Origin of the sequence: Microcella sp., from assembly GCF_051860105.1 — a bacterium.
Classification (GTDB): Bacteria; Actinomycetota; Actinomycetes; order Actinomycetales; family Microbacteriaceae; genus Microcella.
In genome coordinates this window covers 58,012-167,467 of record NZ_JBHYEO010000004.1, presented here as the reverse complement: position 1 = coordinate 167,467, position 109,456 = coordinate 58,012, and the positions used below count along the sequence as shown (strand labels likewise).

The window sequence follows — 109,456 nt, the reverse complement described above, 5'->3', positions numbered from 1 at the left end:
GCGTCAGCGTCGCGCGCGAACGAGCTACCTGACCGGCCGCGCGGCACCCGACGCGTCAGCGTCGCGCGCGAACGAGCTACCTGACCGGCCGCGCGGCACCCGACGCGCCAGCGTCGCGCGCGAACGCTACAACTGCGTCCTCGGGTCATAACCCGCCTCGCGCAACGCCCCGATCACCTGGTCGGCGTGCTCGGGCCCGCGCGTCTCGATGTGCAGCTCGAGCTCGACCTGGCTGATCGCCAGGCCCGATCCGTGCCGCGTGTGCAGCACTTCGACGACGTTGGCGTTCTGATCGGCGATGATCTCGCTCGTGCGCGCGAGCTGGCCCGGCCGGTCGGGCAGCGGGATGCGCAGCTTGAGGTAGCGCTCCGAGGCGGCGAGCCCGTGGGCGATGACGCGCTCCATGATGAGCGGGTCGATGTTGCCGCCGGAGAGCACGACGACCGTGGGGCCGCTCGCGACGACCTTGCCGGTCAGGATCGCGGCCACCCCGACCGCGCCGGCGGGCTCGACCACCATCTTGGCCCGCTCGAGCAGCACGAGCATCGCGCGTGCGATGTCGTCGTCGTCGACCGTCACGACCTCGTCGACGGCATCCCGAACGATCTCGAAGTTGAGCTTGCCGGGCTTGGCGACGGCGATGCCGTCGGCGATCGTCGGCGAGATCGTGATCTCGGTGACCGCTCCCGCCGCGAGCGAGACGGGGTACGCCGCCGCATTGGCCGCCTGCACCCCGATGATCCGGATGCTGCGCCCCAGCTCGGCCGCGCGCCGCTTGAGCACGCTCGCGACGCCCGAGATGAGCCCCCCGCCGCCGATCGGAACGACCACGGTCTCGAGCTCGGGCACCTGCTCGAGCAGCTCGAGGCCCAGCGTGCCCTGCCCGGCGACGACATCCGCGTGATCGAAGGGCGGGATGTAGACGGCGCCGGTACGCTCGGCGAACTCCTGCGCGGCCTTCAGCGGCTCGCTCACGGTGTGGCCGCGCAGCACGACCTCGGCACCGTAGTGGCGCGTGGCCTGCAGCTTGGGCAGGGCGACGCCGATGGGCATGAAGATGGTGGCCTGGATGCCGAGCTCGCGCGCCGCGAAGGCGACGCCCTGCGCGTGGTTGCCGGCGCTGGCGGCGACCACGCCGCGCGCCTTCTCCTCGTCGCTGAGCCGCGACATGCGGTTGTACGCACCGCGGATCTTGTACGAGCCCGTGCGCTGCAGGTTCTCGCACTTGAGGTGCACGGGCGCGCCGAGCACGTCGCTGAGATAGCGCGAGGTCTCCATGGGGGTGACCTCGGCGACGCGGCTGACGACCAGGCGCGCAGCCTCGACATTGGCGAGGGTGGGGCCGGCGATCGTGAGGGGTGCGGCGGTCATGGGCGCTCCTGGGTGGGTGCAACGGGTGGTGGCTGGATATCGCTCAGGGTCATGGGGTGCGGGATGACACGCCACCGGCCGCTCGCGATGTAGCGCACGAAGACGTTGACGAAGGCGGCGATCGGAACCGCGAAGAGCGTGCCCGGAATGCCCGCGAGGAGTCCGCCCGTCGCCACCGCCAGCACGACGGCGAGGGGGTGCACCCGCACGGCCGGGCCCATGACGAGGGGCTGCAGCACGTTGCCTTCGATCTGCTGCACGAGGAGCACGCCAGCGAGCATGAGCAGGGCGATGAACGGCCCGTTGTAGACGAGCGCAATGAGCACGGCGAGCGCTCCCGTGACGAGCGCGCCGACGAAGGGCACGAAGCTCGCCAGGAAGACGGCCACGCCGATGGGCAGGGCGAGCGGCAGGCCCAGCGCCCACGCGATGAGCCCGATGCCGAGGCCGTCGACGAAGGCCACGAAGATCTGCACCTTCGAGAAGTTGGTGAGGGTGAGCCAGCCGGCGCGGGCGGCGCCATCGACGGCGGGCCGCGCGCTGCGCGGGAAGATGCGCACGACGAAGCGCCAGATGTTGGGCCCGTCGATGAGGAAGAAGAGCAGCGAGAACAGCACGAGCACCGTGCCGGTCAGCAGCTCGACGGCCGTGGCGCTCACCGACAGCGCTCCCGTCACGAGAGGGCCCCCGGTGGAGAAGTCGAGCTCGGCGACGATGCCGTCGATCCACCCGGTGATCTCGTCGGTGCTGAGGCCGAAGGTCGTGCTGAGCCACACGAGGAACTCGTCGAACGCGTCGACCGATCGGTCTTGCAGCGACGGCCACCCGGCGCGCACCTGGGCCACGACGAGCCAGATGAGTGCGGTGACCACGCTGACCAGGGTGAGCATGGCCGTCGTCACCGCGAGCCAGTGCGGGAAGCGCAGCCGGTGCTTGAGCCACGTGGCGAACGGCACGAGCAGAGCCGCGAGCAGAACGCCGATCAGCAACGGGATGACGATGAGCCGCAACTGGATGATGAGGAAGATCAGCACCCCGATCGCCCCGGCGACCACGAGCATGCGCCACGACCAGGCAGCGGCGGTGCGCATCGCGGGCGACACGGCGTCGCCCCCCGCGGGCGGGAGCGGATCAGCCTTCGGTCGCCAGAACATTGCGCCAGTCTACGAGCACGCGCCCCGGCTTCGGCCGGGCGAGGGGCGCCGCTCTGTTCCGGATGCCCGCCGCGGCATATCGCCGCCCGTCAGCCCGCGCAGCCTCAGGCCGACGCCACGGCGACGGGCCGCCCGGTGAGCCGAACGTGCACGGCCTCCCCCGGCGCGGGATGGCGGCCGACCTCGTGCTGCACCGTCAGCTCGACCCCGTCGTCGAGGCGCACGCGGGTGCGCCGCAGCGAGCCGAGGAACGAGGTGGTGAGCACGACCGCGGCGCGCGCATCCGCCTCATCGGCCGCGGCGAACACGACGTCTTCCGGCCGCACGAGGGCGACCGCGTCGCCCGCCGGCACGGCCGGGTCGATGAGCGGAAGCCGCTGCGATCCGACGGTCACGACGCCCTTGGCGACCGTGCCCGGCAGGCGGTTGCTGAGCCCGACGAAGTCGGCCACGAAGGCGCTCGCGGGGCGCGCGTAGAGCTCTTCGGGCGTGCCGATCTGTTCGATGCGGCCCGCGCGCATGACGGCGACGCGGTCGGCGACGGCGAGGGCCTCCTCCTGGTCGTGCGTGACGAAGACGGTCGTGATGCCGAGCTCGGTCTGGATTCCGCGGATCTGCTCGCGCAGCTGCACCCGCACCTTGGCGTCGAGGGCGCTGAGCGGCTCGTCGAGCAGCAGCACGCGCGGGCGGGTGACGAGGGCGCGTGCGAGCGCGACGCGCTGCTGCTGCCCGCCGCTGAGCTGGTGGGCGTAGCGAGCGCCGTGGTGGTCGAGCCCGACGAGCTCGAGCGCCTGCGCCGCGCGACGGCGACGGTCGGCAGGCGCGACGCCGCGCATCCGGAGCCCGAATTCGACGTTCTGCAGGGCGGTGAGGTGCGGGAACAGCGAGTACGACTGGAACACCATGCCGATGTCGCGCTTATTGGTGGGCGTGCCGATGACGTCGACCCCGTCGATGAGGATGTGCCCGTCGTCGGCGCGCTCGAGACCCGCGAGCACGCGCAGCGCCGTCGTCTTGCCGCACCCGGAGGGGCCCAGCAGGGCGACGAGCTCGCCGGGCGCGAGCGCGAGCGAGATGCCGTCGAGCGCGGTCGTGCCGCCGGGGAACCGCTTGACGACGTCGACGAATTCGACGGGGGCGGCGACCCGCAGAGAGCCGGTATCGGTGCGGTCGGTCAGGTCGGTCATGAGGTCCTCCGGGTGGTGCCGCGGCCGATCGCCCCGATCACGAGCAGCAGGGCGACGGCGACGAGCAGTGAGATCAGGGTGACGATGACGGCGATGAAGGGGTCGTCCTTCTGCACGATCACGAGGGCGGTCTGCAGGTTCTGTCGGTTGAGCAGCGAGGCGATCGTGAACTCGCCGAGCACGACCGCGACCGAGATGAACGCACCGGCGAGCAGGCCGGGGCGCAGGTTGGGCAGCAGCACGCGCGTGATGACGACCGGCCAGCTCGCGCCGAGGGAGCGCGCCGCCTCGGTGAGGGTCGTCACGTCGATCGCGTCGAGGTTCGACTGCACCGCGCGGTAGGCGAAGGGCAGCACGATGATGCCGTAGGCGAAGGCGAGGGTCCAGACCCCGCTGCCGGCGGCGCGCGCGATGACGCCGTAGACGGGGGCGAGGCCGACGACGAGCACGATGGCCGGGATGCTGATCGGCAGCAGGCAGACGATCTCGAGCACCCGCCGCAGCTGCGGCAGTTTGAGCTGCACGACGATCATGGTCGGCACGAGCAGCACGAGCATGAGCGCGACGGTCGCCGCCGCGAGCACGAGCGAGTTGCCGATCGCCTGGCCGAGCACGCGGTATTCGGGCCCGAGGTCGAAGGTGAGCACGGTGACCCAGCGGTCGAGGCTGTAGCCGCCTTCGAGCCCGCGCCGCAGCGTGAACTCGACCATGGCGACGATCGGCACCGCGAAGACGAGGCCGATGGTGCCGAGGATGCCCGCGCGGACGAGGCGGCTCGGCACCGGGATTCCCGTGCCGGTCGCGCCGCGCATCCCGCTCATCGTTGCCACCGCGAGGCGCGGCGCTGCAGCAGCGCGTAGAGGGTCATGACGACCGCCATGACGACGATCATGCCGAGCGCGAGCGCGCCGGCCAGGTTCTCGCGGCCGAGCAGCGTCTCGCTCGTCAGTGCGGCACGGATCTGCAGGGGCACGATCGACTGGCCTTGGCTCGTCAGGGCCGCCGCCGTGGCGTAGGAGGAGAACGCGTTGGCGAACAGCAGCAGCAGCGAGCCGAGGAAGGAGGGGGCGAGCACGGGGAACCCGATGCGCCACCAGAAGGTCGCGGTCGTGCCCCCGAGCGTGGCGCTCGCCTCGGCCCACTGCGGCTTCAGCGCCTCGAGGGCGGGCATGAAGATGATGATCATGAGCGGCACCTGGAAGTAGATGTAGGGCAGCACGAGCCCGGGCGCCTCGTAGAGCCAGACCCCGTCGGCGAAGATGTCGATGCCGAACTGGTCGCGCAGCAGCACCGTGATGAAGCCCTGGATGCCGATGGTCGCGACGAACGCGAAGGCGAGCATGACGCCGCCGAACTGCGCGAGCACACCGCTGACCGCGTCGATGCCCGAGCGCAGCGGGCCCTCGGGGCGCGTGCCGATGAGGGCGTAGCAGACGAGAGCGCCGAGGACGGCGCCGATGAGGGCCGTGACCGCCGACAGCACGATCGAGGTCGTGAAGCCGCTCACGACGAAGGGGTCGCCGAGAGCGGCGAGGTTGTCGAGCGTGAAGGCGCCCTCGCCGTCGACGAAGCCGGTGCCGAGCGCGATGGCGGTGGGCAGCCCGAGGAAGAGCAGCACGTAGAGCGCGAAGGGCACGATTCCCCAGACCGGGGAGGAGATCAGGCCGGCCGTGCGGGTCGACCCCCGGGGCGCGGAGCCCCGGGGGTCGACCGTCGTCACGACGGGCGTGCTACTGGACAGCGGTGGCCCAGCGCTCGCCGAGCAGCGCGGCCGCGGCCTCGCTCTGGGCGGCCGTCGGCACCACGGTGTCGGCCGGCGCCTCGGGAAGCGCTGCGTAGAGCGCCTCGTCGATCTCGCCGTTCGCGACCATCGAGGCCTCGAGCGCCGGGCGGGCGCCGCCCTTCAGCCACAGGTTCTGCACCTCGGGGCTGTAGAGGAACTCCATCCAGAGGCGCGCGGCCGCCGGGTTCGGAGCGTCGACGTTGATGGCCTGGTTGTAGTAGCCGGCGTAGCCGGTGCCGGGCAGAACGACGACCTCCCAGTTGCGCTGGCCGTCGAGGTCAGCGGCGTAGCCGTTGTTGAGGTAGTCCCAGTCGAAGACGACGGGGGTCTCGCCCGAGGCGACCGTCGCGGGCGTCGGGTCGATCTTCACGAAGTTGCCGACCGCGTTGAGCTCCTCGAAGAAGTCGATGCCGGCGCCGAAGTCGTCGAGCGTGCCGCCGTTCTGCACGGTCGCCATGCCGACCGCCGCGAAGGCGGCACCGGCCTGCGTCGGGTCGCCGTTGATGGCGACCTTGCCGCGGTACTCCTCACCGAGCAGGTCTTCCAGGCTCGTGGGCGCCGGCACCGCGTCGGGGTCGTAGCCGATGGCCATGTACCCGCCGTAGTCGGCCCAAAAGAGGCCGTCCTCGTTCTTGAGCTCGGCGGGGATGTCGTCCCAGCGCTCGACGAAGTAGGGCGCGAAGTAGTCGGTGCTCTGCAGCGCGACCGCGAGGCCCAGGTCGAACACGTCGGGTGCGGTGTCTTGCCCGCGCAGGTTCTCGGCGGCCTGGATCTCCTCGGCGCTCGAGGCGTCGGGCGATGCCTCGGTGACCGTGATCTCGGGGTAGCGCTCGATGAACAGGTCGAGGATCTCGCCGTAGTTCGCCCAGTCGCGCGGCAGCGCGATGACGTTGAGCGCGCCCTCGGCCTTGGCGGCGGCCTCGAGGTCGGCGAAGGTGCCGAAGTCGGCGATGCTCGTCGCCGTGGCGGCGTCGACGCCCGAGGCAGGAGCCTCGGCGGTCGAGCAGGCGCCCAGCGTGAGTGCTGCCGTCGTCGCGAGGGCGACGGCGGCAAGAGTGCGGGTGGTGTTCACGAATCCTCCGTGGTGTGCGCCGCGGCGGCTCAGGCTGTGTTTCTGAGCTCACGGAACCGCGACTGCTGTGCACGGTAGGCACGCTGGGTGACGCTGAGGGTCAAGGGCGGTGAACGGGGGGCAACGCGCGGGCGACGGATGCGCGGCTCGGGTCGCGCAGGCGAGCAGGGCGCCCCGCCGCTAGCGTGAGACCGTGCCCCGCTTGACCGCCGCGCAGGCTCGCCGCCTGGCGCTCGCCGCCCAGGGCTTCGACCGCGCGCATCCCACGCTGGTCGGCAGGCGGCAGCTCACGGCGACCATCGACCGCCTGCAGGTGCTGCAGCTCGACTCGGTGAACGTGTTCGCGCGGTCGCACTACCTGCCGCTGTTCGCGCGCCTCGGCCCCTACGATCCGGCCGACCTCGATGCGCTGATATTCGCGCGCCGGGGGCGGTACACCGAGTACTGGGCGCATGAGGCGGCGGTCATCCGTCGCGACGACTGGCCGCTCTGGCACTGGAAGCGCGAGGCGCTGCGCGAGCGGTTCACCGTGAAGAGCGCGTGGGTGCGCGAGAACACCGCGATGCTCGACTGGCTGCTGCTCGAGCTCTCCGCGAAGGGGCCGATGACGGTCGCCGACGTCGAGCACGACGTCGCGAAGGAGCGCCGTGGGCCGTGGTGGGGCTGGAGCGACGTCAAGGAGGGCCTCGAGTACCTCTTCGCCTTCGGCGACGTCGTGAGCGGCGGGCGCCGCGGCTTCTCGCGCGTCTACGCGCTGCCGCACCAGGTCGGCCTCGCCGCGCTGCACGAGGTCGCCGTGCCGCGCACCGAGGCCCAGCGCGAGCTCGTGCTGCGCAGCGTTCGGGCCCTCGGCGTCGGCACCGTGGCCGACATCGCCGACTACCACCGCCTGAAGATCGCGCCGACGCGGGATGCCCTCCGCGACCTGCTCGCGGCCGGCGAGATCGAGCGCGTCGAGGTCGAGGGGTGGGGGCGCGACGGCCGCGACGGTGAGGGGTTCGTGGTGCCGGGGGCGAGCATCCCACGCCGCATCGAGGCGACCGCCCTGCTGTCGCCCTTCGACCCCGTCGTGTGGAGCCGCGACCGCGCACTCCGGATGTTCGACTTCCACTACCGCATCGAGATCTACACGCCCGCGGCGAAGCGGCAGTACGGGTACTACTCGCTGCCCGTGCTCGTCGACGACCGGGTGCTCGGGCGCATCGACCTCAAGAGCGACCGCGCGGCCGGCGTGCTGCGGGTGCAGAGCGCGTGGGTCGAGCCCGGCGCCTCCGCCTCGGAGCTCGCGGCGCGGATCGCGCCCGTGCTGCGCCGCGCATCCGCCTGGCAGGGCCTCGGCGAGGTGCACGTGGCCGAGCCGCTCTGGGGCGACGCCGCGGCGGCCGTGCGCGCCGCCCTCGCGGCTCGCTGTTCACCCGCGGGCTGAGATTCGCCACTCATGGCGCGGTTCTGATGCGCTGTGCCCCTCACCACGGCAGCCAACCTAGACGACACGTGGATGTTGCGGAGTGGGCTCAATCCACAGCGGAGGCAAGCGTTCATCAGGGACTGAGAGCGAAGCTGCGGCAGTTAGTCAAGAATGGGTCAGCGTCGCCTGGGAAGCACTTCGCGACACATCACGAACGGCACCACTCGCAGGAAGACCGGCTTGCAACAGCAACAAGCTCGGATACCGCTGGCGTGATCTCCCACCCGCGTAGCCACAACGCATCGCTGAGTGCTTCCGGTGCAGCGAGTAGACCGTCTGACTCATGAATCATGTGAATGACGTAAGCGAGGCAGTCATCGTCCCCCCAGAGTGCGCCTAGAAGGAACCACCCGAACGCCAGTGTGCCGAGATCCGCGAACTCATCGCCACCGAAGTCGGGCTCCTGAGAGATTTCCGCCTGCTTCAGCCTCCAGGCAAGGCCGTTGAAGTACGCAGCAACCACATTGTTCCCACCTCCGGTATTGGCGCCCACGAGAGCCTTCCTCCAGGCGTGACCTTGTGCGGCCCAGTCATGAGAGTCGGATTCGCCTTCGGTATCAGTAGGCAACGGGAAGCTCGAATCCACAACGAGAACAAGTCGAGGTCGAAGAGCGTCGGGGTAGCCGCCTGTGATCTCAGCCTCCAGTGCGGGATTCGTCGCAATCGCGAATTGGAGATCTTCTCCCGCGGTCGCAGGCTCACAGACAAGGAAGACACGGAACTGCTGTTGAGCAGTCTCGAGCTGACTGAATACTGCCCCATTCGACATCAGCCCGGCATCCGCATCGCCGATCAACAGTCCCCGAGCATTGGTGTCCACTCGCGCGACCTCATTGACGGCCAGCGCCGCATAGGGAGCGCTGCTTTGGGCGGTCAGCGCGTCGAGCGTTGCGCTCGAGTCTCGCTCGATGAAACTGTTCACCTCGGCGGCGAACGCATTGCCATCATCGAGGAGAACAACGGTCGCAATAAGCTTCCTGCCCTCGTTGGCCATAAAGCTCACTCCTGCATACACGCCGTCCCCGCGCCCAGCCAAGAGGCGGACGTGATTGCCGGGGCGCCTTCCGCACAAGTCACACGACGTGACCAGTTGCCCCTCCGTGGAGCACGGGCATGGGCCGAAGAAGTCACTGGACAGCTCGATGAACCCTGTTTCGATGTTCGTCAGGCCACCGACTTCCATGCCGGTCAAGTACTCGGAGGAAGCGATGTGGTGCAGCAAGGCTTGTAACTTCACGATGCATTCCGTCTCTACGAATTCGACGTGGCGATCTTTGGGCCCTCGAGCGCTCGCCTCGCGACGTGGCCTTGAGCTAGCCCAAATATATGAATCAGCTCTGACAAGCGGGCGGATTCTCGCTGTCGTGTCTGCAGTGATCGACCTCCGCGGAGGGAGATGACGCGGTTTCGTGGTGGAGCAACTGGAGTACGGACATCATGCCGTCGCTACGCACGCACGCACGCATGTGCTCCCGAAGCTAGACGCTACCCACCCGCGTGTGAAGCGGGGGCTCAGACGATTTCGATCTCCGATGCACGATCAATCATCAGGTCACCGAGAGTCAAAGTCACAGTGGCTGCCTCGAGAAACTCGTCTTCATCGTCGTCGAACTGTTCAATCAGTTCATCGGGCAGGTCAAAGCTCGCCACCAGGTAGAGCAAGACAGGCAGGCCCTCGCGGTCGTCGGCTGTCGCGTAATCCTCCTCGAGAGCCGAGGAAACGAAAGTCTGGCCATCGACGGTCAGCTTGCAGGTGAAATCGTCCTCTGACATTGCTTCCAAGGCTTCTTGGACTGACTCCATCTGGCGACTTTCCTCGGAAGTGGGGTCATGCTGCTCCACAAGGAAATGGGCAACACCGATCAAGAATGAAGCTGCAACCTCCACCGAAAGACCCTTTCATTGACGACGATTTGGCACCAGGTGTTCTCATCTAACCGTAGGGTTCCAGGGCGCCGAACTCGCGCCGCGGCGCAGGGTCATCCAGAGATCCGCAGGATGAGTTCCGCAAGAGACGGGATCGCCGCAAGTCCTGCGGCGGCAATCGCTACGGAGAACTCAAAGTGTCGAACCCGCACTTCTAACGCGTCCAAAACCTGATCTCTCCGCAGGTCCAGGTGCAGCGATGCCCGCAAAGCCTGGAACTGATCTGCGAGGTCGGTTTTGTCCGTCGAAGGAGTACGCGGAAGCGTCCGAATCACCCGACGACGTGCGTGGAGCCCGCGGATGCTCCACTGCCGCGCAAGGGCACCCTCGGCCTGACTGATCAGCTGTCGCTCGATGGAGACCATGAGGACCATCAGCCGATAGACCTCCCTGGAAGGGTCGCTCGGGGACAAAGGTTGCGCTAGCGATAGCCAGCCGTCCACCACCGATCGATCCTCGGTGAGGTGAAGCCCGAGGGAGATAACGGTCGAGCGAACGTTCGACGACGTATCGAGCTCGAACCCGGCTGCTTCGAGAGGTTCGCGGGTTGAGGCTAGTCCGGGACGCCGGAGTTCGCGCGCCCGAGTACTCGTCGCCGCCGGCATCCGGTACTCAACCAGAACGAGGTGAAGGCCGTGCGGGCCGGTGACCTCGAGGAGAGAGTCCATGACTACTGACTTGGAGGGCGCGCTGGCAGGATGATCGATGGTCCTTGCGCGCGCCAGTACTCGATCACCGAAGAATCCAAGCTGCCTGAAAGCCAAGTCGCTCTCTCCGTCGGGCTTCTTCACCCAGTCCAGAAACGGACGCGACTGCACTCGCTTGATCTGCCGGGTCGAGCCGAGGAGCTCGTGGCAGACGATGTACGTGGCCTCGGACATCCCTAGAAGCGGGTCGAGTTCTCGATGAGGCGCTTGACCCGCTCGGGGATGGGCGGGTGGGTCTGGAACATGCGGTCGACGAAACCCGGCTTCATCGGGTCACTGATGTAGAGGTGGGCCATGGTCGAGTTCTGGCGGCGCATCGGGCGGGCGTAGTCGCCCAGCTTCTGCAGCGCGCTCGCGAGCGCCTCGGGGTCGCGGGTCGTGAGCGCGCCCGTGGCATCGGCGAGGTACTCGCGCTGGCGCGAGACGGCCGCCTGCACGACCGCGGCGACGAGCGGGGCGATCACCATCGCGGCCAGGCCGAGCACGAGCATGATCGGGTTGCCGTTGTTGTTGCGGTTGCCACCCCAGAACGCCATGCGGAACAAGATGTCGGCGATGAAGCCGACCGCGACGACGAGACCGAACACGATCGTCGAGACGCGGATGTCGTAGTTCTTCACGTGCCCCATCTCGTGCGCCATGACCCCGGCGAGCTCGCGGTCGGTCATGATCTCGAGCAGGCCCGTCGTCGCGGCGACGCTCGCGTGCTTCGGGTCGCGGCCGGTCGCGAAGGCGTTCGGTGCGGGGTCATCGATGACGTACACGCGCGGCATCGGCAGGCCCTCGGTGATGGCGAGGTTCTCGACGATGCGGTACAGGCGCGGGTTGTCGGCCTTCGTGATCGGGTGCGCACCCCCGAGGGAGAGCGCTTGGGAGCCGGCCGCGAAGTACTGCACGAGCGTGTAGATCGTGGCGCCGATGAGCGTGCCGATGAAGATCGAGTAGCCTCCGCCAAAGTAGTAGTCGGCGAACAGCCCGAGCAGCCCGATGATGATGACGAACAGCAGGATGATGAACACCGTGTTGCGCTTGTTCGCCGCGATGGCGCGATACACCTAGTCCTCCAGACGAGGGGTCGGGATGCGGTGGATCAGAACTGCACGCGCGGCGGCTCAGCGATCGCCGCGGCGTCAGCGACCTCGAAGAAGTCGCGCTCGGTGAAGCCGAGGCCCCGCACGAAGAGGGTGTTCGGGAACTGCTTGATCTTCACGTTGAGCTCGCGCACACCGCCGTTGTAGAACCGACGCGAGGCCTGGATCTTGTCTTCCGTGTCGACCAGTTCGCCCTGCAGCTGCAAGAAGTTCTGGCTGGCCTGCAGCTGCGGGTAGGCCTCGGCGACGGCGAAGATGCTCTTGAGCGCCTGCTGCATGTGGCCCTCGGCGACCGCGGCATCGGCCGGCCCCTGCGCGCTCAGCGTCTCGGCGCGCGCCTTGGTGACGGCCTCGAACACCTGCTTCTCGTGCGCGGCATACCCCTTGACCGCCTCGATGAGGTTCGGCAGCAGATCAGCGCGGCGCTTGAGCTGCACGGTGATGTCGCTCCACGCCTCATCGACGCGCACGTTGAGCGTGACGAGGGAGTTGTAGGTCGCCCACAGGTAGATGCCCGCGATGACGACGAGCAGGACGAGGACGCCGATGACCACCAAGATTTCCATGACGCACAGCATAGGGCGGGCCTGACCGCCACGACAGGGGGCCGCCTGAGAGAATGTCCTGCAACGGGTCGATACGGGGGTGAACGGATGCGCGGGCGCGAGCGGCACAGCACCGCTACCCGCCCGACCGCTCAGCGGATCATCGTGAGCCTCGCCCTCGCCACCGCCGTAGCGGTGCCGCTCGCTGTTCTGCCGGCGGAGCCGGCGTCGGCCGCCGCCGCGTTCGACGTGCCTTCGAGCGACTTCGTGGCCGGATCGACCGTGACGCTGAACGGCACGAAAGACGCGGGCAGCACGCTCGTGATCCGCCGCGCCGGGCAGGTGGTCTGCACGGTCGGCGACCCCGATGCGGTCGTGTGGCAGTGCGCGGGAATCGCGGTGCCGAACGGCGTGGTCGAGTTCACGGGAGAAGAGACGCTCGCCGACGCGAGCGTCGAGCCGATGGCGCCGCTGACGCTCCGCGTGCTCGCGCCCCCCGCGCTCGATGGGGCGGGTGGCTCCCTGGTCACCACGGGCAGGTTCAGCGGCTCGGCCGAGCCGGGGGCCAGCATCCGTCTGCAATCGAGCGGGCCCGGGGGCACGATCGAGCATTTCTGCCCGGCCGCCCTGCCCGACGGCTTCTGGTCGTGCGCCATCGCCGTCGAGAGCGGGGTCTACCAGGTGCGGGCGCGGCAGTCGCTCGCCGCGATCGGGCCCGAGTTCTCTGACTTCTCGGCAGCGGTCACCACGACCATCGATCGCACCTCGCCGTCAGCGCCGACGATCACTTCGCCACGCGGAGGCGCGACGTCGACGCAGAACCTGACAGCGCGCGGTGGCGGCGAACGGGATGCTCTGCTGCAGCTCTTCATCGATGGCGGGCTCGTCTGCGAGACGATCGTGAGCCCCTCGGGAAGTTGGGCGTGCCCGTTGCGCTGGCCGGGCCCCGGCTCGTTCACGGTGCAGGCTCTGCAGCGCGACGCGGCCGGCAACTTCAGCGCGTCGAGCGCGCGGGTCGAGGTGCAGTACGCACCGCCGGCGCCCCGGCCGAGCGACGCGGAGGTCGCTCCCCCGCCCGCACCGGGCGAGTCGACGGCGCCCAGCCCGACCCCGACCCCGCCCGGCGGATCAGCCGAGCCGCAACCCGCGCCCGAGACGCCCCCGCCGACCTCGAACTGGGGAACCGCGACAGGCTTCGGCTCGTCGCTGCCGACGGCCGAGCAGGTCGTGCAGCGCGGCGGCTGGGCCGTCGCACCGCTCGCGGGGCTCGCCTACCTCGTGCTCGTCGCCCTGCCCCTGCGAGCGTTCGCCACGCACGTGCTGCCCCGGCTTCGGCGCCCCCGCATCGCACTGACCGGGCGCAACCGCGAAGCCCCGGTCGATGACACGATCGCCCTCGCCCTGTCGCCCCGGATCGTGGCGGTGGGCACTCTCGGTGGCGCCGCGGTGATCGCCGCGCTCTCGGGCGGCATCGATGGCGAGGTGCGCTACGTGCGCCTGACCGCCGCGATCGCGCTGGGGCTGCTGCTGCTCAATCTCGTCGCCGTGCTCGTGCCCGCGCGGCTCGCCGGTCGTGCCGCCCGCGTGGACGTGATCGTGCGGCTGCTGCCGGGCATCCTGCTCGTCGCCCTCGCGGCGGCCCTGCTCTCGCGCTTCGGCGGTCTGCAACCGCCACTGCTCGCGGGCGTGCTGATCGCCGCCTCCGCAGCGCTCGGCGCGAGCCGTCGAGCGCGCGCGGGCATCGCGGTCGCGCAGTCGAGCGGTGTCGCGGCGCTCGCCCTGCTCGGTTGGGCCGCCCACGACGCGCTCACGCCGAGCACGGGCTTCTGGATGACCGTCGCCAGCGAGACGGCCGCCGCGGTCGCCCTCGGCGGGCTGGGGTCGCTGCTCATGCTGCTGCTGCCCGTCGGCCCGCTGCCGGGCCGCACGCTCTACGCGGTGTCGCCGCCCGCGTGGGCCGTGATCGCCCTCGCGTCGGCGACCGTCGCGGGCGCGATCCTCGCCTCCGGCCCTGCGTTCCCGCTCAGTTCTCTCGTGCTGCTCGGCGCGGCCGTTGCGGGCATCCTCACCGCGAGCGTGGTGTGGACCCGCTGGGTCGCTCCCGCCTGGCGCTGACCCCGCGACGCGCAGGCGTCGCGCGCGTGCGCAGTACCCCGGTCGGGCGCTGACCCCGCGACGCGCAGGCGTCGCGCGCGTGCGCAGTACCCCGGGCGGGGGCTGACCCCGCGACGCGCAGGCGTCGCGCGCGTGCGCAGTACCCCGGGCGGGGGCTGACCCGCGGGGTCACCTCCCGCTCAGTCGAGGCAGTCGCGCAGCGCGTCGATGATGCTCGTCGCACGAGGGTCGTCGGCCTCGAGCACGTTCGTGACGAACGCGAAGCCGACGTCGTGCACCGGGTCGGCGAACGCGACCTGCCCGCCCGCGCCGTCATGCCCGAAGCTCGCTCCGGTCAGGTAGCGGCGCGCGGCGGAGTCGAGCTGGAAGCCCATGCCCCAGCGCGGCCACGGCGGTGGTGCGGAGAAGAATGGATGCCCGTCGGACTGCACCCGTAGCGCCTCGTCGAGCGTGTCGTCGTCGAGCAGACGCACCCCTTGCTCGGCGACGACCGTCGCCGACCAGATGGTGGCGAGCGCCCGAGCCGTGGCGATGCCGCCCGCCGCGGGGAACTCGGCGGCGTGGAGCCGAGGGTCGTTGAATCCGCCGTCGTCGCTCACGAGGGCCGCGGGCAGCGCGCCGCCGAGCGTCATCGCGCGTTCGGGCCAGTCGACCACGCCGGGCACGCGCGCCGCGGCCTGCGTGTCGACGAGGGCGTGCAGCGTCGGGCCGACCGTGAGGTGCGAGACGCGGTGCTCGAGCTCGGCGGGCAGCCCGATCCAGGCATCGACTCCGAGGGGGCGAGTGATGAGCTCGGCGAAGTACTCGCCCGGGCTCATGCCGGTCACGCGGCGGATGATCTCGCCTGCGAGCCAGCCCTGCGTGATCGCGTGGTAGGCGTAGGCATAGCCGGGCGCCCACAGGGGGGCCTGCTCGGCGAGCGCTGTCGTGACCGTGCTCCAGTCGAGGATGTCGTCGGTCGTGAGATCGCGCACGGGCGCGCTCAGGCCCGAACGGTGCCCGAGCACGTGACGCACGAGCACCTTCTCCTTGCCCGCCTGCGCGAACTCGGGCCAGTAGTCGCTGACGGGGGCGTGGTAGTCGAGACGCCCCTCGTGCACGAGCCGCGCCGCGAGCACCGCGGTGAGGCCCTTCGTGCACGAGAACACGACATTGAGCGTGTCGGCCTGCCACGGTTCACCGGTGCGCACGTCGCGCACTCCGCCGTGCAGGTCGACGACGGGTGCGCCGCCGACGCGCACCGAGAGGGCGGCACCCATGCGCTCGTGCCCGCCGAACGCCTGCCGGAACGCCTCGCCGACCCGTTCGAAGCCCGGGGCGACGGTGCCCGAGATCGTCGCGGTCATGCGCCCGTCACCGCCTCGACGGCGAGCCGGAGCTCGCCCCGCTCGGCCGACCACGACATCGCCATGGGGCCGGCGATGCCGCCCACGAATGACCCGTGCTCGTCGAGGTTGCGGAAGGCGAACAGCTGCCACTGGCCGGAGCGGTCGCGCACCGCCCTCGCCGCGTAGAGCGCGTCGTCATGCACGAGCCGTGCCGCTGACGTGTCGATCGGGGCGGCGCCGGGGCCCGTAAGCCCGTCGGCCGCAACAGCCCAGATGCCGCCGCGCTCGCCCTGAGCCTGCCGGTCACCGGCGAGCGCGGGGGTGTCGCACGAGAAGAGCAGCACGCGGTGACCGTCGATGTCGATGAGCTGCGGCACCTCCAGGTGCCGGAAGCCGGCGCCGGGCCGCGAGACCGCCTCGACCGCGCGCCACGAGACGAGGTCGGGCGAGGTGGCGACGCCGATCACCCCACGGTCGAGCTCGTCGGCCCCGTCGAGGGCGCGGGCCGTGACGAGCATCCACCAGCCCCCCTCGGGGTTCGGCATGACCCACGGATCGCGCCACGCCTCCTCCGGCCAGATCGAATGCCCGAGGGTCTCGTAGAGCTCCGGGTCGGCCGAGAGCGATCGCTCCGGATGCCGCACCCACGTGTGCAGGTCGCGCGAGGTCGCGGCGACCACGGTCTCGATGTTGGCGTGCGAATCGGCGCGCAGGAAGCGCGACCCGGTGTAGAGCATGTGCCAGGTGCCGTCGGCGTCGCGCACGACGCTGCCCGTCCAGGTGGCGTCGGCGTCCGCCGCCTCCCCGCCGCTCGGCTCGAGGCACACGCCGAGGTCGGTCCACTCGTGCAGATCGGTCGAGACGGCATGGCCGATGCGCGCGTTGCGGTGCCGCAGGTGCGGGTCGCCGAGCGAGCGCGGGGCGTGCAGGTAGAAGAGGTGGAACTTCTCGCCGTCGTCGGCGAACCAGAAGTCCCAGACCCAGTGGTCGTGGAGGGAGAACGGCATGGTGGCCCTATCTGAAGGAGGAGTGGGAGACGGCGGCGCGTGGCGACCGGTCGCGATCAGCCCTTGACGGCGCCCTGCAGCAGCGCGCGGATGAACTGCCGCTGGAAGATCAGGAACACGGTGATCGCCGGCACGATGATGATGAGCGCCCCCGCGTTCAGCAACGGGATGCTGAGGTAGTACTGCCCCTGGAAGAAGGTCAGCGCACCCGCCACCGTGCGGTCGAGCGGATCGGCGATGAGCACGACCGGCAGCAGGAACTGGTTCCACGTCCAGATAAACAGCAGGATCGTCAGCGCGCTGAGCGAGGGCAGGGCGAGCGGCAGCTGGATGCGGAAGAACTCCTGCCAGAGCGTCGCCCCATCGACGCGCGCCGCTTCGGAGAGCTCGCGCGGCACGTTGACGAAGTGGGCGCGCATCCAGAACACCGAGAACGGCATGAACAGGCCGATGAGCGGGAAGATCACCGCCCACTGGGTGTTGAGGGTGCCGAGCGCCTGAGCCTGGTAGTAGAGCGGGATGATGAGCGACTCGAAGGGGATGGTGAGCCCGAGCACGAAGACCATCAGGATGATGCGGCCGCCGCGCACCTGCAGTCCGCCGAGGGCGTAGCCCGCGAGCGTCGCGATGATGAGGGCGACGGGAACGACGCACAGCACGATGAACGCGCTCGAGCCCATCAGCCGCCAGACGTTGCCGACCTCGAACGCCGTGACGAAGTTGATCCACTGCGGGTCGGTGGGCCACGACAGACCGATCGGGTTGCGGTCGGCCGGCTGCAGCGCCGCCGAGAGCATGTTCACGAGCGGGATGAGGGTGAGCACGACCGCCACGAGCAGCAGCAGTCGGCCGAGCACCACTTCGGTGCGCGAGGTGATCATCGGTCGCCGATCCTCGAGAGCCGTTGGATCGGGAGCACGAGGGCGAGCACCAGCACCATCATGACGATGCCGAATGCCGACGCGAGGCCGACGTCGCTCTGCGTGAACCCGATGCGGAAGATGAGCAGGCCCGGCACGAGCGTCGCGCGCCCGGGGCCGCCCTGCGTGGACGTGTAGATGATGTCGAAGGTGCTGAGCGCGGCGATGACCGTGAGGGTCACGAGCACCGCGAGCTCTTGCCGCAGACCCGGCAGCGTGATGGTGAAGAACTCGCGGAACCAGCCGGCCCCGTCGAGCCGGATCGCCTCGTAGAGCGAGGTGTCGATCTTTCCGATGCCGGTGAGCAGCAGCACGGTGCAGAGGCCGGTCAGCACCCACGAGCCGATGAGCCCGACCGCCGGCAGAGCGGTCGCGTAGTCGGCGAGCCACGGGCGGGTGAGGAAGCCCAGGCCGATGCTGCTGAGGATCTGGTTGACGGCGCCGGTCTGCGCGTACATCCACGACCAGGCGATGCCCGCCGCGGCGAGCGGGATGATCTGCGGCAGGAAGAGCACCGTCTGCGAGGCCCGCAGGGCGAGCCCATCGCGCATCGTGCGGATGAGCGTGGCGAGCACGAGGCCCGTGCCGACCGGGATCACCGTGAAGAACGCGATGAGCACGAACGAGTTGCGGATCGCGCCGAGCAGGTCGGGGTTGGTCAGCACCTGCGCGTAGTTCTCGAGGCCGACCCACGTGGCGGCACCGATGCCGTTCCAGTCGTAGAACGAGTACTGGATGCCCGTGGCGAGCGGGTAGATCACGAACGATCCGTAGGCGACCAGTGCGGGGATGAGCAGGAGCCACCCCGCCCGGTCGGCCCGTCGGGCCGCCGCTTTCGCGGCAGCCCGACGAGGGGCGCTCGACGTCTGCGTGGCAGTCACGCGACGACCTCCTCCAGGCGAGTGGCGGTCTGCGACCGCCGCACGACGTCGAGCGCCCTCATGATCAACCGCCGATTTCCTGCTCGTAGAACGCCTGGACGCGCTCCACGAACTCGCGGCCGGTGATCTGGCTCGTCACGAGCAGCTGCGACTCGGGGATGATCGAGCCGGCGTAGATGCCCGCCGTGGTGTTGGCCATGAAGTCGACCTGGCCGTTGTCTTCACCGATCTGTGCGCTCATCTCGAGCGCCTTCTCGATGAGCGAGCCGGGCTCGACCGTCGGCAGCGGCAGGCTCGGGTCACCACCGGGCGAGGCGCCCGTGATGTCGACGATGATCTGGCGCGCCTCGGGGTTCGTGTGGATCCAGTTGAGGAAGAACACGATCTCGTTGAGGTTGTCGCTGCCCGCGGCCACCGAGAACGAGTTCGCGGCGCCCATCGCGATGAAGCGGTCGCCCTCGTTCGCCGGCGGGGCGAGGAAGAAGGTCACGTCGTCGCCGAGCGCCTCCTGGTAGCCCGCGGCGGCCCAGTTGCCGTTGAAGGTGAAGAGGCCCTCGCCCTCCGAGAAGCGCGTGACGAACGTGAAGTAGTCGATCGCGTTGATGTCGGAGGGGAAGTAGCCGGCGTCGGCCCACTCGCGCACCTTCTCGGCGCCCTGGATGTTGCCCTCGGTCGCGTAGGTCGCGCCCGGCTCGTTGAACATCCAGCTGAGGAACTCGTCCTGGTCGGCGTACTGGTTCATGAGCGCCTGCACGACGAAGTTCACGACGCCGTCGCTGTCGCCCGCCATGATCGGGAGGATGCCGGCGGCCTTGGCGGCCTCCATCATCTCCTCCATCTCGGCGATGGTCGCGGGGGGCTCCTCGATGCCGAGGCTCTCCGCGAGGACGAGGTTCATGTAGACGCCCGTGACGCTGTAGCCGAGGCCGAGCTGGTAGAGCGAGCCGGAGCCGCGCACACCCTCCTCGGTCATCCGCAGCGGCGAGAGCTGCGAGGCGGGCCAGGCGTCCCAGCCGTACGCGTCGAAGTAGGGGTCGAGGTTCGCCAGCAGGCCGTCCTTCACCGTGTCGCCGATGGTGGGGAGGCGGATGAGGTCGGGCGGGTTCTCGCCCGCGAGCAGACGCGGGGCGTTGGCCGTGAGGTTCTGGAACGTGTCGCGGGTGATCTCGAACGTGACGTTCGGGTACTGGCGCGTGAATTCCTCGGTGAGAGCGTCGGTGACCGGGAAGCCGGTCTCGTCGGCGATCGTGAGCACGACCTCCTCGTCGGTCAGCTCGGTGCTGACCTCGACGCCGTCGTTCTCCTCCGGCGCAGCAGCACCGGGAGCGCAACCGGCGAGGCCGAGCATCGCGAATGCGACGGCTGCCCCGACCACCGTGCGGGAGTGCCCGCGCCGGGATGTGTGAAGACGCATTGTGTGACTCCTTTGTCTGAATCTCTTGGTGGCTGATCCACAGGGTGGCACGTGTTTGCCCCCGCTGATCGGCATTGACCGCTGGGGGCCCCTGCTAAATCCATTTAGCAACACGCCATATCGCCGTGTCAAGTCCTGGCGCACAAAGATTCGGCTTGAGGCACCATAGACTCGGGCAGACGACGAGGAGGCGGCGGATGGCGGGCAAGCGGGTCACCCTTGCCGACGTCGCCCGTCGCGCGGGGCTGTCGCCGACCGCGGCCTCGATGATCCTCAACGGCCGCCCCGACACGCGCTTGTCGCAGGATGCCCACGACCGCGTCATCCACGCCGCCGCCGAGCTCGGCTACCGCCCCAACCTCACCGCGCGCGGGCTCCGCACGGAGCGCACCGACACGATCGGCTTCATCTCCGACGTCGTCGCCACCACCCGTTTCGCGAGCGGCCTCATCAAGGGGGCTCTCGACAACGCGCACGCCGCCGGCCACGTGCTGCTCGTTCTTGAGACCGCGGGCGAGCCGCAACGCGAAGCCGAGGCCGTCGAAGCCGTGCTCGACCGCCAGGTCGACGGCGTCATCTTCGCCACGATGCGCTCGCGCGAGCTCTACGTGCCTCCCGTACCCGACTCCACGCGCGTCGTGCTGCTCAACGCGACCAACGAGCAGCACCCCGTGTCGATCCTGCCCGACGAGTATGCGGGCGGGCGCGCGGCGATCGAGCTGCTCGCCGATGCCGGGCACCGGGAGGGCATCCTGCTGCTCGGCCACAACGAGCAGAAGGAGCGCGGTCTCTTCCGTTCCATGACGGTCGCGCGCCGCATCGCGGGCATCCGCGATGCGATGGCCGATCGCTCGCTCACCTTCCTCGCCGAGGAGTCGATCTGGCTGTGGGAGCCCCAGAACGGCTACACCGCCATGACCAAGCTCCTCAAGCGCCACGGCCGCGCGCTCAAGGCGATCGTGGCTCTCAACGACCGGCTCGCGTTCGGCGCCTACCAGGCGATCGCCGAGGCCGGGCTCACGGTTCCCGACGACGTGTCGATCGTCTCGTTCGACAACGATGAGCTCGCCGCCTACATGCGGCCAGGGCTGACGACGATCGCCCTGCCCCACGAAGCGATGGGGCGCGCGGCGGTGGATGCTGTGCTCGACCCCGACCGCACGGGCGAGATCCTCATCCCGATGCCGGTCGTCGAGCGCGACTCGGTCGCCCGCGTCTCGTAGTACCCCGGGTGGGGGTCGAACCCCGCGACGCGCAAGCGTCGCGCGCGCACGAGTACCCCGACAGGGACTCGAACCCTGACTGAAGCGATTTTAAGTCGCCTGCCTCTGCCATTGGGCTACCGGGGCGTGCCGCCAGCCTAGAACGCGCGAAACCCCCGGTTGCACGGCAACCGGGGGTTTCGCAGAAAGGCTCTAAGCCTTGGGGCGCGAGGCGAACTCCTGGAAGTAGGCCTGGGGCGTCTCGCGGGCCGAAAGGCTCACGTTGTCGCGGCCGAGGAAGAAGTGACCGACCCAGCCGCCGACGACGCGCAGCTTGCGCTCCCACATGGGGATCGCGAGGCCGTGGTACCCACGGTGCATGAACCAGGCGATGAGACCCGTGACGGCGAACTTGCCCGACTGGAAGGCGCCGTAGCCGAGGCCGAGGCCCGCGACCGCGCCGAGGTTCTTGTGCACGTACTGCTTCGGCTCTTCACCCCGCAGCGCTGCGGCGAGGTTCTTGGCGAGCACCTTGCCCTGGCGCACGGCGTGCTGGGCGTTCGGCACGCAGAAGCCGCCCACGCCACCCCCGGTGAGGTCGGGCACCGCAGCGACGTCGCCGGCCGTCCAGGCGCCCTCGATGACCTGACCCTGCTCGTCGACGACGCGCAGTTCGGCCTGGGCGCGCAGGCGACCCCGCTCCTCCACGGGCAGGTCGGTGAAGCGCACGACGGGGTTGGCCATGACGCCGGCCGTCCAGATGATGAGGTCGCTCTCGAAGGTCTCGCCGGTCGACAGCTCGATCACGCCGTCGACCGCGCTCGTGAGCTGCGTGTCGAGGTGCACGGTCGCAGCCCGCTGGGCGAGGTTCTTGAGCACCCAGTGGCTGGTCTTCAGCGAGACCTCGGGCATGATGCGCCCCATCGCCTCGATGAGGTGGAAGTGCGTGTCATCGATCGTGAGGCCGGGGTACTCGCGCAGGAGGGCGCTCGCGAGGCTGCGCAGCTCGGCGAAGGTCTCGATGCCCGCGAAGCCACCGCCGACGACGACGACGGTGAGCAGGCGGTCGCGCTCCGGGCCGGCCGGCAGCAGGGCGGCGCGGTGGAAGTTGTCGATCAGGCGATCGCGCACGGCGACGGCCTCTTCGATCGACTTCATGCCGATGGCGTTGTCGGCGACGCCCGGAATGGGGAACGTGCGCGACACCGAGCCCGCGGTGACGACGACGTGGTCGTAGTCGAGCTCGTAGGGCTCGCCGACCTCGGGCGTGATCGTGGCGGTCTTCGACGCGTGGTCGATGCCAGTCACCTTCGCCGTGATGACGGTCGTGCGCTTCAGGTGGCGACGGTGCGACACCACCGAGTGGCGGGGCTCGATCGAGCCGGCGGCCACCTCGGGCAGGAAGGGCTGGTAGGTCATGTAGGGCAACGGGTCGACCATGATGACCTCAGCCTCGCCCCGGCGAAGGTGCTTCTCGAGCTTGAGAGCGGTGTAGAAACCGGCGTAGCCGCCACCGACGATCAGGATTCTGGGCACAGGAAAAGCTCTCCTCGGTGGTAGGGGGGACCCACCTAATCTACTCCGAACGCGTGCGGGTCACGAACCGCAGCACGGCGGCGGCCGCGAGCGTCGCGAGCGCGGTGAGCGTGGCGGCGATGATCACGACGGTCGGGATGATCGGCCCGAGTTCGGCGAGCCCCGTGCCGGGCATCCGGAGCCCCGGCGCCGCCGGCTCCCGCCCGAGCGCGGAGCGTGGGGGCGACAGCTCGACGCTGACCTCGTCGGCGTCGGCGCGGCGGTGCAGCACGATCCACTCGGCGAGCGTTCCGAGCGGGTTGGCATCGACGGCCGGCACCTCCGCGCTGACGGCGGCGGCAGCATCGATGAGCCCGTAGCCGTAGTTCGGGTCGGGCACGATCGCGGTCGCCGGCCGGGCCGTGCTGATGATGCGGTTGATGACGCCGGCCGCGTCGAGCTCAGGATGCGCGGCGCGCACGAGGGCGGCGATGCCCGCGACGATCGGGGTCGCCCCGCTCGTTCCCTGCCAGGCGGAGTGACCGCCGCCGGGTATCGCGCCCACGAGGCCCTCGCTCGGCGCCATGACCCCGATCGTGATGCCCTGCGCAGACGCGTTGTCGCTCGCGCGGCCCGCGCGGTCGACGCCCCCGACGGTGAGCACCCCGGGAATCGTCGCGGGCGCCGACACCTGCGCGGTTCCGCTGCCGCGGTTGCCGGCGGCCGCGATCACGACGACGTCGTTCTGCTCGGCGTGCACGAACGCGGTGTCCCACGACTCGGGCCAGGCGACCTGGTTGCGGGTGAGGGAGAGCGAGATGATGTCGGCGCCGTTGTCGACCGCCCAGGTGACGGCGTCGGCGATCTGATCGTCACCGCTGCGCTCACCCGGCCCGAAGGCGAGCGAGATGCTGAGCACCGAGGCGGCCGGAGCCGCGCCGATGACACCCGCGTTCGGGCCGCTCCCCCGCCCGGCGGCGAGCGACGCGACCATGGTGCCGTGGGTGACGCCCTGGGGGCCGAGCGGCAGCGTGCCGGTCGCGTTGCCGCGGCCCGACACGTCGGTTCCGCCGATCACGGCGCCCGCGAGATCGGGGTGCGCAGCATCCACCCCCGAATCGATGATCGCGATGACGACCCCGTCGCCCCGGGTGACGCTCCACGCCGAACGGATGCCGTACTCGTCGAGCCAGTACTGCCGGTCGCGCACGGCGTCGGCTGCGGCTGGCGGCGCGAGCACGGGGGCCGCGGCGGGGGCGAGGCCCGCGACGAGCAGCCCCGCCGCGACGAGCGAGGCCGCGAACGGACGACTCAGGAGCCGCGCTGGTCGGGCGCGCACGCGCACACCTCGGGGCTCCAGCCGCACTCGGCCAGAGCCCGGTCGCCGATCGGGTTCAGCCCGGGGCCGGCGGCCAGGCTGTGGCCGACGAGGGCGTGCAGGCACTTGACGCGGGTGGGCATTCCGCCCGCGGAATAGCCCGCGATCTCGTCGACGTCGAGGATGCTCGCACGGTCGGCGAGGTACGCCTCGTGAGCGAGGCGGTACTGCGCCGCGAGGGCGTCGTCGGCCGCGAGCTCGGCGGCGAGCTCGGCCATGCGGCCGTTCGCCTCGAGCTGCGACACGGCGATCGTCGCCGCCGGATGCGTCAGGTAGTAGAGCGTCGGGAAGGGCGTGCCCGTCGTCAGGCGCGGACGCGTGGCGACGACCGTGGCGGCACCGCACACGCAGCGGGCGGGAATCCCGATGACATCGCGCGCCGGGCGGCCGAGCTGGGCGCTGACGATCTCGACGTCGCGGTCGGTGAACGGATCGAACGGCGGGCGCGTCATTCGGCGCCCCCGAACTCGGGCGAGACCAGGTCGGCGGCGGGCAGATCGGTGAGCCCGGCTGTGACGATCGACGACAGCAGGGCCCGGGTCCAGTCGATGCGCGTGGACTGGATCTCGTCGCTCACCGGCGTGCCGTCGTCACCCTCGATCGTGCGGCCGTCGTCGACGATCAGGTAAGTGATGTCGCCCGGATACACGTAGAGCAGTCGGTCTCGAGCCTGAGCCTCGATGTAGGCCGGGTCTTGCCAGCGGTCGATGTCGGTCTGCAGCTCGTCGACGACCGCCTGCTGCTCGGCGACGCGGCGCTCGAGCGCCGCGATCTCGTTCTGCTGCTCGACGAGCACCCGCAGGGAGGGCGCGAGCACGATGAGTGCGCCGACGATGAGCAGCAGAACGGTCACCGTGAACCCCGAGACCTGCAGGTTGCGGAACCACGGCGTCGCCGCGGGCGCGTCGGCCGGCAGCGTGACGGGCACGGTGCGGGGTCGACGGGGCATGGCTCCAGCTTAAGCGGCGAGCCCGCCACCCCGGGCGGGGCGACGGGCTCGTCGTGATTCGGGTGCGGTTACGCCGTGAACCGGGGGAAGGCGGTGCGGCCCGCGTAACGGGCGGCGTCGCCCAGTTCTTCCTCGATGCGCAGCAGCTGGTTGTACTTGGCGACGCGCTCGCTGCGCGCGGGGGCGCCGGTCTTGATCTGGCCGCAGTTGGTCGCGACGGCCAGGTCGGCGATCGTCGTGTCCTCCGTCTCGCCCGAGCGGTGCGACAGGATCGCCGTGTACCCGGCGCGCTGCGCCATGGCCACCGCGTCGAGGGTCTCGGTCAGGGTTCCGATCTGGTTGACCTTGACGAGCAGCGAGTTGGCCGTGCCGCGCCCGATGCCGTCTCCGAGGCGCTGCGGGTTGGTGACGAAGAGGTCGTCGCCGACGATCTGCACCTTCCGGCCGAGCTCGGCCGTCAGGGCGGCCCACCCCTCCCAGTCGTCCTCCGACAGCGGGTCTTCGATCGTCACGAGCGGGTACGCGGCCACGAGATCGGCGTAGAAGGCCGTCATCGAGGCGGCCGTGTGCTCGGAGCCCTCGAAGCGGTACACGCCGTTCTCGAAGAACTCGGTCGCGGCGACGTCGAGGCCGAGCGCGATGTCCTTCCCCGGCGTGAAGCCGACCTTCTCGATGGCCGCCATGAGGAAGTCGAGCGCCGCCTTCGTGCCGGCGAGGTCGGGAGCGAAGCCGCCCTCGTCGCCGAGGCCGGTGGAGAAGCCGGCCGCCTTGAGCTCGCCCTTGAGGGCGTGGTAGGTCTCGACGCCCCAGCGCAGGCCCTCGGAGTACGACTCGGCCCCGATCGGAAGGATCATGAACTCCTGAACATCGACACCGGTGTCGGCGTGCGCGCCGCCGTTGATGACGTTCATCATCGGCACGGGGAGCACGTGCGCATTGGGGCCGCCGACGTAGCGGAACAGGGGGAGGTCGGCCGAGTCGGCCGCCGCCTTCGCAACGGCGAGCGAGACGCCGAGGATGGCGTTGGCGCCGAGCTTCGACTTGTTGTCGGTGCCGTCGGCGGCGATGAGCTCGGCGTCGATCAGGCGCTGGTCGCTCGCATCCATGTCTTCGATCGCCGGACCGAGCACGTCGAGCACAGCGTCGACGGCCTTGAGCACGCCCTTGCCGAGGTAGCGCTTCGCGTCGTCGTCGCGCAGCTCGTAGGCCTCGAAAGCGCCGGTGGATGCGCCGGAGGGCACCGCCGCGCGCGAGACGGTGCCGTCGTCGAGCAGCACCTCCACCTCGACGGTCGGGTTGCCGCGCGAGTCGAGGATCTCGCGGGCGCCAACGGCCTCGATTGCAGCCATGAGGGTGTCTCCTTCGGTGGTGGTCAGCGGCTTCGGGGGTGATCAGGAAGCGGGTTCGAGCCTACGCCAGTCGAGGGCCGCGGCATCGGCCCCGGTCTCGGCACCGACGACGGCGAAGCGGGCGAAGCCCTCGGCGGCGAGCCTCTCGAGTGCGGCCTTCATGTTCTTGGGGCGCGCGAGCAGTCGCACGCGGGCACCGCCGGCGACCAGTTGCGCCTTGAGCTCCATCACCGCGCCGAGGTCGGCGTCGGCGTCGTAGAGCAGGGCCGACGCGCTCAGGTCGTCGCTCGCGTCGAACTCGACCAGATCAATGAGCCGCTCGAATCCGAGCGAGAAGCCCGTCGCCGGAACGTCAGCGCCGAGGAACCGCCCGATCATGCCGTCGTAGCGGCCACCGCCGCCGAGCGAGTAGCCGAGCTGCGGATGCGCGACCTCGAAGATGGGGCCGGTGTAGTAGCCCATGCCGCGCACGAGGAACGGGTCGAACACGAGCGGCACCGCACCGGCGACGGCCGCCGCGATGGCAGCCAGGTCGGTGAGCGCCTGCGCGTCGACGCCGACCGGCAGCACCGCGGCGATCGAATCCACGGTCAGCGCCTCCGCAGCTGCGGGTGCGGTGTGCGTAGCGGCCTCGGTGCCGAAGGCGGCGAAGGCGGGCACGCCCTGCAGGGCGGCGAGAGCGGCGGTGGGCATCCCGCGCTCGGTCAGCTCGGCGATGACGCCGACGGTGCCGATCTTGTCGAGCTTGTCGAGGCTGATGAGCACCGCGGCGTGCGAGTCGGCCGTGAACCCGAGTACCGTCAGCATGCTCGTGAGGATGCGGCGATCGTTGATGCGGATGCTGCACCCGGGAATGCCGAGTGCGTCGAGCGCCGCCGCCGTCGCTGTGATGAGCTCGACCTCGGCGATGATGCCCGGCTCACCGATGATGTCGATGTCGCACTGCACGAATTGGCGGTAGCGCCCCTTCTGCGGGCGCTCGGCCCGCCACACGGGCGCGATCTGGATGGCACGGAAGACGCTCGGCAGCTGCGCCCGATTGCTCGCGTAGAAGCGGGCGAGGGGCACGGTGAGGTCGAACCGCAGCCCGAGGTCGGCGAGGTCGAGCGGGGTTCGCGCAGCAGCGAGGTCATCCACCGTCAGACCGCGCTTCATGACCGCGTAGGCGAGCTTCTCGTTGTCGCCGCCGAGGCCGGAGAACAACCGCTCCGCGTCTTCGACGACGGGGGTCTCGATCTCGTCGAAACCGTGCGCCCGGTAGACGGAGCGGATGCGGGCGAGCACGCGCTCGCGCGTGGCCTTCTCGGCGGGGAGGATGTCGCGCATGCCCCGCGGGGGCGTCACAGCTGAGGCCATGGCCTCGATTCTGTCACGCGGCGGTGACGGCGATCAGCGCGGCGACCCGGTCGCGATAGGCGTCGAGGGCCCGGTCGAAGGCCGCGGTGGCGCCCGCATCGTCGCGCGTGACCACGAGGTCGATCTGGAATCCGTAGAGCTGGTCGACGAGGATGCGCGCCTCGATGCGCGCCTCATCGGAGGCGACACCCAGCCGCTCGAGCGCCTGCGTGCCCCACTCGACCCAGCGGGCGTGCACGTCGCGACCACCGGCGCGCAGGGTGGGATCGGTGACCTCCATGAGCGCCGCCTCGAACTCGAGGCGCAGGAGGGCGCGCGTGCTGGGCACGAGGAATCCGAGCCACGAGTCTCGGATCGCCGCGATGTGGCTGTCGAGCGACGGCGCCACGGCGAGCTCGGCGTCGATGACCTGCTGCTGGCGAGAGGTCACGGCGCGGATGATCTCGATGATGAGCTCGTTGCGCGTGCCGAAGTGGTAGACGAGCGTGAACGGGCTGACCCCGAGCGCATCGGCGAGCGTGCGGAAGGTGACACCCGACAGCGGATGCTCGCGCAGGTGCTCGACGATGGCCGCGAGCAGCTCGGGCTTGCGGTCGGGGTCGGTGCGGCGGGCCATAAGAATTAAAATAACAAACGTTTGCTATGCATACAAGTGTTATGTATTATGAAATTCAGGGGCTGAGGGCGCACTTTCGGGCGCCCTCCCCCCACGCTCCCGGCGTCGCCGCCGGGCATCGACGTGGCCGCGCATCGGGGGATGCGTCGGCCCGCGCGTCGCCACGCGCTCGCTTCGCCGAGTGCGCGACGCAGGGCGCCTTCCGGCATTCGGGTTGCCGGAGGGCGCCCACCCTCGAGTCGACAGGCGTCAGGCGATGCGGCTGCCCGTCGGCAGAGAACCCGCCGGCGTGCGGGTGCGGGCGATCGCCGCCGACAGTGCCGCCGTCGCGAGCACGAGATGGATGATGAGCCCCACGAACCAGCTGGGCACCGTCCGCTCGAAGACCTGCTGCGGCGTCTCGAACTCGTAAGCCGCGCTCGGGTCGCCCGCGAGCGCCGCCGCGCACTCGTCGACCACCGAATCGAGATCAGGGGTCAGCTGCGCGCTGCGCACTCCGATCGCGAACTGACCGAACAGGTCTTCGGGGTACCCGTTGCGATCGAAGGTCGTGGGCGCGGCATCCGCCAGCACGATGTAGGGGTTCGCGGCGAGGATTCCCCACACGTAGTCGAACCGCGGCACCGGGTAGCTGTAGGTCTCGGGCTCGAGGCACACGATCTCCTCCGGCAGACCCGTCACGGGGTCGAACTCGCCGCCGACCGAGTAGTCAATGCCGATGTACGTCTGCGTCTGCTGCGACTGGAACGCCAGCCCCCCGAGCGTGAACGCGATGAGCGTGCCGATGCTGAGCGCCGCCACGACGAGGTAGGTCGTCACGACCGAGAACAGCGGGCGCGAGATGAGCCCCGAGAGGCCGACGCCGACCGCGGCCACGACACCGAGCTCGAGCACGAGAACGCCCAGCGACGCCGCGAGCGTGTCGCCGCGCACGCCGCCCGCGATGAGGGTGAAGAGCAGGGCGGGCAGGGATGCGGCGAGGAAGGTCAGCGCGACCGTCCATGCCGCGAGGAACTTGCCCAGCACGATCTGGCTCGAGCTCGCGAGAGTGACCTGCGTCGTGGCGAGAGTGCCCGCCTCACGGTCGCCGTTGATCGCGGCCCCGCTGATGGCCGGCGTCACGAGCGTGCCGACGAGCAGCACGAAGAAGATGACGGTCGAGTAGACCCCCGCACTCTGCGAGACGTCACCACCGAACGCGCTCAGCGACGCCCAGAGCAGCAGCGTGACGATGCCCACGAGCACGAACACGACGCTGACGAGCACCACCCATGCGACCGAGCGGATGCGCTGCCGCAGCTCGAGCAGCACGATCGTGCCGAGCGTGTCGAGATACCGGCTCATCGGTCGCCCCCCTCGGTCGTAGCGGGCGCCGGATCGGCGCTGCCTCTCCGCGACAGATCGAGGAACGTGTGCTCGAGGTCGCCGACGGCGGGCCCGAACGCGCTGATCGCGACCCCCTCGCCGACGAGCCGCGCGAGCAGCTGCGCCGCCTCGGCCTCGCTGGCGACGGAGACGCTCGTGCCGAGGTGGTCGGCGGCGCCGCGGACGATGCCGAGTCGCGTGAGCGCGGCGTCGAGCTGCGCGTCGTCGATCGCGCGGATGCGCCAGTCGCGCGCCTGCGCCCGGCTGCGCTCGATGCGCTCCGCCGACGCCGTGACGCCATGGTCGAGATAGACGGCGGCGTCGGCCATCTCGTCGAGCTCAGCGAGCACGTGGCTCGACACGAGCACAGCGACCCCCTCGCCCGCGAGCCGGCGCACGAGCGTGCGCAGGTCGACGCGCGCGGCCGGGTCGAGGCCCGAGGCCGGCTCGTCGAGCAGCAGAACGCTGGGCTCGTGCACGAGTGCGCGAGCCAGGCTCAAGCGCTGCTTCTGGCCGCGGCTCAGAACGCGCGTCGGCTGCTCGGCCTGCGGCTCGAGGCCCACGAGCTCGATGAGCTGCTCAGCCCGCTGCCGCGACTGCTCGGGGCTGCGTTCATAGAGCCGACCGGTGATCTCGAGGGTGCGGCGCACCGACACGCTGCCCCACGAACCCAGCACGTCGGGCATCCACCCCATGGCGCTGCGCACCGCGCGCGGATCGGCCACCGGATCGTTGCCCGCGATGCGGATGGTGCCCGCGTCGGGCCGCAGAAGCGTCGCGAGCATGAGCAGCAGGGTCGTCTTGCCCGAGCCGTTCGGGCCGATGAGGGCCGTCACCGAACCCGGGAGCACCTCGAAGCTCGCGTCGCGCACCGCGTGGACCTCACCGAACGATCGAGCGACACCCTCGACCGCGATTACTGCCGCAGTATTCATGAGGGTCAGTCAATCATGTCGCCGGCAAGCGAGGGCGGCTCACCCTTTGCCTCAGCCATCCGGATGCGCTGCTCGACCTCGGCGAGCGCCCCCCGCAACGCGCGCTCCGCCTCGAGGCCCTGCGCGCGGCCTGCCGCGACAAGAGCGAGCAGGCGCTGGCCGAGCTCGGTCTCATCGCGCGGTGCCGGGTCGGCCGGTGCCACGCCGACGCCGAGACCCTCGGCCTTGCCGAGCAGCTTCTCCGCGCGCAGCAGCGCCGACAGCGATGCCGGCACGCCGTCGAGCACCGACGTGCGCGCGGGCTTCTCCTCCCGCTTCCAGATCTCCCAGTTCGCGGCGACCTCGTCGGCGGTGTCGGCGGTGACATCGCCGAACACGTGCGGGTGGCGGCCGACCATCTTGGCCGTCGAGCGCGCCGCGACATCCTCGATCGTGAACGGATGCTCGGCCCGAGCCGCCGCGATGTCGGCGTGGAACAGCACCTGGTAGAGCACGTCGCCCAGCTCCTCCAGCACGTCGTCGGGCGTGCCGTGCTCGATGGCCTCGATCAGCTCGTGCGCCTCCTCGACGAGGTAGCGCGTCAGGCTCTCGTGCGTCTGCTCGGCATCCCACGCGCACCCGCCCGGAGCGCGCAGGTGCGCGAGCACGGCGATCAGCTGGTCGAGCTGGGGGTGCGGCTGGGCGGCGGGCAGGGCGACGGGTGCGGGAGCGTCGGTCATGCCTCCATCATGGCCCGCCGCGAGCGGCGGTCGTCGGGCATCGCGGTCGCGAGCACGGCCGTGACGATCGCGCACAGCAGCGCGCCGACGAAGACCGCCTGCGACGCGGGGATGATGGCCACCGGATCGACGACCGCGCCGGCGCCCTCACCCAGCACTCCCCCGCCGCCCGCCGCGCGGTAGATCGTGTTGGCGACGGCGCCGAAGATGGCGACGGCGACCGCCTGGCCGACGGCGCGGGCGAAGAGGTTCGTGCCCGTGACGACGCCGCGCTCGTTCCACTCGACGCTGGCCTGGGCGGCGATGAGGGAGGGGGTTGCGACGAGGCCGAGCCCGAGCCCGGTGACGAAGCACCCGATCGCCGAGATCGCGACGGAGGGCGTGGCGGCGAACGCGGCGAGCAGTCCCGTTCCGGCCAGCACGAGCACCATGCCGATGAGCACCGTGACGCGGAAGCCGAGCGTCAGATACAGCCGCCCCGACAGCGCCGCCGAGATCGGCCAGCCGATCGTGAGCGCGGCGAGCGCGAGGCCCGCCACGAGCGGCGAGACCCCGAGGGCCCCCTCGAGCGACACCGGCACGTACGAGGCGAGGCCGATGAGGATCGCGCCGACGCCGACCGAGACGAGCGTCGTCGTGAGCAGCAGTCGCCGCGAGAACACCCAGCCCGGCAGGATCGGCTCGGTCGCTCGCCGCTCGACGGCGACGAACGCGAGCAGCAGTAGCGCGCCGAGCCCGAAGGCGATCGCGCTCTGCCACGAGGCCCACGGCCACGAGACCCCGCCCTGCAGCACGCCGACGAGCAGCAGCCCGAGCGAGGCGGTGAGCAGCAGCGCGCCGAGCACGTCGACCTTGTGCGGGCGATGCTCGACGGTCTCGTGCAGCGAGCGGATGAGCATCCACCCCGCCAGCAGGCACAGGGGGATGTTGATGAAGAAGATCCACCGCCAGGCATCGAGCTCGGCGAACACCCCGCCCAGGGTCGGGCCGATGACGGCGGAGGCGGCCCACACGCTCGCGATGTAGCCCTGCACCTTCGCGCGCTCCTCCACCGAGTAGATGTCGCCCGCGATCGTGATGGCCATGGGCCCGATGGCGCCGGCACCGATGCCCTGCACGGCGCGGAAGGCGATGAGCGCGGGCATGCTCCACGCGAGGCCGCACAGGATCGACCCGATGAGGAACAGCCCGATGCCGATGAGGATGATGGGCTTGCGGCCGACCATGTCGCTGAACTTCGCGAACAGCGGCGTGGAGACGGCCTGCGACAGCAGGTAGATCGAGAACAGCCACGGGAACAGCTCGAACGAGCCCAGCTCTTCGACGAGCGTCGGCACGGCCGTCGCGAGGATGGTCGCGTCGATCGCGACAAGACCCGTCGTGACCATGATCGCGAGCAGGATGGGGCCGCGCTCGGAGCGCAGGCCGACGGCGGCTGTCGTGGTCACGTCTGCGACGATAACCCCATGCTCCCGGAACTCGGCTGGATGCCGCGCCTCGCCGCCGCGCTGCTCGCCGTCGGGCTCGTCGTGCTGTTCGTCGTGCGGGCGATGCGCAAGGATCGCCGCGAGTACGCGCGGTTCCGGCGCTACCGCTCGACCGCCCGTCGGCAGGCGATGATGCGGCGCTGGCTGCTCGAGTCGTTCGTGCTCTTCGGCGGCTCCGCTGCGCTCGTGCTGGTGCTGGTCTGGCCGGTCGTCGGCCCGCTGCTCGCGACGACGCAGGCCCTGCCGCCCGTGGCCTGGCTGCGGGATGCCCTGGCCGGCGGTCTCGGCATCGCCCTGGGTCTAGGCGCGGCTCTCGCCGTCGTCGCGCTCACCCTGGTCGGCGTGCGCAGCGCCCGCCGCGACGGCGGCATCATCATGGTCGGCGACATCGCCGCCCTGCTGCCGCGCAACCGGCCAGAGCTCGGCTGGGGCGCGGCCCTCTCGGTCAATGCGGGGGTCGTCGAAGAAGCGCTGTTCCGACTCGCACTGCCGACCCTGCTTGTCGTCGTCACGGGCGAGCCCGTGAGCGCCTTCCTGCTCGCGGCCCTCGTGTTCGGCGCCCTGCACGCCTACCAGGGCTGGGTGGGCGTGCTCGCGACCGGAGTCGTCGGGCTCGTCTTCACCGCGCTCTACGTCGTGAGCGGCAGCATCGGCCTCGCGATGCTCGTGCACGCGCTGTTCGACCTGCGCACGCTCGTCGTGATTCCGGCGGCGGTGTACCGCGTGCACGAAGTGCCGGGCACCGTGCTCTTCCCGAGGCCGCTCAAGGCGAGCATCCCTGACTAGACTTGACCAGACCTGACCACGCCTCTACCCTGCCGTCATGGTGATGGTGAATATCTACGAGGCGAAGACCGACTTCTCGAAGCTCGTCGCGCGCGCCGAGGCCGGCGAGCGCATCACGATCGCGCGTAACGGCCGGCCGGTTGCGGAGTTGGGCCCTGCCGGCGGCATCACCATCAAGCGCGAACCCGGCGTGCTCGCCGGGAAGGTCTGGATGGCCGACGACTTCGATGACTTCACCGAGCAGGACGAGCGCGACTGGTACGGCGAGTGAGGGCACTGCTCGACACGAACGCGCTGCTGTGGTGGCTGAAAGAGCCCGACCGCCTCAGCCGCGAACAGTACGACGCGATCGCCGACGATCGGCACGACATTGCCGTCTCGGCGATCAGTGTCGCCGAGATCGCCATCAAGACCTCGATCGGCAAGCTGACCGGCGCCGACGGCATCACCGAGTGGATCGCTCGTCAAGGTTTTCGCGAGCTGCCCCTGGCGAACCGGCACGCGCTCGTGCTCGCCGACCTGCCCCTGCACCATCGCGACCCCTTCGATCGGATGCTCGTAGCCCAGTGCATCGCCGACGACCTCGTGCTGCTGACCGGCGACCGGCGGTTGACCGCCTACCCGATCACCACCATCACGTGACGGCGGCGGCCGACTCGGAGGCGTAGAGGTTCGTCAGCACCTGGCCCACCCAGGTGACGAGGTCGTCGTCGCTCGCATCCTTCGGCAGGGGCACCGTCGCCACGCGCTGCTGGCCGAACCACTTCGAGCCCGGGTACATGCGCTGCAGGCGCAGCTGCCGCGAGTCGGGCAGGTCGAGCCCGACGAGCCGCAGATTCGTGCCCATGACGACGACGTCGCTCAATCCCAGCTTCTGGGCCTGGCGGCGCAGTCGCGAGACGGCGAGCAGCGTGAGAACCGACCCGGGCGGGTCGCCGTAGCGGTCGGCGAGCTCCTCGAGCACGGCATCCAGCGCCGCATCGTCGCTCGCCGGGGCCGTCGCCGTCGAGAGCTTCTGATAGGCCTCGAGACGCAGACGCTCGCTCGCGATGAAGTCATCGGGAATGTGCGCGTCGACCGGCAGCTCGAGCCGCAGCTCGGTCTGCTCCTCCGCCGCGTCGCCGCGGAACACGCTCACGGCCTCGCCGATCATGCGCAGGTAGAGGTCGAAGCCGACACCGGCGATGTGACCGGCCTGCTCGGCGCCGAGCAGGTTTCCCGCGCCGCGGATCTCGAGATCTTTGAGCGCGATCTGCATACCACCGCCGAGGTCGCTGTTGGCGGCGATCGTCTGCAAGCGGTCGTGCGCCGTCTCGGTGAGCGGCTTCGTCTCGTCGTAGAGGAAGTAGGCGTAGGCGCGCTCGCGCCCGCGACCGACGCGCCCGCGCAACTGGTGCAGCTGACTGAGCCCGTACTTGTCGGCGCGATCGATGATGAGCGTGTTCGCGTTGGCGACGTCGAGGCCCGTCTCGATGATCGTCGTCGACACGAGCACGTCGAACTTGCGCTCCCAGAAGTCGACCATGACCTGCTCGAGCAGCGACTCGCTCATCTGGCCGTGGGCGACGGCGATGCGCGCATCCGGAACCAGCTCGGCCAGGTGACTCGCGACGCGCTGGATGCTGGAGACGCGGTTGTGCACGTAGAACACCTGCCCCTCGCGCAGCATCTCGCGATGGATCGCCGCGGCGACCTGCTTGTCGCTGTACGGACCGACGAAGGTGAGGATCGGATGGCGGTCCTCCGGCGGGGTCGCGAGGGTCGACATCTCGCGGATGCCCGTCACGGCCATCTCGAGGGTGCGCGGAATCGGCGTGGCCGACATCGCGAGCACGTCGACATTGGTCTTGAGCTTCTTCAGGGCGTCTTTGTGCTCGACCCCGAACCGCTGCTCCTCGTCGATGATCACGAGCCCCAAGTCTTTGAACTGGATGCCCTGGCTCAGGATGCGATGCGTGCCGATGACGATATCGACCGTGCCGCTCGCGAGGCCGTCCATGGTCTCCTTCGCCTCCTTGTCGCTCTGGAAACGGCTGAGCGCGCGCAAGTGCACGGGGAACCCGGCGAAGCGCTCGGCGAAGGTCTCGAGGTGCTGCTTGACGAGCAGGGTGGTCGGCACGATCATCGCCACCTGCTTGCCGCCCTGCACGGCCTTGAAGGCGGCGCGCACCGCGACCTCGGTCTTGCCGTAGCCGACGTCGCCCGCGAGCAGGCGGTCCATCGGGATGGGCGACTCCATGTCGCGCTTGACCTCGTCGATCGTCGTCAACTGGTCGGGTGTCTCGACGAAGGGGAAGGCCTCTTCGAGCTCGCGCTGCCACGGGGTGTCGGGCGGGAAGGCGAAGCCGCGGCTCGACATGCGGGCGCTGTAGAGCTTGACGAGCTCGACGGCGATGTCGCGCACTGCGCGGCGCGCTTTGCCCTTCGCGGCCGCCCAGTCGCTGCCGCCCATCTTGCTGAGCGTCGGAGCCTCGCCGCCGACGTAGCGGCTCAGCAGATCGAGCTGGTCGGTCGGCACATAGAGCTTGTCGCCCGGGTAGCCGCGCTTGCTCGGCGCGTACTCGATCAGCAGGAACTCGCGCTGGCTCTTCACCGCGTTGCGACCGCCCGTGCTGACCTCGCGCTGCACGAGCTCGAGAAACTTGCCGATGCCGTGCGTGGCATGCACGACGAAGTCGCCCGCCTTCAACTGCAGCGGGTCGACGACGTTGGTGCGGCGACTCGCGAGCTTCTTCGGCTGGCGGGAGTCGTAGCCGACGGCGCGACCATAGAACTCGGTCTCGCTCAGCAGCCCCAGCTGCAGCTCGGGCAGCTCGAAGCCGTGCTCGACCTGCGCCTGCACGAGATAGACGACGCCCTTCTCCAGTTCGTCGGGCAGCTCGTCGACGATGCGCGCGGCCACCTCGTGCTCACCGAGCACGTCGGCGGCCCGCTCGACCAGACCGTGGCCCGCCGCGACGACGATCATCGTCCACCCCGCGCGCACGCGGTCGACCACGTGGTCGACGGCGCCATCGCTCCGGCCCGAGAAACCGGGAGGCTCGACCGCGTCGATGCGCACGATGTCGGCGTCATCCGCATCGAAGGCGCTGATCGTGAACCAGTCGCGGTCGCCCGCGGCCTCGCGCAGGCCGGTCACGGTGACGAAGTCGCCGGCATCCAGGTCGATCGGGGCCTCCGCGCCGACCGTCGCGGCGTGCCACGCCGCCGTGAGGAACTCGCGGTTGGTCTCGAGCAGGCTCACCGCACGGCTCGCGACGCGCTCGGGGCTCAGCACCGCGATCGCTGCGCGGGCGGGCAGGTAGTGCGTCAGCGGCACGAGCCGGTCGACGAGCGCGGGGGCGAGGCTCTCCATGCCCTCGACCGGGATGCCCTCGCCGATCTTGGCGAGCAGCCCCGCCAGGCTCGGGAACTCGTGCTCCATCTCGCGGGCGCGCTGACGGACGCTCTCGGTCAGCAGCAGCTCGCGCGTCGGCGGCAGCTCGACGACGTCGATCTCGGTCGGCAACGATCGCTGATCGGCGACCGAGAACTCGCGCAGCTGCTCGACCTCGTCGCCGAAGAACTCGACCCGCACCGGATGCTCGGCCACGGCAGCGAACACGTCGAGGATTCCGCCGCGCACGGCGAACTCGCCGCGCCGCGTCACCATGTCGACCCTGCTGTACGCCAGGTCGATGAGTCGGGAGGTGACCTGGGCGAGGTCGTAGCCACGGGCTCCCCGGCGCAGCACGACCGGCTCCACCTCGGTGAGGCCCGGCGCGAGCGGCTGCAGGGCCGCACGCACCGAGGCGACGACGATGAGGTCGCCCTCGGGCGCCGCCTCCCACGCGCGCAGGGCGCGCAGGGTGCGGATGCGGCGGCCGACCGTCTCCGCGCTCGGGCTGAGCCGCTCGTGCGGCAGGGTCTCCCACGCGGGCAGGTCGAGCACGGTGGCGTGCGGCGCGACCGCGCCGAGCGACTCGATGACCGCATCGGCCTCGCGCCCCGTCGACGCGATGGCGAGGAGGCACTGCGGGCCCTCGCGGGCATCCAGGATGCTCGCGATAAGCGGAACCCGCAGCCCTTCGACGACCGAGAAATCGGTGGAGCGACGCGCGCTCTCGAGGGCGTTCTGAAGCGTGCGGGCGCGCGACAGCGCCGGGATCAACCGCTCGAGACTCACGTCGCACGAGTCTACGCGGCCCTCGCTGGGCGTTCAGGCGCGGGGCGCGTGCACCTTCTGCTGCGCGGCCAGCAGGCCCTGATCGACGATGAGCTCGACCGCGTCAGCCGCGTCGTCGAGCACGAACGGCAGGCGGGTCTTTTCCGTCGAACCGAAGTCGCGCAGCACGTAGTCGGCGGCGTCCTGCCGCCCGGGAGGGCGGCCGATGCCGACGCGCACGCGCACGAAGTCGGGCGTGCCGAGCGCCTTGATGACGTCGCGCACCCCGTTCTGGCCGCCGTGCCCGCCATCGGCCTTGAGCTTGATGGTCTCGAACGGCAGGTCGAGGTCGTCGTGGATGACGATGACGCGCTCTGCGGGAATGCCGAAGTACGCGGCCGCGCTCGAGACCGGCCCGCCCGAGGTGTTCATGTAGCTGAGCGGGCGCGCGAGCACGAGCTTGGGGCCGCCCGGCCGCAGGCGCCCCTCGGCGAGCATCGTCGTCGTGCGGTGCCGGCCGAAGCGGGCGCCGAGGCGACCGGCGAGATGCTCGAGCACCATCGCGCCGACGTTGTGGCGGTTGCCGGCGTATTCGGGCCCGGGGTTGCCGAGCCCGGCCACGAGCCAGGTGTCGGCCGACGACGAAGGGGCCGCATCGCGGCGGAACAATCCGACCACGGGCGACCCCTTCGCTCAGTGCGTGACAGCGGGCGACGCGCGCCCGCAGCGACTACTCGGCCTCGGCTGCCTCGGCCTCGGCGGCGATCGCCGATGCCGCAGACGACGCGGCGGCCATCTCGGCCACGGCCTCGTCGTCAGCCGTGGAGCCGGCCGGCGTCGTGATGGCGAGCACGAGGGCGCCCGCGTCGGTGACGAGCGTGGTGCCCTTGGGCAGCTCGAGGTCTCCGGCGTGGATCTGCGTGCCGTCGGTCAGGCCCTCGACCGAGACGGTGATCGACTCGGGGATGTGGGTGGCCTCGGCCTCGACCGAGAGCGTGTTGTGGTCGACGACGACGATCGTGCCGGGGAACGAGTCGCCCTCGACGTGCACGGCGACATCGACGGTGACCTTCTCGCCCTTGCGCACGACGATGAGGTCGACGTGCTCGATGATCTGACGCACGGGGTCTTTCTGCACGTCCTTGACGAGCACGAGCTCTTTGCTGCCCTCGATGTCGAGCGTCACGACGACGTTCGACTTGCGCAGCAGCAGCGCGGTCTCGTGGGCGGGCAGCGTCACGTGCTGCGGCTCGCCGCCGTGGCCGTAGATGACGGCCGGGATGTGGCCGGCGGCGCGCAGCTTGCGCGCCGCGCCCTTGCCGAACGACGTGCGCTTGCCGGCGCTGAGCTTGTTCTCGTCAGCCATGCTGATGTCTCCTTGATCGGTGGGCCTCGTGGCCCGGTCTGGGTGTCAACTCGAACGCGCGAGCGCGTGAGGAAAGCCGGATGCCTTGCCCACCGCGTCGATCACGGGGCGAAAACCCGCCCCCTCGCCGAAGTACAGTCGCTCAGTCTACCCGAGGCGCGAGCAGGGCCGCGACGGCGGTCGCGAGCTCGTCGATCGGTCGTTCGGCGTCGAGCACGAGCACGCCCTCGCCCGGAGCCGGGGGCTCGAGCGTCGCGAGCTGCGAGTCGAGCAGCGCCGCGGGCATGAAGTGGCCCTCACGGGAGGCCAGACGGCCCTCGAGCGCCGGCCGATCGAGGTCGAGGAGGGCGAAGCGGGCGTGCGGAGCATCCGCCCGCAATCGATCGCGGTAGGCGGCGCGCAACGCGCTGCACGCCATGATGCACGGCGCCTCGGCGACGAGCGCCGCCGCGACGGCGTCGAGCCACGGGGCGCGATCGGAATCGTCGAGCGGGATGCCGGCCGCCATCTTCGCGACGTTGGCCGCGGGGTGCAGCGCATCCGCGTCGAGGAACCGCACGCCCGCGAGCGCCGCTGCCGCGCGCCCGACCGTGGTCTTGCCGACGCCCGAGACGCCCATGAGAACGACAACGGTGGGCGGGTGTGGGTTCACCCGCCCACCGTATCGGGGGGCGGCCGGCACCGTTCGGGTCGGTGCTGGCCGGGTCGGTGGAGGCGCGGTTAGCGCAGGTCAAGCAGAACGCGCCTGGGCGCCGCGGGGTCGATGCGCACGCCGACCGTGGAGCCGGGCTGCACCTGGGGCAGCAGCGCCATCGGAACGACGGTCGTCGTCGTCACGGGCACGGGCACACCCGCGGGCATCATCACGAGCAGCCCGAGGGCCACCTGCACCCCGTCGTTGACCATGACGCCCGTGCTCGCGAGCTGCGTCACGGTCGCCGTGGCAGAGACGAACTCCGGGCCGGCGGCCTCGGTCGCGAGCTGGTTCTGGGCGATGAGGCCGTCCATCGTGGCCTGCGCCTGCGCGAGCTGCGCGCCGACGTTCATCGTCGCCAGGTTGTCGAAGCCCATGGTCGTGAGCTTGGCGAGGTTCGTGAGCACGCCCATGGTTACAGCGCCGTGTAGAGCTCGTTGAAGCGCGAACCGACAGCGCGGTCGGCCTGGATGCGCGCACCCCAGCCCTCCTGCGCGATAGCCCAGTCAGCCGCCGAGACGCCGAGGCCGGCGGCCACGTCGACGAGCTTCGTGGTGTCGTAGCCGAAGGCCGCGATGCCCTTGCTGACCTTCGCGTAGGTCTCGAGCGAGACGCCCGCGATGGGCTCGAGGGCCTCGGCGCTCGGGGCGCCGTGCGCCTGCAGGTTGGCGACGTTCACAGCGGCCTGCGAGCCGATGGTGCCGGGGAAAGCGCTGCCGGGCATGCCCGCGACGCCGTAGGCCGCGGGGTTCATGGCGGCCTGGGTCTGCGCCTGCGCGGCGAGCGTGTTGGCACTATCGATGAGCGCGGGGGCGGCGTTGATCGTGTCGATCATGCTCTTGAACATGTTCATGGTGGGGCCTTTCTCGAGGGATGAACGGGGGTGGAACCTGATGTGTTCATCCTTCGCAGGCGGCGGTCGTGGCGACTGAGCATCCATTGCTCAATTCGGCGGATGCCCGTACTCAGCCGCGCGGCAGCCCGTGGCGGTTCGGCTCTAGGCTGGAGGCCATGACCACCACGCCTTCCGCCAATATCGGGGTCGTCGGCCTCGCCGTCATGGGCTCGAATCTCGCCCGCAACCTCGCCAGCCGCGAGGGCAACACCGTCGCCGTCTTCAACCGCACCTACGAGAAGACCGAGACGCTCGTGACCGAGCACCCCGAAGCGGGCTTCATCACCACGAAGGACTACGCCGAGTTCGCCGCGTCGCTGCAGAAGCCGCGCACGGCGATCATCATGGTGCAGGCCGGCCGCGGCACCGACGCCGTCATCGACGCGCTCACCGAGGTCTTCGAACCGGGCGACATCATCGTCGACGGCGGCAACGCGCTCTTCACCGACACGATTCGCCGCGAGGCGGCCGTGCGCGCCACGGGCATCAACTTCGTCGGCGCCGGCATCTCGGGCGGCGAGGAGGGCGCGCTCAACGGCCCCTCGATCATGCCCGGCGGCTCGGCCGAGGCCTGGGTCACCCTCAAGCCGATCCTCGAGTCGATCGCCGCGGTCGCCGAGGGCGAGCCCTGCGTCACGCACGTCGGCACCGATGGTGCGGGCCACTTCGTCAAGATGATCCACAACGGCATCGAGTACGTCGACATGCAGCTCATCGCCGAGGCCTACGACCTGTTGCGCCGCGTCGGCGGCCTCGAACCGGCCGAGATCGCCGAGGTCTTCGCCGAGTGGAACACCGGCGAGCTCGAGAGCTACCTCATCGAGATCACCGCCGAGGTGTTGCGCCAGGTGGATGCGACGACGGGCAAGCCCCTCGTCGACGTCATCCTCGATCAGGCCGGCGCCAAGGGCACCGGCGCGTGGACGGTGCAGACCGCGCTCGACCTCGGGGTGCCCGTCTCGGGTATCGCCGAAGCCGTGTTCGCCCGCTCGCTCTCGTCGAAGCCCGCGCAGCGCGCCGCAGCCGCCTCACTGCCCGGAAGCACGCAGGAGTGGCAGGTGAGCGACCGCGCCGCCTTCGTGGAGGACGTGCGCCGCGCCCTCTACGCCTCGAAGATCATCGCCTACAGCCAGGGCTTCGACGCGATCGTCGCCGGCGCCGAGCAGTACAACTGGGACATCAAGAAGGGCGACATCGCGCGCATTTGGCGGGCCGGCTGCATCATCCGCGCGCGCTTCCTCAACCGCATCACCGAGGCGTACGCGGCCGACCCGGCGCTCGTCGCCCTCGTCACCGCGCCGTACTTCGCCGAGGCCGTCGCCGGCGCGCTGCCCTCGTGGCGCCGCATCGTTGCCGGCGCGGCTCTCGCGGGCATCCCGACCCCCGCCTTCGCCTCGTCGCTCTCCTACTACGACGGCCTGCGGGCCGACCGCCTGCCGGCCGCGCTCGTGCAGGGCCAGCGCGACTTCTTCGGCGCGCACACCTACAAGCGCGTCGACAAAGAGGGCACGTTCCACACGCTGTGGAGCGGCGACCGCACCGAAATCTCGGCGACGGACTCGCACTAAGCCGCGTCTTCCGAACCCTCAGCGCTGCACACGAGCGCTCGCCGGCGGGGTCAGGCAACACCCGCCGGCGAGACAACTCAGCCTTTGAGCCCGGTGTTCGCGAGGCCCTCGACGAACTGCTTCTGCGCCACGATGAAGACGAGCAGCACGGGCAGTGCGGTCATCGTCGCCGCCGCGAGCTGAACGTTCCACATCTGACCGCCATACGCGTCGGCGTACCGCACCAGTGCCTGCGGCAGCGTGAAGAGTTCGGGTGACCGCAGGTAGACGGTCGGCTCGAGGTAGAGGTTCCAGATGTGCAGGAACGAGAAGATCGACACGGCCGCCAACGCCGATTTCGAGAGTGGCAGGGCGATCTGGCGCCAGATCTGGAAGCGCCCCAGCCCGTCGAGTCGCGCGGCCTCCTCGAGTTCGACCGGCAACGTCAAGAAGAACTGTCGCATCAGGAAGGTCGAGAACACCGTCGGTGCACCGAATATCGACACGAGAATGATCGGCCAGTGGGTGTCGATCATTCCCCAAGCGGAGAAGATCTGAAACATCGGCACGATTGTCACTTCACTCGGAATCAGCAGACCAACGAGCACGATGACGAACAGGATGTTCGCGCCGGGAAACCGGATGCGCGCGAAGGCGTAGCCCGCCAACGCCGCCACAATCAACGTGCCGACCGTGCAGATCACGGCGATGTACAAACTATTGAAGTACTGAAGCGCGAACGGCTGGAAGGTGAAGGCTTCGATGTACCCGTCGAGGCTGGGCGACTCAGGCCACAGTGTCGGCGGGAAGGCGAAGATCTCGGTGATCGGCTTGAACGATGAGGTGATCATCCACAGCGTTGGAAACACGAACGGAATCGACATCACGCCGAGAAGCACATAGAACGCGATACGCAGACCCCGTCGGCGCCACACTCCCTCTCGCCGTTCGGTGCGGACCTCAGTTCTCATGGAAAACCCACTTCTTGCGGAGCTGCCACTGCAGAAGCGTCAGGGCCAGCACAATGAGGAACAAGACGATGGCGAGTGTCGAGCCGTAGCCGAACCGGCCGAACAGGAACGCCTGTTGATACAGGTAGTAGACGAGCACGGTCGTGCTCGTGCCCGGGCCGCCCTGCGTGAGCACCGCGATCTGGGCGAAGACCTGCAGCGAGCCGACGATCGTGATGATGAGGGTGAGCAAGATCGTCGGAGAGATCAGCGGCAGCGTGATACTGCGGAAGATGCGGGCCCGGGATGCTCCATCCACGCGCGCCGACTCGTAGAGTTCGCTCGGCACACTCTGGAAGGCCGCGAGAAACAGCACCATGTTGAGGCCGACGTTCTTGAAGAGCTGCACGACGATGACGCTCGCCATGGCCGTCGGGCCTTCGCGCAGCCAGTTGGGGCCATCGACCCCGAAGATGGCCAGAATCCCGTTGATGCCACCGTTGTCTTGCAGCAGGAAGCCCCAGACGATCGTCCACGCCACGAGCGAGACGACAACCGGAGAGAAGAAGAGGGTGCGGAAGAACACCATGCCCTGAACCTTCTGGTTCAGCAGAACGGCAAGGAAGAGCGCGAGGGTGATGTTGAGCACCACGAGACCGACGGAGAAGATCGCGGTCGCCTGCAGCACGGGAACGAACTGCGGGTCATCGAGCAGGGCTTGGAAGTTGTCGAGACCGACGAAGGTGAAGGTTCCGCCGAGAATGTCCCACTCGTGGAAGCTGTAGTAACCGACGAGAAGAAGCGGAACGATCACGAAGAGGATCACGCCGATGAACTGCGGAGCGATGAAGAGGTAGCCGGCAATGTTGTCGCGACGACGATAGGTCAGCCACGGCCGACGCGCGGGAGCGCCGGTTCCGGCACTGCCGGACCGGGCCGAAGCCCGATCCGGCAGTGCTTGTGAAACGTGTGACACGCGTCAGACCTAGTCGGCCAGCAGCGGGTCGATGGCCTCGCAGACACTTCCCAGTACGGCGGGAATGTCAGCGTCGGCAACCCACATGGCGTCGAGCGCCGCACGAACCGTCTGGTTCACGCGAGCGGCGTTCGTGATCGGCGGACGAACTTCACCGTTGGTGATCGCCGGCACGACGACGTTCTCGAGCTGTTCGGGTGTCAGCACCGGGTTGGCGGCGGCGAGAACCTCAGCGTTCAGCAGCGACGCCCGGGGCGGCGGGAAGAACTGCGCCAGCGACGCCGCGTTCTCGGGGTTCGAGAAGTACGCGAGGAAGTCGGCGGCGACCTCAGGGTTCTCACCCTGCGCGATCACACCGATGCCGGCCTGGCCGACGATCGAGTACTCCCCGGCCGGTCCGGCCGGCAGCGGCAGCAGATCCCAGGCGAAGCCGGCCTCGGCCAGCAGACCCGCGCGCGAAATCTGCGTGACCGTGAAGGCCGCCTCGCCCGCGAAGAAGTCGGCCGTGGTGCCCGGTCCGGGCATCGAGCCCGTGGTGAACGCAGCGTCGTGAATGAACTCGAACGCCTCGGTCATCTCAGGAGTGGTGAACTCGCACGTGGTGAGGTCAGCACTCCAGGGGGAAGCGCCCCAGCCCTTCCAGATAGACGACAAGCCATCCCAGTTGGTGTACTCGAAGTCGCGGATGATGAACCCGGCCTTGCCCGTCGCCTGGTTCACGGCGGCACCGATCTCAGAGATCGACTCCCAGTTCCAGTCGCCCGCAGCCTGCAGTTCGGCGGCGGTCGGGAACCCGGCCTGAGCCAGCAGGTCGTCGTTCGCGAACATCACGAACGGCGAGGTCGAGAAGGGGTACGCCCGCAGGCTGCCCTCTTTGAGCCACAGCTCGGTCGCTGCCGGGGAAATGTCGTCGAACTCGTAGCCCTCGGTGTTCGCGAGGGTCTCGCTCAGGTCGACGAGCGCCTCCGAGAGCACGAAGTCTGGTGCCGTGGTCTCGAAGATCCACGCCAGGTCGGGGGCGTCGCCGCCCGCGATCTGGGTGGTGAGCGTCGTCGTGTAGTCATCGAACGGCAGAGTGTCGAACGTGATCGAGGTCACGTTCGGGTTCTCGGCCATGTACGACTCGGCGATGCTGTTGAAGAGCTCGAGGTGTGCCTCGTTCGCCGACCAGATGGTCATGCGCAGGTCGACATCGGTCGCTTCAGGCTCGGCTGCCGCCGTGCAGGCTGACAGCGCAAGCACCGAGGCGGCCAGCATCCCCGTTGCAGTCAGCAACTTTGCTGATCTCATGTGAATAACTCCTAGTTAGTAGCCCGTGACGTCGGGCCAGTGCAGCTCGACGCCCGCTTTGGTGAGCAGGGATTGAAACTCCTCCAAGAGTTCAGAGGAGGTGCGGACCGCGCGGGGATCAACCGCGCGGTCCAAGCAGAAGGCCGCTAGCCAGCCCGCCACCTCGCCGATGTTCCACTCCACCGGATGCAGCCGGAAGGCTCCATTCGTGATGTGGGTGGTACCGACGTTTTTGCCCGCTGGGAGCAGATTCGTCATCCGGATGGGGATGAGCGCTCCGAGGGGAATCTCAAACGGCGCCGACGCGACGTCGATGTAATTGTCGCCACCCGTCGAGGGGTGGAGGTCGATGCGATACATGCCCACGCCGACCGAGTCGAAGTAGGTGGCGGGTCGACCGTGACCGCGCGCCGCCACCGAGATGTCGTTCTCGACCACTGTGTAGTCGGCCCGAATACGGCGCGACTCACGAATGTACGGCGCCTGGGCGAGACCGTCGGCTGTGCCCGTGATGTCGCCGCGCAGACGGAGGCCCGGCCATCCGGTACCCCCATCGGGCCGCGGCGCCTCGGTCTGCAGCCAATAGAACATCGAGAGGGAGAGCTGGCGTGACGCCTCGAGGTGAGTCTGGGCATCAGGATTATCGATGATCGTGCCGTCGAGGTAGTCGATCATCGGCCAGTTCACGATCACGATGTCGCTGTCGTACGCACCCGGGGTGAACAGTTTCGCGGCGGCGATGCGGCGGAAGATCCAGAGTTCGCGATCACCTTGGTTGACCCGCTGGTCGGCCGTCTGGGCGTGCGGGTCATCGTCGACGAGCGGGTTGAACGAGCGGGTCACCGTCGTGAGCGTGCGCGGGTCAGGCGCTGTGAACGACAGCATCGGAGCGCCCCAATACTCGGGCTGGTACGCGCGCCAGTAGTCGTAGTCACGGGGTTTGTCGATGACGTGATTGCCGTCGACGTGATCGATGGCGAAGCACCAGCTGATCGCCTGCTGGTTGTCGGGCTGCGCTACCTCGGGAGCACTCGGCTCACCAGTGTCGTGACGCGACTCGAACCCAGTGACGTACTCGGTGCCCGTCATCGGCAGCAAATCGCCCAGCTCGGTCGCGTCGAGCACGAAGTCGGCGGTGATGTCGTGGGTCTCGCCCGTGGCCAGCATGGTGATGGTGACCGAGGTGACCCGATCGCCATCGACAGTGGCCGAGGTGGGCCGGGCAGGACGAAGGATCGTCAGGCGGCCGGCGCCGACGAACGGCAGCAGCATCTCATCGATGACGGCAGCCGCCACGGCGGGCTCGGCGCAGAGCCTGCTGACGAGTCCGGCACCGGGGTTGAGGTCGCGGGCAAGCCGAGCGCGAGCCGTGAGCGGGTAGGCGCGGCGGTAGTAGTCGCGAATTCCTTCACGCAACCGCCGATAGGTCGCCGTGATGCCGAACTGCTCGACCCAGCTGTGCTCGTCGGGAGGCACAGCTTGGCTGGTCAGCTGCCCACCGAGCCACGCGTACTCTTCGGTGAGAGTGACCCTGCGCCCCGCCGACAGCGCGGCCAGGGCAGCGGCGACACCGCCGAGGCCTCCCCCGACGATCAGGATCTCCGTGTGTCGTGCACTCATCGCGCGACTGCTGTCAACGTTGCACCGTCGTGGATTCGGCAGGGCAGAAGGGTGCGACGCTCTTCCTCCGTCGGTTGATCGTCGTCGGAGAGCAGGCGCGCGAGCAGCTCGACGCACGCTGCACCGAGCGGGATCCGCGGCGGATCGATGCTCGTGAAGTCGGAGTGGTCGGCGTCGTACGAGGCCGCCTCTCCGAGAACCACGACGGACATGTCGTCGGGAATGCTCAGCCCGGACTCGGCGGCGAGCCGCACGAGTTCGACGGCATCCAATGCCGACTCGATGAAGAGAACCGAGGGCGCGTAGGCGGTGATCGTCTGCCACGCGCTGACCAGCTCACCATCGTGCACCGGCATCATCCGGTGGTCGACATCGTCGCGCGCCCGCAGCAGCCGGGAGAAGCCTTCCTGACGGTCGACTACGGCCTCACCGGTGCTCGGCTTGTGCAGGTAGAAGAAACGACGGTGGCCGAGAGTGAGCGCCCGGTCGACCAGCGCCGCGGTGCCGGTCGCATAGTCGATACCGACGTAGGGCACGCCCGCTGCGTCACGACGACCGACCGCAACGAACGGGAACCCGGTCTCGAGCAGGCGGTGCAGTTCGGCGCCGTCCATCTCGAGCCCAAGTAGCAGGCAGCCATCGGCCAGCTGGAGGCGGTTGTTCTCGTGAAAGAGGCGCCGACGACCCTCGACTACTGGGGCACTCGTGAACATCAGCAGATCGAAGCCCTGCTCTTCAGCCTTCGCCTCGATGCCGGTGAGCAGCGGGGCGTAGAAGTCGTGGCTGCTGCTGGGGAACGCGGGCTCGTAGGTGAAGACCCCGAGAATCTTGTTGCCCGCGCCGGCCAAGCGACGCGCAGCCGGATCGGCGACGTAGGTCGTTTCACGGATGACGTCGAGAACCCTCTGACGCGTCTCTTCGGGAATACGCACGGATGCATCAGAGGCCTTCCCGTTGAGCACCAGCGAGACGGTCGCCTGGCTCACGCCCGCGAGCTCAGCGATCTTGCGCTGCGTCATCTTGTGATGCTTCGGTGCCGCCACGGCAACTCCTTCGGTGCTGATGATGTGATAATGCGTATTAGCACTGAGATTACCACGCGCTTATGCGCATTATCAAGAGCGCAGGCCAGAAATCACCGGCCTCGTCGCGTCCCACCACAGATTCGCTATCGCCCGGTGCCCCAGAACGGTCGGATGCACGCCATCGGCCGCGACCGCGGCGGCTCCCACCTCGGCGGCGAGGGCGGTCAGAGCGCGATCGGTCTCGAGCAGCACTGCGCCGAGCTCGCGCGCGAGCGTATGCACCGCCTCGATCTTGGGGTTCAGATCATCGCGCCAGGCGCGCTGCTCGTCGGAGATCGGCAGGACGAACGGCTCGCAGAGAACGATAGCGCGCACCCCCGCCGCTCGCGCCTGGTCGATGAGCCGGGCGTAGCCCTCGACGTACTCATCGACGGAGGTGGGGTCGTCACTGTCGTAGCGCCGCCAGGTGTCGTTGATGCCCACCAGCACGGAGAGCAGATCGGGGGGCGTCGCGAGCACGTCGCGCTGCCAGCGATCGGTGAGTTCACGAACGCGATTGCCATTGATTCCCGTGTTCACCACATGATCGCCCGCAAGGTCAGGGCGCTCCGAGAGCAGTCGCACGTAGCCATCACCGAGATGCCGGTCAGGGTCGGTGCGACGCCCGCAATCGGTCACGCTGTCGCCGGTGAAGTGCAGGGTCAGTCCGGAGGCGGCGCCGGCGCTCACGCGCTCACCTGCGCGTTCGCTCCTTGTGCCGCAGCACGCACTCGCACGGTCACGAGCTGGAACGGGCGCAGGTCGAGTCGCACGGCCTGCCCCTCCAGCGCGACAGCACCGGTGGGTGCGAGAGGTCGTTCGAGAAGGTCGCACTCCGCGACCGAGTCCACCTCAATCAGTGCGGTGAGACGCGCGCGGGCCCGGATGCCGTGGGCCTCATAGAGGCGCACGATGAGGTCTGCGCTGCCGTCATCGGCGAGCTTGATCGCCTCGACGACGACTGCGTCATGGTCGATCGTGACGATCGGCGGAGCACCGACCCGACCCCGGCGATGCCGCAGGGGAACGTTGAGGCGGTAACCCTCGTGCACAGCATCCGGAATCGAGGCGCCTACCCGGAGTGCGACCCGCATGCGGTGCTGACCCTGATCGGCCTCTGGGTCGGGAAACAACGGAGCCCGCAACAAGGAGAGTCGCACCGTCGTCGTCGGCCGATCACCGTGCCGGGTGCGCGTGATGTCGTGACCGTAAGTCGCGTCGTTGGCGATCGCGACGCCGAAGTCGGGCTCCCCCACGTGCACCCAGCGGTGGGCGACCGTCTCGAAGCGCGCGGAGTCCCACGAGGTGTTGACATGCGTCGGGCGGTGCACGTGACCGAACTGGATCTCACTCGCGGCACGGTCGCTGACGAGATCGACCGGAAACGCCAGCTTGAGCAGCTTCTGCCTCTCGTGCCAGTCAACCGTCGTCTCGATATCGATCGTGGGAGAAGATGCGTCGAGGCTCACTACCTGTTCGAGGTGCGACTGCCCGAAGGTTCGCACGATGCGAACCTCGGCGCGATCCGCATCGGCACGGATGATCTCGATGGTGTCGACGGAGGTCAGCACCTCGATCGAGCGTCGGTAGTGCTCGCTGATGTCCCACGCGTCCCACGTGTCGGGTGTATCGCGGCACAGCTGCAGCTCGTTGACCGCCGCACCGGGGGGCACGACCTCGCGGTCGCTGGTGAGATCGCGCACCGAGAGGATGCGCCCCGCTGCGTCGATGACCAGGCACACCCAGGCGTTCGTGAGAGTGATCGAACCGTCGTGTCGCTCCACCACGACAGGCCGCTGGGGGGTTGCCTCGCCGGCGACGACCGCTCCGAGGGCGGGTGCGCCCGCGAGGGCATACGGCCCGGCATTGACGACGATCGGAAGCTCTCCACTGCCCAGGATGACCCCGAGCGCGTCGTCGATGATTCGTTCCAGTTCGGCAGCCACGGCGGCATAGGTCGCCTCGGCCTCATGATGCACCCATGCGATCGACGACCCGGGAAGGATGTCGTGGAATTGCAGGGTGAGCACCGACTGCCACGCCGCGCGCAGACGATCGGCCGGGTACGGGGCACCGGCCACCAGGGTGGCGTGCGTGGCCCACAGCTCGGCTTCGCGCAGCAGATGCTCGCTACGCCGATTGCCGCGTTTCGTGCGCGCCTGCGAGGTGTAGGTGCCGCGGTGCAGCTCGAGGTACATCTCGCCCGCCCACACCGGCGCTTCCGGATACTCGGCGAGGGCGGCCCGATAGAACGCGTCGGGCGTCGACATCGTCACCGTGGGCGAACCCTCCAGCGAAGCCGTGCGGCGCGCTGCGGCGACCATCTCGCGGGTCGGCCCTCCCCCACCGTTGCCGTAGCCGAACGGCACGAGCGAGGTGTTCGCGTGGCCCTTCTCCGAGAACTCGCGCTCTGCCCGTGCCAGATCTTTCGCCGAGAGGTCAGAGTTGTAGGTCGCCACGGGCGGAAAGTGTGTGAAGAGGCGAGTACCGTCAATGCCCTCCCACCAGAACGTGTCGTGCGGCATTCGATTGGTCTCGTTCCAGGTCATCTTCTGGGTCAGCAACCACTCGCTCCCGGCGGCAACCACGATCTGCGGCAGTGCGGCGCTATAGCCGAACGAGTCGGGAAGCCACGCGTCAGTGGGCTCGATACCGAACTCCTCCAGGAAGAACCGTTTGCCCTCGATGAACTGCCGGGCGAGCGCCTCCCCTCCGGGCATGTTGGTGTCGGACTCGACCCACATTCCGCCGGTGGGCACGAAACGCCCCGACGCCACATAGCCGCGCAACCGCTCGAAGAGCGCGGGCTGCGATTGCTTCAACCACGCATACTGCTGCGCGGATGAGGCGGCGAAGGTAACCGTGTCATCCTCATCCATCAGCGCCATCACGTTCGAGAACGTTCGCGCGACCTTGCGCACGGTCTCGCGCACCGGCCAGAGCCATGCTGAGTCGATGTGGGCGTGACCGACAGCGTGCACGCGGTGCGCGCTGGCCTGGGCCGGCTGGCTCAGCACGGGAGCGAGCACCGAGCGGCCCGCAACCGCCGTCGAGCGCACGTCGTGCGGGTCGATCGCGTCGATCGCGGCGTCGAGGGCGTGCAGGATCTCGGCACGACGTGGTGAGTGAGCATCCAGCACCTGATGAAGGCCGTACAGCGCCTCGACGTCGGCGATGAGCTCGGCGACGACCTCGTCACGGCGGGCCAGAACGACGTCGCCGAGCCGGTAGATCGGTGCCGTGCCCGCCGTCGCCTTGTCGCCGAGAGGGTTGGGCTCGAACTTGTACCCCTGCCAGAGGTCAGGGTTGCCGGCGGCCTCGATGTAGAGCTCGACGGTCTGCCCCGCCGCCGCGGTCAGCGGCACGTGCTGATTGAGCGGCTCGAGCGCCTTGATGATCACCCCGTCGGCGTCGTAGGCCTGGCCCTCGGCCTGAAAACCGGGCATCCGAGTGGTGTATCCCAGGTCTACGAGCAGTTCAGTCGACGCGTTGTCGTCGACCCAGTGCTGCGGAACCGTGCCCGAGACGCGCAACCAGACGGTGCCCCACGGCCGCCCCCAGGCGTCGCCGGCCGCGATGGGCCGGTACTGCTGAACGCGGGCGACAGCAAACGGCACCGGCTCGTCCTCGACCTCCCACGCCTCGAGGCCGACCGCCGCCGTCTCGCGGTAGAGCGCCGGGCGCAGGCGCTCGACGAGAAAGCGCTCGACACGCGTCTGAATCAGGTGAGTCGTATCGTGCACGGTGCTGCTGCCCCTCGGTTCTGAGCCCGCCCGTCGCGAGCGGCTGAGCCACACCGCACACGGGCATCTGCGTCGACGAGAGTGCTAATACGTATTAGCGCTCGGGAACGAGTATAGGTCGCGCGCCCCGGATGCTGTCAAGCCATGCACCCGGTGACGGATGGCAGACTGACCGTGATGGATGACGACGACCCGATCGAGCTGCGCGGGGCGGTCGACGACGACGCCGGCCTTCCGGCGTGGGAGCGCCGCCGCCGCGTCATGCGCTGGGTCGCGCTCATCGCGCTGATCGGGATGCTGCTGCCGACCGCCGTCGGAACCTACTCGATCGCCCGCACCACCGCCGAGCAGTCGTGCCGGCTCGCCGTCGACTTCTACGCCAACGAGCGCACCCCCTCGCGCGTCGCGTTCGAGCTGCTGTCGCCCGAGGCGATGGGGTGGACGTGCTACGCCGTCACCCCGAGCGGCGACGTGCTCGTCGCGCTGCTCGGCCTGATCCCGGGGGCTCCGCGCCTCGTGCCGCGCACGCTGAGTTGACGCGCGGCACCGCGCGAGCATCCCGAAACGGGCGCACGGTTGGCAGGCCGCGGGTTCTCCTGCCACACTGGAGGGGTTCCGCGCCTGCGAACGGCGCCCCGAGGCTCTCTCGAGGCGGCGTGACCCGTCGAGGAGCGGTGGTTGCCTTCATCGCTTCCGGTCACCTCAGTCGCACTGATTCGCGCGGGACCGATGCCGCTGCGCGGTCGTTCGGCATACCCGGGCGGGCGCATCCGCATCGTCGACGAACAGTGAGGAACCCCATCATGATCAGCATCGATCGCACCCGTCTTGCCGAGCTCACCGAGCGCGAGCAGAACGCCTTCATCGCCGCCCGCCCGAAGTCGGCCGCCGCCTATGCGCGCGCCGAGCACCTCTTCGGCCGCGTGCCGATGACGTGGATGAACAAGAAGTCGGGCGCCTTCCCGATCTACCTCGACCGCGCCCACGGCAACCGGGTGTGGGACATCGACGGGCACGAGTACATCGACTTCGCCCTCGGCGACACCGGCTCGATGGCCGGGCACTCGAACCCCGCCGTCGTCGAGGCGATCACCCGCCGCGCCGGCGAGCTCGGCGGCCTCGTGACTATGCTGCCGACGGAAGACGCCGAGTGGGTGGGCGCCGAGCTATCGCGCCGCTTCACAATGGACCGCTGGAGCTTCTCCTTGACGGCGACGGATGCGAACCGCTGGGCGATTCGCCTCGTGCGCGCGATCACCGGAAAGCCGAAGATCGTCTTCCACTCGTACTGCTACCACGGATCGGTCGACGAGTCGCTCGTCGTCGTCGGGCCCGACGGCGAGAGCATGTCGCGCCCCGGAAACGTCGGCGCGCCCGTCGACGTGACCCAGACGTCGCGCGCCGCCGAGTACAACGACCTGCCCGGCCTCGAGCGCGCGCTCGCGCACGGTGATGTCGCCGCGGTGCTCATCGAGCCGGCCCTCACCAACATCGGCATCGTGCTGCCCGAGCCCGGGTACCTCGAGGGTGTTCGTGCGCTCACGCGGCAGTACGACGCACTGCTCATCATCGACGAGACGCACACGTTCTCGGCCGGGCCCGGCGGCATGACGACGGCCTACAACCTCGAGCCCGACCTCGTCGTCATCGGCAAGTCGATCGGCGGGGGCATCCCGACCGGCGCCTACGGGCTGTCGGCCGAGTTCGCCGAGCGTGCGCTCGCCCGCACCGACCTCGACCTCGTCGACATGGGCGGCGTCGGCGGCACCCTGGCCGGCAACCCGCTCTCGGTCGCCGCCATGCGCGCGACGCTCGAGCACGTGCTCACCGACGAGGCCTTCGCGCACATGATCGACACGGCCACGTACTTCACCGACGGCGTCAACGAGCTCTTCGACCGCTACGACCTGCCGTGGGCGATCAACCAGCTCGGCGCGCGGGCCGAGTACCGCTTCGCCCGGCCGTACCCCATCAACGGCACGCTCGCGGCCGAGGCGGCCGACGGCGAGCTCGAAGACTTCCTGCACCTGTTCCTGGTGAACCGCGGCATCATGCTCACGCCGTTCCACAACATGGCGCTCATGGCGCCCATGACGACGCGCGCCGACGTGGATGCCCACCACGAGGTCTTCGAGGCCGCGATCCGCGACCTGCTTGACGTCTAGGCCCGCGCGGCCCACTCGACGCGGTGACCGCGTTCGTGGGCGATGACGCCGAACGTTCAGGCTCATCGCCCACGAACGGCGTCACGGCGTGGGGGTCAGGCGGCGCCGTCGAACAGAGCGCCGCTTAAGCGGCGCCGTCGAACATCGAGGTGACCGACCCGTCGTCGAACACCTCGTGGATGGCGCGCGCGATGAGCGGGGCGATCGGCAGCACCGTCAGGCGGTCCCAGCGCTTCTCGTCGGGGATCGGCAGCGTGTCGGTCACGACGACGCGGTCGACCGACTCGTGCTGCAGAATCTCGAAGGCCGGGTCGCTGAATACCGCGTGCGTCGCGGCGACGACGACCCCCGTCGCGCCCGCCTTCTTGAGCGCCTCGGCGGCCTTCACGATCGTTCGGCCGGTGTCGATCATGTCGTCGACGAGCAGGCACACGCGGCCCTCGACCTCGCCGACGATCTCGTGCACCGAGACCTGGTTGGGCACGAGCGGGTCGCGGCGCTTGTGGATGATCGCGAGGGGGGCGCCGAGCTTGTCGCTCCAAATGTCGGCGACGCGCACGCGGCCCATGTCGGGCGAGACGACTGTGAGGGTCGCGGGGTCGAGCTGCGAGCGGAAGTGCTCGAGCAGCACGGGCATCGCGAACAGGTGGTCGACGGGCCCGTCGAAGAACCCCTGGATCTGTGCGGCGTGCAGGTCGACGCTCATGATGCGGTCGGCACCGGCGGCCTTGAACAGGTCGGCGACGAGCCGGGCCGAGATCGGCTCGCGGCCGCGCCCCTTCTTGTCTTGCCGCGCGTAGGGGTAGAAGGGTGCGACGACGGTGATGCGCTTGGCCGAGGCGCGCTTGAGGGCGTCGACCATGATGAGCTGCTCCATGAGCCACTCGTTGATGGGCGCCGCGTGCGACTGGATCACGAAGGCGTCGCAGCCGCGCACGCTCTCGTCGTAGCGCGCGTAGATCTCGCCGTTGGCGAAGGTGCGGGCGTCGGTGTGCACGACGTCGGTCTGCAGATACTCGGCGACGTCGTGCGCGAGGGCGGGGTGCGCCCGGCCCGACACGATGACGAGGCGCTTCTGGCCGGTGATCTTGATGCTGGCCACGGGGTTCCCGCCTTCTGCCGCCGAGGCGACGATCGTGTGCTGGTCGCTTACGCCGGGCCGTCAGCGGCGCCCTCGGCGCCGCCATCCGTCTCGCTCTCGGGGGTGGATGCGGCCGCTGCCGCCTCGGCCGACGCTGTTCCCGGCCGGTTCGCCGCCACCCACCGATCGAGGTTTCGCTGGGGTGCCACGTTCACGGCCAGGGCGCCGGCCGGAACATCCTTACGGACGACCGTTCCTGCTCCCGTGTACGCTCCGTCTCCGATTCTAACGGGGGCGACGAACACGTTGTGCGAGCCTGTTCGCGCGTGCGAACCCACCTCGGTGCGGTGCTTGTTCACGCCGTCGTAGTTGGCCGTGATCGTGCCGGCGCCGATGTTCGTGCCCTCGCCCACGGTCGTGTCACCGATGTACGACAGGTGCGGCACCTTGGCGCCGCGGCCGAGCGTGGAGTTCTTCGTCTCGACGAAGGTGCCGACCTTGCCCTTCTCGCCGATCACGGTGCCGGGGCGCAGGTAGGCGAAGGGGCCGACGGATGCGCCCGCGCCGATCACGGCGAGCGTGCCGTCGGTGCGGCTCACGCGCGCCTCCGGCCCGACCTCGCAGTCGGTGAGGGTCGTGTCGGGGCCGACGACGGCGCCGCGCGCGATCGCCGTTGCACCCTTGAGCTGGGTGCCCGGCAGCACCTCGACGTCTTCCTCGAGCGTGACGGTGCGGTCGATCCAGACACTCGCGGGGTCGCTGATGGTGACACCGGCGAGCTGCCAGCCGCGCACGATCATCGCGTTGAGACGCAGCGCCGCATCGGCGAGCTGCACGCGGTCGTTCACGCCCGAGACGAGCCAGCTCTGGCCGGCGGGCAGCGCCTCGACGGCGTGGCCGTCGCCGCGCAGCAGGCCGATGACGTCGGTCAGGTACTTCTCTTGCGCCGCGTTATCGGTCGACACGAGCGCGAGCTTCTGCTGCAGCGGGGCGAGGCTGAACACGTACGTGCCCGAGTTGACCTCGGTGAGGGCGCGCTCGTCATCGGAGGCGTCTTTCTGCTCGACGATGCGGTCGAGCGCGCCATCACTGCCGCGCACGATGCGGCCGTACCCGGTGGCGTCGTCGAGCACCGCGCTCAGCACGGTCGCCGCCGCCGCGCGGCTGCGATGCTGCGCGAGTAACTCGGCGAGCGTGCCCGCATCGAGCAGCGGCACATCGCCCGAGACCACGAGCACGTCGCCGTCGAAGTCGGCGGGCAGTGCGGCGAGCGCCGCTTCGACCGCCCGGCCGGTGCCGGGAATGTCGTCTTGGTCGGCGATGATCGCGCGAGCATCCAGCGCCGCGATGGCCTCGGCGACGCGGTCGCGCTCGTGACGCACCACGGCGACGACGTGCGCCGGGTCGAGCGCGCGGGCCGTCGCCAGCACGTGGCCGATGAGCGGCACCCCCGCGAGCAGGTGCAGCACCTTGGGCGTCTGCGACTTCATGCGGGTGCCCTGCCCAGCGGCGAGCACGACAACGGCGAGATGCGTGTCGGTCATGCGCCTATTCTGTCAGCGCGCGGCACCGGCCGGTTCGGCGCGAGCGTTCAGCACTCGACGTAGTTGACGGCGAGACCGCCCTCGCTCGTCTCCTTGTACTTGCGCGACATGTCATCGCCCGTCTGGCGCATCGTCTGCACGACGGTGTCGAAGCTGATGAGGTGCGTGCCGTCGCCGTGCATCGCCATGCGCGCGGCCGCCACCGCCTTGCCCGCGCCGATCGCGTTGCGCTCGATACACGGCAGCTGCACGAGACCCGCGACGGGGTCGCACGTGAGGCCGAGCGAGTGCTCCATGGCGATCTCGGCGGCGTTCTCGATCTGCTCGTTGGTTCCGCCGAGCAGGTGCACGAAGCCCGCGGCCGCCATGGATGCGGCGGAGCCGACCTCACCCTGGCACCCGGCCTCGGCGCCCGAGATGCTCGCGTTCGACTTGATGAGCCCACCCATGACGGCCGCGACGAGCAGGAACTCCTCGCCCGCGCGGTCGCGGTCGGCGACGTGGATGACGTCGAGCGCGTGCCGCATCACGGCCGGGATGATGCCCGCGGCCCCGTTCGTCGGCGCCGTCACGACCCGACCGCCCGCGGCGTTCTCCTCGTTCACGGCGATCGCGTAGGCCTGCAGCCACTCGAGCGAGCAGTCGCGCTCGGCCGCGGCATCGAGCGCCCTCAGGTTGTCGGCCATCGCCGCCGCCCGGCGCGGAACCTTCAGGCCCCCCGGCAAGATTCCCGTGGTCGACAGCCCCACATCGATGCAGTCGTCCATCGCGCGCGCGATCGTGCGCAGCGCCGCGCTCGTCGCCGCCTCACCGCGCACGGCGGCCTCGTTGGCGCGCGCGAGCTGGGCGATCGTGAGCCCGTGCTCGCGGCACAGGCGCAGCAGCTCGTCGGCCGTGTCGAAGCGGTAGGGCACGGTCGTCGTCTCGAGCGCGTCGCCCTCGTCGCCGTCGCGCTCGACGAAGCCGCCGCCGACCGAGTAGTAGGTCTCCTCGGCGAGCACCGCACCGGTCGCGTCGCGCGCCGTCAGCGTCAGAGCGTTGGGATGCCGCGGCTTGAGCTCGCGCGGAGCGAAGCGAAGCCACGCGGCCTCGGGCGTGGCCGGCTGGCTCGGGCCCGTCGCGTGCACCGCGCCGGGCACCGCCGCGACCGTGGGCGTGATGGTGATGAGGTGCGTGCCGCCGAGGCGCAGCATCCCACGATCGGCGTCGGCGACCACGCGCTCGACGTCGTCGCGCGTGACTGTCTCGACCGCCAGGCCGCTCAGGCCGGCGAGCACCGCGCCGGGGGTTCCGTGACCGACCCCGGTCGAGCCGAGCGAGCCGAACAGCACGCACTCGACGCTCGCCACCCGCTCGAGCCGGCCCGCGAGCCCGTCGGCAAACGCGCGCGCGGCCCGCAGGGGGCCGACGGTGTGCGAGCTCGACGGCCCGATGCCGACCTTGAACAGGTCGAGGGCCGAGATGAAGGCGCGCTCGGCGAGCGGGGTGGCGAGGGCGACGGGGATGCTCACACGGGCTCCTTGGCACGGGCCGACCGGCGCTGCCACGGGTGGGGCAGCTGCACGACCGGGGGTGGGTCGACGGCGCGGCGCAGCCCGTGGTGCGGGCGCCGTCGAACCGCTGCGCCCATTCTGGCGCAGGTCGTTCGCGGCCGCACGATTCGCGGGGTGCGCGTTGGCGCGCTCGCTCTGCCGAGCGGTGAGTCTCCCTCTGTTGCCGTTCAGCTGACGAGATGACCCTCGTGAGCACCCTGCAATGGTGAGCAGAAGTCGACCCAATGCCTCAATGCGGGGTAAGCTGGCAGTTTGGCCTCGCGGGCGACCGACGTGTCGGTCTGAAAGGTAAGGAGAGAGACACCATGGCTGCTGAGACGATCTGGATGACACAGGCCGCACGTCAGAAGCTCGAGACGGAACTCGCTGAGCTTGACCGGGCCGCACCCGCCGATGGGCCCAGCCTTGCGCGGGCGATCGAGCTTCGAGCGCTACTTCGCAGTGCCGTCGTTGATCGCAAGCCGGATGATGGCCTCGTCGAGCCCGGCATGTTGGTCACGGTCAGGTTCGCCACGGACGGCTCTGAGTCGACCTTCCTCCTCGGCAGCCGTGCGCTGAGCGGTCTGGACTCAAGCCTTGACCTGGACGTCTACTCACCGACTTCTCCCCTCGGGGCGGCGATCAGTAATCGCCACGTCGGCGACACCGTCATCTTCGCGGCACCCTCGGGCGAGCAGCGCATCACGATCGTCTCCGCGGCACCCTTCGGGTGATCGACTGAGGCGCAGCAGCTGAGCGCGCGCACCCCGAGCGACAGAAACAGCCCCAGGCCGTCACGGCCTGGGGCTGCACTCGCGGTCACGGTGGGCTGATCTGCCGATCACCGACCCTTGCGGGGCTTGGCGGGGCCTGAATCGGCCTTCTCGCGCTTGGCCTCACGCTTCTCTTTGAGGGTGAGCTTCGGTTCCTTCTTCGCGTTCACGTCGCGCGGTGACTTTCCTGACATTGCGATTCACGCTTCCCTTCGTCAGCTGGCGTGGTCCGCCCACCATAGCCCATTCCCCCACGGAACGAATATTCACTCTGATCAGGAAAAAAGAACCGCCCTGCGAAGCTCTCGTGAGGTCTGGCGCATGACCGTGAGGACGCGCTCGGGGCTTGCCGGTGTCGGCGCCCAGCCGGCAGTCGACACCAGCAACTCCCACGCGCGGAGCAATCCACCGGATTGCTCCGCCCCCAGGATTCGAACCTGGACCTAACAGCTCCAAAGGCTGTCGTGCTGCCGTTACACCAAGGCGGATCGCGCGCTGGGCGCGCCCCTCCAGTCTGCCAGAGCACGGCGGGCGGTCCCGAGCGGGCGGCGAGCATCCCGCGTCATGAGCGACGGGCGACGGATGCTCATCCCCCGCCCGGGATAATGAACACATGACCGCCCGCGACGAAGTCGACCGCATCGTCGAGGCGTGGCGCCGCGAGCGGCCCGAGCTCGATGTGGAGCCGTTGCAAGTGCTCTCGCGCGTCAGCCGGCTGGCGCGGCATCTCGACCTCGCGCGCAAGCAGGCCTTCGCCGCGAGCGACCTCGAGTCGTGGGAGTTCGACGTACTCTCGGCACTGCGGCGAGCCGGAAAACCCTACGAGTTGAGCCCCAAAGCGCTGCTGCTGCAGACGCTGGTGTCGAGCGGCACCATGACGAACCGCATCGACCGGCTCACGACGCGCGGGCTCGTCGAGCGGCGCACCGACCCCAACGATGGGCGCAGCATCCGGGTGCGCATGACCGACGAGGGGCGCGTGCGGGTCGACCGCGCGATCGACCAGCTCATGGTGAGCGAGGCGGCCCTGCTGCAGCGGCTGAGCCGCGGCGATCAGGAGAAGCTCGCGGGGCTACTGCGCACGCTCAGCGCCGACTTCGACGACGACGCGAGCGAGCTGTAGTCGCGAACCGACGCCGCGGGCCGTCGGCGCGCGATGCGCGCGGCTAGAAGAAGGGCGCGAGGTTCGACACGAGCGTCGCGACGACCCCGACACCGGTCAGGATGCCGCCGAGGGTGAGCAGAACGCGTCCGTCGTGCGCCGGGTCGTCGAGGCGCGGTGACTCGGGCCGCGAGGGGTGCACCCAGACCGTGCGCGCATCCCCGACCGCCGGGATCGGCCCGGTGAGCGGCGACGTGCTCTCGTGCACCGCGCCACCGTCAGCGAACCAGCGCAGCTTCGCGTCGCGGTCGTGCACCGTCGTGATGACGGCCTTCACGGGGGCGTAGCGCTTCGACCAGGCTCGACGCGCGAGTCCGCTGATCAGCAGCACGAGCCCGACGGGCAGGGTCAGCCAGGCGAAGACCTCCGCCGCGATGGCGATGGCGTCGAGGGGCTCGGTCACGCTCTCATCGTAGAGGCCGCCGCGCCGTGCACCGCCCCGGCTAGCATCGAACCATGGCGCTGTTCAAGAAGTCGGGTCCGGTCGACGAGAGCCTGCCGAAAGACGACCGCGGGTCGGGATCGTTCGACGACTACGTCGGAGTCCTCGTGCCGAAGAACAAGAACGTCACGATCCGCCTGGCGAACAGCAACCCGCACCAGGACGAGCTCGCCGCCCTCGCCGCCGAAGACCCGGAGACGCTGACGACCGCGACGCCTGCCCGCTCGATGGACGACGAGCGCGTCGACGCCCCCATCGAGGTGCGCCTGTTCTCGGGCCGGCGCGTGAGCGGGGTCGTCGGCACGGTGCCGCGCGGGCTCGAGAGCATCTACGACGAGGCCGTGCGGCGGCTCGACGGGCGCGGAGCGAAGCCGCGCATCCCGGTCGAGGTCGTGCAGACCAAGCGCGGCTACCGGCTCGACCTGCTCATCGGTCAGACCAAGTGAGACGGGACTAGCCCAACAACTCGCCGAGCTCGAGCCAGCGCTCCTCCGCACTCTCGAGCTCGGCCTCGAAGACGCGCACCTGCTCGTGCAGCGCGGCGATGCCGCTGTAGTCGCTCACGTCGTGCTCGGCGAGAGAGACGTGCAGAGCATCCACCTGCCCCTGCACCTTGGCGATGCGGCGCTCGAGCGCCGAGAGCTCCTTCTCGAGCGTGCGGCGCTCCGCCCCCGAGAGGGTCGGGGCCGTTGGGGCGGTGGATGCCGGGGCCGCGGCCGTGACGGAGGCGACCGTCGCGCGCCCCGCATCCTGCGACCCCGTCGGCGCCGCCGCGTGCGCGGCGATGCGCAGGTACTCGTCGACGCCGCCGGGCAGATGCCGCAGGCGCCCGCCGAGCACCGCATACTGCTGGTCGGTGACGCGCTCGAGCAGGTAGCGGTCGTGGCTGACGACGACGAGCGTGCCGGGCCACGAGTCGAGCAGGTCTTCGATCGCGGCGAGCATGTCGGTGTCCATGTCGTTCGTCGGCTCGTCCATGATGAGCACGTTGGGCTCGTCGAGCAGGATGAGCAGCAGCTGCAACCGGCGCTTCTGGCCGCCCGACAGGTCTTTGATCGGGGTCGACAGCTGCGCCGACGTGAAGCCGAGCCGCTCGAGCAGCTGCCCGGGCGTGAGTTCTTTGTCGCCCGCCGTGTAGCTCGTGCGCTTGGTGGCGATGACGGCCGACACGCGCTCATGGGCCACCGCCGAAAGGTCGCCGAGCTGCTGGTCGAGGGTCGCGACGACCACGGTCTTGCCGCGCTTGACGCGACCGGTCGTCGGCTCGAGCGAGCCGTCGATGAGCTTGAGCAGCGTCGACTTGCCGGCGCCGTTGATGCCGAGAATGCCGGTGCGCTCGCCCGGCGCGATGCGCCACTCGACGTCGTGCAGAATCTGCTTCTCGCCGTATGAGACCGACACGTCGAGCAGGTCGATGACGTCTTTGCCCAGGCGGGCCGTGGCCATCTGCGAGAGCTCGACACTGTTGCGCAGCGGCGGAACGTCGTCGATGAGCGCGTTGGCCGCGTCGATGCGGAACTTCGGCTTGGCCGTGCGGGCCGGTGCCCCGCGGCGCAGCCACGCGAGCTCTTTCTTCATCAGGTTCTGGCGCTTGGCTTCCATGGTGGCGGCCTGCCGGTCGCGCTCGAGGCGCTGCAGCACGTAGGCCGCGTAGCCGCCCTCGAAGGGCTCGACCATGCGGTCGTGCACCTCCCACGTGTCTTGGCTCACCTCGTCGAGGAACCACCGGTCGTGCGTCACGACGAGCAGCGCTCCCGCGCCCGGCGACCAGCGCCGCTTGAGGTGCCCGGCGAGCCAGTGCACGCCGCCGATGTCGAGGTGGTTGGTGGGCTCGTCGAGCACGACGATGTCCCACTCGCGGCTCAGCAGCGCGGCGAGGGCGACACGGCGGCGCTGGCCTCCCGACAGGTCGTCGACGAGCGTGTGGCCCGGGATGTCCGCAATGAGCCCGGCGAGAACATCCCGCACGTTCCGATCGCCCGCCCACTCGTGCTCGGGCCGATCGCCCACGACGGTCTCGAGCACCGTGAGCCCGGTGGCGAGCTCGTCGGCCTGGTCGAGCATGCCGAGGGTGACGCCGCCGCGGCGCGTCACACGACCGCCGTCCGGTTCCTGCTTGCCGGCGAGGATGCGCAGGAGGGTCGACTTGCCGTCGCCGTTGCGGCCGACGACGCCGATGCGGTCGCCGTCGCCGACGCCGACGGTCACCCCCTCGAGCACGACGCGGGTGGGGTATTCGACGCGGAGGGACTCTGCCCCCAGGAGATGGGCCACCTGTCGAGACTACGGCGCGCGGGCAGGGGGCCTCGACCGGGCAGAATGGGAGCCATGCCCGAGACTCATGAGCACAGCCACGCGATCGAGACCCGACCCATCCGCCAGGTTCTGCCGTGGACGCTGCTGTGGGCCGCCGCCATCATCGTGTTCGACCAGGGCACCAAGTTCTGGGCCGAGGCGACGCTCGAGCTCGGGGTGGGCGTGCCCGTCATCGGCGAAGCCATCCAGTGGCGCCTGGTCTACAACCCGGGTGCCGCGTTCGGTATCGGCGGCGACTACACCTGGATCTTGACGATCGTCGCCGCCCTCGCCGTCATCGGCATCGCGATCTTTGTCTCGCGCATCTCGAGCGTGCCGTGGGCGCTCGCGGCCGGCGCGCTGCTCGGCGGGGCGATCAGCCACCTCGGCGACCGGCTGTTCCGCGAGCCGGGCTTCGCGCGCGGCGAGATCGTCGACTTCATCGACTACTTCGGCTTCTTCGTCGGCAACGTGGCCGACATCGCCCTCGTGGGCGGCGCGATCGCGATCGTGCTGCTGAGCCTGATCGGCGTCAACCCGAGACGACTCGTGCCCCGTGAACAGGGCCCGTCGCCCGCAGCACCGTCAGACGAGACGCACTGAGCGCCACCTGCAGCTCGAGCGCCCCATCCTGATCGGCCGCGAGGAACGCGACCGTCGGGCCGGAGCCCGACACGAGACCCGCGAGCGCGCCCTGCAGCTCGCCCGTCTCGAGCGTGGCCGCGAGGCTCGGCTCCAGATGCAGTGCGGGTGCCTGGAGGTCATTGTGCAGGTACTCGGCGAGCCGGTGCGGGTCTCCCGCGCGCAGCGCCTGCAGCACCTCGATGTCGACGGTCGGCTGCTCGGGCGCCGGAGCGATGTCGTGCACGTGGCGCTCGCGGTGCCGGTCGAGCTCAGCGTAGACCTCCGGCGTGCTCAGGCCGACGTCGGCGAGAGCGAGCACCCAGTGGAAGGTGCCCTGCGCGAGCGCGGGGGAGAGGCGGTCACCGCGGCCCGTGCCGACGGCTGTTCCGCCCATGAGCGCGAAGGGCACGTCGGCACCGAGCTGAGCCGCGAGCTCGTGCAGCTCGTCGCGGCCGAGGTTGGTGCCCCACAGGTGGTCGCACGCGACGAGCGTGGCGGCCGCATCGGCTGATCCGCCGCCCATGCCCCCGGCGATGGGCACGTGCTTCTCGATCTCAAGCGACACACCACCGCGGTAGTCGGCCGCGCGCGCGAGCAGGCGAGCGGCTTTGATGGCGAGGTTCGAGCCATCGGTCGCGAGACCGCTGCAGTCGATCGGGCCCGAGAACCGCACCGAGAAGTCGTCGGCCGGGCGGGCGTAGACCTCTTCGTAGAGCGAGATCGCCTGGTAGGCCGTGGCCACCTCGTGGTAGCCGTCGTCGAGCAGCGAGCCGACCTTCATGAAGACGTTGATCTTGCCGGGTGCCCGAACATGCACCACTCGGTCTGTCGCCCCCGTGCTCATGGCTCCACCCTAAGCCAGCCCGCCAGTAGCCTGGGCCCACCATGCAGTGCGACTACTTCGACGCCGGGCTCTGCCGCTCGTGCACGCTCATGGGTCAGCCGTACGCCCAGCAGCTCGCCGAGAAGGAGGCGCTCGCTCGCCGCCTGCTGACACCTTTCGGCGCGGATGCGCAGTGGCTCGCCGCCGTGGCGAGCGACGAGAGCGGGTTCCGCGCCAAAGCGAAGATGGTCGTCGGCGGCACCGTCGAGCAGCCGACGCTGGGCATCCTCGACGGCGCGGGGCGAGGCGTCGATCTGCGGCGATGCGGCATCATCGCGCCGGGCATCCTCGCCGCCTTCCCCGCGCTCATCGCGGCCATCACGCGGGCTGGGCTCGAGCCGTACGACGTGCCATCTCGGCGCGGCGAGCTCAAGCACCTCATCGTCACGGAGGCGCCGAGCGGTCAACTCATGGTGCGCTTCGTGGTGCGGTCAGAGGAGTCGGTCACGCGGGTGCGCGGCGTGCTGCCGTGGCTGCAGGATGCTCTGCCGCCGCTGCGCGTCGTCACCGCGAACATCCACCCCGAGCACAAGGCCGTGCTCGAGGGCGAGGTCGAGCACGTGCTCACCGATCAGTCGGTGCTGCCGTTCACGGTCAACGACCTCGAGCTGCAGGTGCGGCCTCAGAGCTTCGTGCAGACCAACACCGCCATCGCGGCGGCGCTGTATGCGCAGGCCCGCGACTGGGTCGACGAGCTCGACCCGGGCTCGGTGTGGGACCTGTATTGCGGGGTCGGCGGGTTCGCGCTGCACCTCTCTGGCCTGTCGTCGGGGTACAGCGGCGGCTCCGCCGTGCGCGAGGTCGTCGGCGTCGAGGCCGCCCCCGACGCCGTCGCGAGCGCCGAGCTGGCCCGCGACGCGCGCTACAGCGAGCCGGGCGACCGGCAGCGCATCCGGTTCATCGCCGCCGACGCGACCGCTTTCGCCCTCGCGGCGACAGAGGTGCCCGAGCTGGTCATCGTCAACCCGCCGCGGCGCGGCCTCGGGAGCGAGCTCGCCGAGTGGTTGCAGTCGCGCGGGCCGCGGCACGTGATCTACAGCAGCTGCAACGCCGAGTCGCTCGCACGCGACCTCGCCGCCATGCCGGGCTACCAGGTGCGGCGAGCGCGCGTGCTCGATATGTTCCCCCAGTCGACGCACTTCGAGGTCATCACGCTGCTCGAGCGCGCCTGAGCGGGCCAGCGATGCACCAAATGACGGAGATCAGGGCCGCGCACGCCCGCAGAACTGAGCCTGCACGCGAAAACTCCGTCATTCGGCGCGGGAAGCGCGGCGGGGGGGTGAGCCGGACGAGCGCGCTTGAGCGTGATTATTCGGGCGTGAGCACGCTGCGCGACTGCGCGGTGACGCTCGGCACGACGAGGCCGTAGATGCCGAGCGCGATGATCTCGACGGCCATGCCGAGCACGACGACGAGCGCGACGAGCGCGAACCCGTCGGGGAACGCGAGGGCGATCGGCAGCACGAGCAGACCGTTGCGGGCTCCCCCGCTGAAGGTCACCGAGCGCACCTGCGAGAGCGGCAGGCCGAAAGCCGTGGCGACGAGGATGCCGACGGGCGCGAGCACGATGACATAGACCCCGAAGAGCGGCGCGACGGCCTCGAGCAGGGCGAGCCGCTCGCCCGCGCGCGGGATGAGCACGGCGGCGACGAGCCCCGCGGCGAGGGCCGTCGCGGGCGCGGTGAACGTCGCGCCGCGGCGCAGCCCGGCGGCGAGCCGGGGTCGGCGCACGCCGACGAGCTGCAGCGCCGTGACGACCGCGGCGGGGGCGATGATGCCCGCGAGCACCGCGAGCGGCAGCCGCGAACCGTCGAGGCTGAGGAAGTTCTCGCCGAGCGTGAACAGCAGCATGAAGCCGGGCACCGTGACGAGCTGCAGCACGAGCAGCACGGGCGCGACGCTCAGCAGCGACTCGACCGCGCCGCCGGCGCGCCGCACGAACGCGGCGACGAGCCCGACGCCCGGCGCGAGCAGCATGAGCAAGAAGCCGGCCTGCAGGTCGGGGTCGGTCACGACCACGCGGCTGATGACGAAGACGAGCAGGGGCGAGACGACCAGGTTGAGCAGCAGGATCGCCGCGAGGAAGCGGCGATCGAGCACGGCGCGGCCGAACGAGGCGAGCGGAACGTCCAGCAGCGTGATGCCGATCGCCACGGCGATGACGGCCAGCAGCACCCCGTCGGGCACGCTCGCGGCCGCGGGCACGAGCACGCCGACGAGGCTTCCGGCCCCGATGCCGACGAGCATGATGACGATCGTCGCGGCCGCCGAGAGTCGACGCGGTGCGGCCCCGGTGCCGGATGCTGCGCTCACGCCGGGGCCCTCACGCCGCAGCCCTCAGGCACCCGTCGCCCGAGCGAGCGCCAAGAACTCAGGCAGCCCGAGCATCTCGCCCCGCGCGGTCGGATCGAGCCCCGCGGCCTCGAGCGCGGCGGTCGCGGCGGCCGACGAGCCGAAGACCTCGGCGAGCGCCTGCCGCAGCATCTTGCGGCGCTGCCCGAACGCGGCGTCGACGAGTTCGCCCATGCGCACCCGCTCGGCCTCGGTGCCGGGCACCTCGTGCCGCGTCATGCCGACGAGCACCGAGTCGACATTGGGCACGGGCCAGAACACCTGCCGGCTCACCTGCCCTTCGACGCGCCAGCGCCCGTACCAGGCGGCCTTGATCGAGGGGCCGCCGTAGACCTTCGAGCCGGGCTCGGCCGCGAGCCGATGCCCGACCTCGGCCTGCACCATGACGAGCACCCGGCGAATGCCGGGCTCGAGCGCGAGCAGTTGCAGCAGCACGGGCACCGAGATGTTGTAGGGCAGGTTGGCGACGAGGGCCGTGGGGCGTGAGCCGCCGGGCGCGTCGGGCACGGCGTCCACCCGCAGCGCATCGGCGGTGACGACGGCAAGCCGAGCCGCGGGCTGCAGCTCGGCGACCGTGACCGGCAGCTGGGCGGCGAGGCGGGCATCCACCTCGATCGCGACGACCGGATGCCCGGCCTCGAGCAGCCCGAGCGTCAGCGACCCCAGCCCCGGGCCGACCTCGAGCACGGCCTCGCCCGGCTGCAGGGCCGCCGTCGCGACGATGCGGCGCACGGTGTTGGCGTCGTGCACGAAGTTCTGGCCGAGCTTCTTGGTGGGGCTCACGCCCAGCAGCTCGGCGAGGTCGCGCACCTCCGCCGGGCCGAGCAGGGCGCTCACGAGTGGGCTGCCGTGCCGGTCACGCGGATGCTCCGCGCTCGCCCGGGTAGTTCTCGGGCAGCGCGCCGCCCAGGTCGCCGAGATCGTTCGGGTCACCGGGAACCTCTTGCGCCGCCCACGGATCGCCCGGCGCGACGACCGGGTTCGCATCCCACGAGCCGTAGACGAGCTCAGTGTTCGAGCTGAGCTGCGCGGCCAGCATCGAGGCGTCGGTGCCGAGATGGTCGGCGATGGCGCGCACCGTGAACGGCAGGAGGTAGGGCCCGTTCGGCCGGCCGCGGTACGGGTGCGGCGTCAAGAAGGGCGCGTCGGTCTCGACGAGCAGCAACGACCGTGGCAGCACATCGAGCGCATCGCGCAGGTTGCGGGCATTCTTGAACGTGACCGTGCCGGCGAAGCTCGCGTACCAGCCGCGCTCGGCGAGCACGCTCGCGAGCTCGACGTCGCCGCTGAAGCAGTGGAAGACCACCCTCTCGGGCGGGCCGACCCGAAGCAGCGTCGCCACGATGTCGTCGTGCGCGTCGCGGTCGTGGATCTGCAGCGCCAGCCCGTGCTTCTTCGCGATGGCGATGTGGGCTTCGAAGGCGGCGAGCTGCGCGTCGCGTCCCGCGCCCGGCTCGGTGCGGAAGTAGTCGAGGCCCGTCTCGCCGATGGCGACGACGCGGGGCTGCGCGGCCAGCTCGTCGATCACCGCGAGAGCGGCATCCAGCTCGCCCGATTCGGCGAGCGCGGGGGCCTCATTGGGGTGGATGGCGACCGCCGCGAGCACCCGGGGCTCGCGCGCCGCGACGGCGGCCGACCAGCGGCTCGTGAGCACGTCGGTGCCGACCTGCACGACGCCGCGCACGCCGACGGCCGAGGCGCGGTCGAGGTGCTCGCGATAGTGCATCGGGTTCTCGCCGTCGGCGATCTCGAGGTGCGTGTGGTTGTCGTACACCGGCACCACAAGCGCTTCGGGGCTCGGCGGGTAGCTGAGGTCGCGCGTCGTCCCCTCCATGATCGCGCGGGCGCGCACATGGGGGTCGATCGACTGCGGGTCGGACTGCTCGCTCACGGTATCGCCTCCCCTACGACCGTACCGCGTGGCGCTGGACGCCTTCGGGGGTTGACGCGGCGGCCGACCGCGCTACTCGGTCTCGATGCGCGGGAAGAGCGCCTCGAGCGGCTGGGTCTGCGTGCCCGCGGGCAACTGACCCCACTGACCGGCGGTCGGGATGCTCTGCGCGAGCAGCGGCCCGAGCGCACCCTCGGCCCCGAGCGCGACCCACAGCTTCTGGGCGGCCTGCGGCGTGACGGGCGAGAGCAGCACGGCGAGCGCGCGCAGCCCCTCGGCCGCGGTGTAGAGGATCGTGTGCAGGCGTGCCGCCTGCGACTCGTCCTTCGCGACCTTCCACGGCTCCTGCAGCGTGATGTAGCCGTTGAGCTCGTCGACGATCGTCCAGACGGCCGCGATGGCGTCGTGGATGGCGAACGTGTCGATGGCGCGCTGGGCGGCGACCACGGCATCCGCCACGGTCTTCTGAATACCCAGCTCGGCATCCGTCACGTCGGTCGCGGCGGGCACCACGCCGTCGCAGTACTTGCCGACCATGGCGATGACGCGAGAGGCGAGGTTGCCGAAGCCGTTGGCGAGCTCGGCCTGGTAGCGGGCCGACAGGTCTTCCCACGAGAACGAGCCGTCTTGCCCGAACGAGATAGCACTCATGAAGTAGTAGCGGAAGGCGTCGCTGCCGAAGACGTCGGTGATCTGATGCGGCGCGATGCCGGTGAGCTTCGACTTCGACATCTTCTCGCCGCCCACGAGCAGCCAGCCGTGGCCGAACACGCGCGCGGGCGGCTGCAGGCCGGCGGCCATGAGCATGGCGGGCCAGATGACGGCGTGGAAGCGCGCGATGTCTTTGCCGACGAGCTGCACCGCCGGCCAGCGACGCTCGAACTGCGCCTCGTCGCTGCCCCAGCCGATCGCCGAGATGTAGTTGAGCAGGGCGTCGAACCACACGTAGGTGACGTGGCTGTCGTCCCAGGGGATGCGCACGCCCCAGTCGAAGCTCTGGCGCGAGATCGAGAGGTCGTCGAGGCCGCGGCGCACGAACGAGATGATCTCGTTGCGCAGGCTGCCGGGCTGGATGAAGTCGGGCTGCGACTCGTAGAGGTCGAGCAGCCGCTGCTGGAAGGTGCTGAGGGCGAAGAAGTAGTTCTTCTCCTTGAGCACTTCGATGGGTCGGCCGTGGATGGAGCACACCTGCTGGCCGTGGAACTCGCCCGTGCCGGGCACGAGGTCATCGGCCTGCTTGTACTCTTCGCAGCCGACGCAGTAGTAGCCCTCGTACTCGCCCTCGGTGATGAACCCGTCGTCGTAGAGCTTCTGGAGGAACTGCTGCACGACCTTCTCGTGCCGCGGTTCGGTCGTGCGGATGAAGTCGTCGTTCGCGATGTCGATCGTGTCGAGCAGGGGCTTCCACGCCGAGTCGACGAGCTTGTCGGCCCACTCCTGGGGCGTCACGCCGTTGGCGACGGCCGTGCGCAGAATCTTCTGGCCGTGCTCGTCGGTGCCGGTCAGAGACCAGGTGTCGACGCCCGACTGCCGGTGCCAGCGCGCGAGAACGTCGGCGGCCACCTCGGTGTAGGCGTGCCCGATGTGGGGCACGTCGTTCACGTAGAAGATCGGGGTGGCGATGTAGAAGCGGTCGGCAGCGGCCATAGTGCGTTCAGCCTACCGTCGCCCCTGCGCGGATTCCTTGGTACACTCACGTCTGTGAGGATCTCTAGATTCTTGGCGGGGGGGCTCGCGAGCGCGGCTGTTGTCGTCACGCTCAGCGGGTGCGTCGGCACGCCCGCCCTCACGATCTTCGGCGGGCTCTCTGAGCGCTGCTTCGAGACACGCACGACCGACGACGGCTACTTCGCCCTCATCGGGGTGACCGTCGCCAACGAGTCGGCGCGCGCGGTCATCCTGCGCGAGGTCGACGTCGTCGAGAGTGTCAATGCAACGGTCGGCGACGTGATCATCGTGCCGATGCCGAGCGTCTACACGATCTTCGGCGATGCTCCCGGAGGGCACCTGTCGCCCGACCAGCGGGCTCTCTACCGCGACCGCGAACCTGTCGACGGCACCGTCATCGAGGCCGGCGGCACCGTCGAGGTGGTCGTCGAGCTGCACGCCCAGGACTACACGGAGTACGCGGGCCTGCGCGAGCTTCGGGTGAAGTACGACGACGGCTGGTTCTCGGCCACGAGCACCGCTGACACCGTGATCGGGTTCGTGCCACCGTGGTCGCAATGCGGTTCGCGTCTCTCCTGATCGGTCACGTAGCGTGACGGCATGACCGCAGCTGCCTCGCGACCCCCGGGCGTCGTCGTCGCCATCGCCGCCCTGATCGGCACCCTCGCCGGGTGCAGCGGATCGCCGACCGACCCCCTCGGCCTCGCGGGCTGCCTCGAGGGCGACACCGGCACGATCGCGATCGGCGTCGCCAACAACTCGGGCGAGGCCATCGTGATCGAGGGTGTCGAGCTCACCGAGTCGAGCGGTGTCGAGATCATCGACCGCTTCATCGCAATCGATGAGGATGCCCGCTCGACGGCCGTGCGCTTCACCGACGGCGGTCGCGAAACAGCGAGCGGCGTCGACCTCGACCAGCTCGCGATCGAACCGGATGCGGCGGCCTTCGTGGGCGTCGAGGTCGCGCGCACCGGCAGTGCTGACGGACGCGTCGGCGGACTCGTCATCACCGTCGACGGCGCCGAGCAGTCGGCGCCCGTCACTCTCGATCTGAGCGACAGCTGCGAGTGACCCGGGTCGACCCTCGTCAGCCGCGGCGAGACGCCAGCGCGGCCTCGTAGAGCTCACGGGTGCCGAGCCCGGTCGCGGCGGCGACAGCCGCCGCGGCATCCTTCAGCCGCTCACCGGAGGCGACGCGGTCGGTGACCTCCGCGAGCGCGCCGGGCAGGTCTCCCGATCGCGCCGGGGCTCCCCCGATGACGAGCACGATCTCGCCACGGGCGCCCTCGGCGAACCGCTCGGCGAGCTCGGCGAGGGTGCCGCGCGCGACCTCCTCGAACTTCTTCGTCAGCTCGCGGCACACGGCCGCCCGACGATCGGGCCCGAAGGCGTCGCGGGCGTCGGCGAGCGCCGCCGCGATGCGATGCGGCGCCTCGAAGACGACGAGCGTGCGCGGCTCGGTCGCGAGGGCACGCAAGGCGGCGGCCCGACCCTTGCGCGGCAGGAAGCCCTCGAAGACGAAGCGGTCGGTCGGCAGCCCGCTCAGCACGAGCGCGGTGAGCACGGCGCTCGGCCCGGGCAGGGCCGTCACCGCCACCCCCGCGGCGATCGCCGTCTCGACGAGCACGAAGCCCGGGTCGCTCACCGAGGGCATGCCGGCATCGGTCAGCACGAGCACGTCGGTCTCGCGCGCGAGCTCGACGAGCTCGACCGACTTCTCGCGCTCGTTGTGCTCGTGCAGCGGCAGGAGGCGCGGGCGGTTCTCGACCCCGAGAGAGCGCATGAGGTGCACGGCCGTGCGCGTGTCTTCTGCCACGACGACCTCGGCGTTCTCGAGCGCCTCGATGAGCCGGCGGCTCGCATCGCCGAGATTGCCGATGGGCGTCGCGGCGAGAACGATCATGCGGCCATCCTCCCACCGCATCGGATACGGCCGGATGCGCGGCCTACGATGATCGAGTGAACGAAGCTCGGCGACGCGTGCTGCAGCTCGCCGTGCCGGCGGCTGTGCTCGGGGTCGCCGCCGCCACCCGCCTCATCGGCCTCGAGCAGCCCGGCGATCTCGTCTTCGACGAGACCTACTACGTGAAAGACGCCGAGTCGCTGCGGCAGCTCGGCTACGAGGGCCGCTGGCCCGAGGGCGCCAACGAGCTCTGGGCGGCGGGCACACCCGGCAGCCCGGGCGAGCTCCCCTCCTTCGTCGCGCACCCGCCCCTCGGCAAGTGGATCATCGCGCTCGGGCTCTCCGCCCTCGGCCCCGAGAACCCGGCGGGCTGGCGGCTCGGCACCGCCGTCGCAGGCGTCGTGCTCGTCGGCCTCGTCATGCTGCTCGCGCACCTGCTGCTCGGCCGACTCGTGCTCACCGGCATCGCCGGGCTGCTGATCGCCGTCGACGGCAACGCCATCGTCATGAGCCGCGTCGCGCTGCTCGACGGGGTTCTGACACTGCTCATCGTGCTCGCCGTCATCCTCGTGGTGCTCGACCGGCGCCAGGCCCGCACCGACCTCGCGCGCTGGCTCGACGATCGACGGGCAAGCGAACCGCCGCGGTCGACCGACTGGGGGCCAGCGTTCTGGGGTCGGCCGTGGCTCGTCGCCGCCGGCGTCACCTTCGGGCTCGCGGTCGGCGTCAAGTGGAGTGCGCTCTACCTTCTCGCGGCTTTCGGTCTGCTGACCGTCATCGCCGACACGATCGACCGGCGTCGCGCCGGCGTCGCGCTGTGGGCGAGCGGCACCCTGCTGCGGCAGGCTCCGATCTCGTTCGTTCTCATGATCCCCTCCGCGGCGGCCGCGCACCTGCTCACCTGGTGGGGCTGGTTCACGACGAGCGGCGGCTACGAGCGCGATCGCGTCGTCACCGACGAGAACCGGCTGCCGGGCATCCTGGGCGCCCTTCCCGACTCGCTGCAGAACTGGTGGGCCTACCAGACGACCATCTACGGCTACCACGTGGGCGAGTCGAGCCCGCACAACTACGAGGCGCCGGCGATCGGCTGGCCGCTGCTGCTGCGGCCCACCTACATGCACTACACCGACCTCGGCGACGGCACGGCCGAGGCCATCACCGGCATTCCCAACCCGCTCATCTGGTGGGGCGCCGTCGCAGCGGTCATCGCTCTGACCGCGCTGCTCGTCGTGCATGCGATCCGCGCCCTGCGCTCACGGCCCGGCCCGACCCTGCCCGCGAACGGCTGGGCGATCGCCGTCGTGCTAACGGGCGTCGCCGCGGGCTGGCTGCCGTGGCTGCTCTACCCCGACCGCACGATCTTCTTCTTCTACACGATCGTGCTCACGCCGTTCCTCGTGCTCGCGCTCACCATCGCCCTCGGAGCCGTGCTGGGCAGACCCGATGCCCCCGCGCCGCGGCGAGCCGTCGGCGGCACGATCGTGATCGGGATGCTCGCCATCGTCGTCGCGGTCAGCGTGTTCTTCCTGCCGCTGTGGACGGGCATCCCGACCCCGATCGAGCTGATCCAGCTGCGGTACTGGCTGCCGAGTTGGATCTGAGCGCGTGAACCGCGGCGACACCGCGTGGAAGGCAGCCGCGTGAACCGCGGCGTCGGAGCCAAGAGGGCCGCCGCGTGAACCGCGGCGTCCACGGCCGGGGGCGGCGCCTACCCCCGCCGCCCGTACACCGCCCGGCGCAGCAGCCACTCCGCGGGCCCGGGCCGGTCGCCCGCCGCGAGCGCGGCCGCGACGATGAGCGTGCCGAGCCACGTGATGACCGCGATCTGGGTGGCCTCGGCGACGCTCGCGGTGGCACCGAGGCCCAGGCCGTAGGGCGCGAACACGATGACAAACACGAGCGACTGGGCGAGGTAGCCGCTGAGAGAGCGCTGCCCGAGGGCCGCCAGGAGTCGTGAGATCGGCCCGCCCGGCTGCGCCGTCGGGCTGCCGAGCTCGCGGCCCGAGCCCCGGCTGGCCACGATGAGCGCGATCAGGGCGATGTAGGCGGCGCCTCCGATCGCTCCCGTCGCGGCGTGCAGCATGGCCGCGAAGGGCTCGACGAACGGCGAGAGCTCGATCACGCCGAGAAGGGCGAGCGCGAGGGGAAGCGCGCCCAGCACCGAGAGAGGAAGGCCGATGCCGGCCACGAGGCCGAGGGCGCGGCGGTGCCGCGCGGGCTGCTCGAGAACGCGGTAGCGCGCGGCCCAGAGCCCCAGGATCATCGGGGCCAGCAGACCGAGGCCGCCGAGCGGCACCGACAGCATGCCGAGCGTCCACTCGCCCAGGCGGGCGAGCACCGCGAGCGGGTAGGTCTCGGCCGCCGCCGAGCCGAACAGCGCGGCCGTCGAGAACCCGCCGCCGGGCACCGATGAGAGCAGCCCGCTCAGGCCCTCGGCGATGCCGGCCAGCACGAGGAAGGCGAAGGAGGCCCAGCCGACGATCGCGAGGGTGCGGCCCGAGGCGCTGATCAGCAGAACGAGCGCGAGACCGAGCAGACCATAGGTGCCGAGGATGTCGCCGAAGAACAGCAGCACCCCGTGCGCGGCTCCGAACACGATCAGCCACAGGTTGCGGCGCAGCAGCAGCCGGCGCGCCTCGGGCCACTCGGTGCCGCGCGCTTGCTCGCGCGTGAGAATCTGCGTGAGGCCGTAGCCGAACAGCAGAGCGAAGAGCGGGTAGCTGCGGTTGTCGGCGAGCGTCGCGACGACGGCGTTGACCCACGGGTCGGCCGCCGCATCCGTGACGGGCTTGAACAGGATGCCCAGCTCGCGCCCGTAGAGGAAGAAGGGCACGTTGGCCACCGCGATGCCGAGCAGCACGAGGCCGCGCGCGACGTCGGGGGCGAGCGAGCGCTGCGCTCGCGGAGTCGGGGCGAGGGGGCCGTGCTGGGGCGCGGGCTGAGCATCCGTCGTCATGCAAGCATCGTATTATTGCTACATTCCGGTGCGCAAGGCCCGATGCTCCTCCGGTTTCGCAGGCGGCACCCCTGGCGCTCGGCCCCGCCGAATCGTAGGGTTGAGCAGTCGTCATCCCCCGATCGATGCGCCCCGCGTTGCTCCCCCTCCCCCATTCCTGCACTCGAGGTCGCCCGTGTCTTTCCGCACCGCTCGCCGTTCCGGCTCCACTGCCCTGCTGGCGCTCGTCGCCGTCGTCGGCATCACCCTGAGCGCGACGGCTGCCGCCGCCGAGGAGCCGGTCGTCGATGCGCCGGTCACTGATGTGCCGGCAGTGGATGCGCCGGTCGCTGACGTGCCGGTCGTCGACGCGCCCGTCGTGGAGCCGGTGCTCGACGCGATTCAAGGAACCGCTGCCGACGTTCCCATCACCAGCATCAGTCCCACTCCGATCTACGCGTGGAGCACCGTCGTCGTCACCGGCACTAAGACGGCCGGCACGGCGGTCGCGACGCACCTGTTCTCGCCGAACCTCGGAGAGAGCCGCCCCTTCGCGTGCACCGGCGCCGGGGAGGCGGCGTATGTCGGCAACGCCGAATACGTCTTCACGACGGGCGACCCGGGCAACACGTGGTCGTGCAGCTTCAAGCTGACCGAGACGGTGCAGCAGATCGGCGAGACGATCACCTTCTACACCGGCGAAGGGCAGCCGGGCGAGACCCTGCTGCCGAGCTACAACCCGATCACCTCCGTCGTCGCGGCCGACCCGGTGGGCGAGCCGACCCTCTCGATCACGCCGCCCAATGTGCTGCAGATCGACTGGGTCTCGGCCGAAGAGGGGTCGAACTACCTCTACTCGATCTACAACCCCGTCACGCCCGCCAACTTCGCCCTCGAGGTGCCAATCGTTCCGGGCCAGTTCGTGTCGAGCCCGGCGTTGAGCATCTCGCAGGTCATGACACCGGGCTGGTGGGTGATCGACATCGAACTGCGCTACCGCGCGCAGGCGGTCGGCGGGCGCACCGTCACCGTCTACGTTCCCTCACCTCCCACCGTCAGCACGACCACGCCGCTGCCGACCGGTCAGGTGCAGTTCAGCGGCACGGGAGAGCCTGGAAGCAGCCTGCAGATCGTAGAGGCACTGCCCCTCACTCCCGACTCCGCCCCCGTAGTGTCCGCGGTGGATGCCCGCCTGACCGCGGCCGCCGTGCCGGGAAACCAGGTGTGCAGCACGACGGTCAGCACCGGGGGAACCTGGTCGTGCACCACCGGAGTGCTCGCGCCCGGCGAGAAGCAGTTCCTCGCTCGCGCGAACGCCCCGCTGACGAGCTCGCTCCCGGTCGCCGGCTCGTACCTCCCCGGCGGAACCTTCGCCAGTGTGCCGATCGTGACCACGGTGCTCACCCCGCCAGCGCCACCCGCCGCGCCGCCCGCCGCCCCTCCGGCAGCCGCGCCCACCGCACCCGTGGTCGAGCCGATCAGCGAGCCCAAGCCGGTGATCGAGGTCATCGACGACGGCGAGCCGCAGCCCGAGCCGGCACCGCCGGTCGAGGAGCCGGCGGCACAGCCTGCTCGCGGCGGCGAGGGCGGACCGGGCGAGACCCCGCGCGACGACCCCGCCGCACCGAGCGCACTAACCGGCTCGATCCCCACTCTCGGCCAGCTGTTCTCGAACCCCGTCGCCCTCGCGGCCGGCGGAGGGTTCGCCCTCGCGCTCATGCTGCTCGTCGCCATCCCCTCCGAGCTGCTCAACTCGACGCTCTCCTCCGGGGGGCACCGCCTGGGTCGCGGCTACCTCGCCGTGCAAGGGGCCCTCGCGCGCGTCAACGACCGCCTCACCGCGATCACGCGCACGCCCGTGCTGAGCGCCGCCGTGCTCGTGCTCGTCATGAGCGTCGTGTTCGGGTTCAACGACCCCGACTACGGGTTCGACCCCGTGTCGGTGCGGCTCACGCTCTCGATGGCGACGTCGATCTTCATCGTCTACTGCCTCGCGGCCTTGCTGAGCGGGGCGATCATGAAGCGGCTCTGGGGTGTCGCGTCGCGGCTCGAGATGCTGCCGACCGCCCTTCTGCTCGCTGTGCTGGGCGTCGTCATCGCCCGCCTCATCGACTTCACCCCCGGATTCCTCATCGGCCTCGCGATCGGGCTGACCATCATCGGCTCGGTGCCGGCGGCGCTGCGGGCGAAAGCGATCCTCCTGCAGTTCGGCGTCACCTTCGCGGTGGGCCTCATCGCCTACCTCGCCTACTCGGCGCTGCGCGGCATCCCGGGCCTGCTTGAGACGCTCCCCGGCGTCTTCCTCGACGACACGCTCGTCGCGATCGTCGCGGAATCGCTCACCGGCCTGCTGATCGTGCTGCTGCCGCTCGCGTTCTTCAGCGGGCGCGAGCTGTGGACGCAGTCGAAGCTGCTGTGGGTCGTGAGCTTCATGGTCGTGGCGACGGCGTTCTCGGTCATCGTGCTGCCGACGGCGACCGAAGAGGTCGGCTCGGTGCTCGATCTCGTGCCGTGGCTCATCCCTGTCGCCATCTACGCCGTCATCGTCATCGCGCTCTGGGTCTGGCTGAGCCGTGACGAGCGGAAGGCTCAGGATGCCGCGGCGGCCGAGCGGGCGAAAGATTACGTCGCGTAACGCCCCGCTGAGTGCGTCGCTGTGCGCGCGGCTAGCCTGAGGCCATGGCCGACCGCGACTATGGCTTCCGCACGCGCGCCGTGCACGCCGGCAACGTTCCCGACTCGGCGACGGGCGCCCGCGCCCTGCCGATCTACCAGTCGAGCGCCTTCGTGTTCGATTCGACCGAGGATGCTGCGGCCCGGTTCGCGCTGCAGAAGTACGGCAACATCTACTCGCGGCTCGCCAACCCCACGGTCGCGAGCTTCGAAGAGCGCGTGGCGAGCCTCGAAGGCGGACTCGGAGCGGTGGCCACGTCGAGCGGCCTGAGCGCGCAGTTCGTCACCTTCGCCTCGCTCGCCGGCGCGGGTGACCACATCGTCGCCTCGTCGAACCTCTACGGCGGCTCGGTCACGCAGCTCGATGTCACCCTTCGGCGCTTCGGCGTCGAGACGACCTTCGTCGCGAGCGACGACCCCGCCGACTACGCCGCGGCCATCATCCCGGGCCGCACGAAGCTCGTCTTCGCTGAGACGATCGCCAACCCGAGCGGCGACATCGCGGATATCGCGGGTCTGGCCGACGTGGCGCATGCGGCGAGCATCCCGCTCGTCATCGACTCGACGATCGCCACGCCGTATCTCTGTCGACCGATCGAGTGGGGCGCCGACATCGTCGTGCACTCGGCGACGAAGTTCTTGGGCGGGCACGGCACGACCCTCGGCGGCGTCGTCGTCGAGTCGGGGCGCTTCGACTGGTCGAACCACACCTTCCCGCTCTTCGAGGAGACCGTCGCGCACTACGGCGGGCTCACCTGGTACGGCAACTTCGGCGAGTACGCCTTCCTCACCCGCCTGCGGGCCGAGCAGCTGCGCGACATCGGGCCGGCGCTCGCCCCGCACTCGGCCTTCTTGCTCGCCCAGGGCGTCGAGACGCTGCCGTACCGCATGCAGGCGCACGTCGACAACGCGCGTCGCGTCGCCGAGTGGCTCGAGGCCGATGACCGCATTGAGACGGTCAACTGGGCGGGCCTGCCCTCGCACCGCCACCACGAGCGCGCGAAGCAATACCTGCCGATCGGCCCGAGCTCGGTGTTCGGCTTCGTCGTGAAGGGCGGCCGTGCCGTCGGCCAGGGCCTCATCGAGAACGTGAACCTCGCGAGCCACCTGGCCAACATCGGCGACGCGAAGACGCTCATCATCCACCCCGCCTCGACGACCCACGCGCAACTCACCGAGCAGCAGCTCGTCGACGGCGGCGTGCACCCGGGCCTCGTGCGTCTCTCGGTCGGCATCGAAGACGCCGACGACATCATCTACGACCTCGACCAGGCGCTCGACGCCGCGCTGAAGGGGGCTGCAGCATGACGGATGCGACCACGGCCGACACCGCCACTGTCACCCTCGCGAACGGGCTCACCTGCGACATCCCGGCGAGCTCGCCGCTGGCGAAGCTGCTGAAGTCGCAGCGCACCTGGGTGGGGCCCAGCGCGAAAGAACGGCTGGGCATCCTGCGTCGAGCGAAGAGCGTCGCGATCGTCGGCGCTTCGCCGAACCCGGCCCGCAGCTCGTACTTCGTCGGCACCTACCTGCAGCAGTCGAGCGAATACCGCGTCTACTTCGTGAACCCGAACGCGACCGAGATCCTCGGCCAGCCGGTCTACCCCGATCTCGCCTCGCTGCCCGAGGTGCCCGACATCGTCGACGTGTTCCGCAAGGCCAGCGACATTCCCGCGGTGATCGACGACGTGCTCGCCGTCGGCGCGACGACCGTGTGGGTACAGCTCGGCATCTGGAACGACGAGGCCGCGGTGTACGGCGAATCGAAGGGCCTCACGGTCGTCATGGACCGCTGCATCAAGGTCGAGCACGCGCGCTTTCACGGCGGCCTGCACCTCATGGGGTTCGACACGGGGGTCATCTCGGCGAAGAAGCAGGTGCGGTAGGCGCGTGCCTCAGCCTGAGCACTGATCGGGTACGTCATCGAGCGCGTTCAGGGTGAACGTGAAGTTGGCCGGAAACTCGAACTCTTGCCGCCCGATCGGCGTGTCGTATCCGGTCGTTCCGGTGCCGGAGGTCGTGATACTGCCAGACGCTCCGTCTGCGGCAAGGGTGATGTCGTACGAACCAGAGGCGGCAAGATCGATCAGCCCCTCGCCGTACGTGCCGTCGTCTCGATACGCGAAGGTGCCTGTCGCGGCGTTCTGGGGCGTGAACCGCATCAGCGTGCCGGAGCCGGCGAGCTCGAAGGGCTTGGCGAGGTCGCAGATTGTTCCTGTCACGGTGATGTCGCCGTTCGTGCCGTCGCCCCGGTACGCCCGAGCCGTCGTGGAGATCGTGAGGGTTTTCGAGGCGGTGCCGCGACGCGATGCAGCCTCCAGCCGGATGCTCGCTGACGTGCCAACCTCTCCTGCGACGAACACGATCGACTCTGTCGACGTGAACGACGATGGTTCGACGGAGTCAGGACCAGTGAGCGTGGCCTCCACCATCGAGGGAAACTCCTCTCCCGAAAGTCGCGAAAGCACCGCCACAGGAAACTCGATGCCGGAACGAGGTTCGACTGTCGTCGGTGCTGCCGCCTCGACGCGTACGCATCCGTTGTTCCACATCGAACTCTGCACGCCGAGTACTGCCCCCCACGCGAGATACGCCATGCGTCCGGCGGCGTTGCTCGCGAGGCGGCGAATATCCGCGTTCGTCGCGGCACTCGATGCCCGCACCAATTGCGCGGGCATCTCAGCGAGCGATTGAACGCTGAACGCGTTGGCGCCCTCGAGGCGCTGTCGGGTTTCGACGTAGATGGGTTCACCGGTCGACGGAACATGCCGAGTACCCGGCAATCCGTCGATCGTCATGTTCTCTGGAAAGCCGTCTTCGCCCAGTCGGCCGGTGACTCTCACCGTGAGCTGTTCGCTCACGTCGCCGCCATTTCCCGACGAAGTCGCTGCGTTTCGGGTGAGCTTGATCGTGAAGTCGAAGTTTCCATCAAGACCCGGGCAGACTGTGCCGTCAATAGCGATGGCGCTTGACACGGTCGTTCCGTCTGGTGCTGAACCTTCGTGACGAAACTCCAACGCAAGTGAATTCTCCGTCGCGCGAGTGATCGTCGTGGTCGATGAGCCGGTCGCTGAACCACTCGTGTCTGTCACTCCTACTTCGAGAGAGCGGCCCACTTCTAGGTTCTGGCTCTTCTCGTCGCCGAAGAGGAAAGGCAGAAGAGTGCCAGCGGTGAGGTTCGATGCCAAGAAAGACTCGGCGGGGTTCAGGACGGCTCTGGTGTTTAACGCGCTCACGACGACGATTTCCGAGGGCGCCGCCTGCGGTAATGGCTCCTCGCCCGGCACGGGTGCGACGTCAATCTCAGCGCGCATCGCCGCTCCCGCGACCGCCTCGCTCCTCAGCAGGTCGTCGGCAGCTGGCACCTCGCCCGCCAGGGAAGCGAGATCAGCCAGTATCTCCGCCGTCGCGTACGGAATGGTTCCCGAGTCAACAAGAAGCGAGTCGTCGATCTCGGTGGGCAACGAGATCGAGAGGTCGACGGTCTCGACTGACGAGCACGAACTGAGCACGAGTGCACACGCTACGAGCGGCACGATGAGCGATTTGGCAGACACAGAGGAACGTATTCCTGGTCGAATCGCGATGGCCATGAGTAATTCCGCGAAGACGTGGGGCGTGACGCCCGTCGTACTCCGACCACCGCATTCCGACCACCGCGGCGACGGTTGCGGGGCTAGGGTCGCAGCATGACCTTCAGTGCGGCATCCCTGGTGCGTGAGGTCGGCGGCCCCTTCGACCTGATCGGCGGCCTGCCCGTGCACCCGCTCATCGTGCACGTCGCCATCGTCGTGCTGCCGGTGGCGGCGCTCGCCCTCATCGTCGTGATGGCGCTGCCGCGCATGCACCGGCTCGTGCGCTGGGGCGTCGTGGCGGCGCTGGCCGTCGGCGCGCTCGCGGCCTGGATCGCCGCCGAGTCGGGCGAGGCTCTCTCGGAGCGCGTCGGCGAAGCCGAGGTGCACGAGGAGCTCGGCGAGAACCTGCCGCTCATCGCGGGCATCACGCTCGCGCTCGCGGTCGTGTGGGCGGTCGTCGCCGAGCTGTCGGCACGGGCATCCCGTGTCGCCGCCACCACGGGCGCGGCGCCGTCGCGGGTGTGGCTCGCGCTGCGCATCGCCGTCTCGGTCGTGACGGCCAGCATGGCCGCCTACGCGATCTACTCCACCGTGATCGTCGGCCACTCGGGCGCCGTCGCGACCTGGCTGGGCCGCGTCGGCGGATGACGTCGGGTCGGCGGCGCACCGCCGCGATCGTCACGGGCGTCGTCGCTGCGCTCGTGGGACTCACGGCACTCATCGTCGTCGTGGTCGCGCCCGCACTGTGGCCGGGCCCGGCACGCGGGCTGAACGCCGGCCTCGCATCCCTCACCCCCTTAGCACCCGTCGTCGCCGTCGAGGGCGCCGACCTCATCGACCGGCGCACCGGTGAGCCGCTTCAGCTTGTCGGGGCGAATTGGCCGGGGTTCGAGTACGCCTGCATCCAGGGCTGGGGCCTCAACGAGGGCGGCGCGACGGACGCCGCCGTGGCCGAGATGGTCGACTGGGGCTTCACGGCCGTGCGCGTGCCCCTCAACCAGCAGTGCTGGTTCGACGATCGGCCCGAGGTCGCGTTCGGCTCGGGCGAGCAGTACCACAACGCCGTGCGCGCGTGGGTCGAGCGCCTCACCGACGCGGGGCTCATCGCCATTCTCGACCTGCACTGGAGCGCCCCGGCACCCGCGCTCGCCGACGGGCTGCGGCCGATGCCCGATGCCGACAGCCCCCGCTTCTGGACGGAGGTGGCGACCGACTACCGCAAGCACCAGGGCGTGCTGTTCGACCTCTTCAACGAGCCGCACAGCCGCTACGACCCCGAGAACGAGCGCTATGCGTTCGAGCTCGACTGGGCGTGCTGGGCTACCGGCGGATGCTCGCCGCCGCTCGAGAACGACACGACGTTCCCGCTCTCGGGCCAGACGTATCCCGCCACCGGCATGAGCGACCTCGTCGCCGCCGTGCGCTCCGCCCGAGCAAATCAGCCCCTGCTGCTGAGCGGCATCGACTACGCCAACGACCTGCGCGGCTGGCGCGACGCCGCGCCCGATGACGACCAGCTCGTCGCGAGCCTGCACGCCTACCCCGGCAACCGCTGCGCCGACGAGGCCTGCTGGGCCGCCGAGGTCGCCCCGCTCGCCGAGCACGTGCCGGTGGTGATGGCCGAGTTCGGGCAGAGCGACGGTGGCGACGATCACCTGCGGCGCGCTTTCACGTGGGCGGAGGCGAACCTGTCGGGCGCGCTCGCGTGGGCGTGGTGGAGCATCCCCGCCACGGAGTCGGAGACCAACGCCGCCTACTCGCTCGTCGACGACGAGCTACAAGCCCGCGCGCCGTCGGGCACGACCCTGCGCGAGCTGCTCGCCGCGCGCACCCCCTAGGCACGGGATGCCCGGCTAGGGTCGCACCATGACCTCGAGCGCAGCATCCATCGCCATCACCGTCGTCGGCGGCCCCACCGCCCTGCTCGAGTGGGCGGGCCTGCGCCTGCTGCTCGATCCGACCTTCGACGAGCCGCAGCGCTACGGGCCCGATGACGACGACCTCGAGAAGACTGCGGGCCCCGCCGTCGCGTTCGACGACCTCGGCCGCATCGACGCGGCCCTCGTCTCGCACCACCACCACGAAGACAACCTCGACCAGCAGGGCCGCAACCTCGCGCTGACGCTGCCGCTCGTCGTGACGACCCCCGCGGGGGCTGAAGACCTCGGAACCCGCGGGGGCACCGCCCGCGTCATCGGGCTCGCCGACGACGAAGAGCTCGCGCTCGACGACCCGCTCGTCGTCGGGTCGGCCGTCGCCGGTCGTGCTCCCGCCGGCGCGCGCGTGCACGCCCTGCCCGCCCAGCACGGGCCTGACGAGTGGGCCGAGCGGCTCGGGCCGGTGTGCGGCTTCCTGCTCACGGCGCCCGGGCACCCGACGGTCTACGTCTCGGGCGACAACTCGGAGGTCTCGGTCGTCGAGACGATCGTCGCTCGCTATGGGGCCGTGGATGCCGCGGTGCTGTTCGCGGGCGCAGCGCGCGTTCCGGCGATCGACGCCGCCCTCACCCTCACGGCGGCGGACGCGCGCGCCGCCGCCCTCGCGCTCGGCGCACGCCGAGTGATCGGGCTGCACGTCGACCAGTGGACGCACTTCAGCGAGGGCCGCGACGCCCTCGAGCGCGAGTTCGCCGGGCTCGAGTCGCCCGCGGGCGGAGCGCTGCTCGCGCACACGCCGATGGGCTCGCGCACCGAGGTCGCGCTCTAGCGCGAGCCGCGCATCCCGCGCCCTAGAAGTCGGTGTTGAGCGGGTGCGCGCCGACGCGCTGGTCGCGGTCGCACGCCGCGATCGTCGCCATCTCATCGGCCGAGAGCTCGAAGTCGAAGACGGCGGCGTTCTCGATCATGCGCTCGCGCCGCACCGTCTTCGGGAAGACGATGAGGCCCTCCTGCAGGTGCCAGCGGATCGCGATCTGCTGCACGGTCTTGCCGTGGCGCTCGGCGATCGCGGCGAATCCGGGCAGCTCGGCCAGGTCGTACTGGGCGCTGCCGAGCGGGCTCCACGACTCGGTGCGGATGCCGCGCGACTCTTGGAAGGCGCGCAGGTCGCGCTGCTGGAAGGCGGGGTGCAGCTCGACCTGGTTGACCGCCGGCACGACATCCGTCGCCGCGGCGAGGTCGTCGAGGTGGGTCTGCATGAAGTTCGAGACGCCGATCGACCGGGCCAGCCCGGCATCGCGCACCTCGATCATGGCCTCCCACGACTCGACGTGCTTGCCGTACTTCGGCGACGGCCAGTGGATCAGGTAGAGGTCGACCTGCTCCAGCCCCAGACGCTCGAGACTCGCCTCGGCCGCCGGGCGCACCGAGTCGCGGCCCTGATCGCTGTTCCAGAGCTTGGTCGTGATGAACAGCTCGTCGCGCGGGATTCCCGACTCGGCGATCGCCCGACCGACACCGGCCTCGTTCTTGTAGACGCGCGCCGTATCGATGTGGCGGTAGCCGACCTCGAGGGCCTCGGCGACCACGCGGTGCGCCTCGTCGTCGTCGATCTGCCACACGCCGAGCCCGAACTGCGGGATGCTGTGGCCGTCGTTGAGCGTGATGGAGGGAGTGGGGATCGCGTGGGTCATCCCCCCATCATCTCTCAGTCGCGTGAGGGAACGCTGCGCTCCTCGGGGCCGTTGTAGAGGCTCAGTGGGCGGATGAGCGCGTTCGCGGCGAGCTGCTCGCGCACGTGCGCCGTCCACCCCGTCACGCGCGCGGCGATGAACAGCGGCGTGAAGAGCTCGGTGTCGAAGCCCATGAGGTCGTAGGCCGGGCCCGAGGGGTAGTCGAGGTTCGGCTTGATGCCCTTCGCCTCGTCCATGGCCTTCTCGAGCGCGTCGTAGAGGCCGAGCACCTCCGGCCGCTCGTAGTGCGCGACGAGGGTTTCGAGCGCGGTCTTCATCGTGGGCACGCGTGAGTCGCCGTTCTTGTAGACCCGGTGGCCGAAGCCCATGATCTTGCGCTTCGCGGCGAGGGCATCGGCGAGCCACCCGGCAGCAGCATCCGCCGAACCGACCTCGCGGAAGGTGTGCATGACGGCCTCGTTCGCTCCGCCGTGCAGGGGGCCCTTGAGCGCGCCGATGGCGCCCGTGACCGCGCTGTAGACATCACTCAGGGTCGAGGCGATGACGCGCGCCGTGAACGTCGAGGCGTTGAACGAGTGCTCCGCGTAGAGAATCATCGATACGTCGAACGCCTCGACGACGACGAGCTCCGGCACTTCGCCAAAGGTCATGTGCAGGAAGTTGGCCGAGTAGCCGAGGTCGTCGCGCGGCTCGACGAGCTCCTCGTCCCGAATGCGACGCTGGGCATACGCAACGATCGCGGGCAGCTGCGCCCACATCCGGATGCTGCGCTCGAGCGTGAGGTCGGCATCGATCCACGTGGCGTCGATCGTGAGCGACTCGTCGAGCGCGCCGAGCACGCTCACGGCGGTGCGCACCACGTCCATGGGGTGGGCGCTCAACGGCAGGGCGTCGATCGCGTGCTTGACCGTCGGGTCGAGGTGCCGCAGCGAGCGCTCGAGCGTCTCGAACTCGGCGAGCTGGGTGGGGTCGGGCAGCTCACCGTGCCACAGCAGGTAGGCGACCTCCTCGGCCGTGCAGCGCTCGGCGAGCTGCTGCACGGGATAGCCGCGGTAGAGCAGCGAATTCGTGTCGGGGTTGACCTTCGAGATCGCCGTGACGTCGACGACGACGCCGGCCAGGCCCTTCTTGATGTCGTCGAACATGTCGGTCTCCTTGTGGGTCAGCGGCCGGTGTAGGGCAAGGCCGCGTTCAGCGGCCGCTATAGGGCAAGGCCGCGTTCAGCGGCCGTTATAGGTGTAGATGCCCGCGTCGAAGGCGTTGTACGCCTCGTAGTCGAGCAGCTCGTAGAGCCTGCCTCGAGTCTGCATGCCCGCGACCTCGCCGTCGAGGGTTCCGGTGGATTGCAGGCTGTCGAGCGCGCGCTCGATCGCGCCGAACGCGATGCGCAGCAGCGAAACGGGGTGGATCACCATGTTCACACCGACGTCGGCGAGCTGCTGGTGCGTGAAGAGCTCGCTCTTGCCGAACTCGGTCATGTTGGCGAGGATCGGCACGCTCACGGCCTTGCGCATCTGCTCGAACTCCGCGAGCGTGCCCATCGCCTCGGGGAAGATCGCGTCGGCGCCGGCCGCCTCGAGGGCCTTGGCGCGATCGATCGCGGCGTCCATGCCCTCCACCCCGCGGATGTCGGTGCGGGCCATGATCACGAGGTCGGGGTCGCGGCGCGCATCCACGGCCGCGCGGATGCGCTTGACCGCCGTGTCGAGGTCGACGACGGCCTTGCCGTCGAGGTGCCCGCAGCGCTTGGGGTTGACCTGGTCTTCCAGGTGGAGGCCCGCAACGCCCGCGTCCTCCAGCTCGTGCACCGTGCGGGCCACGTTCATGGGCTCACCGAAACCGGTGTCGGCGTCGACGAGGGTCGGCAGGTCGCTCATGCGGCTGATCTGGTGGGCGCGGTGGGCGACCTCGCTGAGCGTCGTGAGCCCGATGTCGGGCAGGCCGAGCTCGGCGGCCATGACGGCGCCCGAGATGTAGGCGCCGTCGAAGCCCTTGTCCTGGATCAGGCGCACGCTCAGCGGCGTGAACGCGCCCGGGAACACCTGCAGGCGCCCGCTCGCGAGCCCCGCACGGAACGCCTGGCGGCGCTGGCTCGGCGTGGTGGTGGTGGAGAGCATCAGAAGAGTCCCTTCGGGGCAGCGGTCAGCGGCCGGGCGGCCGTCACGGTGAGGCCGCCGAGCTCGGCCGGAGTGAGCTCGGGCAGGCGCTCGGCGACGCCGAGGAAGCGGTCGATCTCGTCGGGGGCGAGGATGCCCTCCGCGAGCATCCGGAACTTGTTCACGTACTCGGCGCGACCGAAGGGCCGCGCGCCCAGGGGGTGCGCGTCGGCGACGGCGATCTCGTCGATCACGCGCTCGCCGTTCGTCAGCTCGATCTCGATGCGGCCGCCGAAGGCCTTCTCGCTCAGGTCGAGCGAGTGGTAGCGGCGGGTCCACTCGGCGTCTTCCGTCGTCGTGATCTTCTGCCAGAGCGCGACCGTGTCGGGGCGGCCCGCGCGCTCGGGTGCGTACGAGTCGACGTGGTGCCACGCTCCGTCTTGCAGCGCGACGGCGACGATGTACGGGATCGAGTGGTCGAGCGTCTCGCGGCTCGCGGTGGGGTCGTACTTCTGCGGGTCGTTCGCGCCCGAGCCGATGACGTAGTGCGTGTGGTGGCTCGTGTGCAGCACGATCTTCTCGATGTTCGCGGGGTCGCGCAGCTCGGGGCGCTCGGTGCCGAGGCGGCGCGCGAGGTCGATCCAGGCCTGCGCCTGGTACTCGGCGGAGTGCTCTTTCGTGTAGCTGTCGAGGATGCCCGTGAGCGGCTGACCGGCGTCAGGCAGCGGGACCTCGTAGCGGGCATCCGGGCCGCTCAGCAGCCACGCGATGACGCCGTCCTCCCCCTCGTAGATGGGGCTCGGGCTCGTCTGGCCGCGCATGGCCCGGTCGACGGCTTCGACGGCCATCTTTCCGGCGAAGGCGGGGGCGTGCGCCTTCCAGGTCGAGATCTCGCCCTTGCGCGACTGGCGCGTGGCCGTGGTCGTGTGAAGGGCCTGGCCGATGGCCTGGAAGATCGTCTCCGCCGGCAGTCGCAGCAGCGTGCCGATGCCGGCGGCCGCGCTCGGGCCGAGGTGGGCGACGTGGTCGATCTTGTGCTCATGCAGGCAGATGGCGCGCACGAGGTCGATCTGGATCTCGTAGCCGGTGAGCAGGCCCTTGAGCAGTTGGGCTCCATCGGCGCCGGTGTGCTGCGCGACGGCGAGGATCGGCGGGATGTTGTCGCCGGGGTGCGAGTAGTCGGCGGCGAGGAACGTGTCGTGGTAGTCGAGCTCGCGCACGGCGACGCCGTTGGCCCACGCGGCCCACTCGGGGCTGTAGCGGGTGTCGGCGGGGGTGCCGAAGACGGTCGCGCCGGGGCGGTAGGGGTGCGCTTCAGCCTGCCCGCGCGCGCTGACGACGGGATCGCGGTCGAGGCTCGCGACGGCGACGGCGGCGTTGTCGATGACGCGGTTGATGACCATGTCGACGGCAGCGTCGTCGAGCGGACGGTCCTGCTCGGCGGCGAGTGCGGCGAGCTTCCCGGCGAGTTGGTCGGCGGCGGCGAGGGGCTCGCTGCTCTTGTAGGTGCGCACGGTGTGGGTGGTCGTCATGGTCGCTCTTTCTTCTGGTCGTCGCCGCTGCGCGGCAGGTGGGCGTGGATGCTCGTGAGGGCTTCGTGCAGGTGCAGCCGGGTGGCGGCGGCCGCGCGTTCGGGGTCGCCGTCGGCGATGGCGCGGGCGATGGCGCCGTGCTCGGCGGCGCTGGCCGCGAGCCGCGCGTCGTCGTCGCGCGCGAGGCGGCGCACGCGGGCGAGGTGCACGCGCGTGCTCGCGATTGCGGCGGCGAGGTAGGGGCTGCCGCTCAGGCTCTGATCGAGCGCGGCGTCGAACTCGGCGACGAGGGCGTAGTAGCCGTGGCGGTGGGGGTCGTCGGCGCTCAGGGTCGCGGCGTCGACGGCGGCGAAGCGTGCGGCGAGCCCGGCGAAGCGTGCGGTGCCCTCGCCGGTGGTCGCGCGGCGGGCGGCGAGGCGCGCCGCCTGCTCGTCGAGCGCGGTGCGCAGCTCGAAGAGGGCGGTGACGTCGTCGGGTTCGATCTCGCTCACGACGAGGGTGCGGGGCCCGCGCTCGGTGGCGAGCCCGGCGGCGATGAGGCGGGCGAAGGCCTCGCGCACGGGGGTGCGGCTGACACCCAGCCGGTCGGCCTGCTCGACCTCTGTCAGCGGAGCACCGGGCGCGATCTCGCCCTCGACGATCGCCGCCTGCAGGGCGTCGAACGCGCGGTCGGCGGCAGTGCTCATCCCCCTAATGTATACATTGAGCCGCTATTGCGCTAGAAACGGTGCCGATCTCTGGTCCTCTGCATACACCAACAGTCGGGAACGGGATCGAGCGCGCTTTCTGCATCGTCGCTTCCTGCGACGGCCTCCTTGTGCAGCACGATGTCGTCGTAATGGCCGCCGACGGCATGCGCGTCGAGCCCGTCGGCGACACGTCGAAGGAACGCACTGACTCGGGGGTCGAGCCGATAGATGAGGTTCGACCAGTCGCGTCGAACTCGGATGAGCTCGGCGTCGCGAAGTCGCCGCAGCTGGTGCGACACGACCGTCCGCTCCACGCGCATGTCTGCGTAGATGGCCTCAGCGATCTCCCCCGCTGTATGCGGACCCGCACTGAGGATCTCGACGATGCGCCACCGCACCGGATGCCCGAGCTGGAAGAAGGTCTCCATCGGGCGAGTGTGACACTCGTGTCACGTGACCACGCCCCCGCACCCCTCGCTCCTGAGCCGCGGCCTCGGGCGCGCCTCTGAGGAGGAGCCCGGCGGAGGCCGCCGGTTCCCGCTTCTCGGGAAGAGTTTTCCCTCAGCACGCATGTGTCCCCGTTGTCATGTGACAACAGGGACACATGGGCATAGCGGCGAGCCGCAGGGGGCGCGGTCCCGGCGACAGGCCGATGATCACGCGCGAGGAGGCCGCGACGCCGCGCTCTGAGCCTCAGCGGTAGCGGCGACCCTCGTCGCGGCGGTACAACCAGACGGCGAGAGCCGCGGTGGCGAGGGTCCAGGCGAGGGCGCCGGCGAGCATCCACAGCTCAGGGGTCGTCCCCTCGACCGCCGCGAGGGTCAGCTCGCGCGCGTGCCGCGACGGGAAGAAGCGCGAGAGCGTCTCGAGCCAGTCGGGGAAGAACTGCGGCGGGAAGAACAGCCCGCCGCCGAACGCGAAGCCGAACATTCCGACCTGGATCACCGCGATCGCCGCCTTCGACGAGAACGCGTAGCCAATCGCCGCACCGAGCAGCAGGAACGGGATGCTCGTGAGCGCGAGCACTGCGAGGCCCGCGATGAGACCGACAGCGGAGACCGACGCCTCGGTCGCGAGTGCCCCGACGATCAGCACGGGAACGATCGAGAGGAAGCTGAACACCGCGGTCGCCGTGATCTGCGCGCTGATGCGCACCGCGGCGGGCAGGGGCAGACTGCGCAGGTAGGGATCCCACGGCTTCTCGCGGTTCTCGGCGATCGTCAGACCCAGGTTGAAGAGGGCGCTCACCATGACGGCGAAGACCGCGAGCGATGCCACGGCCTGCGTCGCGAAGACCGGGTCGTCGGCCACGCCGCGGTTGGGCACGACGAAGAAGAGCAGGCTGAGCGCGGGGAACACCATCGTGCCGATGACGGCGATCGGCACGCGCAGCGTCTCGATCACGAGCATGCGCACGTGCATCGCATACAGCGGAAGCATCGGCACTGTGCGCGGCGCGACGGCAGAGATGTCGGGGGTCGTGACGGTCATGCGGCGCTCCGATCGGTCAGCGTGAGGGCGAGGAAGGCTTCTTCGAGGGATGCCCCGCGCACGGTGAGGCCCGAGAACGGCACCTCGGCGCGCACGAGCGACCGCACGAACGCGTCCGCGTCATCGACGGTGAGGCGCAGCCGCTCGCCGGCCATCTCATCCCGCACGACGCCCGGCAGGGCGCGCACGGCATCGGGTGCGCCGGTCGCCAGCTCGACGACGGCCGAGTCGACACGGTCGCGCACGGCAGCGAGCGAGTCGTCGGCGAGCACGACCCCGTTGTCGATGACGATCACGCGCTCGGCGAGCGCCTCAATCTCCTCCAGGTAATGGCTGGTGACGACGATCGTCGTGCCGGCAGCATGATGGCGACGGATGCCGTGCCAGAGCGCGTGCCGCGCATCGACGTCGAGCCCCGTCGTCGGCTCATCGAGCAGCACGAGCCGCGGGCGCCCGACGAAGGCGAGAGCGACGGCGATGCGGCGCTTCTGCCCGCCCGAGAGAGCTCCGCACGGGCGGCGCAGCAGGTCGGCGAATCCGAACTCGTCGGCGAGAGCATCCGTCGGCACGCGGTCAGGGAAGTGCGCGGCGACCAGGTCGACGACCTCCGAGACCCGAAGCGTGTCGGGCAGGGCCGTCTCCTGAGGCGTGCTGCCGAGGCGGGCCCGACGACGCGGGTCGGTGGGGCTACCGCCGAAGAGCTCGACGGTTCCCGATGACGGGCGACGACGGCCCTGCAGCAGGCTCAGCATCGTCGACTTGCCGGCGCCGTTGGGGCCGAGGAGCCCGACGAGCTCACCGCCGCCGATCGACAGGGTGACATCGTCGAGCGCGACGGTTTCACCGAATCGGCGGGTCGCGTTCTCGAGGCGCGCGAAGGTCGTATGCGCAGTGGCGGTCATGGCTTCTCTCCCAAGAGGTGTCGAAGGGTCTCGGTGTAGTCCTCGAAGGCGCGGCGGCCGCGCCGGGTGAGGCTGACGAACGTGGTCGGCGTGCGGCCCTGGTGGGTCTTCTCGACGACGACGTACTCGGCGTCTTCGAGCTTGCGCAGGTGCGTCGAGAGGTTGCCGGCCGTCATGTCGAGCAGCTCCTGCAGCCGCGGGAAGGTGATGCGGTCGCCCTCCTCGAGACTCGCGAGCGTTGCGGAGATGCGCAGCCGGGCGGCAGCGTGGATGACCGGGTCAAGTTCGGCCATCACCGACTCCGGCGCAGATTCAGCTGCATGACGAGGCCGGCGACGAGGAACGAGCCGCCGCCGAGCACGGCCATGACGAGGTTGTTGGTCGGGGCGCCGAAGAAGGGGGCGACCGTTCCGGCGACGATGATGACGGCACCGAGCACGAGTTGGTCGATCGATCGCCACAGAGCTGCACCCATGAGGTACATCACGCCGGCGACGAGGGCGTAGATGGCGGGGAAGTAGAGACTCTGCAGGGTTCGATCCATGCCGTTGAGTGCGAGGGCGACCCCGATGAGGTAGGCCCCGAGCGAGACGACCGGCCAGGCGATGCCGTAGACCGCTCCCGAGAAGTTCGAGGGGCCGCGCACGCCGCGGTTGAGGCGCATGCCGATCACGGCAGAGACGATGATCGACCCGAGAAGCAGGATGCCGAATGTCGTCGCGGCAACTCCCAGCGGGAGCTGGAACCACGGATTGCCGCCGTCGTAGCCCGACCACAGGGCGAGGAAGCCGACCGTCCAGGCAACGCCCCACACCCCGAGGATCCACGGGATGCCGCTGAGTTGGTCGCGCTCGAGCGCGCTCTGCTGCTGGCGGATGAGCGCGAGAGCCTCGTCGGCGCTCGGCGGCGCCTCGTCGAGGTCGGGATCGGCGTGCTGGTCGGTCATGAGTACTTTGTAACGCAAACCAGTTTGCGTGTCAAGAAGGTTTGCGGACGGCGCACCGGAAGCGGCGCCGCTCTAGACTGGAGGGCTGATGACTGCCGACGCCGATCACCCTGAGCCCCGCATCCCGGGCCTGGTGATCGCCTACCCGGAAGACCTGCCGGTCAGCCAGCGGCGCGACGACATCGCAGCCGCAATCCGCGACAACCAGGTCGTCATCGTTGCGGGTGAGACCGGGTCGGGCAAGACGACGCAGTTGCCGAAGATCCTGCTCGAGCTGGGCCGAGAGAGCATCGCCCACACGCAGCCGCGCCGCATCGCCGCGCGCACGATCGCCGAGCGCGTCGCCGACGAGCTCGGCTCCGAGCTCGGCGGGCTCGTCGGCTACAAGGTGCGCTTCACCGACCAGGTGGGCAAGAACACGCGCGTCACGCTCATGACCGACGGCATCCTGCTCGCCGCACTCCGCGGCGACCGCGAGCTGCGGGCCTACGACGCCATCATCATCGACGAGGCCCACGAGCGCAGCCTCACCATCGACTTCCTGCTCGGATACCTCAAGCAGCTGCTCCCCCGCCGCCCGGAGCTCAAACTCATCATCACCTCCGCCACGATCGACCCCGAGAGCTTCGCCAAGCACTTCGCCGATGCGCAGGGCACCCCCGCGCCGATCATCGAGGTGAGCGGGCGAACGTTCCCGGTCGAGATCCGCTACCGGCCGCTGGTGCCGGACGGCGCCGACACCGACAACCTCACAGACCCCGACGATGACGAAGCCGACGGCCCCAGCACCCCCGGCGAGGCCATCGACATGATCGAGGGCGTCATCGCCGCGGTCGACGAGCTCGGCCGCGAGGGCGACGGCGATGTGCTGGTGTTCTTCAGCGGCGAGAACGAGATTCGTGACGCGGCGGATGCCCTCACCGGGCACCTCGCCCGCCAGGGGCCGCGCGGCGCGGGCACCGAGGTGCTTCCGCTGTACGGCCGGCTGAGTGCGGCCGAGCAGCACCGGGTTTTCGAGCGGGCGCCCGCGGGCATCCGTCGCCGCATCATTCTGGCGACCAACGTCGCCGAGACGAGCCTCACGGTGCCGGGCATCCGCTACGTGGTCGACACCGGAACGGCGCGCATCAGCCGCTATAGCGCGCGCTCGAAGGTGCAGCGGCTGCCGATCGAGCCGATCTCGCAGGCGAGCGCCAACCAGCGGTCGGGCCGCTCGGGGCGCACGAGCGACGGCATCGCCATCCGCCTCTACAGCGAGCTCGATTACACGAAGCGGCCGGAGTACACCGACCCCGAGATCCTGCGCACCAACCTCGCGGCCGTCATCCTGCAGATGATCTCGCTCGGGCTCGGCGACATCGAGCAGTTCCCCTTCCTGCAGCCGCCCGATAAGCGCGGCATCGCCGACGGGCTCGACCTGCTGCTGGAACTCGGCGCGGTGGACAAGAAAGACGGCGCCCACCGCATCACGCGCGTCGGTCGCGAGATCGCGCAGCTGCCGCTCGACCCGCGCTACGCGCGCATGGTCGTCGAGGCTCAGAAGCTCGGGGTGGCGCGAGAGATCATTGCGATCGTCGCGGGGCTGAGCATCCAAGACCCGCGCGAACGGCCGGTCGAGAAGCGCGAGCGCGCCGATCAGCTGCACAACCGGTTCCGCGACCCGACGAGCGACTTCATCACGCTGCTCAATCTCTGGAACCACCTGCAGCGGCGGCAGCGCGAGCTCAGCGGCAACCAGTTCCGCAAGGAGGTGCGCAGCGAGTTCCTCAACTACCTGCGCATTCGCGAGTGGGCCGATGTCGAACGACAGATCAGGAGACAGACCAAGGGTGTCGGCAAACATCCCGCCGACGGCGAGAGCGGCGCCGACGCCACCGCGATTCACAAGGCCATCCTCAGCGGCCTGCTCTCCCACATCGGCCTGAAAGACACCGCGAAGCGCGACTACCTCGGTGCGCGCCAGCGCCGCTTCGTGCTCTATCCGGGCTCGGGGCTCGCGAAGAAGCAGCCCGACGCCGTCATGGCCGCCGAGCTCGTCGAGACGAGTCGGCTGTTCGCGCGCACCGTCGCCGTCATCGACCCGGCGTGGGCCGAGCCCCTCGCGGGCGAGCTCGCCAAGCGCTCGTTCAGCGAGCCGCGGTGGGAGAAGCGCCAGGGCGCCGCGGTCGTCGACGAAAAGGTGACGCTGTTCGGGGTGCCGATCATCCCGCGCCGGCGCGCGCAGCTGAGCCGCATCGATCCGGCGCTGGCGCGCGAGCTGTTCATCCGCCACGCGCTCGTCGAAGGCGAGTGGGATACCTCCCGACTCGACAAGCGCCTCACCGCCTTCCTGCGCGACAACGCGCGCGTGCGCCGCGAGCTCGAGCAGCTCGAAGAGCGCAGCCGGCGCCGCGACATCCTGCTCGACGACGAGAAGATCGTCGAGTTCTTCGAGACACGTATCCCCGCTGACGTCACCGACGTGCGCCGCTTCGAGCGGTGGTGGCGGGATGCCCTGCGGGAGCATCCCGAAACGCTGACCCTCACCCGCGACGACCTCGTCGAGGCCGAGCAGCTGCCGGCAGACGACGGTTCGTACCCGACGCGGCTCACGCTCGGCGATCAGACGCTCAGTGTCGGATACCGATTCGAGCCCGGTGCCGCCGACGACGGCGTCACCGTCACCGTGCCGCTGCCGCTGCTGCCCCGGCTCGACACGGCGGGGTTCGACTGGCTCGTTCCGGGTCTGCGGCTCGAGCTCGTGACCGCGCTGCTCAAGACGCTGCCGAAGGCGATCCGCCGCAACGTCGTGCCCGCGGCCGACTGGGCCGCTCGACTCTTGGCGGCCGTGCCGCCCGGAGCTGACCTGCGCGAGCAGTCGATCACCGAGTTTCTCGCCACCGAGATCCGCCGCCAGACCTTCACGCCCGTCGACCCCGACGACTTCGATCTCGACCGCCTGCCCCCGCACTTGCGCATGGGCTACGCCGTCGTCGACGAGCGCGGCAGCAAGCTCGCGCGCGGCACCGACCTCACCGCTCTGCAGCAGAAGCTGCGCGAGCGCACGCGCGACTCGGTCGCTCGCGTGGCCACGGCCGCCGCGAAGAGCCCGATCGAGCGCGGCGGCATCACGGCGTGGGACGACACCATCGGCACGGGGTCGGGCGGCGACGGCGGTGCCGGCGGCACCCTGCCCCGGCAGCTCGACATGCGCCGCGGCGAGACCACGATCCGCGCCTACCCCGCGCTCGTCGACGAGGGCGGCTCGGTGGCGATCCGACTGCAGACCTCGGTCGCCGACCAGGTCGCCGCCCACCGTGCGGGGGTTCGCCGGCTCGTGCAGCTGGGGGTTCCGTCACCGCTCGCGTACATCCAGGAGCACCTGACGAGTGCCGAGAAGCTCAGCCTCGGGGCGTCGCCCTACCGCTCGACGGCCGCGCTCATCGACGATGCGCTGCGGGCCGTGATCGACGCCGAACTCTCTGATGCTCGGGATGCCCTCCCCTGGTCGCGCGAGCAGTTCGAGTCCCTCCGTGACCGCGTCAACGCCGGCCTGCCCGACCGCCTGTTCGGCATCGTGGCGACGGCGGCGGCCGTGCTGGCGGCGGCGCGCGAGGTCGACGTGCTCATCGGTCGCAGCTCGAGTCTGCAGTTGATGGCGCCGCTTGCCGACGCGCGCGAGCAGCTCAACGCCCTCGTGCACGACGGATTCATCGGACGCACGGGCCTCGCCCGCCTCCCCCGGCTGGTGATCTACCTCCGCGGCATCATCCACCGCGTCGAGCGCCTCGCCGACAACCTCGGCCGCGACCGCGCCTGGATGCTCGAGGTGCAGCAGGCCGCCGAGCTCTACACCGCGGCGGGTGGCACGCTCCCCCTCGCGGTCGACCCCGAGCCGCGCATCCGCGAGGCCCGCTGGATGCTCGAAGAGCTGCGCCTCTCGCTCTTCGCGCAGCCGCTCGGCGCGCAGGGCCCGATCTCGGTGCAGCGCATCCGCAAGCAGCTCGCGAGTTGGTGAGGATGAGGACCTAGATTTCCAGCCAGTTGTCGTCACCCGATGGGTGGGTATAGGTCAGGGGCATCATGAGGGCACTGGGCGTACGCCTCATCGAGCAACGAGCTCCCAGCCGTAACTTGTTCGAGGAGATCGCTGTAGGGATCCCAGATCTCGGTCTCGGCGTAGTACGCCTCCAGCCATGTCGTGAGGCTGGGCGGGTCAGAAACCGCGATGCCGAGACCCTCTACGCAGGGCGCCACGGTATTCACGAGGTGCTGGTACTGCGCCTCTGCACGAACTCTCGGCAACGGAATCTGAGTCCGTGGATCGATCGGATATGCCATCTCACACTCGAACGCCGCTCGATTGAGAAACTCACCCTGCTCCTCGGGGACGCTGGGATAGAGCACTCCGCCTTGTGCGTCCGCCGTCGCGTTGACGCCCAGGTTCTGAAGGCACGCAATCTGAGTCCCCGCCCACCCAAAGGCGAAGTCTGCTCGGAAACGTGCACAGGAGTGTCGCGCAATGAAAACTCCGTTACGATTCCGGTGAGGTCCCAAGAACTTCTCATTTCTTGACTCCGTTCCTGAGACCGATCGAGACAGAGCGAGGCAAGGAAGCAAGATGAGCAAGCTGAAGCCAAGAGGTCCTTGGAGAACATCGGCACTGGTGGCGGCATCTGTTCTTGCCACTTCTATTCTCGCCTCATGTGCGACACCGGGGGAACACCTCTCTGCGGTGACCGACCGGGCCGAGGGCACCGAAGTCATGCAGGAAACGCTTGATCAAGCTTGGCGAGAAGTCGTTGCAGTCGATCCAGGTGCGGTCCGCCCAGACGTTGAGTTGATTCGCCTGGTAAGCCTCGACGAATGGGCACCGACCACAGCTTCTTGTCTTGCAGATGAAGGATTCAAGGACGTCACAATTGATGCGAGTGGACAAGGGGTCCTAGTAGGGGACCTCGCCGAAGCTCAGAGATCCGCCTACCAGTTGGCGCTCTACGTCTGCGCTGCGCGCTACCCACTCGACCCGAAGTACAACGAGCCGCTTGACGAAGCGCAGATGAAAAAACTGTACGAGTACTACGTCAACGAGCTCTCGACCTGTTTGCGTGAACTTGGGTATGAACCATCCCCCGCTCCGTCATTACAGGGCTTTATTGACAGTTACGCATCTGACCCATGGCTCCCATGGGTTGAAGCCTCCCTGCTCGCGGCTCCTTCAGGACCAAATGCGACTGCAGAGTTGGAAACCCGGTGCCCGCAACTTCCTCCGGACCTTTGGTAGAACTTCAGACCCAGAACCGATTTCGACGCCCCCCCATTATTCATGCGCATAGCAGGTGCTCTCTTTCGCGCGATCGGATCGCCAAGAAGATCGTGATCGTCCAGAAGACTTCCCCAGCGCCAGAGTGAAACTCCCGTGGCGTGACCTTTGAACCCTTCCACTGGGTCGTGAAAAACCCGTCATTGCGATGTGGAAGATTTCTCGATACTTTGAGCCCGCATCTCAACACCTAAGGAGGATTCAAATGATTCGAAATGGGACCTTGAAGTTCACGGCGGCAGCCTTGATCGTCGTCGGACTATCAGCGGGGGCAACTGCGGCCCATGCAGCGACTTCAAACTTCGGAGCGAAGAGTTGCTCGGGGAGCTCGAGAATCTACATCACGACCTCTACGACAGGAGCCACGTCCCACACTGTCTGGACTAGTAGCAGCAACAACACTGGTCAATCATGGGCGGGCACGTCCGTCTACCAGGGTCGAACCCACTTCTCGACCAAGACGATTTCCAACGCAAACTACGCCACCTATACGCTCATTCGAGCGGGCGCGGCGGGCTGCTACGTCGACCTGTAGCGAAGTACCGGAGTGCTCCGCTCGAGTGGAGGAGTTCCTCTTTCGTCTCAACGAGACAACGTGGCGGCCGGCTGAGACATGGTAGTTCTTCAGTGCGGTCGGTCGCCGCCGGATTGTGGAGCGGCTGCTCTCAACACTGGCACAACCCACTTGTCTGCATCGGTACCGTGCGAAAGTTCGCTGCGGGTGCCCGGCGCGCTACCAGGAGCATTGCCCAGATGGCCGCCGCCCCTTAATCGGGTTATCTGGTGTCATGTCCGTGCCACTCCGTACCACATGGTCATTTGCACCGGACTGTTGAAGATCAGTGGGCGCCTTTGACCGGACCCACGCTTCTGCCGTCCGAGAGCGAGTGCTGCGCTGACGGGAATGTGATGCGTTACTGGCTGGTGTTCGAAGTTGAAGGCGCGCGGTCGCCGGTACCGGAGTGGCATCGTGCTCTGTTATCGCAGACCTCGATGTGGTCGAAGAGCGCGTGAGCGAACGCCAGTTACTGTACAGGCGTTGGCGGTCGAACTGTCCACGCCGCTCGAAGAGTGGGCATAACGATCTCAGCAAAGGACAGTTGCCCGATGGCGTTCATGGCGCGCGACCCGATCACATTCAGACATGCCCTGTTTTGGCGTCAAGCCAGTGGACGGCGCTGATCGTGATGTACAACGGCCTATACATTCAAGCCAGCACGGCCCTGCAGGAAAGGGGGCAAGGTCGACGATGGCAAATGTGTCTGGTCCAACGCGCCCTCTTCTTCTGAGGAGCCAATAGTCTGACGAACAGTCGAAAAGGATGCACATGAGCGAGAGCGAGCATGAACCTCAGCGGCGGGCCGTTGCCCTTGCGATTGGGTTGAGCGTACTGGTCGCGGGCGCGGCGATCGGCTGGGCATCCGCAACGGTTCTTACACCGCCGCAAGACGTGCTCGCCTCGACCGCGTTCACGACCGCCGAGGTCGTCACGGGTGAGGTCGGGTCGAGCATCATGCTCAACACCGTTGCAGAGTGGACGCCGGCGCCGGTCGGCTCAAACCTGGCGGGCGGCACCGTCACGACCGTCGACATCGCCGCGGGCGCCGAAGTCACTCCCGGCACGACGCTGTACTCGGTGAATCTGCGGCCAGTCGTTGTGGCACAGGGCGCGATTCCCGCGTTTCGTGCGCTGACTAGTGGCGACACCGGGCAGGACGTCGCACAGCTGCAGGCGATGCTGACAGCACTGGGCCACTACAGCGGTACCGTCGATGGCCAGTTCCGGTGGTCAACGACCGTAGCGGTGCGGTCGTGGCAGAAGTCACTCGGCCTCCCGCAAGACGGCGTTGTGCAGGCCGGCGACATCGTCTACGTGCCGACGCTGCCCACGCGCGTCGCACTCGACACCGAGCTCGTGTCGCGCGGCGCCTCACTCAGCGGAGGCGAGGCCGTCGTGCAAGGCCTCGGCGCATCGCCCTCATTCTTTGTGCCGGTGACCGACGCGCAGGCGTCGCTCATGCCCACGGGAACCCGCGTCGAGATCACGAGCCCCGAAGGTTCGGCCTGGGAGGGCTTCGTTATCGACCGGGTCACCGATGAGAACAACGGCATCCGCGTGCTGCTCTCCGGCGCCGACGGAGCCGCGGTCTGTGCGGACGAGTGCGCGCAGGTGCCCGTGACCGGTCAGTCGTTCTTGACCTCGCGCATCGTCATCGTCGAAAGCGTCACCGGCCTCACCGTGCCAAGCGCGGCCCTGCTGTCAAGGGCCGACGGCTCGATCGTCGTTATCGACAGCGAGGGCATCCAGTACCCCGTGACCGTGGTCACGAGCGCCCGCGGCCTCTCGATCATCGAGGGCGTAGACGCCGGCACTCGCGTTCGCGTTCCCGCCACCGAGGGCTGAGCGTGATCGAGGCGCGCGGCATCACGTTCGGCTACGACCGCGACGCGCCCATCCTCAGCGACTGGTCAGCACGCTTCGACGCCGGCGAAGTGGTCGCCGTCACCGGCCCCTCCGGCCGCGGCAAATCGACCCTGCTCTACCTGCTCGGCCTCATGCTCAAACCCGGCGACGGCGAGGTGCTCATCGAAGGCGACAGCGTCGCCGGCCTCGGCGACGCGCGACGGGCGCACCTGCGCGCCTCCCTGTTCGGCTTCGTGTTTCAGGATGCTGCGCTCGACCCCACCCGCACCGTCATCGACAACGTGCTCGAGACCGCCCTGTATCGGGGCGAACCGCGCGCCGATGCCCAGGGCCGCGCCCGCGAGCTGATGGCGCAGTTCGGCGTGGAGTTGCGCGCGAACGCCAAACCCGGGCAGGTATCCGGTGGTCAGGCTCAGCGCATCGCGCTGTGCCGGGCGCTGCTGAACGATCCGCGCATCCTGCTCGCCGACGAACCCACCGGCAACCTCGACCCGGCCTCGGCCGATATCGTCGTCGACGCCTTCCACGCCCAAGCGCTCTCGGGCGCCACTGTCATTGTCGTCACCCACGACCCGGCACTCGTCGCCCGCTGCGACCGGAGGATCGAACTGTGACCGGCCGGCTGCGCACACCGCGGTGGATGGCCGTGGTTCGCGAAGCCCTCGCGACCTCGTGGGCGCAACCCGTCGCCTCGGTGGTTACGATCATCATGGTCGCGGGCATGTGCGCGACCGTCTTGCTCACCACCGGGCGCACGGTGGGTGCCGAGCAAGCGGTCATCAATTCAATCGACTCCGCCGGCACCCGCTCGATCATCGTGCGCGCTGAACCCGCCTCGGGTCTCGACGCCACCGTTCTCGACCGCCTCGCGAGCCTCGACGGCATCGAATGGGCAGGAGCATTCGGCGCCGCAAGCGACGTGCAGAACGCCGCGTTCGACGACGCCACCCGCGTGCCCGTGCGCACCGTATGGGCTGCTGATCTCACCGCGCTCGGCATACCGGCGACCTCGGCGATCGAGAATCGGTCAGCCTGGGCATCCGCCACCGCTCTCGACGCGCTCGGGATGCCCGACGCGGTCGGCGGAGTCACGGCGATCAGCGGGGGAGAGTACGCGATCATGGGGCGCTTGGAGGTGCCTGACTACCTGCAGTTTCTCGAGCCGCTCGTCATGATCCCGCAAACGCCGGAGACTCCGGGCGCGGTGAGCGTGCTCGTCGTCATCGCCGAGCGCCCGGACCTCGTCGCGCCCGTCTCACGGGCCGTGCAGTCCGTGCTCGCCGTCGACGACATCACGACCGTCACGATCTCGACGAGCGAGAGCCTCGCGACCTTGCGCGGACTCATCGAGGGGCAGCTCGGCAGCTTCGGCCGCAACCTTGTCATCATCATCTTCGCGCTCACCGCGTTGCTCGTCGCCGCGATCCTCTACGGCCTCGTGATGCTGCGCCGCAAAGATTTCGGACGCCGCCGCGCCCTCGGCGCATCCCAAAGCCTCATCGTCGGGCTCTTGCTCACGCAAGTGGCATTTCTCAGCGCCATCGGAGCGATCATCGGATGCGCGGCAGCCGCCATCGGCCTCGCCGCGACCGGCGACCCCCTGCCCGGGCTCGACTTCTTCGCGGCGGTCGCCCTGCTCGCCGTCGCCGTCGGGGCGATCGCTGCCGTCATTCCGGCGTTGGCTGCGGCTCGACGTGACCCTCTGGCCGAGCTCAGGGTGGCTTGAGCGATGGAGCTTCCCGTCAACACCACTCAACGGTCGACTCGCCTGCGTAATCAACCTGACTTAGGCCCGCCCCGGGCGTTCGTCTTAGTGTTCATGGCATTTTCACTTGCCGGTTGCGGCCTTCTGCTCGACGGGAAGCAAGAGGTGGAAACGATGTCGTCGCCAGCTGCTTCGAACGCGCCCTGGTCGGAGTACGCGGTGAACATGGCCAACTGCATGCAGCAAAAAGGCTGGAACGCCATTGCCAATCCCGACAACAGTTACAGTCAGGACGAGATCCCTGAAGGTCAATATGAACTCTTGGCGGAAGACGAGCAAGAATGCCTCGTTAGATTCGGGTACGACGAGCCGCCCGAATACACCGATGAAACGCTCGCCGATCTCTACGACAAGGAACTCGAGACCCGGGCCTGCCTTGAGGGGTTTGGCTTTGTCGACCCAGCTCCTCCTCCCTCGCTCGAGGTCTACATCGACACTTTTCGGACGGAGAGTACGTGGTCGGCATATCGGCTCGTGGTCGAAGGATCGGTCGGTACACCCGACAACTGGTACGAACTGAACGCTGCATGTCCACAGCCAACGCCGTGACCGGCGATCGGACCTGCTGTACAGCGAGAACTTCGCCAGTTTGCCGGCTTGATTCTTACCTCCATCCTGAACTCGATCTCACAGGATTCGTGAGCGGGGTGGATGGAGTCTCTCGGTCATCCGATCAGGCCGAGGTAGTGCAAACCCGGGGTTCCTTGCACTTGAAAACAGCCGCTCACAGAGGCCGTGTCGGACGGAGTAGTACCCGATCTCTTGGCGACATCACCTCGATGGCTGCGACCCACGCAGACCGGGCGCGCCTTGCGGACACACTCGATTCAGTCGGGTCCACTCTTCTTGACCAGGGTTTTCCACTGCCAAGTAGGGCGTCCAAGAGTCGACTGTCAACAACGAGTCCTTGAAGGCCTGGCGAGACGGGGGCTCGGTTACCTCGAAGCCCTCCCGCTCTAGGCACGGGTTGAGAACGTTCACGAAGTAGTCGTAGACGTAGTCCAACTCTGCGTCGGTCAGGGGTTGCGTCAAGGACGGGTCGACCGGGTACTTGGCATCACAGACGTAGCCAGCGATTGCCATGGAGAGTTCCTGGCCCACCACGCCTTGACTCTCGTATCCGCCTTGGCCGTCGTTGCTGACCTTTGCGTCGACCCCTTGCTCGACTAAGCACGCGACGATCACCTCGGCCCATTCCGCTTGATCGATGAACCGCACAAGATCAACGTCGGGGCGCTCAGCATCGGGAAACTCCGATTCAACTCGCTGCCACGATTGGTCGAGAAACTCGGCGTACGCCGCATCCATTTCCTGCTCCGACAACTGCGGAGGGGGCGGCGGGCCAGGTTCGGCTCCAGTGCACCCGCCGACACCGACAATGACGGCGACTGCAACGGTGAGCGAAGCCATCGCGCGAGTGGACCGGTTCGTCATGAGGGCATCGTACCTGCGCAAAGTGGCCTTCAGGAGGAAATGTCACGATACGGCGACCGCGTCAGGGAAAGTCGCCGCTTACCGCGTTCAACGCGGCCGCTTTCACCACGCTGATCAGCCGACTGGAGATGCGACCGGCATCCCGAGCGCCGACGCCGCGGCCAGCAGGCGGTCGTCGTAGGCAACAAAGGCGGTCAGCTCTTCGCGAAGCTCCAGGGCGCTGGCGAGGTGAATGGCGTCGAGACTGCGCAGTGATGGCGGCGACAGCCGCGCTGCCGTGTCGAGAACCTGGGTGTCGATGGCCAGCAGGCTGGGCTGCGCGAGCAGGTCGAGCGCCCGTGGCACGACGGAGGGGTCAACGCGAAAGAGGGCCCGCACCAGCTCGGTTCGCACCAGTGCACTCGAAGCCCAGTCGTGGTCACTCAGGTACGCCCGAAGTGCCAACGACTCCTTCTCGTCGATCAGAAGCTTCACCGCGGCAGATGTATCGAGATACAGCACCTAGAGCCGCTCTTCGCGTTGTCCATCGAGAAGGTCAGCGATCGAGGGCCCGCTGTACTCGGGGTCGATCGGGGTAGGAGGATTCGCGGCGAGCCACGCTGCGAAGTCGCCGCGAGTCGGCGTCATCCGCCCCTCGTCGATCAGTTCCTGCACGCGCGATCTCTCTGCCGTCGGCATCGGCCCGATTATCGCGACCGGCACCCCGTGCTCGGTCACCTCAATCGACTCGCCTTGCTTCACGCGATCAAGGTACTTGCTCGCGTTCTGCCGCAGCTCGCGCACCCCAATCCGGTCCATGTGCTACACGGTAGCACTTTGGTGTGGAGGACGCCGCGCGGTGTCCGCGGGTCAGCCGAAGACCCGGCGGCCCGCCACCCAGGTGCCGACGTTTCGGGTGCCGTGGATGCTTGACGCAGTCCCCGCGAAGGGGTCGCGGTCGGTCGCGGCCAGGTCGGCGACCGCCCCGACCGTGATGACTCCCGTCACCGTGGCGTCACCCGGCCCGCGCCCATTGACGAACGCCGACCCGGCCGTGTAGGCGTCGAGCGCCTCGGCGAGCGTGAGCTCCTCGTGCGCGAGCAGCGGCTCGGGGTCGTGCTCGGGGTCGTCGGCGGGCAAGGTGCGGTTGACCGCCACGTGGATGGCCTGCCAGGGGTCGGGGGTCGAGACGGGCCAGTCGCTGCCGGCGCACAGGCGCGGGCGAGCATCCGACCCTACTGCGCGCAGGATGCTCGCGAAGGGGTACTGCGTCGCCGCGCGCTCGGGGCCGACGAGCGGCACCGTGAGGTCGCGCATCTGCGGCTCGTTGCACGCCCAGAGCGCCTGCATGTTGGCGGTCACGCCGAGCGCGGCGAAGCGGGCCACGTCGTCGGGGTGCACGAACTGCAGGTGCGCGAGATGGTGGCGGCGGGCATCCGTCGGCGGGCGCGACGCCCAGTCGTTCGCCGCCGCGGCGGCCTCGAACGCGTCGAGCGCGTCGCGCACCGCGCGGTCGCCGATCACGTGCACGTGGGCGCTGAAGCCGGCGGCGTCGAGCGCCATGATCGCGTCGACGAGCGCCTGCCCGCCGACGAACGCAATGCCGGTCGGATGCTCGCTCTCGCCCGCCGCCCCGAGGTACGGCTCGAGCATCGCCGCCGTGCCGTTCTCGACGACCCCGTCGGCCATGATCTTCACGGCACTGAGCCTGAAGCGGGAGGCGAGCCCCAGTTCGGCCGAGTGCGCCTCGCGGCGTGCGACGAGCTCGGGCACCTGCCCGACTCCGCGAGCGCGATCCCACCACAGGGCGCCGACGACGTCGACCGTCAAGCGCCCCTCGGCGAGGGCGCGGCGGTACACCAACGCGGTGTCCGAAGCACCGAAGTAGTCGCCGACGATCGCGTCCTGCCACCCGGTGATGCCGAACGAGTGCGCGTAGCGTTGCGCCTCGAGCAGGGCGGCGTACTCGTCGTCGGGCGTCGCGGCGGGGGCGACCGCGGCGACGAGCCCGGCGGCACCCTCGTGGAGCGTGCCCTGCGGGCTGCCGTCGGCCAGCCGCTCGATGCGGCCGTCGGCCGGGTCGGGGGTGTCGGCCGTGATGCCCGCGAGCGCGAGCGCGGCCGAGTTGGCCCAGGCGCCGTGGTGGTCGCGGTTGTAGAGGAAGACGGGGCGGATGGGCTCGATCGCGTCGAGCTCGGTTGCGCTCGGCGTGCCGCCCGGGAAGGCGCTCATCGCCCAGCCGCCGCCTGTGATCCAGGCGCGAGAGGCGTCGCAGCCGCGGGGAGGGTTCAGCTGCGCATACGAGACGATGAGCCGGGCGTAGTCCTCGGCCGACGAGCCCGCGCTGAGGTCGCAGCCGAGCCGCTCGAGGCCGCCCTGGATGGGGTGGATGTGCGCGTCGACGAAACCGGCGTGGAGCATCCCGCCCGCCAGATCGACCACCTCGGTCTCGGGGCCGCGCCAGGCACTGAGGTCGGCATCCACCGCTGCGATGCGGCCGTCGACGACCGCGACTTGCACCGCCTCGGGCGCAGCACTGCGGCCCGGCCCCCGATAGACGACTCCTCCGATGAAGAGCAGATCTGCCGGGTGCACGGGCCGCAGTGGTGGGGGGTGGGAAAGGGCGTTTCCGCCGGGGCTAGGCCGAGGTCTTGGCGTTGACCTCGTACGAGGTGTTCGTCGACTCGAAGAAGTTGACGAGCTGCAGGGTGTCGTTCGCCGTCGCCATCCACTTCGCCGGGTTCGACACGTTGTACTCGGGCTCGAAGCCGAGCTCTTCGAGGCGACGGTCGGCCAGGTACTTGACGTACTGGTTGATGTAGTTGGCGTTGAGACCCAGGATGCCGTTGGGGAGGAGGTCGTGGTTGTACGCCTCTTCCATCTCGACGGCGTCGAGGATCATCTGGCGGATCTCGGCGGCGAACTCCGGCGTCTGCAGGTCGGGGTTCTCTTCCAGCACCGTGAGGATGAGGTTGATGCCGAACTTGAGGTGCAGGCTCTCATCGCGCACGATCCAGTCGACGAGCGAGCCGAAGTTGCGCAGCAGGTTGCGCTGGCGGAACGACAGCGCGACCATGAAGCCCGAGTAGAACCAGATGCCCTCGAGGATCACGTTGTAGGCGACGAGGTTGCGGATGAAGTCTTGCTTGCCCTCGGTCGTCGTGATGTCGAGCGTGTCCTCCGTCATGCGACGGATGAACGTGACCTCGAACTCCTCCTTGCGCGCCATCGACGGCACATCGATGTGGCTGTCGTAGGCCGCGGCGCGGTCGATCGGGAAGGTCTCGAGCACGTACTCGAAGCTCATGCAGTGGTTCGCCTCCTCCCACATCTGCTTCGCGAGGTAGAGGTGCGCCTCGGGAGCCTTGACGTAGGGGTAGACGCCGAACGCGAGCGCCTTGTTGACGAGCAACTCGTTCGGGTTGAAGTACGACATGAGGAACGTGATGGCGTGACGCTCTTCGTCGCTCATCTTCTTGAAGTCGGCGATGTCTTCACCGAGCTGGATCTCGTTGGGGAACCAGGTGTTGGCAACCGCCTGGTCGTAGAGGTCCATGGCCCACTTGTAGGTGACCGGCTTGAGCAGCAGGCCCTCCTGGATTCCGGTTCCGAGGATTCCCATGATGATTTCGCGTCTTTCTGGTGGGTGGTGCGGGATAGAGGAAGGTGGGGTGGATGGCGAGCGCCGCCTACTGGCAGCTCTCGCAGTGCAGCTCGTCCATCGGGTCGATCGGAACCTCGTAGGTGAACGATGTGGTGCTCAGGGTGGTGGTGCTGGTCTGGATTCCGGTGGGAGTCATGGTGCTCACTCCCCCGCCTTCGCGGCGCCACCGAAGCCGAAGCCCTTGCGGGCTGGTGCCGCGCTCGCGGTCTCGGCCGGGGCCGCGGCGACGGCCGAGCCGAAGCCCTTCTTCGGGGCGCTGCTCGCGTCTGCGTTGATGGCCTCGGCCTTGTTGACCTTGACGGTCGACTGCTCGGCGGTGTGGCGCGGCTTCATGTGCAGGTAGTAGGTCGTCTTCACGCCCTTCTTCCATGCGGCGCTGTAGATGTCGATCATCTCGTCGACGTCGCGCGTCTCGAGGTACATGTTGCGGCTGATGGCCTGGTCGATCCACTTCTGGGCGCGGGCCGCGACCTCGAGGAAGGCGTAGGGCGAGAGCTGGAAGCTCGTCTTGTACGCCGCCTTGATGTCGTCGGGGATCGCCGAGATGCCCTGGATGTCGCCCTGGCTGCGCAGGATGTCTTCCCGCACGCGCTCCCACAGCCCGTGCGCCTGCAGCGCGTTCACGAGGTTGCGGTTGACCTCGAGGAACTTGCCCGAGCTCGTCGAGCGGCTGAAGATCTGCGAGAACTGCGGGTCGAGACCCGGCGTGGTTCCGGCGACGAGACCGATGGATGCCGTGGGCGCGATGGCCATGAGCGTCGCGTTGCGCATGCCGCCCTTGACCTTCTCGCGCAGGGCGTCCCAGTCGAGGCGCGTGGTGCGGTTGACCTGCACCTCGACACCGCGGTCGGCCTCGGTGAGGTCGATGGTGTCGAGCGGCACGAGGCCCTGCGACCAGCGGCTGCCGGCGAAGTTGGCGTACGCGCCGCGCTCCTTCGCCAGGTCGGCCGACTCGTCGATGGCCGCGTACGAGACGTGCTCCATGATCTCGTCGATGAGGTCGAACGCCTCCTCCGAGTCGTACGAGAAGCCGAGGCGCTCGACGACGTCGGTGAAGCCCATGACGCCGAGGCCGATGGCTCGGTTGTTCTGGTTGGCGTGGTCGGCCTCGTCGACGCTCGAGACGGTGATGTCGATGAGGTTGTCGAGCTGGCGCACGGCGAGGCGCGCGCTCTCGTCGATCTTCGCCCAGTCGAGCGCGCCGCGGCCGTCGGCCCCGACGACGAAGTGCTGAGACAGGTTGATCGAGGCCAGGTTGCAGACCGAGATGTTGTCGCGGTCTTGCGGCAGGCAGATCTCGGTGCAGAGGTTCGAGAGGTGGATCGTGCCGGTGTTGTTGTTGATGGCCCGGTTGTTGATCGTGTCTTTCCACGTCAGCCACGGGTGGCTCGTCGACTGCAGCGAGATGAGGATCTGCTTGAACTGCTCGCGCGCGCCGATCTTCTTGAACATGTTGAGCTCGCCGCGCTCGGCCATGGCGATGTACTCGGCGTAGCGCTTCGAGAACTCCTTGCCGTACAGCTCGTTGAGGTCGGCGACCTCGAGCGGGTCGAAGAGGTACCAGTCCTCATCGTTCTGCACGCGCTTCATGAACTCGTCGCTGATCCACACGGCGGTGTTGGCCGTGCGGGTGCGGCGGTAGGGGTCGCCCGAGTTCTGACGCAGGTCGAGGAACTCGGGGAAGTCCATGTGCCAGTTCTCCATGTAGAAGCACAGGGCGCCGAACTTCTTGCCGCCGCGGCTGACCGCGCGCAGCACCGAGTCGATCGTGTGCATGAAGGGGATCGGCCCGGTGGAGGTCGTGTTGTTCGAGCGGATGGGCGAGCCCTGGGCACGCAGCTTGGTGACCGCGAGGCCGATGCCGCCCGTGCCCTTCGTGAGCCACATGACGTCGCGCACGCTCTTCGCGATGTGCTCGATGTCATCCTGCATCTCCATCACGAAGCAGTTCGAGAGCTGGGGGTAGCTCGTGCCCGCGTTGACGAGCGTCGAGCCCGCCGCGAGGTACTCGAGCTTCGACATCTTGGCGTAGAAGGCGATCGCGTGCTTGGTGGGCTCGGCCTCGTTGAGCGAGAGGCCCATGGCGACCCGCATCCAGAAGTACTGCGGGGTCTCGAGCGGCTCGCCGTTGCGGGCCTTGATGCCGTAGCGGTTGTTGAGGGTGACGACACCGATGTACTTGAGCAGCTCGTCGTTGCTGGGGTCGAGCACGTCGGCGAGAGCGTCGAGGTCGAAGAGGTCGGG

The 109,456-nt window shown here is 69.3% G+C and carries 100 protein-coding genes and 2 tRNA genes (1 of these 102 cut by a window edge); 29 read left to right on the top strand and 73 right to left on the bottom strand.

Features of this window, described 5'->3' with window-relative positions:
- Positions 1-126: 126 nt before the first annotated feature.
- From ilvA to ACTIE9_RS03825, 6 genes are all read right to left on the bottom strand, one after another.
- Positions 127-1,371: a threonine ammonia-lyase gene (ilvA, locus tag ACTIE9_RS03850; protein WP_439564256.1), complete on the bottom strand. Its 1,245-nt coding sequence runs from the start codon at positions 1,369-1,371 to the stop codon at positions 127-129.
- Positions 1,368-2,525 carry an AI-2E family transporter gene (locus tag ACTIE9_RS03845; protein WP_439564255.1) on the bottom strand — a complete coding sequence of 386 codons (1,158 nt, stop codon included), beginning with the start codon at positions 2,523-2,525 and terminating at the stop codon, positions 1,368-1,370. Before ACTIE9_RS03845 ends, ilvA begins: the two co-directional genes overlap by 4 nt.
- A gap of 104 nt (positions 2,526-2,629) precedes the next feature.
- Positions 2,630-3,712, bottom strand: coding sequence for an ABC transporter ATP-binding protein (locus ACTIE9_RS03840; protein WP_439564254.1), 1,083 nt, complete (start codon positions 3,710-3,712; stop codon positions 2,630-2,632).
- Positions 3,709-4,524, bottom strand: a complete 816-nt coding sequence (locus ACTIE9_RS03835; RefSeq protein WP_439564253.1) for an ABC transporter permease — start codon at positions 4,522-4,524, stop codon at positions 3,709-3,711. Before ACTIE9_RS03835 ends, ACTIE9_RS03840 begins: the two co-directional genes overlap by 4 nt.
- Positions 4,525-4,529: 5 nt before the next feature.
- A complete protein-coding gene (locus ACTIE9_RS03830; protein WP_439564252.1) occupies positions 4,530-5,432 on the bottom strand; it encodes an ABC transporter permease in 903 nt (300 codons plus the stop codon).
- 10 nt (positions 5,433-5,442) lie between these two features.
- Complete coding sequence (locus tag ACTIE9_RS03825; RefSeq protein ID WP_439564251.1) at positions 5,443-6,567, bottom strand: ABC transporter substrate-binding protein; 1,125 nt, start codon at positions 6,565-6,567, stop codon at positions 5,443-5,445.
- Positions 6,568-6,760: 193 nt separating this feature from the next.
- Between ACTIE9_RS03825 and ACTIE9_RS03820 the strand changes: the two genes are divergently transcribed.
- Positions 6,761-7,993, top strand: a complete 1,233-nt coding sequence (locus ACTIE9_RS03820) for a winged helix-turn-helix domain-containing protein (RefSeq protein WP_439564250.1) — start codon at positions 6,761-6,763, stop codon at positions 7,991-7,993.
- Between the two features lie 190 nt (positions 7,994-8,183).
- Here the strand turns inward: ACTIE9_RS03820 and ACTIE9_RS03815 are convergent, their stop codons facing one another.
- The 5 genes from ACTIE9_RS03815 to ACTIE9_RS03795 form a co-directional block, all read right to left on the bottom strand.
- Positions 8,184-9,272 (bottom strand): hypothetical protein, encoded by a 1,089-nt coding sequence (locus tag ACTIE9_RS03815; protein WP_439564249.1) that lies wholly within the window; start codon positions 9,270-9,272, stop codon positions 8,184-8,186.
- A gap of 275 nt (positions 9,273-9,547) precedes the next feature.
- Complete coding sequence (locus tag ACTIE9_RS03810; protein WP_439564248.1) at positions 9,548-9,922, bottom strand: hypothetical protein; 375 nt, start codon at positions 9,920-9,922, stop codon at positions 9,548-9,550.
- 92 nt (positions 9,923-10,014) lie between these two features.
- Positions 10,015-10,842: a hypothetical protein gene (locus ACTIE9_RS03805; protein ID WP_439564247.1), complete on the bottom strand. Its 828-nt coding sequence runs from the start codon at positions 10,840-10,842 to the stop codon at positions 10,015-10,017.
- A 2-nt stretch (positions 10,843-10,844) separates the two neighbouring features.
- Positions 10,845-11,723, bottom strand: coding sequence for a M48 family metallopeptidase (locus tag ACTIE9_RS03800; protein WP_439564246.1), 879 nt, complete (start codon positions 11,721-11,723; stop codon positions 10,845-10,847).
- A gap of 35 nt (positions 11,724-11,758) precedes the next feature.
- Positions 11,759-12,325 carry a LemA family protein gene (locus tag ACTIE9_RS03795; RefSeq protein WP_439564245.1) on the bottom strand — a complete coding sequence of 189 codons (567 nt, stop codon included), beginning with the start codon at positions 12,323-12,325 and terminating at the stop codon, positions 11,759-11,761.
- A gap of 144 nt (positions 12,326-12,469) precedes the next feature.
- Here ACTIE9_RS03795 and ACTIE9_RS03790 point away from each other — a divergent pair, with 144 nt between their 5' ends.
- On the top strand, positions 12,470-14,419 hold the full coding sequence (locus ACTIE9_RS03790) for a hypothetical protein (RefSeq protein ID WP_439564244.1): 1,950 nt from the start codon (positions 12,470-12,472) through the stop codon (positions 14,417-14,419).
- 179 nt (positions 14,420-14,598) lie between these two features.
- Here the strand turns inward: ACTIE9_RS03790 and ACTIE9_RS03785 are convergent, their stop codons facing one another.
- The 5 genes from ACTIE9_RS03785 to ACTIE9_RS03765 all read right to left on the bottom strand — a co-directional run bounded on the left by ACTIE9_RS03785 (position 14,599) and on the right by ACTIE9_RS03765 (position 19,969).
- A complete protein-coding gene (locus ACTIE9_RS03785) occupies positions 14,599-15,765 on the bottom strand; it encodes a serine hydrolase domain-containing protein (RefSeq protein ID WP_439564243.1) in 1,167 nt (388 codons plus the stop codon).
- Positions 15,762-16,754 carry a glycosyl hydrolase family 32 gene (locus ACTIE9_RS03780; protein ID WP_439564242.1) on the bottom strand — a complete coding sequence of 331 codons (993 nt, stop codon included), beginning with the start codon at positions 16,752-16,754 and terminating at the stop codon, positions 15,762-15,764. Before ACTIE9_RS03780 ends, ACTIE9_RS03785 begins: the two co-directional genes overlap by 4 nt.
- Positions 16,755-16,810: 56 nt before the next feature.
- Positions 16,811-17,635 carry a carbohydrate ABC transporter permease gene (locus ACTIE9_RS03775; RefSeq protein WP_439564241.1) on the bottom strand — a complete coding sequence of 275 codons (825 nt, stop codon included), beginning with the start codon at positions 17,633-17,635 and terminating at the stop codon, positions 16,811-16,813.
- Positions 17,632-18,555, bottom strand: a complete 924-nt coding sequence (locus ACTIE9_RS03770) for a carbohydrate ABC transporter permease (protein ID WP_439564240.1) — start codon at positions 18,553-18,555, stop codon at positions 17,632-17,634. Before ACTIE9_RS03770 ends, ACTIE9_RS03775 begins: the two co-directional genes overlap by 4 nt.
- Positions 18,556-18,619: 64 nt before the next feature.
- Positions 18,620-19,969, bottom strand: coding sequence for an ABC transporter substrate-binding protein (locus ACTIE9_RS03765; protein WP_439564239.1), 1,350 nt, complete (start codon positions 19,967-19,969; stop codon positions 18,620-18,622).
- Positions 19,970-20,166: 197 nt separating this feature from the next.
- Between ACTIE9_RS03765 and ACTIE9_RS03760 the strand changes: the two genes are divergently transcribed.
- The gene (locus ACTIE9_RS03760; protein WP_439564238.1) at positions 20,167-21,192 is read left to right on the top strand and encodes a LacI family DNA-binding transcriptional regulator; all 1,026 of its coding nucleotides are present in this window, start codon (positions 20,167-20,169) and stop codon (positions 21,190-21,192) included.
- 53 nt (positions 21,193-21,245) lie between these two features.
- On the opposite strand, the gene ACTIE9_RS03755 is transcribed toward ACTIE9_RS03760, so the two are convergent.
- The 12 genes from ACTIE9_RS03755 to ACTIE9_RS03700 form a co-directional block, all read right to left on the bottom strand.
- Positions 21,246-21,318, bottom strand: a tRNA-Leu gene (locus ACTIE9_RS03755).
- 66 nt (positions 21,319-21,384) lie between these two features.
- A complete protein-coding gene (locus ACTIE9_RS03750) occupies positions 21,385-22,707 on the bottom strand; it encodes an NAD(P)/FAD-dependent oxidoreductase (RefSeq protein WP_439564237.1) in 1,323 nt (440 codons plus the stop codon).
- A 40-nt stretch (positions 22,708-22,747) separates the two neighbouring features.
- Entirely contained in the window at positions 22,748-24,025 is a 1,278-nt protein-coding gene (locus tag ACTIE9_RS03745) for a S8 family serine peptidase (protein WP_439564236.1), read from the bottom strand.
- On the bottom strand, positions 23,998-24,516 hold the full coding sequence (locus ACTIE9_RS03740; protein ID WP_439564235.1) for a DUF501 domain-containing protein: 519 nt from the start codon (positions 24,514-24,516) through the stop codon (positions 23,998-24,000). The genes ACTIE9_RS03745 and ACTIE9_RS03740 overlap by 28 nt, the downstream gene beginning before the upstream one ends.
- Positions 24,513-25,013, bottom strand: a complete 501-nt coding sequence (locus ACTIE9_RS03735; protein ID WP_439564234.1) for an FtsB family cell division protein — start codon at positions 25,011-25,013, stop codon at positions 24,513-24,515. The genes ACTIE9_RS03740 and ACTIE9_RS03735 overlap by 4 nt, the downstream gene beginning before the upstream one ends.
- A 68-nt stretch (positions 25,014-25,081) precedes the next feature.
- Positions 25,082-26,362 (bottom strand): phosphopyruvate hydratase, encoded by a 1,281-nt coding sequence (eno, locus tag ACTIE9_RS03730; RefSeq protein ID WP_439564233.1) that lies wholly within the window; start codon positions 26,360-26,362, stop codon positions 25,082-25,084.
- A 42-nt stretch (positions 26,363-26,404) separates the two neighbouring features.
- Positions 26,405-27,718, bottom strand: a complete 1,314-nt coding sequence (hisS, locus tag ACTIE9_RS03725; RefSeq protein WP_439564232.1) for a histidine--tRNA ligase — start codon at positions 27,716-27,718, stop codon at positions 26,405-26,407.
- A 13-nt stretch (positions 27,719-27,731) separates the two neighbouring features.
- The gene (locus ACTIE9_RS03720; protein WP_439564231.1) at positions 27,732-28,334 is read right to left on the bottom strand and encodes a TetR/AcrR family transcriptional regulator; all 603 of its coding nucleotides are present in this window, start codon (positions 28,332-28,334) and stop codon (positions 27,732-27,734) included.
- 249 nt (positions 28,335-28,583) lie between these two features.
- Positions 28,584-29,678, bottom strand: a complete 1,095-nt coding sequence (locus tag ACTIE9_RS03715) for an ABC transporter permease (protein WP_439564230.1) — start codon at positions 29,676-29,678, stop codon at positions 28,584-28,586.
- Positions 29,675-30,634, bottom strand: coding sequence for an ABC transporter ATP-binding protein (locus tag ACTIE9_RS03710; RefSeq protein WP_439564229.1), 960 nt, complete (start codon positions 30,632-30,634; stop codon positions 29,675-29,677). Before ACTIE9_RS03710 ends, ACTIE9_RS03715 begins: the two co-directional genes overlap by 4 nt.
- Before the next feature lie 5 nt (positions 30,635-30,639).
- Entirely contained in the window at positions 30,640-31,353 is a 714-nt protein-coding gene (locus tag ACTIE9_RS03705) for a MazG family protein (RefSeq protein WP_439564228.1), read from the bottom strand.
- Positions 31,350-32,801, bottom strand: coding sequence for an MFS transporter (locus ACTIE9_RS03700; protein ID WP_439564227.1), 1,452 nt, complete (start codon positions 32,799-32,801; stop codon positions 31,350-31,352). Before ACTIE9_RS03700 ends, ACTIE9_RS03705 begins: the two co-directional genes overlap by 4 nt.
- Positions 32,802-32,819: 18 nt before the next feature.
- On the opposite strand from ACTIE9_RS03700, the gene ACTIE9_RS03695 reads away from it, so the two are divergent.
- Genes ACTIE9_RS03695 through ACTIE9_RS03685 form a run of 3 tightly spaced genes read left to right on the top strand, consistent with a single transcriptional unit; the run spans position 32,820 to position 34,268 of the window.
- Positions 32,820-33,626, top strand: coding sequence for a CPBP family intramembrane glutamic endopeptidase (locus ACTIE9_RS03695; RefSeq protein WP_439564226.1), 807 nt, complete (start codon positions 32,820-32,822; stop codon positions 33,624-33,626).
- 37 nt (positions 33,627-33,663) lie between these two features.
- Positions 33,664-33,897: a type II toxin-antitoxin system Phd/YefM family antitoxin gene (locus ACTIE9_RS03690; protein WP_439564225.1), complete on the top strand. Its 234-nt coding sequence runs from the start codon at positions 33,664-33,666 to the stop codon at positions 33,895-33,897.
- Positions 33,894-34,268: a type II toxin-antitoxin system VapC family toxin gene (locus ACTIE9_RS03685; protein WP_439564224.1), complete on the top strand. Its 375-nt coding sequence runs from the start codon at positions 33,894-33,896 to the stop codon at positions 34,266-34,268. The genes ACTIE9_RS03690 and ACTIE9_RS03685 overlap by 4 nt, the downstream gene beginning before the upstream one ends.
- Here the strand turns inward: ACTIE9_RS03685 and mfd are convergent.
- From mfd to ACTIE9_RS03655, 6 genes are all read right to left on the bottom strand, one after another.
- The gene (gene mfd / locus ACTIE9_RS03680; protein ID WP_439564223.1) at positions 34,261-37,791 is read right to left on the bottom strand and encodes a transcription-repair coupling factor; all 3,531 of its coding nucleotides are present in this window, start codon (positions 37,789-37,791) and stop codon (positions 34,261-34,263) included. The genes ACTIE9_RS03685 and mfd overlap by 8 nt on opposite strands.
- A 33-nt stretch (positions 37,792-37,824) precedes the next feature.
- A complete protein-coding gene (gene pth / locus ACTIE9_RS03675; RefSeq protein WP_439564222.1) occupies positions 37,825-38,448 on the bottom strand; it encodes an aminoacyl-tRNA hydrolase in 624 nt (207 codons plus the stop codon).
- Positions 38,449-38,500: 52 nt separating this feature from the next.
- Complete coding sequence (locus ACTIE9_RS03670; RefSeq protein ID WP_439564221.1) at positions 38,501-39,136, bottom strand: 50S ribosomal protein L25/general stress protein Ctc; 636 nt, start codon at positions 39,134-39,136, stop codon at positions 38,501-38,503.
- 142 nt (positions 39,137-39,278) lie between these two features.
- A complete protein-coding gene (locus ACTIE9_RS03665) occupies positions 39,279-39,788 on the bottom strand; it encodes a gluconokinase (RefSeq protein WP_439564220.1) in 510 nt (169 codons plus the stop codon).
- 68 nt (positions 39,789-39,856) lie between these two features.
- Positions 39,857-40,243 carry a hypothetical protein gene (locus tag ACTIE9_RS03660; protein ID WP_439564219.1) on the bottom strand — a complete coding sequence of 129 codons (387 nt, stop codon included), beginning with the start codon at positions 40,241-40,243 and terminating at the stop codon, positions 39,857-39,859.
- A 2-nt stretch (positions 40,244-40,245) separates the two neighbouring features.
- The gene (locus ACTIE9_RS03655; RefSeq protein WP_439564218.1) at positions 40,246-40,683 is read right to left on the bottom strand and encodes a hypothetical protein; all 438 of its coding nucleotides are present in this window, start codon (positions 40,681-40,683) and stop codon (positions 40,246-40,248) included.
- Positions 40,684-40,841: 158 nt separating this feature from the next.
- Here ACTIE9_RS03655 and gndA point away from each other — a divergent pair, with 158 nt between their 5' ends.
- Complete coding sequence (gene gndA, locus ACTIE9_RS03650) at positions 40,842-42,293, top strand: NADP-dependent phosphogluconate dehydrogenase (RefSeq protein WP_439564217.1); 1,452 nt, start codon at positions 40,842-40,844, stop codon at positions 42,291-42,293.
- A gap of 77 nt (positions 42,294-42,370) precedes the next feature.
- On the opposite strand, the gene ACTIE9_RS03645 is transcribed toward gndA, so the two are convergent.
- The 7 genes from ACTIE9_RS03645 to ACTIE9_RS03615 all read right to left on the bottom strand — a co-directional run bounded on the left by ACTIE9_RS03645 (position 42,371) and on the right by ACTIE9_RS03615 (position 51,915).
- Entirely contained in the window at positions 42,371-43,243 is an 873-nt protein-coding gene (locus ACTIE9_RS03645) for a carbohydrate ABC transporter permease (RefSeq protein WP_439564216.1), read from the bottom strand.
- The gene (locus tag ACTIE9_RS03640; protein WP_439564215.1) at positions 43,233-44,198 is read right to left on the bottom strand and encodes a carbohydrate ABC transporter permease; all 966 of its coding nucleotides are present in this window, start codon (positions 44,196-44,198) and stop codon (positions 43,233-43,235) included. Before ACTIE9_RS03640 ends, ACTIE9_RS03645 begins: the two co-directional genes overlap by 11 nt.
- Positions 44,199-44,207: 9 nt before the next feature.
- Positions 44,208-45,488: an ABC transporter substrate-binding protein gene (locus tag ACTIE9_RS03635; RefSeq protein WP_439564214.1), complete on the bottom strand. Its 1,281-nt coding sequence runs from the start codon at positions 45,486-45,488 to the stop codon at positions 44,208-44,210.
- A 15-nt stretch (positions 45,489-45,503) separates the two neighbouring features.
- On the bottom strand, positions 45,504-47,108 hold the full coding sequence (locus tag ACTIE9_RS03630; RefSeq protein WP_439564213.1) for an FAD-dependent oxidoreductase: 1,605 nt from the start codon (positions 47,106-47,108) through the stop codon (positions 45,504-45,506).
- Positions 47,105-48,127, bottom strand: coding sequence for a LacI family DNA-binding transcriptional regulator (locus tag ACTIE9_RS03625; protein ID WP_439564212.1), 1,023 nt, complete (start codon positions 48,125-48,127; stop codon positions 47,105-47,107). Before ACTIE9_RS03625 ends, ACTIE9_RS03630 begins: the two co-directional genes overlap by 4 nt.
- 96 nt (positions 48,128-48,223) lie before the next feature.
- Positions 48,224-48,862, bottom strand: a complete 639-nt coding sequence (locus ACTIE9_RS03620) for an SGNH/GDSL hydrolase family protein (protein WP_439564211.1) — start codon at positions 48,860-48,862, stop codon at positions 48,224-48,226.
- A complete protein-coding gene (locus tag ACTIE9_RS03615) occupies positions 48,859-51,915 on the bottom strand; it encodes an alpha-mannosidase (RefSeq protein WP_439564210.1) in 3,057 nt (1,018 codons plus the stop codon). Before ACTIE9_RS03615 ends, ACTIE9_RS03620 begins: the two co-directional genes overlap by 4 nt.
- Before the next feature lie 177 nt (positions 51,916-52,092).
- Between ACTIE9_RS03615 and ACTIE9_RS03610 the strand changes: the two genes are divergently transcribed.
- Both ACTIE9_RS03610 and ACTIE9_RS03605 read left to right on the top strand, forming a co-directional pair.
- Positions 52,093-52,452 (top strand): hypothetical protein, encoded by a 360-nt coding sequence (locus ACTIE9_RS03610; protein WP_439564209.1) that lies wholly within the window; start codon positions 52,093-52,095, stop codon positions 52,450-52,452.
- A gap of 266 nt (positions 52,453-52,718) precedes the next feature.
- Entirely contained in the window at positions 52,719-54,080 is a 1,362-nt protein-coding gene (locus ACTIE9_RS03605) for a transaminase (RefSeq protein WP_439564208.1), read from the top strand.
- 124 nt (positions 54,081-54,204) lie between these two features.
- Here ACTIE9_RS03605 and ACTIE9_RS03600 read toward each other — a convergent pair whose 3' ends face one another.
- From ACTIE9_RS03600 to ACTIE9_RS03590, 3 genes are read right to left on the bottom strand one after another with little or no spacing between them, the layout of a single operon-like run.
- The gene (locus tag ACTIE9_RS03600; protein ID WP_439564207.1) at positions 54,205-55,182 is read right to left on the bottom strand and encodes a ribose-phosphate diphosphokinase; all 978 of its coding nucleotides are present in this window, start codon (positions 55,180-55,182) and stop codon (positions 54,205-54,207) included.
- Between the two features lie 47 nt (positions 55,183-55,229).
- Entirely contained in the window at positions 55,230-56,705 is a 1,476-nt protein-coding gene (glmU, locus tag ACTIE9_RS03595; protein ID WP_439564206.1) for a bifunctional UDP-N-acetylglucosamine diphosphorylase/glucosamine-1-phosphate N-acetyltransferase GlmU, read from the bottom strand.
- Positions 56,706-56,752: 47 nt separating this feature from the next.
- Complete coding sequence (locus tag ACTIE9_RS03590; protein ID WP_439564205.1) at positions 56,753-58,216, bottom strand: L-serine ammonia-lyase; 1,464 nt, start codon at positions 58,214-58,216, stop codon at positions 56,753-56,755.
- A 347-nt stretch (positions 58,217-58,563) separates the two neighbouring features.
- Between ACTIE9_RS03590 and ACTIE9_RS03585 the strand changes: the two genes are divergently transcribed.
- Complete coding sequence (locus ACTIE9_RS03585) at positions 58,564-58,971, top strand: GreA/GreB family elongation factor (RefSeq protein WP_439564204.1); 408 nt, start codon at positions 58,564-58,566, stop codon at positions 58,969-58,971.
- A gap of 107 nt (positions 58,972-59,078) precedes the next feature.
- Here the strand turns inward: ACTIE9_RS03585 and ACTIE9_RS03580 are convergent, their stop codons facing one another.
- Positions 59,079-59,204, bottom strand: coding sequence for a hypothetical protein (locus tag ACTIE9_RS03580; protein WP_439564203.1), 126 nt, complete (start codon positions 59,202-59,204; stop codon positions 59,079-59,081).
- Positions 59,205-59,426: 222 nt separating this feature from the next.
- Positions 59,427-59,498, bottom strand: a tRNA-Gln gene (locus tag ACTIE9_RS03575).
- Positions 59,499-59,623: 125 nt separating this feature from the next.
- Between ACTIE9_RS03575 and ACTIE9_RS03570 the strand changes: the two genes are divergently transcribed.
- Positions 59,624-60,133 carry a MarR family winged helix-turn-helix transcriptional regulator gene (locus tag ACTIE9_RS03570; RefSeq protein WP_439564202.1) on the top strand — a complete coding sequence of 170 codons (510 nt, stop codon included), beginning with the start codon at positions 59,624-59,626 and terminating at the stop codon, positions 60,131-60,133.
- 43 nt (positions 60,134-60,176) lie between these two features.
- Here ACTIE9_RS03570 and ACTIE9_RS03565 read toward each other — a convergent pair whose 3' ends face one another.
- Positions 60,177-60,575 carry a hypothetical protein gene (locus tag ACTIE9_RS03565; protein WP_439564201.1) on the bottom strand — a complete coding sequence of 133 codons (399 nt, stop codon included), beginning with the start codon at positions 60,573-60,575 and terminating at the stop codon, positions 60,177-60,179.
- 53 nt (positions 60,576-60,628) lie between these two features.
- On the opposite strand from ACTIE9_RS03565, the gene ACTIE9_RS03560 reads away from it, so the two are divergent.
- Positions 60,629-61,060, top strand: a complete 432-nt coding sequence (locus ACTIE9_RS03560) for a hypothetical protein (RefSeq protein WP_439564200.1) — start codon at positions 60,629-60,631, stop codon at positions 61,058-61,060.
- A gap of 7 nt (positions 61,061-61,067) precedes the next feature.
- Here ACTIE9_RS03560 and ACTIE9_RS03555 read toward each other — a convergent pair whose 3' ends face one another.
- The gene (locus ACTIE9_RS03555) at positions 61,068-62,888 is read right to left on the bottom strand and encodes an ABC-F family ATP-binding cassette domain-containing protein (RefSeq protein ID WP_439564199.1); all 1,821 of its coding nucleotides are present in this window, start codon (positions 62,886-62,888) and stop codon (positions 61,068-61,070) included.
- A gap of 54 nt (positions 62,889-62,942) precedes the next feature.
- Here ACTIE9_RS03555 and ACTIE9_RS03550 point away from each other — a divergent pair, with 54 nt between their 5' ends.
- Positions 62,943-63,512, top strand: coding sequence for a signal peptidase II (locus tag ACTIE9_RS03550; RefSeq protein ID WP_439564198.1), 570 nt, complete (start codon positions 62,943-62,945; stop codon positions 63,510-63,512).
- Here ACTIE9_RS03550 and ACTIE9_RS03545 read toward each other — a convergent pair.
- Positions 63,442-64,377, bottom strand: coding sequence for a 4-(cytidine 5'-diphospho)-2-C-methyl-D-erythritol kinase (locus ACTIE9_RS03545; protein WP_439564197.1), 936 nt, complete (start codon positions 64,375-64,377; stop codon positions 63,442-63,444). The genes ACTIE9_RS03550 and ACTIE9_RS03545 overlap by 71 nt on opposite strands.
- A gap of 41 nt (positions 64,378-64,418) precedes the next feature.
- On the opposite strand from ACTIE9_RS03545, the gene rlmC reads away from it, so the two are divergent.
- Positions 64,419-65,588 (top strand): 23S rRNA (uracil(747)-C(5))-methyltransferase RlmC, encoded by a 1,170-nt coding sequence (gene rlmC, locus ACTIE9_RS03540; protein WP_439564196.1) that lies wholly within the window; start codon positions 64,419-64,421, stop codon positions 65,586-65,588.
- Between the two features lie 136 nt (positions 65,589-65,724).
- Here rlmC and ACTIE9_RS03535 read toward each other — a convergent pair whose 3' ends face one another.
- From ACTIE9_RS03535 to metG, 4 genes are all read right to left on the bottom strand, one after another.
- Positions 65,725-66,729, bottom strand: coding sequence for a hypothetical protein (locus tag ACTIE9_RS03535; RefSeq protein WP_439564195.1), 1,005 nt, complete (start codon positions 66,727-66,729; stop codon positions 65,725-65,727).
- A 24-nt stretch (positions 66,730-66,753) separates the two neighbouring features.
- On the bottom strand, positions 66,754-67,605 hold the full coding sequence (gene rsmA, locus ACTIE9_RS03530; RefSeq protein ID WP_439564194.1) for a 16S rRNA (adenine(1518)-N(6)/adenine(1519)-N(6))-dimethyltransferase RsmA: 852 nt from the start codon (positions 67,603-67,605) through the stop codon (positions 66,754-66,756).
- 19 nt (positions 67,606-67,624) lie between these two features.
- A complete protein-coding gene (locus tag ACTIE9_RS03525) occupies positions 67,625-68,602 on the bottom strand; it encodes a TatD family hydrolase (RefSeq protein ID WP_439564263.1) in 978 nt (325 codons plus the stop codon).
- Between the two features lie 129 nt (positions 68,603-68,731).
- Entirely contained in the window at positions 68,732-70,306 is a 1,575-nt protein-coding gene (gene metG, locus ACTIE9_RS03520) for a methionine--tRNA ligase (RefSeq protein ID WP_439564193.1), read from the bottom strand.
- 54 nt (positions 70,307-70,360) lie between these two features.
- Here metG and ACTIE9_RS03515 point away from each other — a divergent pair, with 54 nt between their 5' ends.
- On the top strand, positions 70,361-70,906 hold the full coding sequence (locus ACTIE9_RS03515; RefSeq protein ID WP_439564192.1) for a hypothetical protein: 546 nt from the start codon (positions 70,361-70,363) through the stop codon (positions 70,904-70,906).
- 21 nt (positions 70,907-70,927) lie between these two features.
- The gene (locus ACTIE9_RS03510) at positions 70,928-71,398 is read left to right on the top strand and encodes a hypothetical protein (protein ID WP_439564191.1); all 471 of its coding nucleotides are present in this window, start codon (positions 70,928-70,930) and stop codon (positions 71,396-71,398) included.
- A gap of 16 nt (positions 71,399-71,414) precedes the next feature.
- Here the strand turns inward: ACTIE9_RS03510 and rsmI are convergent, their stop codons facing one another.
- The gene (rsmI, locus tag ACTIE9_RS03505) at positions 71,415-72,230 is read right to left on the bottom strand and encodes a 16S rRNA (cytidine(1402)-2'-O)-methyltransferase (RefSeq protein WP_439564190.1); all 816 of its coding nucleotides are present in this window, start codon (positions 72,228-72,230) and stop codon (positions 71,415-71,417) included.
- Between the two features lie 56 nt (positions 72,231-72,286).
- On the opposite strand from rsmI, the gene ACTIE9_RS03500 reads away from it, so the two are divergent.
- Entirely contained in the window at positions 72,287-73,834 is a 1,548-nt protein-coding gene (locus tag ACTIE9_RS03500; RefSeq protein ID WP_439564189.1) for a dolichyl-phosphate-mannose--protein mannosyltransferase, read from the top strand.
- 107 nt (positions 73,835-73,941) lie between these two features.
- On the opposite strand, the gene ACTIE9_RS03495 is transcribed toward ACTIE9_RS03500, so the two are convergent.
- On the bottom strand, positions 73,942-75,189 hold the full coding sequence (locus ACTIE9_RS03495) for a DUF418 domain-containing protein (RefSeq protein WP_439564188.1): 1,248 nt from the start codon (positions 75,187-75,189) through the stop codon (positions 73,942-73,944).
- Positions 75,190-75,364: 175 nt separating this feature from the next.
- Between ACTIE9_RS03495 and ACTIE9_RS03490 the strand changes: the two genes are divergently transcribed.
- Genes ACTIE9_RS03490 through ACTIE9_RS03480 form a run of 3 tightly spaced genes read left to right on the top strand, consistent with a single transcriptional unit; the run spans position 75,365 to position 79,727 of the window.
- Positions 75,365-77,803, top strand: coding sequence for a hypothetical protein (locus tag ACTIE9_RS03490; protein WP_439564187.1), 2,439 nt, complete (start codon positions 75,365-75,367; stop codon positions 77,801-77,803).
- A gap of 44 nt (positions 77,804-77,847) precedes the next feature.
- Positions 77,848-79,149 (top strand): O-acetylhomoserine aminocarboxypropyltransferase/cysteine synthase family protein, encoded by a 1,302-nt coding sequence (locus ACTIE9_RS03485; protein WP_439564186.1) that lies wholly within the window; start codon positions 77,848-77,850, stop codon positions 79,147-79,149.
- The gene (locus ACTIE9_RS03480) at positions 79,146-79,727 is read left to right on the top strand and encodes a CoA-binding protein (protein ID WP_439564185.1); all 582 of its coding nucleotides are present in this window, start codon (positions 79,146-79,148) and stop codon (positions 79,725-79,727) included. Before ACTIE9_RS03485 ends, ACTIE9_RS03480 begins: the two co-directional genes overlap by 4 nt.
- Positions 79,728-79,736: 9 nt before the next feature.
- Here the strand turns inward: ACTIE9_RS03480 and ACTIE9_RS03475 are convergent, their stop codons facing one another.
- On the bottom strand, positions 79,737-81,398 hold the full coding sequence (locus ACTIE9_RS03475; RefSeq protein ID WP_439564184.1) for a hypothetical protein: 1,662 nt from the start codon (positions 81,396-81,398) through the stop codon (positions 79,737-79,739).
- A 132-nt stretch (positions 81,399-81,530) separates the two neighbouring features.
- On the opposite strand from ACTIE9_RS03475, the gene ACTIE9_RS03470 reads away from it, so the two are divergent.
- The 3 genes from ACTIE9_RS03470 to ACTIE9_RS03460 are packed head-to-tail and all read left to right on the top strand — an operon-like array spanning position 81,531 to position 84,122.
- On the top strand, positions 81,531-82,064 hold the full coding sequence (locus tag ACTIE9_RS03470) for a hypothetical protein (protein WP_439564183.1): 534 nt from the start codon (positions 81,531-81,533) through the stop codon (positions 82,062-82,064).
- Positions 82,061-83,254: a glycoside hydrolase family 5 protein gene (locus tag ACTIE9_RS03465; RefSeq protein WP_439564182.1), complete on the top strand. Its 1,194-nt coding sequence runs from the start codon at positions 82,061-82,063 to the stop codon at positions 83,252-83,254. The genes ACTIE9_RS03470 and ACTIE9_RS03465 overlap by 4 nt, the downstream gene beginning before the upstream one ends.
- 28 nt (positions 83,255-83,282) lie before the next feature.
- Positions 83,283-84,122 carry an MBL fold metallo-hydrolase gene (locus ACTIE9_RS03460; RefSeq protein WP_439564181.1) on the top strand — a complete coding sequence of 280 codons (840 nt, stop codon included), beginning with the start codon at positions 83,283-83,285 and terminating at the stop codon, positions 84,120-84,122.
- Between the two features lie 22 nt (positions 84,123-84,144).
- On the opposite strand, the gene ACTIE9_RS03455 is transcribed toward ACTIE9_RS03460, so the two are convergent.
- The 10 genes from ACTIE9_RS03455 to ACTIE9_RS03410 all read right to left on the bottom strand — a co-directional run bounded on the left by ACTIE9_RS03455 (position 84,145) and on the right by ACTIE9_RS03410 (position 92,643).
- Positions 84,145-84,987 carry an aldo/keto reductase gene (locus ACTIE9_RS03455; RefSeq protein ID WP_439564180.1) on the bottom strand — a complete coding sequence of 281 codons (843 nt, stop codon included), beginning with the start codon at positions 84,985-84,987 and terminating at the stop codon, positions 84,145-84,147.
- A gap of 14 nt (positions 84,988-85,001) precedes the next feature.
- A complete protein-coding gene (locus ACTIE9_RS03450; protein WP_439564179.1) occupies positions 85,002-86,132 on the bottom strand; it encodes a bifunctional 2-methylcitrate synthase/citrate synthase in 1,131 nt (376 codons plus the stop codon).
- A 75-nt stretch (positions 86,133-86,207) separates the two neighbouring features.
- On the bottom strand, positions 86,208-87,104 hold the full coding sequence (gene prpB, locus ACTIE9_RS03445; protein WP_439564178.1) for a methylisocitrate lyase: 897 nt from the start codon (positions 87,102-87,104) through the stop codon (positions 86,208-86,210).
- Positions 87,104-88,615: an MmgE/PrpD family protein gene (locus ACTIE9_RS03440; protein ID WP_439564177.1), complete on the bottom strand. Its 1,512-nt coding sequence runs from the start codon at positions 88,613-88,615 to the stop codon at positions 87,104-87,106. Before ACTIE9_RS03440 ends, prpB begins: the two co-directional genes overlap by 1 nt.
- Positions 88,612-89,301, bottom strand: a complete 690-nt coding sequence (locus ACTIE9_RS03435) for a GntR family transcriptional regulator (RefSeq protein ID WP_439564176.1) — start codon at positions 89,299-89,301, stop codon at positions 88,612-88,614. The genes ACTIE9_RS03440 and ACTIE9_RS03435 overlap by 4 nt, the downstream gene beginning before the upstream one ends.
- A 32-nt stretch (positions 89,302-89,333) precedes the next feature.
- Complete coding sequence (locus ACTIE9_RS03430) at positions 89,334-89,732, bottom strand: ArsR/SmtB family transcription factor (RefSeq protein WP_439564175.1); 399 nt, start codon at positions 89,730-89,732, stop codon at positions 89,334-89,336.
- A gap of 265 nt (positions 89,733-89,997) precedes the next feature.
- Entirely contained in the window at positions 89,998-90,795 is a 798-nt protein-coding gene (locus tag ACTIE9_RS03425; RefSeq protein WP_439564174.1) for an ABC transporter permease, read from the bottom strand.
- Complete coding sequence (locus ACTIE9_RS03420; RefSeq protein WP_439564173.1) at positions 90,792-91,697, bottom strand: ABC transporter ATP-binding protein; 906 nt, start codon at positions 91,695-91,697, stop codon at positions 90,792-90,794. The genes ACTIE9_RS03425 and ACTIE9_RS03420 overlap by 4 nt, the downstream gene beginning before the upstream one ends.
- A complete protein-coding gene (locus ACTIE9_RS03415) occupies positions 91,694-91,990 on the bottom strand; it encodes a transcriptional regulator (RefSeq protein ID WP_439564172.1) in 297 nt (98 codons plus the stop codon). Before ACTIE9_RS03415 ends, ACTIE9_RS03420 begins: the two co-directional genes overlap by 4 nt.
- The gene (locus tag ACTIE9_RS03410) at positions 91,990-92,643 is read right to left on the bottom strand and encodes a hypothetical protein (protein ID WP_439564171.1); all 654 of its coding nucleotides are present in this window, start codon (positions 92,641-92,643) and stop codon (positions 91,990-91,992) included. The genes ACTIE9_RS03415 and ACTIE9_RS03410 overlap by 1 nt, the downstream gene beginning before the upstream one ends.
- Positions 92,644-92,731: 88 nt before the next feature.
- Between ACTIE9_RS03410 and hrpA the strand changes: the two genes are divergently transcribed.
- A complete protein-coding gene (gene hrpA, locus ACTIE9_RS03405) occupies positions 92,732-96,640 on the top strand; it encodes an ATP-dependent RNA helicase HrpA (RefSeq protein WP_439564170.1) in 3,909 nt (1,302 codons plus the stop codon).
- A gap of 32 nt (positions 96,641-96,672) precedes the next feature.
- Here hrpA and ACTIE9_RS03400 read toward each other — a convergent pair whose 3' ends face one another.
- Positions 96,673-97,029 (bottom strand): hypothetical protein, encoded by a 357-nt coding sequence (locus tag ACTIE9_RS03400; protein ID WP_439564169.1) that lies wholly within the window; start codon positions 97,027-97,029, stop codon positions 96,673-96,675.
- Positions 97,030-97,243: 214 nt separating this feature from the next.
- Here ACTIE9_RS03400 and ACTIE9_RS03395 point away from each other — a divergent pair, with 214 nt between their 5' ends.
- The 5 genes from ACTIE9_RS03395 (at position 97,244) to ACTIE9_RS03375 (ending at position 102,684) form a co-directional block, all read left to right on the top strand.
- Positions 97,244-97,906 (top strand): hypothetical protein, encoded by a 663-nt coding sequence (locus ACTIE9_RS03395; RefSeq protein ID WP_439564168.1) that lies wholly within the window; start codon positions 97,244-97,246, stop codon positions 97,904-97,906.
- Positions 97,907-99,272: 1,366 nt separating this feature from the next.
- On the top strand, positions 99,273-100,349 hold the full coding sequence (locus ACTIE9_RS03390) for a peptidoglycan-binding domain-containing protein (RefSeq protein ID WP_439564167.1): 1,077 nt from the start codon (positions 99,273-99,275) through the stop codon (positions 100,347-100,349).
- Positions 100,350-100,351: 2 nt separating this feature from the next.
- Positions 100,352-100,984, top strand: a complete 633-nt coding sequence (locus ACTIE9_RS03385; protein ID WP_439564166.1) for an ABC transporter ATP-binding protein — start codon at positions 100,352-100,354, stop codon at positions 100,982-100,984.
- A complete protein-coding gene (locus ACTIE9_RS03380; protein ID WP_439564165.1) occupies positions 100,981-102,096 on the top strand; it encodes an FtsX-like permease family protein in 1,116 nt (371 codons plus the stop codon). Before ACTIE9_RS03385 ends, ACTIE9_RS03380 begins: the two co-directional genes overlap by 4 nt.
- A gap of 3 nt (positions 102,097-102,099) precedes the next feature.
- A complete protein-coding gene (locus ACTIE9_RS03375) occupies positions 102,100-102,684 on the top strand; it encodes a hypothetical protein (RefSeq protein ID WP_439564164.1) in 585 nt (194 codons plus the stop codon).
- A 222-nt stretch (positions 102,685-102,906) separates the two neighbouring features.
- Here ACTIE9_RS03375 and ACTIE9_RS03370 read toward each other — a convergent pair whose 3' ends face one another.
- The 6 genes from ACTIE9_RS03370 to ACTIE9_RS03345 form a co-directional block, all read right to left on the bottom strand.
- Positions 102,907-103,545 (bottom strand): hypothetical protein, encoded by a 639-nt coding sequence (locus ACTIE9_RS03370; protein WP_439564163.1) that lies wholly within the window; start codon positions 103,543-103,545, stop codon positions 102,907-102,909.
- A gap of 138 nt (positions 103,546-103,683) precedes the next feature.
- Positions 103,684-104,070 carry a type II toxin-antitoxin system VapC family toxin gene (locus ACTIE9_RS03365; protein WP_439564162.1) on the bottom strand — a complete coding sequence of 129 codons (387 nt, stop codon included), beginning with the start codon at positions 104,068-104,070 and terminating at the stop codon, positions 103,684-103,686.
- Complete coding sequence (locus tag ACTIE9_RS03360) at positions 104,071-104,367, bottom strand: type II toxin-antitoxin system Phd/YefM family antitoxin (protein ID WP_439564161.1); 297 nt, start codon at positions 104,365-104,367, stop codon at positions 104,071-104,073.
- Positions 104,368-104,418: 51 nt separating this feature from the next.
- Complete coding sequence (locus ACTIE9_RS03355) at positions 104,419-106,143, bottom strand: amidohydrolase (protein ID WP_439564160.1); 1,725 nt, start codon at positions 106,141-106,143, stop codon at positions 104,419-104,421.
- A 43-nt stretch (positions 106,144-106,186) separates the two neighbouring features.
- Positions 106,187-107,170, bottom strand: coding sequence for a ribonucleotide-diphosphate reductase subunit beta (locus ACTIE9_RS03350; protein WP_439564159.1), 984 nt, complete (start codon positions 107,168-107,170; stop codon positions 106,187-106,189).
- A 183-nt stretch (positions 107,171-107,353) separates the two neighbouring features.
- On the bottom strand, positions 107,354-109,456 hold the 3' portion of the coding sequence (locus tag ACTIE9_RS03345; protein ID WP_439564158.1) for a ribonucleoside-diphosphate reductase subunit alpha. The gene runs 381 nt beyond the window's last position; 2,103 of the gene's 2,484 nt are visible here — the last part of the coding sequence; its start codon lies off the right edge, out of view; its stop codon occupies positions 107,354-107,356.

What these genes read in the sequence shown, in the direction of transcription:
- ACTIE9_RS03740 (WP_439564235.1), bottom strand. Translation starts at nt 24,516, where the DNA reads ATGACGCGCCCGCCGTTCGATCCGTTCACCGACCGCGACGTCGAGATC.
- gndA (WP_439564217.1), top strand. Translation starts at nt 40,842, where the DNA reads ATGACCACCACGCCTTCCGCCAATATCGGGGTCGTCGGCCTCGCCGTC.
- ACTIE9_RS03780 (WP_439564242.1), bottom strand. Translation starts at nt 16,754, where the DNA reads ATGCCGTTCTCCCTCCACGACCACTGGGTCTGGGACTTCTGGTTCGCC.
- ACTIE9_RS03360 (WP_439564161.1), bottom strand. Translation starts at nt 104,367, where the DNA reads ATGGACCGGATTGGGGTGCGCGAGCTGCGGCAGAACGCGAGCAAGTAC.
- ACTIE9_RS03460 (WP_439564181.1), top strand. Translation starts at nt 83,283, where the DNA reads ATGACCTCGAGCGCAGCATCCATCGCCATCACCGTCGTCGGCGGCCCC.
- prpB (WP_439564178.1), bottom strand. Translation starts at nt 87,104, where the DNA reads ATGCTCTCCACCACCACCACGCCGAGCCAGCGCCGCCAGGCGTTCCGT.
- ACTIE9_RS03690 (WP_439564225.1), top strand. Translation starts at nt 33,664, where the DNA reads ATGGTGATGGTGAATATCTACGAGGCGAAGACCGACTTCTCGAAGCTC.
- ACTIE9_RS03410 (WP_439564171.1), bottom strand. Translation starts at nt 92,643, where the DNA reads ATGACCGACCAGCACGCCGATCCCGACCTCGACGAGGCGCCGCCGAGC.
- ACTIE9_RS03610 (WP_439564209.1), top strand. Translation starts at nt 52,093, where the DNA reads ATGGATGACGACGACCCGATCGAGCTGCGCGGGGCGGTCGACGACGAC.
- ACTIE9_RS03440 (WP_439564177.1), bottom strand. Translation starts at nt 88,615, where the DNA reads ATGACGACCACCCACACCGTGCGCACCTACAAGAGCAGCGAGCCCCTC.
- ACTIE9_RS03645 (WP_439564216.1), bottom strand. Translation starts at nt 43,243, where the DNA reads ATGAGAACTGAGGTCCGCACCGAACGGCGAGAGGGAGTGTGGCGCCGA.
- ACTIE9_RS03425 (WP_439564174.1), bottom strand. Translation starts at nt 90,795, where the DNA reads ATGACCGTCACGACCCCCGACATCTCTGCCGTCGCGCCGCGCACAGTG.
- ACTIE9_RS03525 (WP_439564263.1), bottom strand. Translation starts at nt 68,602, where the DNA reads ATGGAGGGGACGACGCGCGACCTCAGCTACCCGCCGAGCCCCGAAGCG.
- ACTIE9_RS03375 (WP_439564164.1), top strand. Translation starts at nt 102,100, where the DNA reads ATGGAGCTTCCCGTCAACACCACTCAACGGTCGACTCGCCTGCGTAAT.
- ACTIE9_RS03710 (WP_439564229.1), bottom strand. Translation starts at nt 30,634, where the DNA reads ATGAATACTGCGGCAGTAATCGCGGTCGAGGGTGTCGCTCGATCGTTC.
- ACTIE9_RS03760 (WP_439564238.1), top strand. Translation starts at nt 20,167, where the DNA reads ATGGCGGGCAAGCGGGTCACCCTTGCCGACGTCGCCCGTCGCGCGGGG.
- hrpA (WP_439564170.1), top strand. Translation starts at nt 92,732, where the DNA reads ATGACTGCCGACGCCGATCACCCTGAGCCCCGCATCCCGGGCCTGGTG.
- ACTIE9_RS03670 (WP_439564221.1), bottom strand. Translation starts at nt 39,136, where the DNA reads ATGGCTGACGAGAACAAGCTCAGCGCCGGCAAGCGCACGTCGTTCGGC.
- ACTIE9_RS03435 (WP_439564176.1), bottom strand. Translation starts at nt 89,301, where the DNA reads ATGAGCACTGCCGCCGACCGCGCGTTCGACGCCCTGCAGGCGGCGATC.
- ACTIE9_RS03635 (WP_439564214.1), bottom strand. Translation starts at nt 45,488, where the DNA reads ATGAGATCAGCAAAGTTGCTGACTGCAACGGGGATGCTGGCCGCCTCG.
- ACTIE9_RS03840 (WP_439564254.1), bottom strand. Translation starts at nt 3,712, where the DNA reads ATGACCGACCTGACCGACCGCACCGATACCGGCTCTCTGCGGGTCGCC.
- ACTIE9_RS03785 (WP_439564243.1), bottom strand. Translation starts at nt 15,765, where the DNA reads ATGACCGCGACGATCTCGGGCACCGTCGCCCCGGGCTTCGAACGGGTC.
- ACTIE9_RS03580 (WP_439564203.1), bottom strand. Translation starts at nt 59,204, where the DNA reads ATGTCAGGAAAGTCACCGCGCGACGTGAACGCGAAGAAGGAACCGAAG.
- ACTIE9_RS03605 (WP_439564208.1), top strand. Translation starts at nt 52,719, where the DNA reads ATGATCAGCATCGATCGCACCCGTCTTGCCGAGCTCACCGAGCGCGAG.
- ACTIE9_RS03550 (WP_439564198.1), top strand. Translation starts at nt 62,943, where the DNA reads ATGCCCGAGACTCATGAGCACAGCCACGCGATCGAGACCCGACCCATC.
- hisS (WP_439564232.1), bottom strand. Translation starts at nt 27,718, where the DNA reads ATGGCCTCAGCTGTGACGCCCCCGCGGGGCATGCGCGACATCCTCCCC.
- ACTIE9_RS03625 (WP_439564212.1), bottom strand. Translation starts at nt 48,127, where the DNA reads ATGACGCAGCGCAAGATCGCTGAGCTCGCGGGCGTGAGCCAGGCGACC.
- ACTIE9_RS03560 (WP_439564200.1), top strand. Translation starts at nt 60,629, where the DNA reads ATGGCGCTGTTCAAGAAGTCGGGTCCGGTCGACGAGAGCCTGCCGAAA.
- ACTIE9_RS03765 (WP_439564239.1), bottom strand. Translation starts at nt 19,969, where the DNA reads ATGCGTCTTCACACATCCCGGCGCGGGCACTCCCGCACGGTGGTCGGG.
- ACTIE9_RS03430 (WP_439564175.1), bottom strand. Translation starts at nt 89,732, where the DNA reads ATGGAGACCTTCTTCCAGCTCGGGCATCCGGTGCGGTGGCGCATCGTC.
- ACTIE9_RS03735 (WP_439564234.1), bottom strand. Translation starts at nt 25,013, where the DNA reads ATGCCCCGTCGACCCCGCACCGTGCCCGTCACGCTGCCGGCCGACGCG.
- ACTIE9_RS03390 (WP_439564167.1), top strand. Translation starts at nt 99,273, where the DNA reads ATGAGCGAGAGCGAGCATGAACCTCAGCGGCGGGCCGTTGCCCTTGCG.
- ACTIE9_RS03450 (WP_439564179.1), bottom strand. Translation starts at nt 86,132, where the DNA reads ATGTTCGACGACATCAAGAAGGGCCTGGCCGGCGTCGTCGTCGACGTC.
- ACTIE9_RS03695 (WP_439564226.1), top strand. Translation starts at nt 32,820, where the DNA reads ATGCTCCCGGAACTCGGCTGGATGCCGCGCCTCGCCGCCGCGCTGCTC.
- ACTIE9_RS03705 (WP_439564228.1), bottom strand. Translation starts at nt 31,353, where the DNA reads ATGACCGACGCTCCCGCACCCGTCGCCCTGCCCGCCGCCCAGCCGCAC.
- ACTIE9_RS03775 (WP_439564241.1), bottom strand. Translation starts at nt 17,635, where the DNA reads ATGATCACCTCGCGCACCGAAGTGGTGCTCGGCCGACTGCTGCTGCTC.
- ACTIE9_RS03715 (WP_439564230.1), bottom strand. Translation starts at nt 29,678, where the DNA reads ATGAGCCGGTATCTCGACACGCTCGGCACGATCGTGCTGCTCGAGCTG.
- ACTIE9_RS03465 (WP_439564182.1), top strand. Translation starts at nt 82,061, where the DNA reads ATGACGTCGGGTCGGCGGCGCACCGCCGCGATCGTCACGGGCGTCGTC.
- ACTIE9_RS03720 (WP_439564231.1), bottom strand. Translation starts at nt 28,334, where the DNA reads ATGGCCCGCCGCACCGACCCCGACCGCAAGCCCGAGCTGCTCGCGGCC.
- ACTIE9_RS03350 (WP_439564159.1), bottom strand. Translation starts at nt 107,170, where the DNA reads ATGGGAATCCTCGGAACCGGAATCCAGGAGGGCCTGCTGCTCAAGCCG.
- glmU (WP_439564206.1), bottom strand. Translation starts at nt 56,705, where the DNA reads ATGACCGACACGCATCTCGCCGTTGTCGTGCTCGCCGCTGGGCAGGGC.
- ACTIE9_RS03495 (WP_439564188.1), bottom strand. Translation starts at nt 75,189, where the DNA reads ATGACGACGGATGCTCAGCCCGCGCCCCAGCACGGCCCCCTCGCCCCG.
- ACTIE9_RS03415 (WP_439564172.1), bottom strand. Translation starts at nt 91,990, where the DNA reads ATGGCCGAACTTGACCCGGTCATCCACGCTGCCGCCCGGCTGCGCATC.
- ACTIE9_RS03545 (WP_439564197.1), bottom strand. Translation starts at nt 64,377, where the DNA reads ATGAGCACGGGGGCGACAGACCGAGTGGTGCATGTTCGGGCACCCGGC.
- rsmI (WP_439564190.1), bottom strand. Translation starts at nt 72,230, where the DNA reads ATGATCGTTCTCGCCGCGACGCCCATCGGCAATCTCGGCGATGCGAGC.
- ACTIE9_RS03805 (WP_439564247.1), bottom strand. Translation starts at nt 10,842, where the DNA reads ATGTCCGAGGCCACGTACATCGTCTGCCACGAGCTCCTCGGCTCGACC.
- ACTIE9_RS03395 (WP_439564168.1), top strand. Translation starts at nt 97,244, where the DNA reads ATGAGCAAGCTGAAGCCAAGAGGTCCTTGGAGAACATCGGCACTGGTG.
- ACTIE9_RS03455 (WP_439564180.1), bottom strand. Translation starts at nt 84,987, where the DNA reads ATGACCCACGCGATCCCCACTCCCTCCATCACGCTCAACGACGGCCAC.
- ACTIE9_RS03795 (WP_439564245.1), bottom strand. Translation starts at nt 12,325, where the DNA reads ATGGAAATCTTGGTGGTCATCGGCGTCCTCGTCCTGCTCGTCGTCATC.
- ACTIE9_RS03630 (WP_439564213.1), bottom strand. Translation starts at nt 47,108, where the DNA reads ATGAGTGCACGACACACGGAGATCCTGATCGTCGGGGGAGGCCTCGGC.
- ACTIE9_RS03480 (WP_439564185.1), top strand. Translation starts at nt 79,146, where the DNA reads ATGACGGATGCGACCACGGCCGACACCGCCACTGTCACCCTCGCGAAC.
- metG (WP_439564193.1), bottom strand. Translation starts at nt 70,306, where the DNA reads ATGGCCGCTGCCGACCGCTTCTACATCGCCACCCCGATCTTCTACGTG.
- ilvA (WP_439564256.1), bottom strand. Translation starts at nt 1,371, where the DNA reads ATGACCGCCGCACCCCTCACGATCGCCGGCCCCACCCTCGCCAATGTC.
- ACTIE9_RS03370 (WP_439564163.1), bottom strand. Translation starts at nt 103,545, where the DNA reads ATGGCTTCGCTCACCGTTGCAGTCGCCGTCATTGTCGGTGTCGGCGGG.
- ACTIE9_RS03510 (WP_439564191.1), top strand. Translation starts at nt 70,928, where the DNA reads ATGACCGCAGCTGCCTCGCGACCCCCGGGCGTCGTCGTCGCCATCGCC.
- ACTIE9_RS03835 (WP_439564253.1), bottom strand. Translation starts at nt 4,524, where the DNA reads ATGCGCGGCGCGACCGGCACGGGAATCCCGGTGCCGAGCCGCCTCGTC.
- ACTIE9_RS03660 (WP_439564219.1), bottom strand. Translation starts at nt 40,243, where the DNA reads ATGGGCGTGCTCACGAACCTCGCCAAGCTCACGACCATGGGCTTCGAC.
- ACTIE9_RS03845 (WP_439564255.1), bottom strand. Translation starts at nt 2,525, where the DNA reads ATGTTCTGGCGACCGAAGGCTGATCCGCTCCCGCCCGCGGGGGGCGAC.
- rlmC (WP_439564196.1), top strand. Translation starts at nt 64,419, where the DNA reads ATGCAGTGCGACTACTTCGACGCCGGGCTCTGCCGCTCGTGCACGCTC.
- eno (WP_439564233.1), bottom strand. Translation starts at nt 26,362, where the DNA reads ATGGCTGCAATCGAGGCCGTTGGCGCCCGCGAGATCCTCGACTCGCGC.
- ACTIE9_RS03570 (WP_439564202.1), top strand. Translation starts at nt 59,624, where the DNA reads ATGACCGCCCGCGACGAAGTCGACCGCATCGTCGAGGCGTGGCGCCGC.
- ACTIE9_RS03470 (WP_439564183.1), top strand. Translation starts at nt 81,531, where the DNA reads ATGACCTTCAGTGCGGCATCCCTGGTGCGTGAGGTCGGCGGCCCCTTC.
- ACTIE9_RS03655 (WP_439564218.1), bottom strand. Translation starts at nt 40,683, where the DNA reads ATGAACATGTTCAAGAGCATGATCGACACGATCAACGCCGCCCCCGCG.
- ACTIE9_RS03485 (WP_439564186.1), top strand. Translation starts at nt 77,848, where the DNA reads ATGGCCGACCGCGACTATGGCTTCCGCACGCGCGCCGTGCACGCCGGC.
- ACTIE9_RS03420 (WP_439564173.1), bottom strand. Translation starts at nt 91,697, where the DNA reads ATGACCGCCACTGCGCATACGACCTTCGCGCGCCTCGAGAACGCGACC.
- ACTIE9_RS03585 (WP_439564204.1), top strand. Translation starts at nt 58,564, where the DNA reads ATGGCTGCTGAGACGATCTGGATGACACAGGCCGCACGTCAGAAGCTC.